Source organism: Massilia sp. IC2-476, from assembly GCF_020707295.1.
GTDB lineage: Bacteria > Pseudomonadota > Gammaproteobacteria > Burkholderiales > Burkholderiaceae_D > Telluria.
Genome location: NZ_JAJFER010000003.1, coordinates 563,614 through 656,024 on the forward strand (window position 1 = coordinate 563,614; position 92,411 = coordinate 656,024).

The following is a 92,411-nucleotide window of genomic DNA, read 5'->3' on the forward strand; positions in this document are numbered from 1 at the left end:
CCGCGGCGTGAACAGCACCGGCAAATACAGCCGCACGATCGAGAAGGGCCATACCTTTGCCTTCGGTTGGGACGGCGGCATCGACACGCGCGACGACGAACGCCGCGACACCAACCTGGTGCGCGTGAGCGGCAACGTGCCCCAGTATGAAACCTCGGAAGCGCGCGTCAAGCGCCTGGCCGTGTTCGCGCAGGACGAATGGAACATCACCCCGGCCTGGTCGATGTACCTGGGCGCGCGCTGGGAGGGCATTCGCACCGACGTCACCGGCAATACCTTCCCCGACGGGAAGGCCAGCTCGAACGTCTGGAGCCCCATCATGCAGACCCTGTACAAGATCCCGGGCAAAAAGGGCGATCAGGTTCGCCTGGCGCTGACGCGCACCTACAAGGCCCCGAGCGTGGGCAGCCTGACGCCGCGCCGCCAGATCAGCGAGAACAACAGCTCGACCGAACCGGACTACCGCGGCAATCCGAACCTCAAGCCCGAACTGGCCTTCGGCATCGACGCCGCCTACGAGCACTACTGGGCGGAAGGCGCACTGCTGTCGATCAGCGTCTCGTCGCGCAAGATCACCGACTTCACCCGCAACCTGACCTTCTTCGACGGTGAGCGCTGGATCACGACCCCGAGCAATCAGGACAGCGCCACCACGCGTTCGCTGGAGATCGAGACCAAGTTCCCGCTCAAGGCCGTGATGCAGGACGCGCCGGCGCTCGACCTGCGCGCCAGCGTCAACCGCAACTGGTCGCGCGTCGAATCGGTGCCCGGCCCGAACAACCGCCTCGACCAGCAAACCCCGCTCACCGTCAGCCTGGGCGCCGACTACAAGCGCGGCGCCCTGAGCACCGGCGGCAGCTTCGCCTTCCGCCAGGGCGGCCCGGTGCGGGTCTCGATCAACCAGCGCGCCTATGTCGCGCTGCGCCGCGAACTCGACTGGTATGCACTGTGGAAGTTCGACGCCCAGCGCCAGTTGCGCTTTGCGATCAGTAACATCTTCCACCAGGACTTCGTCAACGAGAGCACCTACGAGGATGCGCGCATCGGATCGCAAACCCGGAACATGGTGTTCCCGCAGGGCGTCCGTTACCGGGCAACCTACGAACTCAAATTCTGAGCGGAAGCCTGATCCGTATAGCCCGGCCACTGTGCCGGGCTTTTTCTTTGGCATCGCAGTAAAATTGCTATGTCGTAGCAATAATCTGTTCCGTTTGGCGTTTACATATTGCCACTATCTGGAATATAGTTCTTCACATTAATTGCACAACTATTTCTGGAGAGTGGAGCATGATAATGCTGCGCCCCCGTAATCTGGCAATCCTCGTCGCCAGCCTCTGTGCCCAGGCATCCGCGCAGGAGTCCGCAAACAGCGGCCCAATCCAGCAGGTGGAAGTGAAGGGCGCCGGCTACGACGCCCGGCGCGACGACACGGCCGCCCGCATCGTCGTCAAGCGCGAGGAGGTGGTGCGCTATGGGGACAGCAACGTCGCCGACGTGCTCAAACGCATCCCGGGGGTGACGGTGACGACCGGCGCCGGCCGCAGTACGGAGATCCGGATGCGCGGCCTGGGCGGCGGCTATACCCAGATCCTGGTCAACGGCGAGCGTACCCCGGCCGGTTTCGCCCTCGACACGCTGTCGCCCGACATGATCGAGCGCATCGAGGTGCTGCGCGTGGCCACCGCCGAGTTCTCAAGCGAGTCGGTGGCCGGCACCATCAATATCGTGCTGCGAAAGAAAGCCAGCAAGCGCCAGCGCGAAGCCAAGCTGGGCTACCTGCTCTCGAGCGACTTCACGGGGCCGACCTTCAGCACCGAGGTCGGGGACACCGGCGAGAAATCGTCCTGGTCCTTGTCGGCCAGCGGCAACCACGACAGCCTGGATCGCGAGTGGGGCGGCGCCGAAGAGAACACCCGGCCCGACGGCAGGGTCGACATGTACCGCACGACCCATGCGCCGGAGAAGGGGCACATGAACCGCCTGAACCTGAGCCCGCGCCTGAACTGGACGCTCGACAACGGCGATACCCTCGCTTGGGAAAGCATCTTCAACAGCGCCAGTTTCCGCAACGGCGCTCATCCCGTCGTCACCACCTGGATCGGCCGGCCGCCGCAGACGCCGGACCTGCAGACCTTCGGCGAATTCGATGACCGCATGCTCAAGTCCGACCTGTCCTGGACCCGCAGCCTGGACTCCAGCCTCAAGCTCGAGGCCAAGCTCGGCGCCGAGTGGTCCTCGAGCAAGCGCTTCTACCGGCGCAGCGGGCTGGATGCGCGCGGCTTGCCCGAGACCGAAGGCAGCGTCCTGTCTGACACCCACGCCCGGGGCCTGAATTCCACCGGCAAGGCGACCCGCACGATCGACGGCGGCCATCTGCTGGCGCTGGGATGGGACCTGCGCTACAACGAAAGCAGCGACATCCGCGCCGAACGCGATACCGTCCGTGTGTTCCCTGCCGGCTGGCTGCTGGACGAGGATTTTCGCGCGAACCTCAAGCGCGCCGCTTTCTACGGCCAGGACGAATGGACCATCACCCCGGCCTTGTCGCTCTACCTGGGCGCGCGCTGGGAAGGCGTGCGCACGCGCGTCGCGGGCAATGCCGTCGAATCGACCAAGGTGCGCTCGAGCGTCCTGAGCCCGATTTTGCAGACCCTGTACAAGTTCCCGGCCAAGGACGGCAAGCCGGCCGACCAGCTGCGTTTCGCAGTGAGCCGTACCTACAAGTCGCCCGAACTGAACGACATCGTCCCGCGCCGTTCGGCCTGGGAAAACAACAGCGCCACCGAAGCCGACTTCCAGGGCAACCCGGACCTGAAGCCGGAGCTGGCCTGGGGCCTCGATGCGGCCTGGGAACACTACTGGGCCGAGGGAGCGATGCTGTCGGTCAGCGGCGCGCTGCGGCGGATCGACGACTACATCAGCAACGAGATCTATTTCGATGGCCTGCGCTGGATCTTCACCCCGGTGAACGACGACCGCGCCGTGATGCGCAGCCTCGAGATCGAAACCAAGTTCCCGCTCAAGTCGCTGTTTGCCGGCGCACCGGCCATCGACCTGCGCGCCAGCGTCAGCCGCTATTGGTCGCAGGTCGCATCGGTGCCGGGCCCGAACAACCGCATGGAGCAGCAGACGCCGCTCACCGCCAACCTGGGCGCCGACTACAAGTCCGGCGCGCTGGCCGCGGGCGCCAGCGTGGCGCACCGGCGCGGCGGCTACGTGCAGGTCGACCGGGAGCGCGGCTTCTACCGCGTCGCCCGCACCGACCTCGATGCCTACGCCGCGTGGACCTTCAATCCCAAGCTCACCCTGCGAATAGCCTTGTCGAACCTGCTGGGAGAAGACAATTCCTTCGAGCCAAGTTACTTCGACCCGGTGCGCGGCCTGGAAAAGCGGCGCTGGGACTATCCGGACAGCGTCAAGCTGCGCACCACGCTGGAGATGAAGTTCTAAAGCGTCACGCCAGGCGCAGTACCGCTGCGCCGCCCGCGATCAGGACGGCGCCGGCGATGCGCGCGGGTCCGACCCGTTCGCGCAGCACCCAGGCGGCGATCGCCGCCGCGAACACGATCGAGGTCTCGCGCAGCGCCGCCACCACGGCGATCGGCGCCATCGTCATCGCCCACAGCGCGATGCCGTAGGAACCGACGGTGGCGATGCCGCCGCCCAGCACCAGCAGGGGCCGGGCGCGCACATAGGCGCCCAGCTCAGCGTGTAGCCGGCGCGGGCCGGTCAGGGTCACGCCCAGCCCCGTGAGCAGGAACAGCCAGGCCGTGTACGCTGCCGGCGCCCCTGAGCGGCGCACGCCCAGCCCATCGACCAGGGTGCAGGCGGCAACTATCACGGCAGTCAAGAGGGCCAGTCCCAGGGTGCGGCGCGAGGCGCGCAGTCCGCCACCGCCCACGCAGACCACGGCGCCGCCGGCGAACACGAGGCCGAGCGCCAGCGCCTGCGCCGGGTGCAGCGCTTCGCTGCCGCTGTTGGCCAGCGCAACCAGCACCGGCGCCGCGCCGCGAATCAGGGGATAGGCGTGGCTGAAGTCGGCGTCGCGGTAGGTGGCGGCCAGCAGCCGGTAGTAGATGAGGTGCAGGGCGGCCGAGCCGGCGATGTAGGGCCAGCTGGCGCCCAGCGGCGCTGCTAGGTATGGCAGGCTCGCCGCCCCCAGCAGGGCGGCGCCGAGCGTGACCGCGCCGGCCGCGCGCAGCTTGTCCGGCTCGGCCTTGATGGCCGCGTTCCAGGCGGCGTGCAGCAGGGCCGCGCACAGCACGGCCGCCAGGACCAGCCCCGGCATCAGGCGTTCACGCTGTGGTGCTCGTCGTGGCTGTCATGGACGCGGTGGGTGCGGAAGTACAGCCAGGCCACCAGCACGGCGCACGCCTGCATAGCGGCGCACAGGAAGAAATGGCTGCCGAGGCGCCAGTCGCCGGACGGCAGGTGGCTGACCCGGGCCAGGATCGCGGTGCCGATCAGCGGCGTGACGATCACGCCCAGGCTGCTGATCGACTGCAGCGAACCCATGAGCTCACCCTGCTGGTCGGCCGGGGTGGACTTGGAGACGATGGCCTGCAGCGCCGGCCCGGCGGCGAAGGACAGCACGTTGCACAGGATCAGGGCATACATCATCCAGCCTTGCGTCGCCAAACCGTAGCCAAGAAAGGCAAACGCGCCCGAGGTAATACCCAGCAGCGACAGCCGCACTTCGCCGAAGCGCCGGATCAGCACCGCCAGCAGCCCGGCCTGCACCACGGCGGACACCAGTCCCACGCAGAACAGGGCGATGCCGTTGTCGCGCGGGGTCCAGTCGAAGCGGAAGGTGGTGTACAGCACCCAGGTCGACTGCAGCATCATCTGGCCGAAGGTGACCAAGGTAATGGCAATGAGCAGGCCGCGGATGTCCTGGCGCCGGGCCAGGCGCAGCAGGGCGGCGAGCGGGTTCAGGCGCGACCAGGCGAAGGGTGGACGCTTGCCGGGAGCAAGCGACTCCGGCACCAGGAAGTAACCGTAGACCAGGTTGGCCGCGCCCAGGGCCGCCGCCACGTAGAAGGGCAGGTGCAGGTCGGTATTGCCCAGCAGGCCGCCCAGTACCGGGCCGCAGATGAAACCGAGGCCGAAGGCGGCGCCGATCTTGCCGAAGCTTTTCGCCCGGTTTTCCTTGGTCGAGATGTCCGAGGCATAGGCCGCGGCCACCGACATGCTGGCCGAGGACATGCCGCCGATGATGCGGCCGACGAACAGCCAGAACAGGGTCGGCGCCCAGGCCGTGACAAGGAAATTGAGGCACATGCCCGCCATCGAGTACAGCAGCACCGGGCGCCGCCCCACGCGGTCGCTCAGGGCGCCCAGCGCCGGCATGAACAGGAACTGCAGCACGCCGAAGGTCGAGCCCAGTACGCCGAACCACAGGGCCTGATCGTCGCGGCTGGGGACGAACTGTCCGACCAGCAGCGGCAGCACCGGGACGATCAGGCCGATGCCGAGCATGTCGATGAAGATGCAGACCAGGACGAAATTCAGCTTGCCAGGTTTGGAAGTCGGTAACGTCGTCGAGCTGGACATGGATGCCTCAGACTGGGGGATAGGCAGCTATCTTAACATTGGGCAAGCGCCCACCGAACGGGATGGTCTGCCGGTATGTCGAAAAACTTGACAGTTCGGGTCGGTGGTTTTGGAGGATTCCTCAGTGCGCCCCGTTGTTGCCGCATCGGCACGAATCTTGCTCTCCCATAAGTGCCACTCCCGGCAGCCAAATCATAGGGATAATAATGACAAACTTGAAGAAGCTTGCCTGCGCGTGCGCGGCCGCAGCCTCACTGATCGCAGGCAACGCCTGCGCCGCCCCGATCGTCCTGGATTTCGAGGGGATCGCCGAATTCAGCAAAATCGGGAATTTCTACAACGGCGACACTGACGAAGCCGGCAATAGCGGCACCAACTACGGAATCAGCTTCTCGGCGGACAGCATCGCGCTGATCGACAGCGACGCCGGCGGCCACGGTACCATCAGCGGCATGCCTTCGGGAGCCACCGTCCTGACCTTCTTCGATGGCGGCGCCGCGGTCATGAACGTGGCGGCGGGTTTCGACACCCGTCTGGGATTCCATTATGCGGCCGGTGATCCGGGCATCGTGCGGCTGTTCGATGGTCTGAACGGCACTGGGAACCTGCTGGGCTCACTCAGCCTGGCGGTCAATATCGGCGGCTGCCTGGACGGGAACGACCTGTTCTGCAATTTTAGCGAGATGGAGATCCTGTTCGGTGGAACTGCGCGCTCGGTGTCCTTCAGCGGCGAGAACGGCTGGATTACATTCGACGACGTCGCGCTCGGCGCGCTCGAAGGCGCACCGGCCCAGGTACCGGAACCGGCCTCGCTGGCCCTGGGCGCACTGGGCCTGGCGGGACTGGCGGCCGCACGCCGCAAGCGCGCCGTTCCCCGCTAAAGCCGGAGCGCAGCGCCGCTCTCGGCGGCGAATTCCTCGCGAAATGCCAGCAGCCGCGCCAGCCGTTCGTCAGCCAGCGCGCGCCCGCCGCTCGTCTGCATTATCCCCGGCAGCTTGGCCAGCTTGACCATGATGTGGTCGAGCGCGTAGCTGCGGTCGTCGAATTCGCGCTGCACGCCGAGTGGATCCTCCGGGTGCGCGAGGCCGCTTCCCATGCGGCCGGCGATGTAGAACATGCGCGCCAGGCCGACCGCGCCGAGTCCATCCAGGCGGTCGGCGTCCTGCACGATCTTCGCTTCCAGCGACTCGGCCTGGATGCTGGCCGAAAAGCTGTGCGCCTCGATCGCGTGCGCCACCGCGTCCAGCTTCTCGGGCGGGAAGTTCATCCATGCGAGCTGGTGGCGCGCCAGCTTGGCGGATCGGCGCGATGCCTGGTCGCGTTCCGGGTCGTTCTTCGGCAGGTTGACCAGGTCGTGCAGGTAGCAGGCGGCCATCACCACCAGCGCGTCAGCCTCGGGGTGCTGCACCAAGAGAGCCTGGGCATTGCGCCAGACGCGCTCCAGGTGGGCGCTGTCGTGGGCGCCGTCGCCGCCGCTGGCGCCTGCGGCCATCGCGGCCAGGCGTGGACGCCAGGTAGCCAGGTCAAGGTTCGGAGGATTCTTCGGATCGTTCATGCGTGTCTTCGGTGATTGGCGGCACGGCGCGCTGCGACAGGGCGTCGGCGGCCGTGTTCTTGTGGCGCGGGATCCAGCGCAGCGTGGCGCCGGGCAGTTGGGCGAGCAGGGCACGCGCCCGCTCGCGGTAAGGGCGCAGCGCCGCGGCGCTCGCGCTGTCAGGGGCGTTCACATCATCGACCACCACCTGGCTATCGCCGTGGAAGCTTGGTGCCTCGGCGCCGTGGGCGACGGCTGCCTCCAGTGCGGCGATCAGGGCCTGGTACTCGGCTTCGCTGCTGTTCCCATAGCCTGCCGTGCGCGAGACTTCCACCCGCAAGCCGTCCGGGCCTATCAGGACGGCGCCGATGCCGCAGCGGCCCGGATTCGGACGCGCCGAGCCGTCGAACCAGGCACGCCAGGCCGGCGCGCCAGACGGTGCACTGCGGCGCGCCAGGCTGGCGGCGGCCTGGGCGCGGCGCGCGCTGGCGCCCTGTTCGCTGCGCAGGCGCAGCGCCGCACGCTCGGCCAGCAACTGGGCCAGTCCGGCAGCGCCGGCCTGCAGCGTGAGCGTGGCGTGCAGCGCCTCGGCTTCCGGCATCCCGGTGCGGGCAGCGAGCTTGCGGCTGGCGGCGAGTTCGCCCTTGAAGGCGGCGGCGAGCAGGACGGCGTGGTCGATCATGGGCGCAGACTATAGCAAAAAAGGCAGCCGAAGCTGCCTTTCTGGTCCGTTCCTGGAATGCCGGTATCAGCGGCGATACGGATTTTCCGGACGATGGTCGTAGCGGTTCGGCACGCCGTCGCCGTCCATGTCGCGGTCGCGGCGGTTGCGCACGCCGTCGTTGTCGAGGTCACGGTCGTAGCGGTTCGGTACGCCGTCGCGGTCGGTGTCGCGGCGGCCGCCACGCTCGTAGCGGTCGGGAATGCCGTCGCGGTCGCGGTCGTAGCGGCGGCCGTCACGGTAGTAGTCGCGGCCATCGCGGTAGCCGCCTGCGTACACCGGGGCGTAGCCGCGGCGCTCGTAGCGGTCGGGGATGCCGTCGCGATCACGGTCCCAGCGGCCCGGTTCCATGTACCAGCCACCCTGGCGCTGGTGCCAGCGCGGCGGTGCATACACGTAGCCCGGGCGGGCGGCGACCCAGTGGCCCGGCACCCAGTCGTGGCGGCGGCCGCGCCATTCCCAGTAGCCGGGCGCCCAGACATAGCCGTGGCGCGCGCGGGGGACGGCCTCATAGATGGGCGCCGGCGGGGCCGAGCCGATATACAGTTGGAAGTCGGTCTGCGCCATCGACGGCAGCGGCGCGAATGCGGCGCCAAGGGCGATCAGTGCAGCGAGGGTGTAGGCAGGTTTCATGTCGGGTCTCCAGATCCAGAAGCGGATGACCCACTATATCGCCGTAGCAGGGCGGAAGGGAGCGTTGAAGCAGAAACTTACATCTGAAACAGAAGGGCAGGCAAACGCTGCAGTAGCGTGATACAAATCGCGGCGCCAGGGGCCGCCCGCTGTCGCCTTGACGCTACAGCGGGCAGGCCTGCGGCACTCATCCGCGCGCCCCGGCGATCTGCTTTTCTTCGGCCGACAGGCGCTTTGCGCTGACGGTCACGACGGCGACCTTGTCGCCGCTGGCCACCATGGCGGCGTCGGCAGTGTAGTTGCGGGCCTGGGCTTCGGGGATGGCGTCCAGCAGGTAGCTGCCCGAGACCGCGAGGCTCATCGCGACGACGAAGACGGCTTCCATATGCTTCATGATGTTCATGGTATTGCTCCTTCAGGTGGGTGGTCGATGTGTGCACTGTAGGACAAGGCTTCCTTGACCGCGAACGGATTGCGACGAGACGCGGAAAACGCGGGATAAGCTGCAAAAATCCCGCGCCGATGCGTGCATGCCGCAGCGCGCACGGATGGGTTTCACCGGCCCTCCGCTAAGCAATTGCGAGGCGGCCGCATCCGGCCGCGCCAACCAGCGGACCACGATGACAGCCACGCTTGCCTCCTTGATGGACAGCCTTGCCGCCAGCCGGACGGCGCGGCGGCGCGCGCGCAACCTGCGCATCGGCAGCAAGACGGCAGTGGCGCCGCGCGTGTCCATCAACCTGTGGACGCTGCTGGCGATTGGCGCCGCTGCGCTCGGCGCGCTGGTGCTGGCACTGGCGGCCCGTTCGCTGCCAACCGCCGGCGAGCCCGAGCAAGGCGGCGCTGCCCTGGCCACGCTGCAGCCGCTGCTGGGCGGCGTGACCGTGCGCGTGCCGCGCGAGCCGGGCATCTCCGTGCATCAGCACGGCGGCGCGGCGCTGGTGGTGGCGTCACACATGCGCCTCGAGACGCCGCTGCGTGTCGACCTGTGTGCCGGGACGCTGCCGCTGCGGATCGGCTACCCGTTTGCAGAAGTGGCTGCACCGGCCCGCACCGCGCTGCTGGCCTTGCCCGGTTCGAACATGCCGCGCGTCGAACTGCGCGGCGATGCGCGGCGTCCGCTGCGCGTGCTGTGGAACGCCGGCGCCGGCAGGGCAAGCTGGATCGGCGACGCCGGCAATGGCGTGGCCGTGCGCGGCACCCGGGCCGAAGGCCTGCTGGGCAGCTCGGGCTGGCTGGTGTGGCAGGACGGCGCATTGCGTTTCACGCGCCGCGCCAGTAGCGCCTGTCCGCAGGCCGGCGAGCTGCTGGTGCAGCGCGCGGTAGCGGGCACGGACGGAACGGGCCTGGTCCAGGCCTTCGGCCAGGGCACCGTGCTGCCGCCGCTGGCGCTCGCGCCGGGCGAATACCGGGTGCCGGCGACGCCCCCGCGCGGGCTGGAAGACGCCTTGTTGTTCGAACAACTGCAGGCACGCGGCCTCATTCTTCTGGGTCGCAACGGCCTGGCCGAGCTGGCGCCGCGCGACCTGGCTGCCTGGCAAGCGACTGCGCCCCAAGATCGCGCGCCGCTGCCCGGCTGGGAATCCGTGCCGCTGGACGATGCCGGGCGCCGGCTGCTCGAGCGCCTGTACTACCGCGCCGACGGCGCCTTCGTGCGCGAGCAGCTTCACGTCTTTAACAGCGAGCGCCGCCTGCTGGCCTGGCGCGTGCGTTCCGGCAGCCAAGGCCAGTGGCAGGCCAGCGTCGGCGGCGTACCGGTGACGCAGGACGAAGGTTTGCCGGTGGCGGCGATGCGCCTGTTCGCGCGCCTGCCGGAAGGCTGGGCGCCGTGGCGTCGGGTCGGCGCCTGGGACCATGGCGGCCAGGGCGCTAGCGCCGTGCTCACGCTGGACGCCGGAGAAGCGGCTGAGCTGCTGTTGGCCGGGCGCCTGCGCCGGGTCGAGGGCGCAACCGTCAATGTGAGCGGCGCCTGCGACGGGCGCGCCTGCCGCGATCGCGACGCGGTCCAGCGCGTGCAGCTGGCGCCGCTGCCGGGCGCGCGCCGCATCGTGCTCGAGGTCGAGCCGCTCGACCTGGCGCAACTGGCCGGCAGCGCGGATGCGGCCTATCGCCACCTGCGGCTCCAGGATGGCCGACTGGCTTGGCACGCGCTCCCCGTGACGCAATCCCTGGCGCGGCCGGCAACGGCCGAGGTGCAGCTTGCCGGCAGCCGCGGCGAAGTCCTGTGGACCGACGGTAGGGCCAGCGCGGCGGCCCAGGCGGCCGGACTCGGCCCACTGCTGGGCGTGCACCGCGACCATGCGTCGAGCATCGCCGGCATGCTGGCGCGCCTCCCAGGGGCCAGCCATACGGCGCGCCTGAGCCTGGACCTGCGCCTGCAATCCATCGCCCAGGCGGCGCTCGACTGCATCGGCCTGCGCCAGGGCCAGTGGGACGGCAAGGCCTGCCACGGCGCGCAGCCGGTGCCGGCGGGCCGGCAAGCGGGCCTGGTGCTACTCGACGCCGGCAATGGCGACATTCTGGCCGCAGCCGGAGGTGGGGTGGGCACGGCGGATGCGGCGCGCTGGCCGGAACTGCGCGACTTCGACCGCGCCGACCCTGCACGCAGCCCACTGCGGCTGCCGGCCTTCCAGCACGACGGCGGCGCCGCCCGCGCGCCCGGCTCGACCTTCAAGGTCGTCACCGCCCTGGGCCTGGAAGCGGCGGCGCGCGAGGATGCTCGCTTCGAGCGCCTGCTGCAGGGCTTGCCCCTGGCCGAGATCGACGCCATGGCGGATGATGCCGGCTACCGATTCCGCATCGGTGCGCCTGCCTACCCGGTGGATGGCGGCGCACGCATCACCAATTTCCGCGAACAACTGGCCGAAGCGCGCGCCGTCGAAGGCCGCTTCGGCCTGGCGCAGGCGATGAGCTACAGCGTGAACACCTGGTTTGCCTGGGCGGCTGAACTGGGCGACCGCAGCCTGGGTGGCCGTGCCCAGGGCGGACTTACAGGCGTGCGCGAGCTCGAAGCAGGGGCGATCGACCCGCTGCGCCCGGTTGCCGGCATGGCGCGTCGGCTCGGTTTCGGCTCGCCGCTGCGGCTCGACGGCGGCCTGCTGCCGCAGGACTTCCGCTGGTCGGCCTGGGACGCGCTACAGGCCAGCCCGGCCATGCTGGATCCGATCGCCACCCGCCACGAAGTGCGGCAGATGGCCATCGGCCTGCGCATGCAGGCGACACCGCTGCAGATGGCGCTGGTCGCCGCCGCGGTCGGGCAGGGCAGGACGGTAACGCCGCGCCTGCTGCTCGAACTCGACGGCCGCGAAGCGGCGCCGCAGCCGGGCCGGGAACTGGGCGTGCGCCTGGACCGCATCCGCGCCGGCATGAAGGGCGTAATCGACCACGGCACCGCGACCTCGGCCTTCCGCGGCAAGGACTTCGAGCGCCTGCGCCCTGGCCTGTTCGGCAAGACCGGCACTGCGCCGACCGGCGACGACGGCATGGCGACCGTGTGGTTCATGGGCTGGCTGGAGCCCGGCAGCCTGCCGGGGCAGACGCGCCGGCTCGCCTTTGCCGCCTTCGTCAGCGAGTCCAGCCTGACCGGTGGCGCCCATGCGGCGCCCATGGTGGCTGCGCTGTTAAAACACATGCAACAGCAGTCTCCCGAACAGAAGGGGGAATGACCCTCATCTGCGCGCCTCGATTTTGTGTTTGTATGGCATCATCTGTTGACAATCCGCTCTTGTGCGGATGGCCATAGGATGAGGAAGGTATGCGTTTGCCGGGAACCCGGTACCAGGAGCACGGTTGGGAGCAGGTCCGCAAGTTGCTCGGGCAATGCTCGCTGCAGGCGCTCGCCCGCATCGATCCCGTCCGGCTGGCCGGGTCGGAGGGCGAAGCGCTGCTGCCGGAGTACGTCGACGCCGTGGCGCGCCTGCTGCGCGTGGACGGTGGCCGTGGCGAGGCGCCAGGCAACAGCTATGGCGACAGCGTGCGCGAACTGGCCCTGAGCCTGGTCTACGAACTGGGAGCGCGCCCGAGCGACTGGGCGGCCCTGTGCACGGCGGTGGCCGGGGAACATGCGCGCATGGGCGCCTTCTGGAACATGCCCGGCGGCGAAGCCCTGCTGCGCAAGAAATTCAACGACCTGTACGCCGTCCTGCGCGACAAGGTCGATAGCGACAATTACCAGGCCGCCTGCGGCCGCCCCTGCAGCCCCAACCGCATGTACGCCTACCGGATGCTGGACACGGCCTACGGCGAGGTCGCGCGCCTGTTCAAGGCCTGGCGCGAGCACCGCGAGCAGGTCGGCGCCATCCTCGCGCGTTCAGTGGAGGCGGAACCGATCGAGGCGCGGCTGCTGGCCGGCGTGTCCGGCTGCCGGCCCGAGTGGATCCTGCGCTGGAGCGAATCGCTGGAGCGCTTCACCGGCGCACCAGGGCCGCTGCATACCCGCTCCAAGCGCTTTGCCGCCCTGAAGGACAGCCCGGACAAGATCGGCGCCATGCTGCGCGAGATCGGCGAATACGAGGCGCTGTCGGCAAACGGCGACCGCGACTGGCTGCAGGACGCGAACGATGCGACGGCCTGGCTCGAGGACTACTGGCGCGTGATCGGCGAATCCGAACAGGCCAGCACGCCGGGACCCGACCGCATTCTCGAAGCGCGGCAGGAAGAACTCGACCTTGCCGAGCCGGTGTACGACGAGCAGGCTGCCGAGCCGCTGCCCCTGCTGGCCGAGCAGGTGGCGCAGCAGGTTTCACTATCCCCCCGCTACCTTCAGATGGCAGCGGCGGCGCAGGAGCGCGGCAGCTGGGCACTGCGCATGATGGTGGACGATACGCTGCCGGTGCGGCTGGCGGTCTACCTGAAGCTGCTCGGACCTTTCGATGACAGTTATCCGTCCGAATGGCTGGACCCGGCCACCGGCGAACTGCCGACCATGCAGCAGCTCGCGATGCTGGACGGGGTGTCGCTGCCGACCTTGCGCAAACGGCGCGACGCGGCGATCGCCCGGCTCAGTAGCGCCGGCAATGAGGAGACAAGATGATGGGCATGACGGAACTGGACCGCAAGTTGCAGGCGCAGCTGCTCTCAGGACGCCGGGTGGAGGGCGACCGCCTGATGCTGGACGACGCGGTGCTCCTGGGGGCGCTCGACGGCAGCCGTCCCCTGACGGCGGGCGAACGGACGGCGCTGCAGGCCTCGCCGCTGACGACTCGCCGCCTGCGCACGCTGGCCGATGGGCGCCGCGCGCAAACGGCGCCACACCGCTGGCAGGGCAGTGGCGGCATGCTGCGCGCCGCCGACAGCGGCACCGCGCTCGAGACCCTGGTTACCGACGACGGCGCCTGGCGCCTGCACTTCGTCGGCGCGCGCGTGATCCTGCAGCTCGACCCGCAGTCGCCGCTCGCCGCTACCTTGCTGCGCGAGGGGCAGCCCCTGCGCGTGCGCGATGGGGCGGGCAGCACGGTGCTCGAAGGCACCCTCGACACGGACGGCGAGTGCGAAGGCCCCTGGCCCTTTGCCGATGCGCCCGCCGTCCACTTCCAGCGCCACGGCGCCCGTTTCACCGTGGAGCCGACCGGAACCAAGGCATGCTGAACCTGTTTACCCGGCCCTTCCGCCAGCCGCAGCCCGACCTTGCCGGGCTCGGTGCGGGCATCATCGCGCTGCCCTTGACGAAAGGCTGCACGGTGCCGGCCGGGTGCTTTGCGGTGCTGGCCAATCGCGAAGGCCACACGCGGCGCCTGAGCGAAGGGGCGCGCGCCGCGATCCTCGAAGGGGAGAGCGCCTGGTGCGTGCATCCGGGACCGTACCAGTGCGAGCTGCTGCCCTTTGCGGCCGCGCCGGAGATCGGCCTGCGCGTCGCCTTTGCGATCGACACGCCCGACCCGCGCGAAACCCAGCAGCGCTTCGACCTGTACCTGGCCAGCGAAGGCGAAGCGCAGGTGGCCCTTGGCGGCTTTGTGGCGTCGCTGGAGGCGGCCCTGCAGCGCGAGCTGGCCCAGGGCAACCTGGAGCTGCCGCCCTGCACCACGTTCGAGGAGTGGAATGCCTTCCGCACCGGTTTCAACCAGTTGCTGTACACCCGCTTCGGCGTGATGGTGGATGACTGCGTACCGGTCGACCTGGGCAGCTCGCGCGACATGGCGGCGCTGTTGGCAGCCCGGCTGGCGCTGCAGCCGGTTCCCGCTGCGGCACCGGCCCAACAGGAAGCGTTCGATGCGGCGCCGGAAGACGCGAAAGCGTTGCGGCGCCTGTTCCTGGAACTGCCCGGCCTGATGTGCGGCTGGCGCCTGGCCATCCTGCCGGCCGATTGCGCGGCGTTTCGACACCACCAGGAGCTGCTGCGCCGGCTCGACCTGGTGAGCCTGTCGGTGGGAACGATGCCGGCGCTGGAACTGGCCGCCCCGGGCCAGCCGCTGCCAGGTGCCGAGCAGCTGCGCCGTGCACGCCACAGCCGCCGCGCCGCGGCCGCACTCGACGAAGCCTGGGCGCTGCTGGCGCGCATGAAGCTGAGCGATGCTGCCTTGGTGCCGCTGCTGCTGGAAGAGGCCGACCGCATCGTCGCCAACCTTGAATGCGACTGCGCGGCGCGGCGCGAGGTGGCGGCATGAATGCCCCCGATGTCAAAGTCCGCAGCCTGGCGCCGGACGGTTCGATGCTGACCGTGACCGCCACCGTGCGTCCGCGCGGCGGCCGGGCGGACGTCAAATGCAGCGTGCCGGACGCCCCGCACATCGCGCAGCGCATGCAGGAAGTGGTGCGCCTGGCGCGCCATACCGAAGCGCGCTTCGACAGCCGCGAGCAGGTGGTGCTGAGCCTGGACCGCGCACCGATGCCCGGCAGCCGTGACTGGGAGCTGGCCTGCGTGCTGGCTGACCGCATGGTGCGCGGACTCTGGCAGGCTAGCGCTCCGGTGGTGGCCAATGGCTGGTCCGACGCCTGGCAGCTCGGGCGCATCGACGGCCACGGCCTGGGTCAGGCGCCGGTGGGCGTGCTGCTCGGCGGCGCGGACGGCTTGCCGCACCTGGGCGCCCTGAGTGGCCACCCCGATCCGGCGGCCGGCGTGTCCGCGGCGCGTGCCTGGTTCCCCCTGTACAGCGGCGGTGCCGGCGACAGCCTGTGCTGGGTGGAAGTGAGCGTGCGCCCCGCGCCGCACGAAGGCGAGGAAGAGGCGAGCATCGCCGCGCCTGGCGTGGACGCTGCGCTGCAGGCGCGGGTACGGGGGGTGATGGCAGGGGCGCGCCATTTCGACGGCCGCGGCCTGGGGCAGTGGCGCACCACGGTGCGCTTTGGCGTCGAACACTTCCAGGGCGGCTCCTTCGAGCTGGCGCTGGTCATGGCCGACCGCATGGCGCGTGGACGCGAATTCCTGGCGCGCGGCCGGGTGCTGGCGACGGGGCAGTCATCGAGCTGGCACGCGGGACAGGTCGAGACGGTGGAGGGCGTGGCGCCGAAATGCGCGCTTCTTGCGCGTGAAGCCGCGCCGGGCGATCGGATCTTGGTGCCACGCGCCTGGGAAAGCCAGTTGCCCGAGGGCTGGCGCGAGTCCATCCGCTCGCGTGGCGCCAGTGTGGCGTGCGTGGACAGGATCGGGATCATTTGAATCTCGCTCAGCTGCGCTAGAATCGATCAGCAATGTGTTGTAACGAAACGGAGTCGGATATGTTCCAGATGTTCGGAGTGAAAGGCGCCAGCTGCCCGCGCTGCGAGCGCAAGAATGGCGGCGATGCGCGCTATTGCGCGGGCTGCGGCCTGATCCTGGGCGCGCCACGCAATCCGCCGCTGCTCAAGGAAAACCGCTGGGTCGCCGGTCCCGACGAACTGGCCGTGTTCTTCGGTGTACGCGAGCTGTCCGGCGTGTTCGTCAAGACGTTGCGCGTGCCGGCCACCGCGCGCGCCTACATCCTGCAGGGCGACAAGGCGACCGAGGTGCCGCAGGGCGAGTACGAGATCGAAGGCTTCTTCACGCGCCTGAACCATTTGCTACGCGACCAGCACGCCGAAATCCTGGTCACCCGCACCGGCGCGCTGCCGGTCGACTTCCGCTTCAACGACGTGGCGACCAGCGAGCAGCTGGCAGTGAGCGCGCGCCTCACGGTCAGCGTGCGCATCGAGAACGTGCCGGCATTTGCCCGCCATTTCATGACCACGCCCGGCACCATCGGCGTAAGCGAACTGCGCGAACTGTTAACTGCGCCAGTGCGCCAGCTGGCCGAGGAATTCGTCGGTGCACGCTCGATCCGCGAGATGGCGGGTCACCGTGAACTGCGCGAGCAGTTGGACGAGCGCCTGCAGGGCGGCCTGAAACTGCTGCTGGCCGAGTATGGGCTGGCGGTGGTGAAGGTCGATACCGTCGAACTGCGCCACGACAAATACGACGCCAACCGCGCCAAAGTGGGCAGCCTGTGGCTGGCGGCCGACGAGCGCCATGTGCGCGTCGAGCATGCGAAGCACCTGGACGAGCTCTACGATGCCGAGGAATGGCAGCGGGTTCGTCGCGCCGAGCAGGCGGCGCGCGTGCGCCAGCGCGAACGCGAGCTGCGCCAGGACGACGCCATCGCCCGCGCAGAACTGTCGCTGCAGGGCGCCGACCGTGCCCACGCCGTGCGTGCGCGCCAGATCGAGCTGTATGCGCGCGTCCTCGACGCCAGTTCGCGCAAGCAGGCGCTGGAGCGCGGGGCGGGCGACGTGCTGGCGGAACTCGAACACGAACTGGCGAAGAAGGGCGCCCGCCGCGCCGACGAAGCCCAGGAATGGAAACACCTGCGCACGCTGGCCCAGCTGCGCATGCGCAGCGAACTCGAAGTGGCGCAGCAGGATGCGCGCCAGGCCCAGGTCATCGCACGCCAGCGCTTCTCGCAGCAAGTGCTGCAGCAGCAGATCCGCTACAAGATCGAGCAGGCCGCCCTGATCGAGGATGCCGACCGCCAGCGCGCAGAATTGGCGCGGCTGCGCGAGAGCGAAGCCGATGCGGCGCGCCGCGCCCGCGAGATCGACGAGGAGGAACACGTCGCGCAGCACCAGAGCCTGGTGCTGGCGAATACCGCACGCCGCCGCGACGCGGAGCGCCTACAGGAGTGGGAAGACGAACAGGCGCGCCAGCGCATCGAATCTACCCGTACCACGGCCCAGCTGGACAAGCTTGCCCGCACCATCGAGCTCGATGCGCGCCAGGCCCGTGCCATGCAGGACGTCGGGCTTGAGGGCGAGGAGCGGCGCCATGCGCTCGAGCTGCGCCGCCTGGAAGTCTTTGCCGCGATGGACGACACCGCCAAGCTGGCGCTGAGTGCGGCGCCAAATGCGGCGCTGCTCAACGACTACATGAAGACGCGCGTGCACGCGGGCATGGATGCCGACCAGCTGGCCGCACTGGCCGGCCTGGCAGGCGAGGGTAAGCTGAGCTCCGCCGAGGCGCTGCAGCTGGTGCGGGACGAGCAGGCTCGGCGCGAGCTGGAGGTCGACAAGGACCGCCAGCACCAGGTCGAGTTGCTGGCGGCCCAGGCCCGTGCATTGAAGGACAAGTAAGCGAAGCAATGCAGACTGCCATCGACAAGATCCGTGAGTTGCGTGCGTTGCACGAGGACGGGCTATTGAGCCGGACCGAGTTCGACCTGCGCAAGAACGCGATCCTGGACGCGGCCTATGTGCCGGCGCCGGAAGCGGCAGAAATGGATGACGCGCCGGCGCCGCGCACGCGCCCCGGTACCGAGATCGGCCTGATGGCGGGCCAGGAACTGGGGCCACAGAACCGTCGCTACCGCCTGGAGCGCCTGATCGCGCATGGCGGCATGGGTCAGGTGTGGCAGGCGACCGACCTGGCCACCCACGCGGAGCTGGGCCACAGCGCCCAGGTGGCCCTGAAGATCCTGCCGCCGCAGCTGACCCAGTCCGCGCCGCAAGCCAAGCTCCTGATCCAGGAAGCCACGCGCGCGCGCCGCCTGGCGCACGAAAACATCGTGCGCGTCTACGAATGGGCTCAGGACCCGGCCACCGCCAGCTATTTCATCATCATGGAGTGCCTGGAGGGCGAGGACCTCGACAGCCTGCTGGGACGCGAAGGCAGACTCCCGTTCGAGCGGGTACTGTCCCTGATCGAACCGGTGGCCGCGGCCCTCGACTACGCCTGGGACAAGCACGGCCTGGTCCACCGCGACATCAAGCCGGGCAACGTGTTCGTGACCAAACGCGGCGAAGTGAAACTGCTCGACTTCGGCATCGCGGCGCGTGCCCGTGGCAGCGGCAGCACCTCGCCGCTGGATGCGCCGAGTACCTCGGGCACCGCCGGCTACCGCGCGCCGGAAGCCGGCAGCCCGGACGGACAGCCGGCGCCGACGCTGGACGTGTACGCGGTGTCGATGATGATCTACCAGATGCTCGACGGCGCGCTGCCGCCGGCGCTAAGGGCATCTCCGGCCGGCCTGAAGCCGCACCAATGGGAAGCCCTGCGCGCTGGCTTCGCGCAGGATCCGGCGGCGCGTCCGCCGACCGTGCGGGCACTACTGGAAAATTTGAAAAACGCCGTCGGCCCGTCGCCGGAAGAAATCGCGGCATGCGAGGCCGCCGAACGCGCGGAACAGGAGCGCCGCGCGCGCGAACTGGCCGCCCAGCGCGAGGCCGAGGAACAGGCCAAGGCGGCGGCGCGGGCCCTGCTGGCGCAGCAGCGCCGGGAACAGCAGCGGCGCGAGCGCGCGGCCCAGGAAGAAGCGCGGGCAGCACGCAAGGAAGCGCTGCGCCAGCAACTGCTGGCCAAGCGCGACGAGGAGCTTGCCAAGGCGCGACTGGCCGAGGAAGAGGCGCTGCGCAAGGCGGCCCAGGCCAAGGCCGCCGCGGCCTATCTGCTTGAGCAGAAGCGCGCACGCGAATTGCAGGCGGCGCGCACGGCGAGCGAACTGCAGCAGCTGATGCCGACGCCGGGCAGCCCGGTGGCCGACGGCGACGGCGTGCTGAGCGACCCCTTCCTGATTGGTGCCGGCAGCGGGCCCTCGCTGGTCCTGATCCCGACCGGGCGCTTCCAGATGGGCTCCCACGAGCACGAGCGCAAGATCGCGATGGCGGCCGGCGCCCAGAAAAAATGGCTGGAGCGCGAGACCCCCCAGCGCTGGGTCGGCATCGAGCGTCCCTTCGCGATGGGGCGCTATCCCGTCACCGTCGGCGAGTGGCGTGTGTTCGTGCAGGCGACAAGCTGGGAGCCTCAGGGCGAAGTGAACTGGCAGGAGCCAGGCTTCCCGCAGACCGATGCGCACCCGGTGGTGGGCGTGACCTGGCACGACGCCCAGCGCTACGTCGAGTGGCTGACCAAAGCCACCGGCAAGCGCTACCGCCTGCCGAGCGAAGCGGAGTGGGAATACGCCTGCCGCGCCGGCACCCGCACCGCCTTCAGCTTCGGCGACAGCATCAGTCCCGAGCAGGCCAACTACGACGGCAGCTTCACCTACAACGGCGGCCCGCGCGGCGCCTACCGTGGCGGCACCACGCCGAGCGGCATGTTCCCGCCCAACCCCTGGGGCCTGTACGACATGCACGGCAATGTATGGGAGTGGGTGCAGGACGTCGTGCATGACAACTACGAAGGCGCACCGCTGGACGGCAGCGCCTGGGAGACCGGCGGCGACGGCGCGCGCCGCATCCTGCGCGGCGGCTCCTGGCTCTACAACCCGCGCTACCTGCGCTCGGCGCTGCGCAACGGTTTTTCCAGCGTGCTGTCGAACGACATCGTGGGCTTCCGCGTGGTGCGCGAGCTGATCTAGGGCAGCTGCCATACCTGGTGGCGGATGGTGTACAGTAAGCGAATCACTCAAGCACGGAGGAATCGCCATGGCCATCGCCCACCTGTTCAAATCGCATGACAAGGACCTCGGCGGCGGCTTCACGGTCAGGCGCATCCTGCCGGCGGCCGCGCGCCAGTCGATCGGGCCCTTCCTGTTCTTCGATCACATGGGACCGGTGGAAGCCCAGCCCGGCGCCCGCCACGACGTGCGCCCGCATCCACACATCGGGCTGGCAACCGTCACTTACCTGTTCGAGGGCGCGATCATGCACCGCGACAGCCTCGGCACCGAGCAGCGTATCGAGCCGGGCGCCATCAACTGGATGACGGCCGGCAGCGGCATCGTCCATTCCGAGCGCACGCCCGACGACCTGCTCGACCGCGTGCGCCGCACTCACGGCCTGCAGCTGTGGGCCGCGCTGCCGCGCGAGCATGAGGAAGCACCGGCCGCCTTTTCGCACACGCCGGCGCAGGACATCCCCGAAGTCGAATTCGAAGGCGCGACGGTCAGGGTGTTGGTGGGCACGGCGTTTGGCCGCAGCTCGCCGGTGCCGACCTTCAGCACCACGCTCTACCTCGACGTGCAGCTGGCGCCGGGCGCGTCGATCGACCTGGGCGGATTGCCCGAGGAGAGCGCCGTGTATGCGCCGATCGGCGCCATCGAGGTCGACGGCGAAGCGATTCCCGCGAATACCATGGCGATGGTCGAGCCGGGCATGCCTGTGCGGGTGTCGTCCGTTGCTGGCGCGCGCTTCGTGCTGATTGGTGGTGAGTCGCTGGACGGTCGGCGCTACATCTTCTGGAACTTCGTGTCCTCGAGCCGCGAGCGCATCGAGCAGGCGGCGCGGGACTGGGAAGCGGATGCCTTCGTGCCGGTGCCCGGCGATAGCGAACGCATTCCGCTGCCGGCCTGGCCGGCGGCGTGGCGGCATGACGAGCGGCGGGATTGAAATGCATAAAGCCTGGACGCGTTTTGGCCAGCAAGTTTGCCCTGCATCGTGTCTTTGCTAGACGTTGCCAGCGAAGGTGATTTTTTCGTTCGTACCGTCGGTGTAGATCTTCATGCTGGTGCGTCCGGAGAACCGGTTGTTGGCAACGACGGTGGGACTGCCGTAGACGTACGCCAGGGCGATATGCGCCTGGAACGCGCTAGGCGTTTTCCCTCCACTGCGCCGGCTCATGACGGAGAAACTGCAGTTGGCATGCAGCAGGTTGGACTCGATCCGGTGGCCGCCAGTGTCTGGCCACCTTGCCCGATCGCCGCCGCCGTACACCTGGATTCCGTTTCCTTCGTTATTCGAGACCAGGTTGCCGTATACCAGGCACTGGTTGGCCCCGTCGTCCACACCGATGCCGACGCCTTCGGACCCGTTGTCCAGCGGACCACCGTAGTTGTAGTTGAACATGCAGGTGTTGTAGCGGATCGTATGGCCGGATACGGCGCCCTGGCCGACTTTGGACGATAACTCGATACCCCGGCCGTAATAGGTGCTGGTCAAGCTGCCACCATTGGCATTGCAGAGGTTGCGCTCGATGATGTAAGAACGGGCGGTGCCACTGATATGAATTCCGAAATTCATATTGTTGCTGCAGTTATTATTCCCCACGTAGCTGCGTTCTCCACCATTGATAAAGATACCCGTCAACATGCCGGTGACGGTATTCCAGTCCAAGGTAGCGGCCTGGCCGTTGATTAGATAAATGCCGATCGCTCGGCGGTTCGGATTGTAGGCCACACCTGGGGGAGGAGAAACGCGGTTCCCGCGAATGAGCAGGCGCGTCAGGAACGAGGAGCCGTTATAGGTTTCGCAGCGGATTCCATACGATGTTGTGCCCCCACCACCGCGGTGGCGGACAGTATTGTTGAGGAGGCGGATCCCGTCCATATTCCTGCCTCCGGCGACCAGAATTCCCTGGTTGCCTCGCGTACTGTCCTTGCCGATGACGTCGAGGACACAGTTCGACACCGTCACCTGGCTCTTTTCAAAGATATATACGCCGGCACAATTCGAGCTCACGTTGTTATTTTCGAAGATGCAGCTGTTGCCCAGCCAGATAATTGCCATGTCATTATCGTCGGGCAGGGCGTTATTACGGATATCGAGGTTGCGGTAGGTAAGGAAATCGCGCTCTTTTCCGTACACGGCGATCGAGGCGCCATCGGCGGGCATGGTGGGCGCCCCTGGCAGGACGATAATCGGCTTTGGCCGCGTCGCATCGTCACTGCCGTCGGGGCCAAAGTAGGCGCCAATATTGATGCGTTGTGTTTCGGTTCCACTTGTTGATACTTGAAACACACCCGAATACGTCGTGCCCCGTTTCTGCAAATAGGTATGGCCGGGTGTCCAGGAAACACTGGTCCAGGAGCGGTAGGGACTGGCAAGCGTTCCGTTCCCCGGCTCGACGGCGCCCGGATCGATGTAATGTACATTCGCGTTGCGCCCGTCCTGGGCATTGACAAGGCTCGGAAGCAGTGCCCCAGTGGAGACGGCAATGCCAACACCCGAGGCAGTCCGCAGGAAGTCTCTTCGCTTACTCATGACCATTCCTTCCATTAAGATCCGAAGTGGTGGACATTTTTATTGCTCCCGACCATACGGGCCGAAGGCTGTGTCCGCCGAGTCGATGCTACGCTTCTTGGTAGGAGGGTCGCAACGACTCCTTGTTAAACCGAGGAGGCGGACTGAAGCTGAGTTGTGGTGGCGCCACGTCTTTCCGTCGCCAGAGATTGCCTATAGGAGAGGCCGGGTGCAGTTTCAGATCTGAGCTTTGTTTTAACTGTGGAGGCGCAGGACGATGGCAGGATTAAACCGGTGTCAGGCAGCGCTTCGTCTGTTTGGCGACGATCTCGTTCCCGATGAACTCAGCGGTGTGTTCGGTCATCGGCCTACAAAAGGGTGGGTCAAGGGCGATGAACATCTGAGCTCATCCGGCGCGCTTATCGTAAAGAAGACCGGGGCATGGATACTTGAAGCGGAAGCTACGGAGAGTGCAGATTTCAACCGCCAGGTTTCCCGGGTGCTGGCTTGTGTCGATGTCGGCCTGGTTGTTTGGGCAGCGCTTGCCACGCGATTCGAGATTGACCTCTTCTGCGGCTGGTTCATGCAGGAGTCGAACGAAGGCGTAGACATATCGCCAAAAACGATGCGTATGCTCGGGGAGCGACATATCGGCCTCACGGTAGACATCTATGCGGCACCGGAAGATGGGGCCTCAGGATAGCTGATGTATGCTGGCTGAGCCTCGAGCACCCTGTGTTGAAGTCGTCCGCAGTCCGATTAACGCTCTTCAGTGGGACAGCAATGGTCGCGATGAAGATATGCCTTGATGCGTACGAAAAGTTATCCGCTGCGATCGAGCACAGCGTGTTCCGACATCGATTGCTGGCGATGCCGTTCTTACTCAGCGCGTTGCCGGCCCACGCAATTCCTCCACCACCATCCAAACCCGCGCTGCTGCGCGAAGCGAGAATGGCTGTTACGGTGCAGCTGATCGAAGCCAGCAAGGGCCGAGTAACCCGGATAACGAAGCTCTGCCAGGTGCGTGGAAAAATCCCCGTCTATTCCGATCAAGGTCGCGCTGCCAGCTTTTATGCGAGGGAGATCACGGGCTGCACCATGCCCATGAACGGGAAGGCGCTGAAGGTATCGGTGCGGGGAGCAAAGGCGGTTTCGAAAGACCGCGTTACTTATGCAACCGCAACGGTCAGCGTTACACCTCCCGACGCGGTTCCACTTTGTTCAATGTGCGGGCTACAACCCTTGGCAGATTCCAGGAGCGAAATTCGGGTGAGTGGCAAGCCCAAATCAATGACGTTCAACCTGAGCCCCAACCCCGGTTCCATATTAAACGCCAAACCAACTGTGTGGCTGGACGCCGAGGTCGAAATTCGCGACTGATTTCAGCAAACGCATAGTGCGTCTTAGGCGATCGGCTCGATCCGGTAATCGCAGCGCCGTGCCTTGGCCCACCGGTGCTGGACTCGCTTGACCTTCAGGTGCGGTGAGGATCAGTCTAACAACGAGACATGCCCTCCATGTGCACCATGGATGAGCGTGTGTTCAAATGTCAGACCTCGGCCTGGTTCTTCGAAATTTACTTTTCAATCGTCATCTTGGGGAATGTCGAGCCACATGACATAGTCACCTTCGCCTTGTGAGTCGCTGATTTTTCCACCGCGGATCTTTGCGGAGCATTCAAAGTGCTTAAACTCCGCGAGGTCGCCTTCGACAAGCGCGCGCCGAAAGTCCTGAGCCATACGCGGCGACAAATTGCCAATCACTTCCTCCTGAAGAAGGACTTTGACGGCATTGGAGCTGGTCTCGACCCGAAGCTGCACTTGGATATCGAGAGCCACACCTTTTCTGGTCCTTGGCCCGCATACGGATTCAAATACTTCTTGATGACGTTTGGTCCCTAACACTTCAATCCTGAACTGTCTCGGCCCGTTGATCGTTGGGATGATTGTAGGGCTGTCAACCGCAATCGTCTTCTCTGAAGGTTTCGGCAGTTCCTGCAGTCCATCTACATGGAAAGAGCGGAAGTAGACCTCAAGAGCCAGGAGCGTATCGTCCAGTGCTCGATGTGCCGTTCCGGGATTCAGGTTCAGATGCCTCGCCATGTTGACCAATTTATGGCTAGGGAGGTCTGGCCAAGCGATTCGGGCGCGCTCAAGCGCACAATGCGCATGGTTCCTGAGCGGCTTTCGGCCATGACGTTCAACAGCAGCACGCAGGAAGCGGCTGTCAAAGCTTATGTTGAACGAGACAACAGGATGATCGCCGACGAAGGCAATAAACTCGTCCAGGACGTCGGCCATTGGCCGGCCGTGAGCCTGCAGCATGTCGTCATTGATTCCCGTGAGCTTAGTGATGAATTTGGGTAGCGGACGGTCAATGGCAATTAAATGTTGGAGATGAGGATGTGCATCGGCGCCAGGCACGTACTTGACTGCGGCTACTTCGATGATCAGATCATTGGTCGGGCTAAGACCGGTTGTCTCAAAGTCAAAGAAGACGATGGGGTCTCCGGACACAGGATAATGGGTGCTGGTCATTGGCGCCTGCTTCGGTAGGGGCATCAGAGCGTGCCACGTCGCTCAACAATGATACCGCTGTCAAATTTGCCAAATACTCGCCAATTATCACTACAGATCGGTAAGGGGTTTCTTTATCCAAGCCGCCTTCCGGACGGAACAGGGCCAAGCGTGGCATGACTGTCAAACCTGACCATCATCGCACTGATTGGCTCTCGTGTGGTCCTGTTAGCGTTTTAGGCGATCGGCTCGATCCGGTAAGCACAGCGCCGCGCCCCGGCCAGCTGGTGTTCGACCCGCTCGACCTTCACGTCCGGCCCCAGTACGCGCTGGAACACATCGAGCTCTGACCGACAGAAATTCTGGCAGCTGCGCGCTGCCGCGCATATCGGGCAGTGGTTCTCGACCAGCATGACGCTCCCATCCTCGCCGACCGTGGCCTCCGCCATGTAGCCTTCCGCATCACGCAGCACCGCCAGCGTGGCGGCGCGCTGCGGCAGGGTTGCGGCCGGGTCGATCGCGGCGCGATAGCTCGCTTCGCTGGCCGTCTCGCGCGCATCGATCAAACGGTCGATGGCGGACTCGCCAAACAGGGTGCGCACCTGCTGCAGCAGATCGAGGGTCAGCGCCGCGTGGCGGTCCGGATAGCGCGCGTGGCCGAGTTCCGTCAGCTGCCACAGGCGCACCGGGCGGCCGACCTTGCCCGGTTTGTCGACGTGGGTCACGAGGCCTTTTTCCTCGGCCGCCTCGAGCTGGCGGCGCACCGCCATCGAGGTCAGGTGCAGGACCTCACCCAGCGTCTGGGCCGTCTGCGGTCCGCGGGTTTTCAGCAGCAGTAAGGTCTGTTCAGCCGTGTTCATGCGAATTCCTGTTGGGTTGCCGTAGCCGCGCGGCTCCAGCGCCGCATCGACAGAGAGGCCCACGCGGCAAGCAGGCCGCCGACGATCAGCACCAGCCGGGTATCGAACATCGCCAGCAGGCCGCCGCCGAAGGCCATGATGATGTGCGCGACGCAGAAGGTGGTCGACAGGAGGCCCATGACGGCGCCCTGGCCATGCTGCGCGAAGCGGTCGGCCGCCCAGGCCTGCAGCGTCGCATTATAGAAGGCATGCGGCAGGCCGAACAGGATGATGGCGGCTATGCCCACCCACAGGTTGCCGATGCCGACGCACAGGATCGCGAGCGCCACCGCGGCTGCCTGGCTGCTCACGCGGGCACGCGGGTCGCGTGCATGGGCACGGCCGGCGATGAGGGCGGTCAGGGTCATGACGCCACACATGGCCATGTTGACGAAGGCGATGCCGGCCGCGTCGTAGCCGCCCACCTCGACCAGCCAGAGTGGGAAGAATTCGTAGAAGCCCGCTACGCCGCAGGTGTAGGCGAGGTGAATCAGGAACAGGGTCTTCAAGGGGCTGTGGCGCAGCAGGGTGAAGGCGTGACGCTCGCGCGCCAGCGACCACCAGCCGCCCTGGATGCCCGGCGTCGATTCCGCTTGCAGCACCAGCAGCGAGAGCACCGCGCCCAGCAACAGGCCGCCGGCGGCGATATAGAAGGGCAGCGTGATGCTAAAAGCCGCGCTCAGGCCCGACAGCAGCGGCCCGGCCAGCCAGCCGAGGTGGAGGGCGCCGTTCAGCCAGGAGAGAGCGTGGTTGCGCAGCGGACCCTCGAGGCGCTCGGCGAGCAGGGCGCGCAGGATCGCGCCATTCCCCTCCAATACGCCGGTGACGAAGCGGGCGGCGACCAGCAGTGGATAGGACTGGGTCAAGAGCGCGTAAGCCGTCAGCAGGTGGCCGCAAGCCGCGCCGATCGTCGTGAGCAGCAGGATGCGGCGCCGTCCAAGGGCATCCGATAGCGAACCGAGCACCGCGCTGCCGAGCAGCATGCCGATCGGATTGGCCATCAGCGCCATCCCGAACAGCAGTTTGGGCGGCAGCCCGAGGAAGCCATTCAGGGCACTGGGCTGAGCGTCGGCGAACAGCGGAGGCAGCAGGGGATAGGCGAGCGAGGCCCCGATGGTCGAAAGCAGGGCGAGCAGGCAGGCGCTACCGATGAGCAGACGATGTTGCATACGACTCCTGGCTTGGCAATGAAGCAATGCCAGGAGTGTAGGTCAGCTCAGCAGATAAGTAAACGAGTTTGTTTATTTATTCCCTTCGGCGCGCCGGGTCGGGCGCATGTCGCTGTCACCGCTGCGGGTCTTGCTGTCGCTGCTGCCGCCGAAGCCGGCGGACCCGGCGGCGGTGCCGGTATCGGCCAAGGCTGCGCGCAGCTCGACGGCGCGCGGATTGTTGACCCGGCCTGCGACGACGTCGCGCGCGTTCACCGGCTTGCGGTAGTAGGCGGCGGTCTCGGCGCCGTCGAAGCGGATGTCGGTGACAGCGATTGTCGCTCCGCCGAACAGGCCTTCGGTGTCGGACCAGGCCGTGATGTCGCCCCAGCCGAGCGAGCCTTCGCCTTTCTTCGACCAGTCGACTACGGTGAGCCCGGCATCGGCGTTCAGCGAGAATTTGTTAGCCTGCATGAAGCCGTTCAGCGCCTTCTGGTCGTTGAGGATGAAGGCGATCGCGCCGCCTTCGGCGCCCAGCTGTGCGCCCAGGGTCACGCCAGCCATGTTGTAGAACGAGGGCGTGCCCCAGCCGTCGGCGCGGCGCACCAGCAGCACCCCGGCGCCGCCGCGCGCGCCGACACCGACCGCGACCCGCACCGAGTCCGGCACCACGAAGACGCCCTTCGATTTGTAGAGCAGGGCGGCGAGTTTCTGATCGCGCTCCATCTGGTGGATCACCTGGATGGCGCGGTTCAGGTGGGTAGTGGCGTCGGCGGCGTCGCTGCCTTCCTGGGCGACACCGGCCTTGGCGCTGGTCGGGTTGGTGCGTTCCTGGACCGTGCTCGGCCCCACGCGTTCCTGGGGAGCCGGTTTCGCGGGCTGCTGGGCAGAGGCGCCGCCGGCGGCGACCAGCAGGGCAAGGGCGGTGGCATGAATAGGGGAAATTCGTTGGATCTTCATCGAGTCGCTCGCATGTGCATTGGATATGCTTAGCCTAAAGCGAAGCGGCGAGCGGCGGCGCGAGCTTGCGGAAGGGAGCGGTATGCATCCGGCGCCGGCAGGCGTAGACTCGTCATACGCACGGATTTTTATGGCACGCAAACGAAAGGAGGCGTCATGAAAATTCCAGAGCACCTCAGGATTCCGGTCATCGTGTTCGCGCTGCAGGCGGCGCTGCTGGCCGGCACGGCCCTGATCTTCCTGGTCCTGCGCCCGCCCGGCTATTGACGCTTCAAGCGTTGAGCCAGGCCGCGGCTTGAGCACGCCGGCGCTCGCCGGCGCGGAGGGTGTGCGCGCGCGTTTCCACCCGCGTTTCCGGATACGGTTCAAGGGCGAAGCGCAGTTGGCGTTCCATGCCGCGCAGGCGCTCCAGGCTCGCGCCCGGCGCCAGCGGCGTCTCGACGCCGGTGACCGGGTCCAGGTGCAAGAAGCCGCCGTCGCGGTGGAACAGCAGCGGCAGCCCCGCCGCGCGTGGCTGGGTGGCGCAGTCGGCATGGCCCGGGTGGGTTTCCGGCGCCAGGATGCAGAAGGCCTCGGCCCGCGCGCCGGCATCAAGCCGGTGCAGCACGACCCCGTGCGGCCACAGCGCGCTGACTTCCAGTTCGACCACGCCGCGGATGCTGGCCGTGAGCGCAATGCGCATGCCCAGGCGCAGCGGCACCGGCGTGTGCTTGCCGGGCCAGACGCCGTCGAGCAGCAGGCCGTAGCGCGACACGTCTTCGATCTCGAAGCCATGGCGGCCGGGACGAATGATGGCGTGGCGGCCGGACAGGCGCCGCGTCAGGCCGCCGCGCTCTTCCCCGTGCTCGCCGTAATGCGTCAGCAGCAGGTCGGCTTCCGGTTCGATGTCTTCGAACCGGCCCAGCACGCACTCGTCCAGTGCGAACAGGCGCAGGTGGCGCTGGCTCGCCGAATCCGGCTCCGCGTGCACCAGGCAGGCCGTGGTGGCAGGGCAGGGATGGATGCTGGGCGCCACCGGCACGTCGATCTCGATCAGGTCTTCGTCCCAGGCGATGGTGGAATAGCCGAGATCAAGCTTGCCACCCCGTTCGTTCGGGTCGCGCAGGTCGAGCTGGGCGATCGAGGCGTTGCGCGCCGTGACGTCGATGTCGACGCGGCCGCCGCCCGGCGCCTGCACCCGTGCGATGCCGGCGTCGTCGGCCGTCACGCGCACGTTCTTGTAGGTCGCGAGAAAAGCCTGGTGGATCTCGCCCAGGCTGGCGTCCAGCCTCGGGACCAGGATTACCGGCGAGCAGGTCCAGGTGCGCGACGCGGTCGTCTGCTGCGGGTGGCGGCTGTGCAGTTCGATGTCGATGCGGTACTGGCCGTGCTCCAGACCGCGCGAGGAGAATTCCAGGAATACCGGACGCCAGTCGCCGCGCGAGGTGCGCTGGAAGGCATAGCTGTCGCCGTCGCGCAGCCGCAGGCCGGAACGCGCCAGCATGCGCACCTCGGCGGCACAGTCCATTGGCATGCCGCGCAGCTCGAGCTTGATGGCTTGCCGTCCGCCGGCCGCGCGCGGGTCGAAGCCGCTGATGTGCAATTGGGGACGCTGCAGTGCCGGCGCCGGGTTTGGTGCCTGCGCCGTCCGTTGCGCGCGCAGGGCGCTGATGGCTTCGAAGCTGGGCGGCAGCCCGGCCGGTGCAGCTACCGGCGCTGGATCGCTCTCCGGCTGGGCATGCCCGTGCGCGCACAGCTGCTCGCCGGGCATGACCCAGACGGTGCAGTGCGGATGCTCGGGATTACGGCAGCGGTTCATGGCGCGAGGGTGCGTTCTATTGGTTTCGGCAACATTGCAAGCTTACGCTGAATTGCTGACCAGCGGCGCGCTCCATTCGTTGATTAGCAACATTATTTTCTGTTAGGAATTTTTCAACTATCGGGCAGCGCGGTCTCGTCCGCATGGCCGTTGAGCGGGCGCAGCAGCAGCGCGGTCAGGTTGTCGGCATGCAGGCCGTCCGGCGGCGCCCTTTCGATCTCCTCGAACAGGCGTGCGACCTTGGACGCCGCATCCGGCGCCCCGGTCAGCAGTTCCAGCCAGCGGCCGACAAATCGGTCCGGGTGGGCGCAGGACCAGAAGCCGTCGCTGGCCAGCAGGTAGCTGGCGTCGTCGCGCAGCTCGAGGGCGCGCCGGTCCGGCAGTGTGCACAGCCAGGACGGCAGGTTCAGGGGCGTCAGCTCGAACAGCGGATCCGACAGCTGGGCCGGATTGCTGAAGGCGTTGCCGAGTATGAAAGCCTGGGCGATCTGCGGCGAGTGGGCGCCGTGCACCTGGCGCCACCAGGCGCTTTCGCCGATCCGCCCGGCCAGTGCGGCCGCGGTAGCGGGCACATGGTCGACCGTGAGCGGGACGGCGCCGGCCGGTCCGATCTCGTACAGGCGCGAGTCGCCCACGTGGTAGAGCAGGGGCGCGCGACCTTCCGGCAATTCGAGCATGGTGAGCGTGGTGCCGGGGCGGGCGCCGGCCTCGAACGCGAAGTGGCGCTGCAGGTCGGCGTGCAGCCGGTCCAGGTGGCGTCCCAGTTCGGCCGCCGAATGGCAGGGTGGGATCGTGAACAGCCCGGCGGCCACTGCCTCTGCCGCTTCCCGTCCATGGCCATGGCCGCCCATCCCATCCAGCACCGCCAGCCGGCCGTGGCCCGCCGGCCAGCCGGGCAGGCTGGTATGGCGCGGCGCACCGTCGACCAGATGGCAGGCCTGGCCCGCGAAGTCGATGACGACGAAGTTGTCCTGGTTCTCGGGGCGCTGCAGGAGGCCGCTGCCGCGGCGGCTGGCGACGGCGACGTCGTAGCGCGGTGCGAACTGGAAGGCGGACAGGATGTCGGACGGGTCGGGCATGTAGGGGATCGTCGATGCAATCCTGCTACTTTACACCTGAACAAGCCTGTTCGAAGGCGCGATTAGAGCGGTGTTTTCCGGTTTCCACCCACCAGCATGAGGGCGTTGAGCAGCACGCAGGCGCCGGCTGCGGCCAGCGCCGCGCGCACGCCCCAGCGGTCGGCCACCTGGCCCCAGAACACGCTGCCGCCTACATAACCGCCCGACATCACGAACAGGTAGATCGACAGGGTGCGCGCCCGCACCGCGGCCGGGAAGGAGAGCTGGGCCGCCGCGTTCAGGGTCGACACGGTGGCCGACCAGGCCATGCCGCCGCACAGGATGAGCGGCGCCAGGATCAGCAGCGAGCGGCTGAAGGACATCGTCACCAGCATCAGGCCGTAGACGACCAGCGCGCCGGCCAGCACGCCGCTCTTGTCGATCCGGGCGCGCACCTGCGGCAGGAAGAAGGCGGCGATGACGGCGCCGCCGCCCAGGCAGCCCATCAGGGTGCCGTAGGTACTCGACTGCAGATGCAGCACGTCGCGCACGAACACCGGCAGCAGGCTGGCGAAGGCGATGGTTGCAAAGAAGACGGAGAAGACGTTGCGCAGGATGCGGCGGTAGCGCGCGCAGCCGAAGGCGGTCTTCAGGCCCAGCACGAAGCGTTCGCGAAAGCCTTCGCGCACGACCGGCTGCGGCGTGCGCTCCTGCCACCAGGTCCAGTACACCCCGAGCAGACCGGCAAAGGACAAGGCATTGGCCAGGAACAGCACGCTTGGGCCGAGCCAGCCGAACAGCACGCCGCCCAGCGCCGGGCCGATGATGGCGGACAGGTTAAAGGACAGGTTGTTCAGGGTCGCCGCCGCTTCCACTTCTTCGGGATCGACCAGGCCCGACATCGCCGCCTGCCAGGCCGGCCAGATGAAGGCGGTGCCAATGCCGATGCAGAAGGTCAGTATCAAGACAGGCGTGGCCGCCACCATGCCGGTAGTGACCAGCAAGGCCATCGTGGCGGCGCACAAGGCCATGTAGAGGTTGCAGTAAAACAGGAACTTGGGACGGTGCACGGCATCGGCGACCACGCCGGCCAGCAGCGCGAACAGGAAGATCGGGACGTAGGTCGCGGTCTGCACCAGCGAGGTGATCGAGGCCGATTTGGACAGCGAGGCCACCAGCCAGGCCGAGGCGAAGGTCTGGATCCAGGTGCCCATGTTCGACACCATGTTCGCGAGCCAGATGTTGCGGTAACGCGCGTGCCGCAGCGGCCGCGTCAGCGGCACCTTGCGGCGGGCAGGAGCGGGCTTGAGCGGGATGCTGGCGCTGGTGCTGAAAGACGCGCTGTTGCTGGATTCGGACATGGTCTGGACAGTGTAGGCGGCTTTGCTGCCCAGGGTCAATAAAATTGCCCTATGGAAAATATTTTCTGTGATATTGTGGCGTTCCCAAAACACGTTTGGCGTGAAAGACATGTTGATCCGACCGCTGGTGGCCACCGACATTCCAGCCGTGGCAGCCTTGCTGCGCGAGCTGGCGCGCGAATACATCGTGCACGAGTCGCCGCCGGAAGGCGCGTCGACCTTCCTCGCGGAGAACGATGAGATGGGCGTGCGCGGCTTCCTCGCGCGCGGTCATGTCTACCACGTGGCGGTGATCGACGGCGTGGTGGCGGGTTTTGTGGCGGTGCGTGACCGCAGCCATCTGTTCCACCTGTTCGTTGGTAAACGCTGGCACCGGCGCGGCGTGGCGCGCGCGCTGTGGGAAGCGGCGCGCGACGCGGCCATCGCCGCCGGCGGCGACGGCGCCTTCACGGTGAATTCCTCGAATTTCGCAGTGCCGGTCTACGAGAACTTCGGCTTCGTGCGGGTCGGCCCGACCCAGTGCGCCAAGGGCCTGTACTTCAACCCGATGCGCCTGGCGGTGTCAGAAGAGGCTTGAGCCGCGCTCGTCGGCCCGCCGCAGCCACAGGCTGCTGGCCCAGCCTTCACGCCTGCGTCCGTCCACCACGGCGCTGACCCGCCACCAGTCGCCCTGGTACGCGCCCGTGACCGTCACCAGCGTCCCGGCGGGCACCACTGCCAGGCGGCGCGCATTCACCCCCACGTCGTCCCGCAGGTTCAAGTGGTCGCGCACGCGGTAGCTGGCGCCGGCCACCGGCATCGCGGCCTGCGCGAGCGGGAGCGCGGCCGCCTGCGGCGCAGGTCCGGGGCCGAGCAGCGCATGCAGCAGTCCCCCCAGCAGCACCGTGCCGCACGCCAGTACGGCGGCAGCGCGCGCATTGGCGCGGCGCCACCAGGCGCGCGGTGTCAGCCAGGCCGCCAGGCACAGGGTCAGCACCAGCCCGGCGGCATAGGCGAAGAGCGTGATCGCGGACGGCATCCCCGGCCTCAGGCGTCGAAGCGCAGCACGTAGTGGCCTGCCACCAGGTGGTGACCGGGCGGGATCAGGTAAGGCTGCTCCTGGGTCGCGGTCTCGACCTGGGCCACCAGGCCCAGCTCGGCGTCCAGGTGGAACAGGGCCTGGGTCTCGGCCAGGCGCACGATGCGCAGGCCTTCTCCCGTCGCTTCCCAGCTGAAGGCATTGCGCGACAGGCCGAGGCGGTCGGCGCTGGCGGCCAGGCTGCCATCTAGGTGGCGCAGGAAGGCCGGCGCGTCGAGCACGCGCAGCGCGGCGAGCGCCGGCATGCCGCGGCCGAACACGAGGCGGGTGCCGGCCGCCGCCGGCTGCACCGGCCCTTGCGGCACCGCCAGCAGGGCCGCGTAACGGTCCGCCATCTGCGGCGGCACCGCATGCAGCTGGATGCTGGCGCCGTCGACCGGGGCGAAACGCGAGGGCACGCTCACGCGCTGGCGGCCGGCTGCGGTGATCGCGTGGACCTCGTCGGCATCGTCGACGGCGAAGCGGATCAGGCTCTCTTTAGTCGGCGCGGCAGGCGCCAGGCTTGCTCCCAGACCGATCTCGAGGGCCTGGGCGCCGGTGTCGCGGTAGCGGCTCAGGCGCGGCAGCGCGAGTGCGGCCAGGGTGATGCGGTGGCGTGCGACCGGGGCGTAGGTGGCGTCGTTCTCGGTGACCGGGGGAGCGGCGGGGACGGCGGCCAGCGGCATGGCGGTCATCTCGCTGTCGTCAACCGCGGCACGCGGTTTCCATACCGCCGGCGTGCGGGCAGGCGGCGCGCTCGGCGCCCTGGCAGGCGCAGGTCCAGGCCGGGCGGGCGCGCCCATGCGGCTGACCTTCAGGAGCAGGCGCTGGCCGCCGGCCTCCCTGGCGCGCAGGACGTAGTAGCCGTTGGCGGCGTCGTACTGGCAGTCGAGCAGGTCCTTGGGGCGCACCTGCACTTCGATCGGGGCGTCGGGGCCGTCGTTGATCAACAGGATCCCGCCTTCGCTGCCGAAGGACCAGCCGGGCACGGCGAAGGTGGCGCTGGCTTCGTCTTCGCCGACCAAAGTAAGACGCTGGTTCGGATACACCGCGCACACCGGCTGCCAGATGGCGCTGTCGGTTGATGCCGTGACCGCGTACAGCACCTGTTCGCCCGGCGCCGGCAGGTAGACGGCGTGGCCGAACTTGACCTTGACTTCGCCCGGCGCGACCGCATCGGTGCCGACCACGTGGTAGCGCACCTCGTCGCCCTTGAGCAGGTCGCCGAAATCCTTCTGGTGCAGGGCCGCCAGCGAAGTCGCCAGGTCGCGCACGCGCGCGCCGCGCGTCAGGTGGCGGTCATCGTCGACCTCGTCCTGCGGCAGCATCAGGGTCACGTGCGAAAAGCAGCGGGTGGCGGCACGCCCTCGCTGCTCGCGCGGCGAGCGCTCCAGCAGGTCGCGCAGCAGCGGACGGCGCGAGAACAGCGACAGGCCAGGGGCCTGCCACAAGGCCTCGGCATTGAACACATCGCCTACCTTGGCCAGGATTTCGTGTTGGACGTAGACCGGCATGATTGATTCTCCTCGAAAGATTGAACGCTCGCCATGCCGAACGCTAGCAGGGGGCAGATGAAAAACAGCAGGTGCGAGCCGCCGGCGGACAGGAAGCTCATCGGCTGGCCCATGATGGGGAACAGCGCCAGGTTGGTGCCCCAGGACAGCAGGAAGTGCCCGCCCAGGAAGGCGGCGCCGCCGGCCAGCAGGAAGCACTGGAAGCGTCCCAGCCAGGCGCGCCGGAAGTCGCCGGCGCCGCCGGCTACCCGCCAGGCCGCGGCGGCGGCATGGAGCAGGGCTGCCAGCAGCGCCGCCTGCAGGAACCACAGCAGCAGGGCGCCGGCCAGGCCGTGGCGGTTGATCAGGAAGGAGGGCGCGAAATCGTCCTGCACCGCCGGGATGCGTAGCGCATCCCCGGCAGGGCCACCGAGCGAGGTGATACCGAGCAGCCCGTCGGCCCCGCGCCAGCCACCCTCCTGCACCGCGCGCGCGCCCAGCAGCATCTGCTGGCCGGTGTGCGGATGCACGGTCGGATCGGCCCAGACCTGGAAGCGCTCCGCGTAGAAGCTGCCCGCCAGACCAGGGCCGGCCGACTGCAGCGCGAGCGCGCCGGCCAGCAGCGCGCAGCAGGCACCGCCGACCAGGCCCGCCCCCAGCTGGCGTCCGGTAGCGAGGCACCAGGCCAGCAGGGTCACGGCGCCCCACACCAGCAGCAGGATCAGCGGCGAATAATCGTCTACCTGCACCAGCGCCACCGCCAGCAGCAGTACGAACAGCAGCACCGGCACGAGAGGACGCAGCCAGTCGCGCCAGTGACGGCGCGCGTCCTTGCCGGCCACGCCACTGGTCGCCAGCGCCAGGCAGTGGGCGCTGAGGGCGGCCAGGGCCAGCTTGGCGAATTCCACCGGCTGGATCTCGAACACGCCAGTCTCGTCGCCGAAGGCCACCTGCAGCAGCAGGCCACCCAGCGCGGCAATGGCAAGCAAGACCAGCAGCCATTCGGTGACCGGGCGCGACAGGGCGCCACGGGCCAGGCCGCCAAGCAGCAGCAGGCCGAGCGGGAGCCCGACCGCCAGCAGCACGCAGCTGGTTTCGACATGGCGCAGCCAGGCGCTGTCGCGCGCGCCCAGGCCGAGTTCCAGTTGCACCAGCAGGCCGGCGCCGAGCAGCAGCACCGACACCACGCCCAGCAGCGACAGGCGCCGAGGCCACAGCAGCGCGTGCCACAGCGCGCCCCAGGCCAGCAGCAGGGTCCAGCCGGCGCCCGGGCCAGCACCGCTTCGCTGCATCACGAGCAGCAGCACGGCGGCTGCCGGCAGGAGCGCGGAGGCGATGGCCGTACGTGCCGATCCGGCGAGCCGCAGCCCGGCCAGGCTGGCCAGCAGCAGGGCCGCGAGCGCGCCGCACCAGGCGGTGGTGGAGGGCGGCGTAAAGCGCCACAGCGAGCGCTCCGACCAGGTCCAGTGCACTGCGCCCGGGAGCTCGGTCTTCGGCTGCGCGAACAGCGCCACCTGGGCGGCCGGCTGCAGGCGCAGGGTGTTGCCATCAATGGCGAGGGCAAAGCGGGTGCCCCCGACTGCGATCGCATCCATGCCTGCGAGGGCGTGCTCGCGCTGAGCGGCGTCCTCCCAGCGACCTCCGTCCTGCAGCAGGACCGGTTGACTTCCACGCACCTGCAGCACCAGGTCGCCAAGCGGCGCGCGCGCGATCGACAGCCTGCCCGGATCGAGTCCGGGTACGGCCAGGCGGTTGCCGCAGTACAGGTGGCCGCCGAAGGCGAGTGGACGGCGAAAGGCGAGGGCGCCTGGCGCGACGCGGTTCCAGATGCTGCTCAGGCGCGCCGCCATGCCGGCATCCGGACAGGACACCTGCGGCTGGCCATCGCGCAGCAGCAGCGCGCCATCGTATTCCCAGGCGTGGTTCGCATCGCGCAGCAGCACGCGGCCGTCGTGGGCGGCGCCGACCTCGAACACGGTCGCTCCCGCCTGCAGGCGCTGCCCGGTGGCCAAGACTGCGCTGCCGGTATGCTGGCGTTCGCCGCCGCGCACCAGCACCACCGCCTGGGCCGGGCTGGCATTGCGCAGCAACCAGCGCCCGGCGCCATCACGCCTTACTGTGAACTGTTGTGGCGCCGCGCCCGGCGCGGCCAGTTCGGCGCGGCCCAGGGTCTGCGTCGCACCCGGCGCCAGTTGCAGGGCGATTTCACGCGGCAGGTAGCGCGGGGGCGCCAGCAGTATGGCCAGCAGTTGCAGGCCGCACAGCAGGCACAGGGCTGCGGCTGCGCCGACGAAGCGCGGATTCATGCCGCCCTCCGCAGCGGTGCGGCCATGGCGACACGCACCGCATCGAGCAGGCGGCTGATCGCGAGTGCGTGGGCGGGACGCGCGGCGGGTTCCGGCGCGAGCAGGGCGCGCAGCAGCGCGCTGGCTTCCTGGCCGGCGGTGCCGAAGGCGGATGCGAAGGTAGCCGCTTCGTCCGGCTGCAGCGTCGGCGGAATGCCGCCTTGCTCGCGGCGCAGGATGGCGGCGCCTTCGCTGCCGTGCGCCGCGTAGGCATGCGCGCAGGCCGCGCCGTAGCGCAGCGGGCGGCCGCACACCAGCCAGTAGAGCAGGGCGCCGAGCGCGAAATAATCGCTGCGCGGGTCGGTGACATACAGGCCGCGTGCCTGTGGAAAGAACTGTTCGGGGGCCTGCCAGCGCGCCGTGCCTGCATACGAATGGGTCGGCGCATCGAGCAGCGGGCGGCTGGTGCCGAAGTCGGCCAGCTTCAGGCTGCCCGAGCGGCGGTCGAGCAGCAGGTTGGCAGGCTTGAGGTCGAGATAGCGGAAACCGGCCGCGTGCACCTTGGCCAGGGCCTGGTTGACCTGGGCGGTCCAGTCGAGCGCCTGCAGCGAGCCTGGCGTGCCTGTCGTCTTGACGTGCGCAGCCAGGTCGCCGTCCAGCAGTTCGAGCGCCATGGCCGGCAGGCCGTCGTGTTCACCGCTGTCGAGCAGGCGCACGATGTGGCGCGCGTCCCAGGGCGCGAGGCTGGACAGGAAGGCTTCCTCGGCGTGGGCGCTGTCGATCCAGTGGCGCTGGAGCAGGCTGGGGGCGAGTGCCATCTGGTCCGTGTTGACCAGTTTGATGGCGACGCTGCCGCCCGCGCTCTCGGCGCGCCACACGAGCCCGTAGGCGGATCCGCCGAGCGCTTCGCGCAGCCGGTACTGGCCGCGCGCGAGAGTGATGATTGTGCCTTGCTGGACCATGCTGCCTCCGCGACTGGCGCCGAGCGCCCTCGCGGTGGTTTAGCAGGGGGTGGGAGAAAGGGCGAAAAAAAAGCCGCGCGGTGCGCGGCTTCCTGATTAGCGACCGTGGCGATCCCAGCGGTCACCGCGGTCCCAGTCGCGGCGATCATGGCGATCGTTGCGATCCCAGTCGCGGCGGTCGTGGCGGTCCCAGTCGCCGCGGCGCTCGACATAGACCGGGCGCGGTTGCACATACACCGGACGCGGCTGCACATAGACCGGACGCGGCTGGACGTACACCGGGCGCGGCTGGACGTAGCCGTATCCGTAACCGCGGTTGTCGTAATGACGGTTGTCGTAGTAGCGGCGGTCGTCGCGGGTCGAGATCGAATTGCCCACGGCCGCACCCAGCACGCCGCCCACCAGGGCGCCACCCGAGCCGCCGGCGCTATGGCCGATCGCAGCACCGACAACGGCGCCAAGTGCAGTATTGACACCACGGTCGTCTGCCATTGCCGCTGGGGAGACGGCAACCGCGGCCAGGACCACCGCACCAACAATTTTAGATTTCCACATGGTTTTTCCTTTTTGCCTCAGCGGAGATCAGGATGATCAGGTCGACGCCAGGCATGGAATGAACTATAGACCTCTCCATGGTTGCTGCCATCCGTTAATACAGAAACTTACAAACGCCGATCCAGCGGTAACATGGAACGCGGCCCTTGCAGAGGGGCGAGGCCGCCCCATCTAACAATTGTTACTGTTTTCCGCATCAAACCCATCCGTGAACCGCTCTTTCGCTACCACCCTGTCCCTGCTGGTCCTGCTGCAAATCTACATCGGCATGCGCCTCTTGCCCGACCTCGATGCCGGGCTGCTCGTCAATATGGCGGGCGTGCTGGTGCTGGTGCTGCTCACCGTGCTGGTGCCGGTGGGCCTGATGTCGGCCTCGCTGCGGCGCCGGCGCTGGTCGGAGCTGGTGTCATGGCTGGGCCTGCTTTCGATGGGCCTGTTTTCTTCGCTGCTGGTGACGACCCTGCTGCGCGACCTGGTGCTCATCGTCCTGCGCATCACCGGCCTGCTCAGCCCAGCGATCATCCATGGCTCGGCGATGGCGGTGCCGCTGGTGGCGCTGGGCGTGACCCTGCTCGGCTTCGTCAATGCGCGCCGTCTGGCGCGGGTGAAACAGGTCGACGTGCCGATTGCCGGCCTGCCGGCGTCCCTGAACGGCTACGCCATCGCCCAGGTGTCGGACATCCATGTCGGCCCCACCATCAAGCGGCCTTATCTGAATGCCATCGTGAACCGGGTCAACAAGCTGGGCGCGGACGCGATCGCCATTACCGGCGACCTGGTGGACGGCAGCGTTCACCGGCTCAGCCTGCACACCCAGCCGCTGGCGCGCCTGGCGGCACCGGACGGCGTCTTCTTTGTGACCGGCAACCATGAATACTATTCGGGCGCGGAAGAGTGGATCGCCGAAGTGCGCCGGCTGGGCGTCACCGTGCTGCTGAACCAGCACGTGCTGCGCCGCCGCGACGACGCCACCGTCATGATCGCCGGGGTGGCCGACTATACCGCCCACCATTTCAACCCCGGACACAAGAGCGACCCGCGCGCCGCCGCCGGCAGTGCACGCGACGCCGCCGACGTGCGCATCCTGCTGGCGCATCAACCCCGCAGCGCGCCTGAGGCGGCCGAGGCCGGTTTCCATTTGCAACTGTCGGGCCACACGCACGGCGGCCAGTTCTTCCCATGGAACCTGTTCGTGCCGCTGCAGCAACCTTTCGTCGCCGGCCTGCACCGGGTACGCGACATGTGGGTGTACATCAGCCGCGGCACCGGTTACTGGGGACCGCCCAAGCGCTTCGGCGCGCCGTCCGAAATCACCTTGGTGCGGCTGGTCCCGGCATAGTGCTGTAAAGACGCCAACATTCCACAGCAAAAACTTTCCGGATGCGCTATCGTTGGAATCCCTTGAACTGAAGAAGGATCCGACGCATGAAGCGCAGCCGCCGCAGTCTCTCCGCCCTGACCGTCCTCGCCACCGCATTGCTCAGCAGTGCCGCCGCATTGCCTGCGCTGGCTGCGAGCCCCGGCAACGATCCCGCGGCGCTCGCCAAGATCCGTGACACCGCGATGGGGAGTGATTACGCCTGGGAGCGCATGGCGGACATGACCGACCTGATCGGCCCGCGCCTGTCCGGCTCGGCGGGCGCGGCCGCGGCCGTGACCCAGGTGGCGGAAGCGATGCGCAAGCTCGGCGCGAAAGTCACCCTGCAGCCGGTCAAGGTGCCGCACTGGGTGCGTGGCGTCGAGACCGGCGAGCTGGTCGACTACGCCGGCCGCCCGGCCGGCATCACCCAGCGTGTGATCCTGACCGCGCTCGGCGGTTCTGGCGCGACCCCGGCCGCTGGCCTGACTGCGCAAGTGATTGTGGTGAAGAGTTTCGAGGAACTGCAGGCGCGCAGCAGCGAGGTCAAGGGCAAGATCGTCCTGTTCGACGTCGCATTCGACCAGCATATGGCGGACCGTGGCCTGGCCGGCCAGGCCTATGGCCAGGCATCGGCCTTCCGCCGCGACGGCCCGCGCCGCTCGGCCGAGCTGGGTGCGGTAGCCGCGCTGGTACGCTCGGTGGGTGGCGCCAATTACCGCATTGCCCATACCGGCAACACGGCGCTGCAGGACCACCCGCGCTTCCCGGCCGCGGCGGTGACGGCTGAAGACGCCATGCTGATGAGCCGCCTGGCCAAACGCGGACCGCTCAGCATGAAGCTGGTGCTGACCCCGCAGACCCTGCCGGACGCCGACAGCTACAACGTGATCGCCGACCTGCCGGGCACCGACAAGGCGGACGAGATCGTGATCGTCTCCGGCCACCTGGATTCCTGGGACCTGGCGACCGGCGCCCACGACGATGCAGCCGGCGTCGCCAGCGCGATGGCGGTGCTGGAAACGCTCAAGAAGCTCGACTACCGTCCGCGCCGCACCATCCGCATGATCGCCTGGATGAACGAAGAGAACGGTACCCGCGGCGCGCGCGGCTACCTGGCCGCCGAGCAGGCCAATGCCGAGAAACACGTCGGCGCCATCGAAAGCGACAACGGCGCCGGCCGTCCGTTCGGACTGCGCGCCAGTGTGCCGGCCACCTCGAGCAAGCTGTTCGCACCGCTGCAGGCGGCGCTGCATCCGATCGGGGCCGGCATCTTCCGCCGCGAGGATGCGCTCTCGACCGGGGACCTGTCCGGCCTGGAACGCGCCGGCGTGCCGAGCTTCGCGCCCTTGATCGATACTTCCAGCTATTTCGATTACCACCACACCCCGGCCGATACGCTGGACAAGGTCGACCCCGACCACCTGCGCCGCCACGTGGCGTTGATGGCCGCCACCAGCTGGTTCCTGGCGAACATCGAGCAGCCGATCGGCCGCGCGAACGTTCCCGACCGTTGAGCCTGATACTCGCTCAAAGACCGTCCTCTCTTGTCAGCCGTAGATTCGTCGCCCCGGCGCAGGCCGGGGCCCAATTCGCATGTGCTGTCACAAGGCATGCAAACCTGGGTTCCGGCCTTTGCCGGAACGACGTGACACGAGGCGACGACCGTATCGCTTGCTGGCTGTAGCGCTCAGGGCACCGCAATCCTTCGCACCGCTCGCGCATGCCCCCGGTAGGGCCGCCCGTAGATGGTCTGGATGCCGCTCGCGAAGTTCTGCCCCCAGACGAGCTGGGTGCGCGTTTCGTGCGGTTCGCTCGACCAGTACCAGTTGCGCTCGAAGGCTTCGCGTTGGTTGGCGAACAGCAGCGCCAGTTCGCGCCGTGTCGGCAATACTCCACCCCGTCCCATCGCCCACTCGGCCGCGGTGGGCCAGCTGACATCGACGGCCTCGCTTGGCAACAGCACCAGGTGATAGTCGGATTCTTCTCCCTTGCCCAGGATCAGTCCTGCGTACGCCTCGCCTTCTTGCAGCATGGCACGCACTTGCATGTACTCGCCCATTTAACATTTCCTTTGGTTGGTAGCAGTCCATTAAGACTCTCCAAAAAGGGCTTTGGTTGCGTTCGGACGTTCGATCTAGCTCATGCAAGTGTTTGATTTCCATGGGGAAATCGATCTTGAAGAATTAATACTCCGGGAAAATTTATTTCAAAAAAAGTTGAACTTAGGAAGTTTCCTTCGCTCAAAGGGTTACATTCACTTGATGAGGCTTGTAACCTTGATGAAACGATTCAACGCTTTCGCTTCGACCCTCCGCATCAAAACCCTGCTGTGCTGCGGCGCCGCCGTCCTGCTGACTGCCTGTGGCGGCAACGTCGACGGTGGCAGCGGGCAGCTCTCGGCCAGCGCCGCCAGCGTGGTCACCGATGCCGGCGCCGCAAGCACTGCGAGCACTGCCGCACCGGCTCCTGCAGTCGACACCATCGCTGAAGCAGCACCCGCAGTGAACAACGAAGCAGCGGCCCCGGCAAGCACCGAACCCGCACCCACCCCAGGCAGCGCCGACGCCACCGCACAGGCGGCAGACCCGAACGCACACGCATTCGAACTGAGCGGCTACGACAGCACGGCCCCGCAAACGCAGGCCGGGCTGCAGGACGCCAGCGCAAGCGCCCTGGCCTCTACCCCGCAGTAAGGAGCAGTTCCATTCCGCACCGTCGCCCCTGCGACAGGTGCATCCATAGGCCCACAGACGTGCGTGCCTGATTCAGCAACCAGGACGATGCCACCGCTTTTTTACAGGTGGCCGGCTGCACCGGATTCCCGGCGCACCGGGGCCTTTTTTGCCCGCTGTTCCTCGCCCGCTCGGTCGGGCACTCAGGAAAACTACAAATGACCAAGACTTTCGCTTTCGCTTCGAACTTCCGCCACAAGGCCGCTCTCTGCGCAACCGCCGCCGCCCTGCTGGGCGCATTCAGCAGCGCCGCCGCCGCAACCCCGGCCACCACCTATAACTACTACGTGTCGCCGACCGGTTCGGATTCGGCCAACGGCAGCAAGGCCACGCCGTTCAAGACCCTGGCGCGCGCCGCCCAGGTCGCCAACAAGCCGAGCACCACCGTCTGGGTCGCTCCGGGCACCTACGCCGGCGGCTTCAAGACCACCGGCAGCGGCACCGCGTCGGGCCGCATCTACTGGGTGTCGACCACCAAGTGGGGCGCCAAGATCGTTCCTCCGGCGAACTCGACCAACAAGACTGCCTGGGACAACCGCGGCAATTACGTCAGCATCATCGGCTTCGAAGTCGACGGCAGCAAGATCGGTTCGGGCACCAAGTGGACCCTGGGTATCTACACCGGCGGTTCCTACAACGTGATCGAAGGCAATCACGTGCACCATACCGCGACCACCATCCCGTGCTCGAGCGCGGGCGGTTCGGCCATCGGCGTGGACAGCTACTACAAGGGCGTCAAGGGTGACGTGATCGGCAACGTCGTGCACGACATCGGCCCGGCCGGCTGCTCGTATGTCCAGGGCATCTATCACTCGACCTCGGGGACCATCAAGAACAACGTGGTCTACCGCGTCGGCTCGGCGGCGATCCACCTGTGGCACGACGCGACCGACCTGAAAATCATCAACAACACCGTGAGCTCGTCGGTGTTCGGCATCATCGTCGGCGGCGGCGACTTCTACTTTACGTCGGCCGGCGCGAATAACGTCCACGTGCACAACAACATCGTGTTCGATAACAAGTACGGCATCTCGGAGCAGGGCCGCACCGGTACCGGCAACACCTACAAGAACAACCTGGTGTTCCAGAACCCGACCTACAACATTTCGCTGCGCAATGGTCTGAAGGCCACTAACACCATCAGCTCGAACCCGCTGTTCGTCGGCTACTCGCGCACCGCCGCCATGCCGAACTTCAAGCTGACCACCAGCTCGCCGGCCATCGGCCGCGGCCTGGCGACCTATGCGCCGACGACCGATATCGACGGCCGCGCACGAAACGCCACCACGGGTTATGACGTGGGCGCCTACCAGCACTAAGCAGCACTCAGCAGCACCAGGCAGTACCAAGCAGCAACAAGCTTTGCATCCCGTGCAGGCGGCTCCGCCGCCTGTGCACCCGAGGGCGCACGCATGCATGCGCCCGTCAAGCAACCAGGAAGGCGCCGCCGCTTTTTTACAGGCGGCCGTCGCACCGGATTTCCCGGAGCGCGGGGCAGGTTTTGCCCGTCATTCCAGCCCTGCCGGGCCCACAGGAAAAACACAGATGAACAAGACTTTCGCTTTCGCTTCGCACATCCGCCACCACGCCGTCCTCTGCGGCACCGCCGCCGCCCTGCTGGGCGCCTTCGGTGTCAGCGCCGCCGCCACCGCGGCCACCGCCCCGACTTTCGCAGCCGCCACCACCGCGCAACAGAACCAGATCAACCAGCTGTACGTCCAGCTGCTGGGCCGTCCTGCGGATGCCGGTGGCCTGGCATACTGGTCGGGTCTGCTGGACCGTGGTGTGAGCCTGGACTACATCGCTGCCCAACTGAAGGCCAGCGAAGAGTACGCGAAGCGCAATACGAACTCCGGTCCGACCGCCGGCGGCGGCCTGCCGGCCATCCCGGCCACCACCTACAATTACTATGTGTCGCCAACCGGTTCGGACTCTGCCAATGGCAGCAAGGCCACCCCGTTCAAGACCCTGGCGCGCGCCGCCCAGGTCGCCAACAAGCCGAGCACCACCGTCTGGGTCGCTCCGGGCACCTATGCCGGCGGCTTCAAGACCACCGGCAACGGCACCGCGTCGGGCCGCATCTACTGGGTGTCGACCACCAAGTGGGGCGCCAAGATCGTTCCTCCGGCGAACTCGACCAACAAGACCGCCTGGGACAACCGCGGCAACTACGTCAGCATCATCGGCTTCGAAGTCGACGGCAGCAAGATCGGTTCGGGCACCAAGTGGACCCTGGGTATCTACACCGGCGGTTCCTACAATGTGATCCAGGGTAACCACGTGCACCACACCGCCACTACCATCCCGTGCAACAGCGCGGGCGGTTCGGCAATTGGCGTGGACAGCTACTACAAGGGCGTCAAGGGCGACGTGATCGGCAACGTCGTGCACGACATCGGCCCGGCCGGCTGCACCTACGTCCAGGGTATCTACCATTCGACCTCGGGCACCATCATGAACAACCTGGTGTACCGCGTCGGCTCGGCGGCGATCCACCTGTGGCACGATGCGACCGACCTGAAGATCATCAACAACACGGTGACTTCGTCGGTGTTCGGCATCATCGTCGGCGGCGGTGATTACTACTTCACCTCGGCTGGCGCGAACAACGTCCACGTGCACAACAACATCGTGTACGACAACAAGTATGGCATCTCGGAGCAGGGCAAGACCGGTACCGGCAACACCTACAAGAACAACCTGGTGTTCCAGAACCCGACCTATAACTTCCAGCTTCGTAATGGCCTGACCCACACCAACACGATCAGCTCGAACCCGATGTTCGTGGGCTACTCGCGTACCGCAGCGACGCCGAACTACGAACTGAGCGCCAGCTCGCCGGCCATCGGCCGCGCCATCTCGACCTACGCACCGTCGACCGATATCGACGGCGTGGCGCGCGGCGCGAGTGCTGACCTGGGTGCTTACCAGCACTAATCTGCTGAGCAGTTGATCGATTAGAACTCGCAGGCGCAAGCCTGCGGGTTTTTTTTCGCCTGGCGAAGAGTTAGTCGGCCAGCGGCAGCGCCATCTGCGGATCCTGGACGCCCGGGCGGTTCACCGCGTTGGTCACCTTGTACCATTCGAAGGCATCACAGGGCAGGGCGGCGCGGCGCGCCAGGTCGAGCGCTTCCTCGGCCGAGAGCGCGGGATTGAGCCACAGCTCGGCATCGGCCGCTTCCAGCACCACCGGGCGGCGGTCGTGGATGTCGAGCATGCCTTCGTCGGCGGCGTCAGTGACCAGCACGAAGCCGGCCTCGGCCCGGTTCTCGGTAAAGCTGCCAAAGTTCGCCAGGGCCAGGAAGAACAGTGGCCCGCGGTCCTTGCGGTGGATGTGCCAGGGCTGCTTCTTGCCCTTTTCGCCGGTCCATTCGTACCAGCCCTCGGCCGGCACGATGGCGCGGCCATTCTTGAGCAGCGGCTTCCAGTAGCGGTTGGTGAGCTTGTCCATGCGCGCATTGACCATGATCGGCACCTTGCCCTCGGCCCAGCGCGCGCGGTAGCTCCAGAACACATCGTCGATGCGGCGCTCGCCGTCCTGCAGGTGCATGACCGGGCGGTAGCTGCCGGGCGAGACATTCCACGCGGGCGTCGACTCGCTGTCGTAGACCGCATCGGTCCAGCCGAATACGCTGGCGTAGTAGCGAGCCGTCTGGCTCTGGTCAAATCGTCCACACATGATTCCATGGTAGCGCAGGCCTGGAGAAGGCGCGGCACGCTAGCGTGCGGATGAGTTCGCATTGCCGTGGCGCAGGGTGGTATGCTCGCGGCTAAACCGAATCGATAGGAGAACCCGAGATGGCAACTGGCTGGTGGAGCGTCCTCAAGACCGTGCCCTGGAGCGAAGTGATCAATGCGGCACCGCAGGTGGCGAGCGGTGCGCGCCGGCTGTGGGACACGGTGGCGCGCAAGTCCGGCGGCGCGGCCGGCATGCCGATGGGGCAGGCGATGGAGGCGGAGCCGGAAGAGGATCACTTCGGCACCCTGGTGATGCGTGTGGAAAGGAATGAAGCGACCCTGCTCGACCTGCGCACCCAGATGCTGCAGGCCTCCGAGATCATCGCCAACCTGGCCGACCAGAATGCCCAGCTGATCGCCAAGATGGAACTGGCGCGCACCCGCATGCTGTGGCTGGGCGTGGCGACGGGGGTATCGTCGATCCTGGCGCTGGTATCGCTGGCCCTGATCCTGGCGCGCACCTAGCACATGAAGATCGTCCTGATCCTGGCGACGCTGTTCGTGTTCGTGTCGATGCTGCTGAACTCGGCCCGGCGTCGCGGCAAGCTCGACAACAAGGCAAACCGCGCCGTTGCCGAGCTGGCGACCTCGATGCGGATCTTCGTCTACGGCTTGCTGTTTTTCGTCGGGATGGTTTGCCTGGCAGTGGCTTGGGAGTCACTGCACTAGATACATTGCCACATGATTGTGCGATCACGCTGACAAACTCGCGGGAGAAAGCGGCGCTTGTAGGTCCCGATAGCGGGCCTATGTAGGTTACGTTCTCTGGTGGATAGTTCCCACCTCTCCGCGTGTCTCCAGCTCAGTGTTGACTGAGTATTCGGCCGCTGCCTCTGCAGGCAGCGGCATTTTTTTTGTGCGCCCCTGCCGCCCAGTCCCTGAACCGTAAAAGTTTCCGACATTTATGACCCTTCGGGATGTGGATGATGCTCGACTACTAACACCCTGTCCCCTGCACGTAGTACAATCCCCGCCGGCGCGGGCATGGCGAAATTGGTAGCCGCAGCAGACTTAAAATCTGCCGACGCAAGTCTTGCCGGTTCGAGTCCGGCTGCCCGCACCAAACCACTCCTCATCCGGCGTTCGCCGGGCTGGTTTCCCACTCATCCATTGGTCCTCCGGCAAGGATGGTGTAGCATGCCGGACGGCGGCCTGACCTTGTTGCCGCCGTAGCAAGAGGACACCAATTGAACATCACTATCAATGACGAGCTGCGTGCCTTCGTCGACCCGCTGACCGATATCGAATACGCCGCGCTCGAGCGCAGCCTCCTCGCCGAGGGCTGCCGCGACGCGCTGGTGCTGTGGCGCGACACCCTGATCGACGGCCACAACCGCTACGAGATCTGCCAGAAGCACGGCATTCCCTTCCGTACCGTCCACAACAACAACTTTGCGTCGATCGAGGACGTGATGCTGTGGATGATCGACAACCACCTGGCGCGCCGTAGCGTGTCGGACTTCCAGCGCGGCGTGCTGGCGCTCAAGAAGAAAGAGATCGTCACCGCCCGCATGGCGGAGAAGATGGCCGAGGCGCCGCCCGAGCCGGAAGCCGACGACATGGATTCGCGCCCGCCGCCGCCCTGGAACACCCGCGAGGAAGTGGCCAAGGCCGCGCGCGTGTCGGCCAATACCATCAGCCAGATCGAACGCATCCAGAAGGCGGCGACGCCGGAACTGCGCGAAGCGGTGCGGACCGGCACCATCTCGATCAATGCCGCCGCCAACGTGGCCCAGCTGTCGGAAGAAGAGCAGAAGGCGGCCGTGGCCGGCGGACGCAAGGAATTGCAGCTGGCCGCGCGCCATGTGCGCGAGCAAAAAATGGCGACCCGGCCGAAGAAAGAGACGGCGCCTGCCGATCCGGCCGACGAGCTGGCCGCTGCGCGCGCCGAGGTCGCTTCGCTGAAGGACCGCGTCGCGACCCTGCTCACCGAGAACGAAGTGCTGAAACAGCGCCTGATCCACGCCGGCATCACACAATAATTACCCGGAGACACGCATGACGACCACCCGCCTGATCCTGCCCACCATCCTGGCCTGCGCCCTCGGGGCCGCGCCCGCGCTTGCCGCGCCGACGACGGCAGCCCCGAGCGCGAAGCAGGGCGCCAGCGCGCTCGAGCTGGCGCGCTGGAAGAAGACGGCGGCGCGGGTGACCATCATGCGCGACAAGTGGGGCATTCCCCACGTCTTCGGCAAAACCGATGCGGACGCGGTGTTCGGCCTGCTGTATGCCCAGGCCGAGGACGATTTCAACCGCGTCGAGCTCAACTACATCAACGCGATGGGGCGCCTGGCCGAGGTCGAGGGCGAGAAGGAAGTCTGGCGCGACCTGCGCATGAAGATGTACATCACCCCAGCCGACATGCAGGCCAAGTATGCCGCCAGCCCAGCCTGGCTCAAGGAGCTGATGATTGGCTTTGCCGACGGCCTGAACTACTACCTGCATACCCATCCGGAAGTGAAGCCGAAGCTGATCACCCGCTTCGAGCCCTGGATGGCGCTCAGCTTCAGCGAGGGCAGCATCGGCGGCGACATCGAGTCGATCGACCTGAAGGAACTGGAACGCTTCTATGGCAAGCAGCCGCAGCAGGCCAGGGTAGCCATGCTGGACAAGGGCTTCGACGCCGAGCCGCGCGGCTCGAACGGCTTCGCCATCGCGCCCAAGCTGTCCAGCACCGGCAATGCGCTGCTCCTGATCAACCCGCATACCTCGTTCTACTTCCGTCCGGAAGTGCACATGGTGAGCGAGCAGGGCCTGAATGCCTACGGCGCCGTAACCTGGGGCCAGTTCTTCATCTACCAGGGCTTCAACGACAAGGCTGGCTGGATGCACACCTCGGGCGGCGGCGACGTGATCGACGAGTACCTCGAGACCGTGGTCGAGAAGGGCGGCAAATACTTCTATAAATATGGAAATGAAGAGCGTCCGATGCAGGCGCGGGCGATCACGCTGCCGTACAAGACCCCCTCCGGTGCAATGGCGAGCAAGACCGTCACGGCATACTTCACCCACCACGGTCCAGTGGTGCGCGCCCAGGACGGCAAATGGGTGGCCGTCAAGATGATGGACGAGCCGCTCAAGGCGCTTACCCAGTCGTACAGCCGCACCAAGGCGCGCGACTACGACGCCTTCTACAAGGCGATGGAGCTGCGCACCAATTCCTCGAACAACACCGTGTACGCGGATGCCAAGGGCAATATCGCCTACTTCCACGGCAACTTCATCCCGAAACGGGACCCGCGCTTCGACTGGAGCAAGCCGGTCGACGGCAGCACGCCTGCCACCGAATGGCAGGGCCTGCATGCCATCAAGGACACGATCACGCTGTTCAACCCGGCCAGCGGCTACATCTCGAACACCAACAACTGGCCGTTCAGTTCTTCGGGCGCAAGCAGCCCGAAACGCGAGAACTGGCCCGACTACATGTGGTCGCTGCCGGAAAACGCGCGCGGCCGCCATGCCGAGCGCGTGCTCAAGGACGCCAAGGGCTTCACCCTCGACAGCCTGATCGCCGCCGCCTACGACAGCCACCTGACCGCCTTCGAGCCCCTGCTGCCGCAACTGCTGAAGGACTACGACGCCCTGCCAGCGAGCGATCCGCGCAAGGCGGCGTTGGCTGCGCAGGTGGCAAGCCTGCGCGGCTGGGACCTGCGCTTCGGTGTCGCGTCCGTGCCGACCTCGCTGGCGATCTACTGGGGCCAGGACATGGTGGCCCAGCACGCCGCGCGCGCGCGGGCCCAGGGTACGCCGGTGGTCGACTTCATCACGAGCAGCCTGAATGCCGAGGAGCGCCTGGCGTCGCTGCAGCGGGCCAGCGACAAGCTCACTGCCGATTTCGGTACCTGGCAGACCCCGTGGGGCGAGATCAACCGCTTCCAGCGACTCAGCGGCGACGTCGACCAGCAGTACGACGACAGCAAGCCCAGCTGGCCGGTGGGGTTTGCGTCGGCCAACTGGGGTTCGCTGGCTTCGTTCGGCATGGTGGCCAAGCAAAAGACCAAGCGCATCTACGGCGACCGCGGCAACAGCTTCGTCGCCGTGGTGGAATTCGGCCCGCGCCTGCGTGCCAAGAGTATCCTTGCAGGTGGCAACAGCAATAATCCGGCCTCGAAGCACTTTGCCGACCAGGCCGAGATGTACAGCCGCGGCGAGTTCAAGGACGTGCTGTTCTACAAGGAAGACATCGAGAAGCACCTGGAGCGCAAGTACCATCCAGGCCAATAGCAAGGGAGCAGGTCCATGCGGATGAGCGAGCGGCACAAGATGCTGGCGGGCGAGCCCTACCATGCGAACGATCCGGAGCTGGTGGCCGAGCAGGGCCTCACGGCCGCCTGGCTGGCGCGTTACAACGCTGCGCTGGGCCAGCCGGTCTCGGTCTGGCGCACGCTCCTCGCCGAACGCCTGGGCGCGCTGGGGGAGGGCAGCATCGTGCGTCCACCATTCCACTGTGACTACGGCTGGAACATCCGTCTCGGCAGCCGCGTCTTCGTGAACTTCAGCTGCGTGTTCCTCGACGTCGCGCAGGTAGGCATCGGCGACGACACCCGCATTGGGCCGAACGTGCAGATCTACACCGCCGAGCATCCGCTCGACCCAGGGCTGCGCCGCAGCGGCCAGGAATCGGGGCGGCCGGTCACCATCGGCAGCAACGTCTGGATCGGCGGCGGCGCCATCATCCTGCCCGGCGTGAGCATCGGCGACGATGCCGTGGTCGGCGCCGGCAGCGTGGTCACCCATGACGTGCCAGCGGGTGCCCGTGTCGCGGGCAATCCGGCGCATCTGCAGGGCAGTTGAGCTAGTCCGAAACCGTTTCCGCTTGTTATAATCCGGCAATTCTTCGATCGTTCCAGCTCGGCCGTGGCAAAACTCTATTTCAGGTATTCGGCGATGAACGCCGGCAAATCGACCTCCCTGCTGCAGGTCGCGCACAACTACGAAGAGCAGGGCCAGAAGGTCAAGCTGTACACGGCGGCGATCGACAACCGCTACGGCGTCGGCCTGATCACCTCGCGCCTCGGTCCGCAGCGCCAGGTCGACCTGTTCGATGGCGACACCGATTTCCTGGCCAGCGCGCCGGCGGTGGCCTGCATCCTGGTCGACGAAGCCCAGTTCCTCACCACCCTCCAAGTGCAGCAGCTGCACCAGGTGGCCCAGGTGCGCGGCATTCCCGTGATCTGCTACGGCCTGCGCAGCGATTTCCGCGGCGAGCCTTTCCCCGGTTCGGCCTACCTGCTGGCGCTGGCCGATGACATCGAGGAAATCAAGAACATCTGCACCTGCGGCAAGAAGGCGACCATGAATATCCGGGTCGATGCCGAAGGCCGCCGCATCCGCGAAGGCGAGCAGGTCAGCATCGGCGGCAACGAGAGCTACCGCCAGGCCTGCGGCCGCTGCTTCTATTCGGGCACCCATTGAGATGAGCGTGCAGGGCGGCGGCCTGCTCGACATGCTGCTCTACCTGGTCCCCTCGGCGGCGCTGGCGCTGCTGCTGTGGATCGGTTCTGGCGCCCATCCCTTCTTTTTCCTGTTCACCGCTGCCGGCACCCTGTGTCACGAGCTGGCCCATTTCTCGGTCGGGCTGCTGACCAATGCCGAGCCGGTCGGCCTGAGCGTGTTCCCGCGCCGCATCAAGAAGCCAGGTAAGGGACATAACTGGGAACTGGGCTCGGTCACCTTCGCCAACCTGCGCTGGTACAACGCGGCCCCCGCCGCGCTGGCGCCGCTCTTGGTGCTGGTGCTGCCGTTTGCGGTTGCCTGGTGGCGCACCCGGCAGGGCTGGGTGTTCGAGCCGCTCGACCTGGCGCTCACTTTCCTGCTGGCGCCGCAGTTCCTGTCCTTCTGGCCGTCGCCGGTGGACTGGCGCCTGGCGGCGCGCTCCTGGCCCTGGATTCCGGTGCTGCTCCTTGTCGCTCTGGCCACATTCTTTCGCACGGAACTCTTCCAGCTTGTCAAAGGATGAAGGCCTGGCTTATGACAGCCTTAATTGTCGGGCGCAAATGAACAAATGCCGGCTCTGCCTTCCTCCGGCTTCCTGTAGAATGGCCACGAAGGGCGTATTGACCGGCTTGCTTGTTTCCATCCATCGCCGGTCGCGCCGACGCACAGTATTTTCGTTTCGGAGAGACGACGAATGAAGAAGCACCACCTGTTCATGGCCGCCATGGCCTTTGCGATGTCCGCCCACGTGGTGACCGCCCAGCCGGAAAAAGTCGCGGCTGTCGCGCCCGTCAAATCCCCTGCCGCCGGCGCCCCCGTGACCGCCGCCAGCCTGCAAATCAAGCCACTCGCCCAGCAGACCGAGGCGGCGCTGTGGGCGACCCGGGTGCTGGGGCGCCTGCACTACAAGGCGGTCCCGCTGGACGACGCGATGTCGGTCAAGATCTTCGACAATTTCTTCGAGGCTTGGGACAGCGAGAAGCTCTACTTCGTCCAGTCGGACATCGACAGCTTCGCGCCTCTGCGCAGCCGCATGGACGACGCCATCAACAACGAAGACCTGCGCGGTCCGTTCTCGATCTTCAACCTGTTCCAGCAGCGTTTCACGGAGCGCATGAATTACGCGCGCGAGCTGCTCAAGACCCGCCCCGACTTTACGATCGACGAGTCGATCGAGCTCGACCGTGAAAAATCGGCCTGGGCCAAAAATGAAGCCGAGATCCGCGAACTGTGGCGCAAGCGCGTCAAGCATGACTGGCTGCGCCTGAAGCTCGCTGGCAAGGACGAGAAGGCCATCCGCAGTACCCTCGACAAGCGCTACGAGAATTACATCGCCCGCATCCGCAAGCTGAACAACGAAGACGTGTTCCAGACCTTCATGAACGCGTACGCGACTGCGATCGAGCCGCATACCAACTACCTGGGCCCGCGCTCGGCAGACAACTTCGAGATCGCGATGCGCCTGTCGCTGGAAGGCATCGGCGCCGTGCTGCAGTCGCGTGACGAGTACACCGTCATCCGCGAAATCGTGCCGGGCAGCCCGGCCGCGCTGTCGGGCAAGCTGAAGGTGGGCGACCGCATCGTCGGCGTGGCGCAGGGCAACGGTCCGTTCACGGACGTGCTGGGCTGGCGCATCGACGACGTGGTCCAGCTGGTACGCGGCGCCAAGGGCTCGACCGTGCGCCTCGACGTGCTGCCGGGCGACGCCGGTCTCGACGCCAAGCACGTGACCGTGTCGATGGTGCGCAAGAAGATCAGCATGGAAGAGCAGGCCGCCAAGAAGTCGATCATGGAAGTCAAGGACGGCGCCGTCAAGCGCCGCGTGGGCGTGATCTCGCTGCCGACCTTCTACCTCGACTTCGAAGCGCGCCGCCGCGGCGAGAAGGATTACCGCAGCGCCACCCGCGACGTGGCCCGCATCCTGACCGAACTCAAGAAAGAGAAGGTGGACAACGTCCTGATCGACCTGCGCAACAACGGCGGCGGCTCGCTGGACGAGGCGATCGAGTTGACCGGCCTGTTCATCGACAAGGGCCCCGTGGTGCAGCAGCGCGACGCCCAGGGCCGCGTCGAGGTCGGTGAGGACGTGCAGCCCGGCCTGGCCTGGGACGGTCCGATGGGCGTGCTGATCAATCGCGGCTCCGCTTCGGCCTCGGAGATCTTCGCCGCCGCGATCCAGGATTACGGCCGTGGCCTCGTCATCGGCGAGCCGAGCTTTGGCAAGGGCACCGTGCAGACCCTGTACAGCCTCGACCGCTTCGCGCCGGCAGAGAAGGTGCGCTACGGCGAGCTGAAGATGACCGTGGCCCAGTTCTTCCGCATCAACGGCGGCACCACCCAGCTGCGCGGCGTGACCCCGGACATCAAGCTGCCGGTGCTGTCCGACCTGGAAAGCTTCGGTGAATCGTCCTACGACAATGCGCTGCCCTGGGTGGCCATCAAGCCGGCCAGCTATACGGCGGCAGGCGACCTCAAGGAGCTGATCGGCCCGCTGCAGAAGCGCCATGAAGCCCGTATCGCCAAGGACAAGGAGTTCCAGTTCCTGCAAGAAGACATCGCCGAAGTCCTGAAGGTCCGCAAGGAAAACGCGATCTCGCTGAACGAGGCGGTGCGCCGCAAGGAACGCGACGAGCAGGAAGCCAAGGCCAAGGTGCGCGAAGCCCGCCTGGCCGGCGCCAGCGGCACCAACAGCGACGAGCCGGCCGCCGGCCCGGCAGGCAAGGAAGCGCGCGGCAAGGTGCCGGCCCCGACCAAGCCGGCCAAGGCCGTGACTGCCGTGCGCGGCTCCCCGCGCCAGGACGACGGCCTGACCTACGACGAGCGCGACCTGGCGGCGGACCTGGCTGCCGAGAAGGCGGCCAAGGACGCCAAGGACATCCTGCTGCAGGAAGCAGCCAACATCCTGGCCGACGAGGTCGGCATGCTGCGCACCGACACCCGGATGGCCTCGCGTGCCATGCCTTATATGGCGGCGTCACGTACCGGTAACTGAGCACTGGGCGCGAGCGGCGCCCGAACAGAACGGCGGAAGGCCGGGCCTGCGACAGCGGGCCCGGCCTTTTTCTTTGCGGAACAAGATGTTTCTTCAATTGCAACGAATCTGCCCCGATTCATTATGCAGATCACATTTTGGGTAGGATTGGTCCTACTGAAATTTGAGGCTTTTTCTCGCTTTCATACCCCGCGCACGGTTGAGCTTGGCCAGAACTCATCCGTTTTAAAGCTGTGGTAGCATAACTCTACGGTTGCAAAAACAACAATTGAACAATACCCAAGGAGTTATCGCCATGCTAATTCGCCGCCTCGTGATCGCAGCACTGTTCGCCGGTGCAGGTGCCGCCCACGCAGACACCATCCCGGCTCAATCGTCGAACGCCGGTTCCGGCTGGACCGCCGGTAACGGTACCGACGTCCTCGGCTCCGGTGTCATGAAGGACAATGTGAACCTGGTCGGCGGGATCGCGCACGGCGCCGATTCGAATGCCGCCGTGGATGCACTGCTCGGCAAGGTCGCCGGCACCGTGACCCAGGTCGACGGCCAGACCAAGCTGTACCTGCAGAGCGGCATCGAGGCGAACTACGTGCTTGCTGACAGCAACAGCATCCTGGCCGCGACCATCGGTCCAGGCAAGTCGGTGGTCTCGACTGCCGACGGCAAGATCATTTCCGACGGCCTGACCAAGGCGCCGGGCATGTCGGGCGGCGGCAACAACACCACCGGCTCCACGGGTGGCTCGGGCAGCGGCTCTTCGGGCAGCGGTTCGAGCGGCAGCGGTTCGAGCGGCTCGTCGGGCGGCAGCGGCAGCACCGGCAGCGGCTCGCAGTCGGGCGGCTCGACTGGCGGCGCCCAGACTGGCGAGTCGGTCGCCCCGGTGGTCAGCAACCCAGGCAGCATCGGCGCGAATCCGCAGCAGGTCAGCCCGGCAGCGACCGCGATTCCTGAACCGTCGAGCATCGCCCTGATGCTGCTCGGTATGGTTGGCGCGGGCGCCATGACCCGCCGCCGCGCACGCTGATCGTCGACAGCAGGGTGGCACCGCCCACCCTGTGCAAAAAACTCAACTAGGCAGCAAATCTGTCGGTTACAATCCTTGTGAACGACCGTGCTTTTTCAGGCGGCGATAACAAGGAGACGACATGGACCTGCACTACTCGGACGAGGACCTGGCCTTTCGCGACCAGGTCCGCGCCTTCCTCGATTCCCATCTTCCCAAAGACTTGCAAGCCAGGGTGCTTACGCATAAGCGGCTGAGCAAGGATGACTTCGTCCGCTGGCACAAGATCCTCGCCGCCCAAGGCTGGGTCGCACCCGGCTGGCCGGTCGAATTCGGCGGCCCGGGCTGGACCCCGGTGCAGCGCCACATCTTCGAGGAAGAGTGCGCCCGCGCCGGCACCCCGCGCGTCATGCCTTTCGGGATCGACATGGTCGCCCCCGTGATCATGGCCTTCGGCAGCCAGCAGCAGAAGGACCATTTCCTGCCGCGCATCCTGTCTTGCGAGGACTGGTGGTGCCAGGGCTATTCCGAGCCGGGTTCGGGCTCCGATCTGGCGTCCCTGAAAACCACGGCGGTCCGGGATGGCGACCATTACATCGTCAATGGCCAGAAAACCTGGACCACGCTGGCCCAGCATGCCGACATGATCTTCTGCCTGGTGCGCACCGACCCTTCCGTGCGCAAGCAGGAGGGCATTTCCTTCCTCCTCATCGACATGCACTCGCCGGGCGTGACGGTGCGTCCGATCATCATGCTCGACGAGGACCATGAAGTGAACGAAGTCTTCTTCGACAACGTGCGGGTGCCGGTGGCCAACCTGGTGGGCCAGGAAAACCGCGGCTGGACCTATGCCAAGTACCTGCTCGGCCACGAGCGCACGGGCATCGCCGCCGTCGGCCGCAGCAAGCGCGAACTGGCTTTCCTCAAGCGCCTGGCGCGGCGCGAGCAGAAGAACGGCCGCCCGCTGCTGGAAGACCCGCTGTTCGCGGCCAAGGTGGCCGACCTGGAGATCGAACTGATGGCGCTCGAGATGACGGTGCTGCGCGTGCTGGCCAAGGCGAACAAGGCGCCGGGCCCGGAAGCCTCGGTGCTGAAGGTGCGCGGCACCGACATCCAGCAGGCCCTGACCGAGCTGATGCTGGAGGCGGCCGGGCCGATGGCGCTGCCTTTTGACGCGGCCTTCCTGGAAGGCGAGCGTGAACACAGCATTGCCGGCGACGACGACGCCGCGCCGCTCGCGTCCTACTACTTCAACTACCGCAAGACCTCCATCTATGGGGGCTCGAACGAAATCCAGCGCAACATCATCACCCAGATGATCCTGGGCCTGTGAGGAGAACCCGAATGCATGTCGATTTCAAGGAAGAGCAGCTCCAGTTCGCCGACGCACTCAAGCGCTGGATCGCCCGCGACTACAGCTTCGAACAGCGCCGCGCCATCATCGGTTCCGAAGCGGGCACCTCAAGCGAGGCCTGGTCCACGCTGGCCGAGCTGGGCATGACGGCCTTGCCGGTGCCGGAAGCGCAGGGCGGCTTCGACGGCACCGCGGTGGACCTGTTCGTGGTGATGCAGGAGCTGGGCCGCGGCCTGGTGGTGGAACCGTATTTCGCCACCGTGCTGGGGGCGCAGTTCCTCAAGCTGGGCGGCGCACATGCGGCGCTGTTGGAACGGGTCGCCACGGGCGAATTGAAACTTGCCTGTGCCCTGGGCGAGCGCCAGTCACGCCACGAGCTGCGCGACATCGCCACGCGCGCCGAGCAGTCAGGTTCCGGCTGGCGCCTGTCGGGCGCCAAGAGCGCCGTGGTGCATGGCGCCGAGGCGGGCGTGCTGGTGGTATCGGCGCGCAGCGGTGGTGGCCAGCGCGACGAGGCGGGCATCACCCTGTTCGCGGTGCCGCTGGACGCGCCGGGCGTGCAGGTGACGGGCTACCGCACCCTTGACGGCCAACGCGCGGCCGAAGTGCGCTTCGATGGCGTCGAGCTGCCGCCGGATGCGGTCATCGGCCAGCCCGGCGCTGGCTGGGACATCCTCGATGCCTGCGCCGATTATGGCGCCGGCCTGCTGTGCGCGGAAGCGCTGGGCGCGATGGAAGCGCTGTTCGAGGCCACGCTCGAGTACCTCAAGACGCGCCAGCAGTTCGGCGTCCCGATCGGCAAGTTCCAGGCGTTGCAGCACCGCATGGCCGACATGTATATCCACCTGGAGCAGGCGCGTTCGATGGCGCTGCTGGCGGCGGTGCAGCTCGATGGCGGCGACATCGGCGAGCGGCGCCGGGTGGTGTCGGCGGCCAAATACCGGGTCGGCCAGGCCGCCCGCTTCATCGGCCAGCAGGCGGTGCAGCTGCATGGCGGCATGGGCGTGACCGACGAACTCGCAGCGGCGCATTACTTCAAGCGCTTGTCGATGATCGAGCTGACCCTGGGCGACCGCGACCACCACCTGGCGCGCTTCGTGGCGCAGCCGGGCTTCCAGCAGGCCGCATAAGGAGGCGCCATGACGCGTCAATGGTATTTCGAAGATTTTCACCCGGGTCAGGAGATCGACCTCGGCGAACGCCGTGTCACCGAGGAAGAGATCATTGCGTTTGCGCGCGAGTTCGATCCCCAGCCTTTTCATGTCGACCGCGAAGCGGCGGCAGCGTCGATCTACGGCGGGGTGATCGCCAGCGGCTGGCATACCTGCAGCATGATGATGCGGATGGTCGTGGATGGCCTGATGTGCAGCGCGTCCAGCATGGGCTCGCCGGGTCTGGACGGGGTGCGCTGGCTGCGCCCGCTGCGCGCCGGCGACACGCTCAGGGTGCGCTACCTGACCACCCAGGTCAAGGCGTCGAACTCCAGGCCCGACCGCGGCGTGGTGTGGTCGAAATGGGTCGCGACCAACCAGCATGGCGAGGAGATCTGCACGATCGAAGGCATGGGCATGTTCGGGAGGCGGCCATGAGCAGGACGATCGCCTTCGGCGAGCTGCCCACCCTGGTCGGGACTGAAGTCGCGGTCTCCCGTTGGTTCGACGTGGGGCAGGAGCGCATCAACCACTTTGCCGAGGCGACCGAGGACAGGCAGTGGATTCATGTGGACCCGGAGCGCTGCAAGCGCGAGTCGCCCTTCGGCGCGCCGGTGGCGCACGGCTTCCTGACGCTGTCGCTGCTGCCGGCGATGCTGGAGGATGCGATCACGATTGGCGGGATGCGCATGGGCCTCAACTACGGCTTGAACCGGGTACGCTTTCCGGCGCCCCTGCCGGCCGGTTCCAGGGTGCGCGGGCGCTGGCTGCTGGCCGCCTGCGAGGCGATCGAGGGCGGGGTGCAGCTGACCTGGAACGTGGCGATCGAGCCGGAGCGGAAGGGGGCGAAGCCGGTGTGCGTGGCCGAGTTCCTGATTCGGGCGTACGCCTGATGCCGCAAGGCTGGTAGGGTGGGCGGCTCGTAATTCGGGCCACCGGCCCGAATTACCCCACGCGGTCATCTATCGGCCGAACTGGGTTTGCAGAATTTAGTTCGGCAGTCGCGGCGTGGGCGTTCGTATTTCAGGCCACCGGCCTGAAATACCCCGCCCACCCTACAGTTATCTGGATGCGTACTTCGCCAGCTCCAGCTTCGCAATCGCGTTCCGATGCACCTCGTCCGGTCCATCCGCCAGGCGCAGGGTCCGGTTCCCCGCCCACTGGTAAGCCAGCGGAAACTCCTCGGACACCCCCGCTGCGCCGTGCGCCTGGATCGCCCAGTCCAGCACGTCCTGCGCCACGTTCGGCGCCAGCACCTTGATCATCGCGATCTCCGCCTGCGCCCCCTTGTTGCCGACCGTGTCCATCATATAGGCCGTCTTGAGCGTCAAGAGGCGCGCGGTGTCGATGCGGATACGGCTTTCCGCGATCCGTTCGCGCCACACGCCCTGTTCCGAGACCTTGCGTCCAAAAGCGACGCGGCTGTCGAGGCGCCGGCACATCAGTTCCAGCGCGCGCTCGGCCACGCCGATGGCGCGCATGCAGTGGTGGATCCGGCCCGGGCCCAGGCGGCCCTGGGCGATCTCGAAGCCGCGGCCTTCGCCCAGCAGCATGTTGGTGCTAGGGACGCGCACGTTCTCGAACAGGATCTCGCAATGGCCGTGCGGCGCGTCGTCGTAGCCGAACACCGGCAGCGGACGGACGATGGTGATGCCCGGGGTGTCGGCCGGCACCACGATCATCGACTGCTGCTGGTGGCGCGCCGCGTTCGGGTCGGTCTTGCCCATCACGATGAAGACCTTGCAGCGCGGGTCGCCGGCGCCGGAGATCCACCATTTGTGGCCATTGATCAGGTAATCGTCACCGTCGCGCTCGATGCGGGTGGCGATGTTGGTCGCGTCCGACGAGGCGACGTCCGGCTCGGTCATGGCGAACGCGGAGCGGATCTCGCCGCGCAGCAGCGGCTCCAGCCACGTGCGCTTGATGTCTTCCGACGCATAGCGCTCCAGGGTCTCCATGTTGCCGGTGTCGGGCGCCGAGCAGTTGAAGACTTCCGGCGCCCAGGGAACGCGGCCCATGATCTCGCACAGGGGCGCGTAGTCGAGGTTCGACAAACCTTCCGGCGCGCGCGTCGAGCGCGGCAGGAACAGGTTCCACAGGCCGGCGTCGCGCGCCAGCGGCTTGAGGCGCTCGATCAGTTCCAGCGGCAGCCAGCGCGTGCCCTTGTCGCGCGCGTTGGCCGCGATTTCGTCAACGAAGGCGCGTTCGTTGGGATAAATGTGATCAATCATGAAGGCGAGCAGGCGCGCCTGCAAATCCTTGCAGCGTTCCGAATAGGCGAAATCCATGGTGTGTCCTTGTCAGGTCAGCGGCTACGGGAGGCGAACTGCCAGGCCATCTCGGCCATCGGCCGCGCCGCCTTGCCGTTCTCCAGGGCCTGGGCGCTGGCGGCGGTGCCGTCCACGTAGCGCTTCATGATGCCCTGCATGATGCCGGCCAGGCGGAACATGTTGTAGGCCAGGTAGAAGTTGAAGTCGTCGAGCGAGATCGCCTTGCCCGTCCGTTCGCAGTAACGCGCGACATACTCCTCGAGAGATGGAATGCCAAGCGCCTTCAGGTCGAGTCCCCCGATGCCGCGGAAGCGCCCGGGCGGGATGTGCCAGCTCATGCAGTGGTACGAAAAGTCGGCCGCGGGATGACCCAGGGTCGACAGTTCCCAGTCCAGCACCGCCAGGATGCGCGGCTCGGTGGGATGGAAGATCATGTTGTCGAGGCGGTAGTCGCCGTGCACGATGCTGGTGTCGTCACCTGGCGGGATGTGCTGGGGCAGCCATTCGATCAGGCGGTCCATGGCCTCGATCGGTTCCGTCACGGAGGCCTGGTACTGCTTGGTCCAGCGCTCGATCTGGCGCGCGAAGTAGTTACCCGGCTTGCCGTAGTCGCCCAGCCCGATGGCCGCGTAATCGACCGTGTGCAGCTGCGCGATCACGCGGTTCTGTTCATCGTAGATGGCCGCGCGCTCGGCTTGCGACATGCCGGGAAGCGACTGGTCCCACAGCACCCGGCCTTCGACGCATTCCATCACGTAGAAGGCGCGCCCGATGATGGACTCGTCCACGCACAGCGCATACTGGCGCGGCACCGGGAAACCGGCGCCGTGCAGCGCGCTCATCACGCGGAATTCCCGGTCGATCGCATGGGCCGAAGGCAGCAGCTTGGCCGCCGGGCCAGGTTTGGTGCGCAGCACATAGCGCTGGCCACCGCTGGTGAGGCGGAAGGTGGGATTCGACTGGCCGCCCTTGAACTGCTCTACGTCCAGCGCTCCACCAGGGTAGCCGTCGACGTTCGCCGCCAGCCAGGCGCCAAGGGCCTCGACGTCGAAGCGCTGGCGTTCGGACACGGGTTTGGTGCCCATCATTTCTTCGTACATCGCGTCTCCATTCTTGTGTTTGTTCTTTATTCTAGCCCGATTCGCCAGAAAAATGTACGGGCGTGCTATTTCTTTTCGTGCGAAAGAATCAGCGCCCTTTGCGGTACTGCTCGAACAGCTGTTCCATGGTGGTGGTGCGGGCCTCCGGTTGCAGCGGCCCGGGCGGCACATAGTTGACGAAGCGGACCACCCAGTCGTTCGGATCATTCCCGACGTCGAGCGCATTGATGCAGCCGGCCGCTTGCGACAGGCCGCCCAGGAACAGGCGCTGGCCGGTGAGGGCGAGCGACAGGATGGCGCAGTTGACGCCGCCGTGCAGCACCAGCAGCACCGTATCCCAGTCGGGCAGGGCGCGCAGGCGGGCGATGGCCGGGTGCACCCGATCCATCATCTCGCCCACCGATTCCCCGCCCAGGAAGCGCTGGTCTTCCTCCACCACGCCCTCGAACGCCCCGGTGAAGGCGCGTCGCAGTTCCTGGGTCGGAATGGTGGACAGGCGCCCGCCGCGAATCTCGTGAAGGTCCGGCCAGGTATCCAGGGCGATCTCCTGGCCGCTGGCAGCCAGCACCCGGTTCGCCGTTTCCACGGTGCGCGGCAGTCCGGACACGATCACGCGGTCGAAACGCACGCCCGCTGCGCGGAAGGCGTGGCCGGCAGCATCGGCCTGGGCCTGGCCGGCAGGGTTCAGGGACACGGTCTCGGGCAGGAATGGTTTGCCGCTGTCGTCGAAATAGGTGACGCTGCCGTGCCGCATCAGGTAGACGCGGCGGCGAAGGCCAGGCTGGAGGCGCTGCTCGTTCATGGGCTTCCTTGTCGTTTTGTCTTGGCCATCTTACACGCGATGCCCTGATATCGAGGCGAATGCGCGACAGCGACTCATTCCAGTAGTCAATATTTGGTGGTTCTGGCATAAAATATTCGTTGCAACCTATAAAAAAAGGGATGTTCATGGCAAGGCCGGAAAAAATTCGCCTCGGCGAGGTGCTGATCCAGCAAAAGCTGCTCACCGAAGAGCAGCTGAACCAGGCGCTGGCGGCTCAGAAGAGCACCGGGCGCAAGCTGGGGCGGGTGTTCGTCGAGAACGGCTATGTGACCGAAGAGCAAATCTCGGGCGCGCTGGCGCGCCAGCTCAACATCCCCTACATCAACCTCAAGTTCTACAACATCAACGCCGAGCTGGTGCGCTTGCTGCCGGAAACGGCCGCGCGCCGCTTCCGCGCGCTGGTGCTGGAAGACCGCCGCGAGACCCTGCTGGTGGGCGTGTCCGACCCGACCGACCTGTTTGCCTACGACGAGATCGCGCGCCTCTTGAGGAAGCCGGTCGAGCTGGCGGTGGTCAACGAGACCGAAGTGCTGGGCGCGATCGACCGCATCTACCGCCGCACCGGCGAGATCACCGGCCTGGCGCGCGAGGTCGAGCAGGACCTGGGCGACGCCTCGATCGACTTCGGCGCGCTGGCCGCCAATCCCGGCCTGGAAGAGGCCCCGATCGTCAAGCTGCTGCAGTCGGTATTCGACGACGCGGCCCAGGTGCGCGCCTCGGACATCCATATCGAGCCGCAGGACGGCCGCCTGCAGATCCGCTTCCGCATCGACGGCGTGCTGCACCTGCAGACCGAAGCCGACATCAAGGTCGCCACCCCGCTGGCGCTGCGCCTCAAGCTCATGGCCGACCTCGACATCTCGGAAAAGCGCCTGCCGCAGGACGGCCGCTTCGCGGTCAAGGTGCGCAACCAGCGCATCGACGTGCGTATCTCGACCATGCCGACCCAGTACGGCGAATCGGTGGTCATGCGTCTGCTGAACCAGGGCGGCACCACGCTGCGCCTGGATGCGATCGGCATGCCGACCCGGATCATGGAGCGCTTCCGCACGCTGGTGCAGCGTCCCAACGGCCTTGTGCTGGTGACCGGCCCCACCGGCAGCGGCAAGACCACCACGCTGTACAGCGCCCTGTCCGAACTGAACTCGGTCGAGAAGAAGCTGATCACGGTCGAGGACCCGGTCGAATACCGCCTGAAGGGCATCAACCAGGTGCAGGTCAACGACAAGATCGAGCTCACTTTTGCGCGCGTGCTGCGCTCCGCGCTGCGTCAGGACCCGGACATCGTGCTGGTCGGCGAGATGCGCGACCAGGAAACCGCCCAGATCGGCCTGCGCGCCGCCATGACCGGCCACCTGGTGCTCTCGACCCTGCACACCAATGACGCTGCCTCGACTCCGCTGCGCCTGATGGACATGGGCGTGCCGCGCTACATGGTGGGCGGTTCGCTCCAGGCCGTGCTGGCGCAGCGCCTGGTGCGCGTGATCTGCGAGAGCTGCACCGAGCCCTATCGCCCGACCCCGGCCGAATTCACCTGGGTGCTGCAGGAACTGGGCGAGCACGCGGTGCAGACCCAGTTCTTCCACGGGCGCGGCTGCTCGCACTGCAACGGCACCGGGTTCCGCGGCCGTACCGGCGTGTATGAACTGCTGGAGATGACGCGCGCCGTCACCGACGCTGCCAACCATCCCGATCCGGCCTACTTCCTGAAGGTGGCGCAGGCCGAGATGGCGGGCGAGACGCTGCGCCGCCACGGTGTGAGCCTGGCAGTGCAGGGCAGGACCACCATCGCCGAGGCGATGCGCATCAGTAACCAGGTCGACTGATGCCGTATTTCGCGTACAAGGCGAGGAACGCCAGCGGCGAACTGCTGCAGGGGATCCTGGAAGCGGCCGATCCCGGCGCCGTGGCCGACCAGCTGTTCGGCAGCGGCGCCACGCCGATCGAGATCAACCCCAGCCGCAAGGGGCCGGCCTCGAAGGAGGGCAGCGATGGCCTGATGGCGCGTTTGACCGAAAAGAAGGTCACCTCGATGGACGTGCAGCTGTTCAGCCGCCAGATCTACACCTTGCTCAAGTCCGGCGTGCCGATCATGCGCGGCCTGGCGGGGCTGCAGGAATCCGCCATCAACAAATCCTTCGGCAAGGTGATCAAGGACCTGCGCGAGTCGCTCGACTCGGGCCGCGAGCTGTCGAGCGCGATGGGGCGCCACCCGAAGATCTTCAATCCCTTCTACCTGTCGATGGTGCGGGTGGGGGAGATGACCGGCCGCCTGGAAGAAGTCTTCCTGCGCCTGTTCGACCACCTCGAGTTCGACCGCGACATGCGCGAGCGGGTCAAGACGGCGCTGCGCTACCCGAGTTTCGTGGTGATCGCGATGATCATCGCCATGGTGATCGTGAACGTGTTCGTGATCCCCAGTTTTTCCAGCGTGTTCAAGCAGTTCGGCGCCGAGCTTCCCTTGATGACGCGCATCCTGCTGGGTACCTCGAACTTCACCGTCCAGTACTGGCCGCTGATGGCAGGCACGGCGGCCGGCGCGGTGGCGGGTTTCATCAAGTGGAGCAACACGGCCAAGGGCCGGCTGGCCTGGGACCAGTACAAGCTGCGCCTGCCGATCGCGGGCAAGATCATCCACAAGGCGACCATGGCGCGCTTCGCGCGCAGCTTCGCGCTGTCGCTGCGCAGCGGGGTGCCGATCGTGCAGGCCCTGACGGTGGTGTCGCAGACGGCGGACAACGCCTACCTCAGCATGCGCATCGAACAGATGCGCGACGGGGTCGAGCGCGGCGAAAGCATCCTGCGCACCTCGACCGCGGCCAACGTCTTCACCCCAATCGTGCTGCAGATGATCGCCGTCGGCGAGGAAACCGGCTCGCTCGATGAACTGATGGACGAGATCGCGCAGATGTACGAACGCGAAGTCGATTACGAGCTCAAGACCCTGTCGAGCCAGATCGAGCCGATCCTGATCACCTTCCTCGGCGTGATGGTGCTGATCCTAGCGCTCGGTATCTTCCTGCCGATCTGGGACCTCGGCAAGGCGGCGCTGCACTCGGCGAAATGAAGCCGCGCCGCCGGGCTGCTGGCCTGGACATCGGCGATGGTCAACATGATAAAAGAATCAATTTTTTGTTGCGTAGCGACACTTTTTGTTTCTATGACTCAAAATTGCCAAAGTTCAAGGTAGAATTGTTGCAGGAGCGCGATCCGACCGCTTTTGGGCGGAGAGAAGCTGCACAGGGCTGGTTTTCGATCAAGTTAATCGCCCCGCGTCCGATAACCACTAATAACCGAACTGCGGGACGTCCGCACCATTTCAAAACGGAGAGAGCTTCATGAACAAGAATTTCAAGGCGAGCAACCAGGGCGGCTTTACCCTGATCGAACTGATCGTCGTGATCGTCATCCTGGGTATCCTGGCCGCCACCGCGCTGCCGAAATTCGCGAACCTCGGCGGCGACGCCCGTGAAGCGAGCCTGCGCGCCGCCCGCGGCTCCCTGACCTCGACCGCTGCGATGGTGCACGCGGAAGCGCTGGTCAACAATATCAATACCGGTAACGTCTCGCTCGAAGGCACCAACGTCCCCCTGAACTTCGGCTACCCGTCGGTCACCTCGCTGGCCCAGGCACGCACCTTCGCTACCGCGGCCGGCCTGAGCGCGAACGACTACACCATCACCTTCGCCAACGGCGGCCTGACCATCTCGCCGGCTGGCGTGCGCGACGCCACCACCTGCTCGGTGGTCTACGTGCCGTCGGCAGCGCAAGACCGTGCACCGACCTACGTGACGCAGCCAGCCAACGGCAACTTCGTCTGCGACTAAGCTGTCCGTCCCGCCCCATGGGGCGGGATCGATCGACCGCCCTGTATTTCACGGCGCACTCCCGATTCCGGAGTCCTGCCTGAAAGCAGGGCGGTGTCGTTTTTGGATCCCTGCTCATTGCGAGATGGTTCGGCAACAGAAATTGTCGCAACGCCGACAAGGCCCTCAAATTCCGTGGTTTTCAAGCATTTTTCTGGGCTCATCGTCTGAGTCTTGAATATAATCAAGACTTTGCCGCGTAATTATTTCTCTGCTGACAGGAACTTTGCCGCTCGATGCGTTTTTTCAAGAAAGCCAGGAAAAAGGATGGGTGGTTGACCATTGCCGTGCAGCGTGACGGCGTGGCGGCTGCCAGCATCAAGCCGGTCAGCGAGGGCGGCAAGCCCTTCGTGCGCTTCGCCCGCTTCCTGCCGGGCCAGCCGGACGCCGTGCTGGAACAGGCTGGCCGCGAAGGCCAGGCCAATGCCTACCGCTGTGCGACCCTGCTGGGCGGCGGCGAATACCAGGTGATCAGCGTCGAAGCGCCCAACGTGCCGAAGGAAGAAATGCGCACCGCGATCCAGTGGCGCCTGAAGGATATGCTCGACTTCCCGGCAAGCGACGCCACGGTCGACGTGCTGGAAATTCCGCTCGACGGGGCAGCCCAGGGGCGGCCCCAATCGGTATTCGCCATCGCGGCGCGCAATAGCGTGATCCGGCCACGCCAGAAGCTGTTTCTGGACGCCAAGGTCGACCTGCGCGTCATCGATATCCCGGAAATGGCCCAGCGTAACATCTCGGCCCTGCTCGAGCCCGAGGGGCGCGGCGTGGCCATGCTGTCCTTCGGCGAGGATGGCGGCCTGTTGACCGTGTCCTACCGCGGCGAACTCTACCTGTCGCGGCGCTTCGACGTGACGCTCGAGCAGCTGCTGGAGCCGGACCATGAGCGCAAGCATGCCAGTTTCGACCGCATCACGCTGGAGCTGCAGCGCTCGCTCGACCACTTCGAGCGCCAGTTCTCCTTCATCAGCGTGTCCAAGCTGGTGCTGGCGCCCTCGAGCGTGACGGGACTGGACGAATACCTGTCGAGCAACCTGTACATGCCGGTCGAGACCCTCGACCTGGATACCGTGTTCGACCTGCAGCGTGTTCCCGAGCTGGCAGACAAGGCCGTGCAGCAGCGCTTTTTCCTGGCCCTGGGCGCAGCCTTGCGCGCGGTGGAGGCGGCATGACCCAGCGCGCCAGCGTGCAGCAGATCAACCTGTTCAACCCGGCCTTCCTGCCGCAGAAGAAGGTCGTGAGCGCGCCCATGATGGGCGTGTCGCTCCTCGTGCTCGTCGCCGGCATCGCCGTGATCGGCGCCGCCCTGCATGCGGCCACCGGACGCATGGAGCGCGAGCGCGACGCCGAAGCCGAGCGCCTCGTGCGCAAGCAGGCGCGCCTGGCGACGGTGAACGCGCAGTTCGCGCCGCGCACCAGGAGCGCCGGACTGGAGACCCAGATCGCGCAGGCCGAAGCGCAGCTGGCCGCGCTGCGCCACGTCTCCAGCGTGCTCGAGCGGGGCGAACTGGGCGACACCAGGGGCTTTGCCGGCTACTTCCAGGCCTTCGCGCGCCAGAGCGTCCCCGGCCTGTGGCTGACCGGCGTCAGCGTGGCCGGCGCCAACATCGGCATCAAGGGCCGCACCCTCGACCCGACCCTGGTGCCCGGCTATATCAACCGCCTCACCCAGGAGCCGCTCCTGCAGGGCAAATCCTTCGCCAGCCTGCAGATCGGCCAGGCCGCGAAGATCGAAGCGCCGGGGCCGGACGGCAAACCGCTAGCGTCGCCCGCACCCTACGTCGAGTTCAGCCTGCAGTCCGTCGTGGAGGCGCCGCGTCCATGAAGCAAAGGCTGATCCAGCTGGCGGCGCGCATCGACGCGCTCACCCTGCGCGAGCGGGTGCTGGCCTTCGCCGCCGCGGTGGCGGTGGTCTCGTTCATCGGCTACCAGCTGGTGCTGGCGCCAATCTACAAGCAACAGGAAGCGCTGCTCGAACAGATCCTCCAGGCGCGCAACGACATGATGGGCATCGATGCCGAGATCGCGGCCCGGGTGACGGCCTACCAGGTCGACCCGGACGCGCCGGCACAGGCGCGGCTGGAAGCGGTGAAGCAGGAATCGGCCCGCATCGGCGACGCGCTGCTGGCGATGCAGAACGGCCTGGTGGCGCCGGAGCGCATGGCGCCGCTGGTCGACGCCATCCTGCGCGCCAACGGCCGCCTGCAGCTGGTGTCGATGCGGACGCTGCCGGTGGAGACGATTTCCGGGCGCGCCGCGACCACCGCGGCGACCCCAGCACCGGCTGCCGCTCCCGCCGTGGCCGCGATTACCGCGGCGGCCGGCCTTGCGGCCGCGCCGGCGCCTGCGCCCGAACCTGCGCCGGACGCCGGCAAGCCCGCCGAGGTGCTGTACCGCCACGGCGTCGAAGTGACCGTGCGCGGCAACTATCTCGACATGGTCGATTACATGAGCGCGCTCGAAGCGATGCCGACCCGCCTGTTCTGGGGCAAGGCGCAGCTCGACGTGGAGGAATATCCGGCCTCCCGCCTGACGCTCACGCTCTATACCCTGAGCCTGGACCGGAACTGGATGAAGCTGTGAAGACTCTGACCGCAAGCACCCTGGCAGCCCTGATGCTGGCCTCCCTCGCTTCCCATGACGCCGGCGCCCAGGCGCTGCTCGATCCGACCCGTCCGCCGGCGTCGCTGGGCGCCCGCGCTGACGGCGCCGCCGCCGGCGATGGCCAGCCGCGCCTGCAATCGGTGCTGATCGGCCGCGGCGGACGCCAGGTCGCCGTGATCGACGGAGAGACCGTGCGCGTGGGCGACAGCTACAAGGGCGCGCGCGTGGCGCGCATGACCCAGACCGCGGTCGAGCTGGTGCGCGGCAGCGAACGCCAGGTGCTGCGCCTCGAGCCAGCGGCCGTCGAGTCGCCGGACCGCGGCATCACGCCTGCCAACTGAGCGGCCAACCGACGGAGACACGATGCGCACATCCTTCCTGATTCCCGCCGCGATCGCGTGCCTGCTGGCCGGCTGCCAGACCGGCGCGCGCCACGACGCCTACGACGCGGTCAAGCGCGAAATGGCCCGCGCCAACAGCCAGCCCGCCGCGGCGGCGCCGCTCGACGACGCCGTGGCCAACGCACTGCTGCCGCCCGCCAGCGCACTGGCGACCCAGCTGCCGAAGGCGCGTCCCGCGCTCGAGGAACGCTTCAATGTCAACTTCAACAACGTTCCGGCGCAGCAGTTCTTCCGCTCGATCGTGGCCGGCACCCGCTACAACATGCTGGTGCATCCGGACGTCAGCGGCAGCATCAGCGCCAACCTGAAGGACGTCACGCTGCAGGAAACCCTGGAAGCAGTGAAGGAGATGTACGGCTACGACTACCGCATCGACGGCACCCGCATCACGATCCGGCCGCTGACGATGCAGACCCGGATGTTCCATGTGAACTACCTGACGGCGCTGCGCCGCGGCACCTCGAACCTGCGGGTGAACTCGACCTCGGTGGGCGATGTCGGCAGCAATAACGGCAACAACCAGAACGGCGGCCAGAACGGGCAGAGCCCGCAAGGCAACGGCGGCAGCGACAGCAACCAGTTCGGCGGGGGCGGCGCCCAGATCCAGCGTACCGACGTGTCGACGACGTCGGTGAACGACTTCTGGGCCGACCTCAAGGCCGCGGTCGAGGCGATGGTCGGCTCGAAAGAGGGCGGCCGCAGCGTGGTGATCAGTCCGCAGTCGGGCGTGGTGGTGATCCGCGCCATGCCGGACGAGCTGCGCAACGTCGACATGTACCTGAAGGCGACCCAGCTGTCGGTGGACCGCCAGGTGATCCTGGAGGCCAAGATCCTCGAGGTCGAGCTGAACGACAGCTTCCAGAGCGGGATCAACTGGGCCTCGTTCGCCTCCTTCCGCGGTTCGCACGCCAACCGGGTCTCGGGCGGCTTGATCTCGCCGGGCGCCAACCTGGCGCCGCTGCCCTATAACGGCGGACAGCCGCCTGTCATCACCAACGGCAACGGCCTGAATGCGAGCACCGGCTTCTCGCTGTCGCAGGCGGCCAACGCGGCGGGATCGCTGTTCGGCTTCGCCTTCCAGACCAATAATTTCGCAGCCCTGATCTCCTTCCTGGAGTCGCAGGGCACCGTGCATGTCCTGTCCAGCCCGCGCGTAGCGGCAATGAACAACCAGAAGGCCGTGCTGAAGATCGGCACCGACGAGTTCTACGTCACCGGCGTCACCACCACGACCGACAGCACCGCGGCCGGCAGTTCGACCACGCCGAGCGTCACGCTGCAGCCCTTCTTTTCGGGCGTGGTGCTGGACGTGACGCCGCAGATCGACGACAAGGGCAACATCCTGCTGCATGTGCACCCTTCGGTCAGCCAGGTCACCACCGTCAACAAGGGCGTGAACCTGGGCAGCGCCGGCACCCTGAACCTGCCGCTCGCCGCCTCGTCGACGAGTGAACTGGACAGCATCGTGCGCGGCCAGAATGGCCGGGTGGTCGCCATCGGCGGCCTGATGCGCCAGGCCTCGACCGGCGACACCGACCAGCTGCCGGGCGCCGACAAGCTGCCGGTGCTGGGCGCGCTGTTCCGCAACAAGAACCGGGTCAACCAGAAGCGCGAGCTGGTGGTGCTGATCAAGCCGACCATCGTCGAAGGCGCCAACGACTGGAGCCAGGACCTGCTCGACACCCAGCGCCGCATCGACAGCCTCGACCCAGCCCAGCAGGGTGTCACGCGGACGGGCGGCCGGTAATGTACGCGCCACACTTCGGCCTGCGCGAGCTGCCGTTCGGGATCACCCCGGACACCAGCTTCTTCTTCGGCAGCCCGGGCTCGCAGGAAGCGCTCAACACGCTGCTGGTGGCCGCGCGCAGCGGCGAAGGCTTCATCAAGATCACGGGCGAGGTCGGGACCGGCAAGACCCTGCTGTGCCGCAAGTTCATGGCCACGCTGGGCGAGGGCTTCGTCACCGCCTACATCCCGAACCCCTACCTGGAGCCGCGCACCCTGATGCTGGCGCTCGCGGACGAGCTGGAGATCGTGCTCGAACGCGACGTCGACCAGCACCAGCTGCTCAAGGCCATCAACCTGCGCCTGCTCGAGCTGGCGGGCCAGGGGCTGCAGGTGGTGCTGTGCCTGGACGAGGCGCAGGCCATTCCCGTGGAAAGCCTGGAGGCGCTGCGCCTGCTCACCAATCTCGAGACCGAGAAAAGAAAGCTGCTGCAGATCGTCCTGTTCGGCCAGCCGGAACTGAACCGCAAACTGGAGCTGGAGCAGATCCGCCAGCTGGCCCAGCGCATCACCTTTCACTACCATCTCGGGCCGCTCTCGCGCGACGACCTGGATTACTATGTGGCGCATCGGCTGCGGGTGGCCGGCTTCACCGGCGCGCGCCTGTTCACGCGCACCGCGATCCGGCGCCTGTACAAGGCCAGCGGCGGCGTGCCGCGCCTGGTGAACATCTTGTCGCACAAGGCGCTGATGCTGGCCTATGGCCAGGGCAAGCAGCAGGTCGGGAGCGCACACGTGCTCACCGCGGCGCTCGACACCGTGGGCGCCAAGCGCCGCTACTGGCCGGGCCTGGCCGTCGGCGGCGTCCTGGCCGGCGCCGTGGCCGGCATTGCATGGGCGTTGGTACGATGAGTTTGATTAACAAGATGCTGCAGGACCTGGACGCCCGCGGCGGGCAGCCCGGGCCGGCCGCGGTGTCGCCCGAGATCAGGCCGGTACAGGCGCCCGAGCGCAGCTTCCCCTGGTTGCGCGTGGCGCTGCTGGGCGGCCTGGCCGTGGTGCTGGGTGGGTCCGGCTACCTGGCCTGGCGCATCCAGCAGACCACCGCGGTCGAGGTGCCGGTGGCAGCGGCGCCGGTAAGCGCGCCTGCACCTGCAGTGGCGCCCGCAGCGGCGCAGCCGGTACTGGCCGAAGCCGCGCCGGCGCCGGAGCCGATACAGGAGCCGGCGCAAGCGCAAGCCAAGCCTGCGCCGGCGCCGCCCATCCCGGCCGAACCGAAGAAGGCCGAGCGTCCTGTGAAGAAGGAAGCAGCGGCGCCGAAGCCGGTCGCAGTACGGCCGGAACCGGCAAAGCCAAAAGCCGCCACGCCGCTGAAAACCACACCTGCTGCTGCGGCAGGGCGCGTGGAGACGGCGGCCCAGCGCGCCGAGAATGCCTACCGGCGCGGCCTCGCCAGCCTGGAAGACGGCCGTGTCACCGAAGCCATGGGACACCTTCAGTCGGCATTGCGCGCCGACCCGCGCCACGAGGCCGCGCGCCAGACCCTGGTGTCGCTGCTGATCGAGGCCAGGCGCCCGGACGAGGCGATCCGCCAGCTGGGCGCCGCCCTGGCGCTCGATCCGCGCCAGCCGGCGATGGCCATGCTGCTGGCACGTTTGCAGCTCGAGCGCGGCAGTCCGGGCATCGACACCCTGATGCGCACCTTGCCCTATGCATCGGGCAACGGCGAATACCACGCTTTCCTGGCCGGCGCACTGCAGCGCGAGCAGCGCCATCGCGAGGCGGTCGAGCATTACACGGCCGCGCTGCGCACCGCGCCGCAGAATGGCGTGTGGTGGATGGGGCTGGGGATTTCGCTGCAGGCGGAGAAGCGCCATGCCGAGGCGGCGGATGCCTACCAGAAGGCGCAGGCCAGCGGGACGCTGTCGGCGGAGCTGCAGGGGTTTGTCGAGCGTAAGCTCAAGCAACTCGCGCGGTGATTGACGGCGTGGGCGGGAAACCCGCCCACCCTACGGTTCAAAGGCGACTCAGGGTTTCGAGGGCCTTCTTCAGCGTCTCATCCTTCTTCGCAAAACAGAAGCGCACGATCCCCGATTCGGTCGGCTGGCTGTAGAACGCCGACACCGGAATCGCCGCCACCTTCGCTTCCACCGTCAACCACTTCGCGAACTCCGCTTCCGGCAAATCCGAAATGGCGCCGTAGCGCACGCACTGGAAATAGGTGCCGCTCGATTCCAGCAGTTCGAAGCGCGAAGCCGCCAGGCCGTCGCGGAACAGGTCGCGCTTCTTCTGGTAGAAAGCCGGCAGCTCCAGGTAGGGCGTCGGGTCCTGCATGTAGCTGGCGATCCCGTGCTGCATCGGGGTGTTCACGCTGAACACGTTGTACTGGTGGACCTTGCGGAACTCGACCATGAGCGGGGCTGGCGCGGCCACGTAGCCGACCTTCCAGCCGGTGACGTGGTAGGTCTTGCCGAAGCTCGAGACGACAAATGCGCGCTCGGCCAGCACTGGGTGGCGCGACACCGATGCGTGCTGTTCGCCGTCGTACACCATGTGCTCGTACACCTCGTCGGACAGGATCAGGATGTCGCTGCCGGCGACGATCCCGGCCAGCGCTTCCAGGTCGGCCATGCGCATGATCGAGCCGGTCGGGTTGTGCGGCGTGTTCACGACGATCATGCGGGTGCGCGGCGTCACCGCGCTGGCCACGCGGTCCCAGGGCACGCTATAGCCCTGCTGTTCGACCTGCATCGCCACCGGCACCGCGACGGCGCCGGCCAGCGCGATGGCAGGCAGGTAGCAGTCGTAGGCCGGCTCGATGACGATCACTTCGTCGCCCGGGTGCACGCTGCACAGGATGGCGGTCATGATGGCCTGCGAGGCGCCGGAGGTGACCGTGATCTCGCTGCCCGGGTGGTAGGCGTGGCCATACAGGGCCTCGACCTTGGCGGCGATCGCTTCGCGCAGGGCCGGCACCCCGGTCATGAAGGGGTACTGGTTGTGGCCGGCGCGCATGGCCTCGTTGACGAGGTCGATGAGCTTCGGGTCGCAGCCGAAGTCGGGAAAGCCCTGGCCCAGGTTGACGGCGCCGTGTTCGAGGGCGAGCTGCGACATCTGGGTGAAGACGGTGGTGCCCACGGCAGGCAGGCGGGTGCGCAAAACGGGAACGGTCATGGTGGCAGGCTGTGGATGCAATGGGTTTATTCTAGCGCGGCGGCGAGTCTGGCCTTGAGCCAGGCCTCGGGCACCATGATCTTGAACAGGCCTTCGCGCGCAGTGCGGCGGGCCAGCTTGAGCAGGGCCTTGTCCTTGGTAATCAAGACCTCGGCCTCGGCGTCGCGCGCGATTTCGAGGAATTTCTGGTCGTCGCGGTCCGTGCACACCGGCAGGCGCACGTGTTTCGCGCTTGGCGCGATGACGCGCAGCAGGGCGTCGAAGCGGGCGATGGCCTGCTCGCGCGAACCCTCGTCGAGCGGCAGGTGCGGGTACTTCAGCACCGCCAGGTATTCGTCGCGGCAGTCGGCGCGGGTGACGGCCACCAGTTCACCCGATTCCAGCGCTTCCAGCAGCGGCGCCCAGCGCGGGTCATGGAAGACGAACAGGTCGAGGCAGACATTGGTGTCGATGACGATGGGTTTTTGTGGAACGAGTATCATGTGGGAAATTTTTTAATGCAAAGCTGTTTGAACCGATGCTGATTGTCCTGTCGCCCGCAAAATCCCTCGACCTCGAATCCCCAAGCACCACCAAGGAACATACCACGCCGGATTTCATCCCGCGTGCCGCCGAACTGATCGACGTACTGCGTACCTATTCTCCGGGCCAGGTCGCCGAGCTGATGGACCTGTCCGACAGCCTGGCCATGCTCAACGTCACGCGCTATGCGCACTGGAGCGAAGACCATGCGGAGGCGCGCCAGGCCATCATGTCCTTCAACGGCGACGTGTACGCCGGCCTCGACGCGCGCACGCTGAACGCGAAGGGAATCGACTACCTGCAGCGCCACCTGCGCATCCTGTCGGGCCTGTACGGCCTGCTGCGCCCGCTGGACCGCATGCATCCCTATCGCCTGGAGATGGGCACGCGCCTGAAAAACCCGCGCGGCAACAACCTGTATGCCTTCTGGGGCGACAGCGTCACCGAGGCGCTGAACCGCCAGCTCGCCCAGACGAAGAGCAAGGCCCTGGTCAACCTGGCGTCGGAAGAGTACTTCAAGTCGGTCAAGCCGAAGCTGCTCGACGTGCCGGTGATCACGCCGGTGTTCGAGGACTGGAAGAACGGCAAGTACAAGATCATTTCCTTCTTCGCCAAACGCGCCCGCGGCATGATGGCGCGCTACGCGGCCGAGCACGGCGTCAAGAACCCGGAACGACTGAAGGACTTCGACGTCGACGGCTATGCCTTCGACGCCGCCGCGTCGAACGAGCAGGATTGGGTGTTCCGCCGCCGCCAGGAAGCCTGAGCGGGCAGGGCGGCCGATTTGCAGCTGCCGCCCCGGATCACTTCACCGAGCTTACTTGATGGCGTCTGCCGGCGCCGGGCGCGGACCCGACTTCGACCAGAAGCGCCACCATGGGGCGTCGCCCTTGGCGTTCGGGTTGAGGAAAGCGCTGTTCGGATAGTTCAGCACCAGCACGCGCTGGGTGTCGTCGCGCAGCGCCGGCATGCCGAGCTTGTCGTAGGAGCGCATCATGATGAACAGCGCTTCTTCGCGGGCCGGGGCGTCGGTGTATTCGCGCACGGCGGCCTGGGCACGGTTCAGCGCGGCCAGGAAGGCGCCGCGGCGGTAGTAGTAGTTCGCCACGTGCACTTCGTACTGGGCCATCGCATTGACCAGGTAGTTCATGCGCGCGATCGAATCCGGCGCATATTTACTGTTCGGGAACTTGTCGACCAGGACCTTGAAAGCGGCGAAGGCTTCGCGCGTAGCCTTCGGGTCGCGCTCGGTCGGATCCTGCGAATAGATGAAGCTCAGGAAGCCGAGCTGGTCGTTGAAGTTGATCAGGCCGCGCAGGTAATACATATAGTCGACCTGCGGATGGTTCGGGTGCAGCTTGATGAAACGCTCGACCGCGGCCAGGGCTTCGGCCTGGTCCTGGGCCTTGTAGTGGGCGTACGCAATTTCCATCTGCGCTTGCGCGGCATAGGTGCCGAAGGGGTAGTTCGACTCGAGCCGTTCGAACAGCTTGATGGCCGCTTCGTAGCTGCCGCTGTTCATCTCATCGCGTGCCTCAGCGTATAATTTCTCCGCTGACCAATTTTTGGTGTCGTCATCCCGCTTGGGCAAGATGCTGCAGGCGGACAAACCGAAGACGACAGCGACGACCAACACAGACAATTTTTTTTGCATAGCTCTTTGCAAGAAAGTTTTACCTAGATTCAACGAACGGCTGATTATAGCCGATGGGACTCACGTGATATTAACTCCTGCGCCGAATTCGGCGGAAATGCCTCTCGACTCCGATTTAGACGATGAGCTCGAGAGCGGGTTCGACCTGACCGCCGGTCCCGACCTGTCCCCGATCACCCTGCAGCTCGATTCCTCCGCCTGCGGCCAGCGCCTCGATAAAGTGATCGCCGGCCTGGTGCCGCAATTCTCGCGCAGCCGCCTGCAGCTCTGGTTCGAAGGCGGCTTCGTCAGGGTCGACGGCAAGCCGGCGCGCGGCAAGGATACCGCCTACGGCGACGAAACCATCGTCATCGAACCGCAGGCCGCGCCGGAAGACACGGCCTTCGCGCCGGAGCCCATGCTGCTGCCTATCGTCCACGAGGACGACGACATCATCGTCATCAACAAGCCGGCCGGCCTGGTCGTGCACCCGGGCGCCGGCAACTGGACCGGCACGCTGCTCAATGGATTGCTGCACCATTGCCCGCAACTGGTGGGCGTGCCGCGCGCCGGCATCGTGCATCGCCTCGACAAGGACACGAGCGGCCTGATGGTGGTCGGCAAGACCCTGGCGGCCCAGACCGACCTGGTGCGCCAGCTGCAGGCGCGCACCGTCAAGCGCGAGTACTTCGCGCTGGTGTGGGGCACCCCGCAACTGTCCGGCACCATTAATGCATCGATGGGCCGCCACCCGCGCGACCGCGTCAAGATGGCGGTGTCCACCGGCATGTTCGGCAAGCCGGCGATCACCCATTACAAGCGCGTCGCCGTCGGCAGCCTCGACCGCCGTCCGGTGAGCCTGGTGCGCTGCAGCCTGGAGACCGGCCGCACCCACCAGATCCGTGTGCACATGCAGCACCTGGGCTTTGCCCTGGTAGGCGACGCGGTCTACGGCAAGCAGCATCTGGTGCCGGTATTCCACCGCCAGGCCCTGCAGGCACGCCGCCTCGGCCTGGTCCACCCGGGCACGGGCGAACCCTGCGAGTGGACGGTGCCGCTGGCGGCCGACTTCGCCGAACTCATCGCCAAGGCCGGCATCGAAGAGCCTGGCGACGACGACAGCGAGGAATGATGGAGCGAGAAGCGCTGGTCTGGCCCGCGTGGCCCGACCTGCCGGCCAATGTCGGCGCGCTGGCGACCAGCCGCGACGGCGGTGTGAGCCAGGGACCGTATGACGATGGCAAGGGCGGCGGGGGACTGAACCTCGGCCTGCACTGCGGCGACGAACCCGAGGCCGTGCGCAGTAACCGGGCACGCCTGCAGGAGTACCTGCCGGGACGTCCGGCCTGGATCGCCCAGGTACACGGCGCCGACGTGGTCGACGCCTGCACCGTCGGGCCGGACCAAGCGGTACGCACCGGTGACGCCAGCATTGCCAGCACCCCAGGCCAGGTATGCGCGATCCTGACCGCCGACTGCCTGCCGGTGCTGTTCTCCGACCTCGAGGGCAGGGTGGTGGGCGCGGCCCATGCCGGCTGGCGCGGGCTTGCGGGGGGAGTGCTGGGCGAGACCGTGCGCGCCATGCGGGCGGCCGGGGCCGGCGAGATCACGGCCTGGATGGGGCCTGCGATCGGGCCCGAGGCCTTTGAAGTTGGCCAAGACGTGCGCGACGCCTTCCTGGCCGCACTGCCGGGAGACGCGACGCTGGCGGCGTTCCGCCCAAAATCTGACCAACCGGTAAAATTTCTGGCCGACATGTTCACGCTGGCGCGCCTGATGCTGGCGCGCGACGGCATCACGCGCGTGCACGGGGGCGGCATGTGCACCTTCAGCGCGCCGGAGCGCTTCTATTCCTACCGGCGCGATCGCGTCACCGGCCGCCAGGCCAGTCTGATCTGGCTCAAATAGTTATTTGGGCGTGTTGTCGCGCGCCTGCGCTTCGCGCCGCGCACGCCTGCGTTTTGACCCTGTGAGATAAAAAACAATGGATAATGGCAGGGCGCAATAGAAGACGAAGGTCATCACGCCGTGCACCACGGTCGGTTCGGTTGCCGCCATCAGGGCAACGACATAAATCCAGGCTACGGCGACGATCCACATGCGCATTCTCCCAAGCAGTAACCGGATTTTAAACATTGGACGCTGACATGAACATGCCTGACCCCCAAGCCATTGCCGCCTCCTGGATGAGCCAGTTTGCCGACCCGAGCGTCTGGCAGGGCTGGATGACGATGCCGACCATGACGCCCCCAGGCGCCGGCGCCAATCCCCTGGCCGGCGTGCTGAAGGATTTCGGCGCCGGAATCGCCCCGGCCAAGTTGGAAAGCATCCGCGACGGCTACCTGAAGAAGGCTGGCCAGCTGTGGCAGGATTTTGTGAGCGGCAAGACACCCGAGATCCATGACAAGCGTTTTTCGTCCTCCGAATGGCGCGAGCATCCGCTGTCGGCCTTTTCGGCGGCCTCCTACTTGTTGAATTCCGAGTTCATGCTGGCCCTGGCCGACGCCGTCGAGGCCGGTCCGCGCGAGCGCCAGAAGATCCGCTTCGCGGTCCAGCAGATGGTCGACGCCATGTCACCGGCCAATTTCTTCGCCACCAATCCGGAAGCGCAGAAGAAGCTGATCGAGACCAAGGGCGAGAGCCTGACCAAGGGCTTGTCCAACATGCTGGCCGACCTGCAGAAGGGCCGCATCTCGCAGTCCGACGAATCGGCCTTCGAGGTCGGCCGCAACGTCGGCACCACGGCGGGCCAGGTGGTGTTCGAGAACGAACTGTTCCAGCTGATCCAGTACACGCCCACGACGCCGACCGTCAAGGCGGTGCCGCTCCTGATGATCCCGCCCTGCATCAACAAATTCTATATCCTCGACCTGCAGCCGGAAAACTCGCTGGTGCGCTATGTGGTCGAGCAGGGCAATACGGTGTTCATGGTGTCGTGGCGCAACCCGGACGGCAAGCTCAAGCACCTGCGCTGGGACGACTATGTCGAGACGGGTGCGATCAAGGCCATCGACGTGGTGCGCGAGATCACCGGGCAGGAGAAGACCCATGTGTTCGGCTTCTGCGTGGGCGGCACCATTGCCGCCACCGCGCTGGCGGTGCTCTCCTCGCGCGGCCAGCAGCCGGCCGCCAGCCTGTCCTTGCTGACCACGCTGCTCGACTTCCAGGACACCGGCGTGCTCGAAGTCTTCGTCGACGAGGCCCAGGTGGCGCTGCGCGAACAGACCCTGGGCAGCGGCGGCCTGATGCCGGGCCGCGACCTGGCCACCACCTTCTCGGCCCTGCGCCCGAACGACCTGGTGTGGAACTATGTGCAGCAGAACTACCTCAAGGGCAAGGAGCCGCCGGCCTTTGACCTGCTGTACTGGAATGCCGACAGCACCAACCTGCCGGGTCCGATGTTCTGCTGGTACCTGCGCAACACCTACCTGGAAAACAAGCTGAAGGTGCCGGGCGCCCTGAACGTGTGCGGCGTGCCGGTCGACCTGGGCAAGATCGATTGCCCGGTGTTCGTGTACGGTTCGAAAGAAGACCACATCGTCCCTTGGGAAGCGGCCTTCGCCTCGATGGACCTGCTCAACCCGAAGAACCCGAAGGCCAATCGCTACGTGCTGGGCGCCTCGGGCCATATCGCGGGCGTGATCAATCCCGCCTCCAAGAACAAGCGCAGCTACTGGGTCAACGACAAGAACGGCAAGTCGCGTCCGAAGACAGCCGAGGCATGGTTTGCCGGCGCGACCGAGCAGAAGGGCAGCTGGTGGCCGGAATGGGCCGGCTTCCTGGCGCAGAACGGCGGGGCCGACGTGGCGGCGCCGGCCACGCCGGGCAACGCGCAATATCGCCCGCTTGAGGCAGCGCCGGGGCGTTACGTCAAGGCGCGCGCGGATTGATCGCGTAATAACAAAAACACCACGGAAGTTTGTAGTCTAATAATTGCTGCACCTGCGCGCGGGTCGTGGTATGGTGTGGGCCTGTCCGTCCCGTCAGGCAATATTTTTGCAAGACGGAACGGCCCCGCAGCTGCAGCGCACAACGATGAGACAAGAGATGAGTAGTGCAAAAAAGAGTGCTGAACGCCTGATCAAGAAGTACCCGAACCGCCGTCTGTACGATACCCAGACCAGTTCCTACATCACCCTGACCGACGTGAAGCAGCTGGTGCTCGACGCCGACGAGTTCACCGTGGTCGACGCCAAGACCAATGAAGACCTGACCCGCAGCATCCTGCTCCAGATCATCCTGGAAGAGGAAGCCAACGGCGTCCCCATGTTCTCGAGCTCGGTGCTGGCCCAGATCATCCGCTACTACGGCCATGCCATGCAGGGCATGATGGGCTCCTACCTCGAGAAGAACGTGCAGGCCTTCACCGACATCCAGAACAAGTTCACCAGCAACGCCGCCGGCGCCCTGGAAGGCAAGCCCTTCAGCCCGGAAATGTGGACCCAGTTCATGAACGTCCAGGGCCCGATGATGCAGGGCATGATGAACAACTACATCGACCAGTCGAAGAACCTGTTCCTGCAGATGCAGGAACAGATGCAGAACCAGAGCAAGGCCATGTTCGGCGCCTTCCCGTTCCCGGGCATGACCCCGCCGACGGACAAGAAGTAACAAGCGAGCAAGAAGTCGCTGTATAGCGACAGCCGCCGGCCCATTCTGGGCCGGCAAACACCCCCGCCGGTTCCACCGGCACACCCGCTTCGGGTACAATCGTGGATTGCCCAGATTCTTTGTCGTCCACCCATGACCGAACTCCGTCGTATTCCCGCATCCGCATCCGCCGCTGCCGTCGCTGAAGCTCCTGCGCCCTCGCTCGTCATTCCGAGCCCGGCCCCGGGCATCGCCGCACCCAAGGTCGGCTTCGTGTCGCTCGGCTGCCCGAAGGCGCTGGTCGATTCCGAACAGATCCTGACCCAGCTGCGCGCCGAAGGCTACCAGACCGCCAAGTCCTATGACGGCGCCGACCTGGTCATCGTGAATACCTGCGGCTTCATCGACGCCGCGGTGCAGGAGTCGCTCGACGCCATCGGCGAAGCATTGGCCGAGAACGGCAAGGTGATCGTCACCGGCTGCCTGGGCGCGAAGAAGGACGCTGCCGGTGACGACATCATCACCAAGGTGCACCCGAAGGTGCTGGCCGTGACCGGCCCGCATGCAGTGGCCGAGGTGATGGAGTCGGTGCACATCCACCTGCCGAAACCGCACGACCCCTTCGTCGACCTGGTGCCGGACCACGGCGTCAAGCTGACGCCGAAGCACTACGCCTACCTGAAGATATCGGAAGGCTGCAACCACCGCTGCAGCTTCTGCATCATCCCGTCGATGCGCGGCGACCTGGTCTCGCGCCCGATCCACGAAGTGCTGCAGGAAGCGGACAACCTGTTCAAGGCCGGCGTCAAGGAACTGCTGGTGATCTCGCAGGACACCAGCGCCTACGGCGTGGACGTCAAGTTCCGCACCGGCTTCTGGAACGGCCGCCCGGTCAAGACCCATCTGACCCAGCTCACCGAAGAACTGGGCAAGCTCGCGCGCCAGTACGGCGCCTGGGTGCGCATGCACTACGTCTATCCCTACCCGCACGTCGACCAGGTCATTCCGCTGATGGGCGACGGGCATGTGCTGCCTTACCTCGACATCCCGATGCAGCACGCGCACCCGGATGTGCTGAAGCGCATGAAGCGCCCGGCCAGCGGCGAGAAGAACCTCGACCGCATCCTGGCATGGCGCAGGATGAACCCGGACCTGACCATCCGCTCCACCTTCATCGCCGGTTTCCCGGGCGAGACCGAAGCGGAATTCGAATACCTGCTGGACTTCCTGCGCGAAGCGCAGATCGACCGCCTGGGCTGCTTCGCCTATTCGCCGGTCGAGGGCGCGACCGCCAACCTGCTGGACAATCCGGTGCCGGAAGCGGTGCGCGAAGAACGCCGCGCGCGCGTCATGCTGCTGCAGGAAGAGATTTCCCTCAAGCGCATGCAGGCCAAGGTCGGCAAGACCATGCGCGTGCTGGTCGACGAAGTCGGCGCCCGCGAGGCGATCGGCCGGACCGCCGCCGACGCGCCGGAAATCGACGGCGTCGTGCACATCAAGCGCGCTCTCCAGCCGGGCAAGGCCAAGCCGGCCGTGGGCGAGTTCATCGACGTGGTAATCACCAGGGCCGACGCGCACGACCTGTGGGCCACTGTGGCATGAGCGAGAAGTCGGTCCAGACTGCGCTGATCCATAGCGACTACCAGGCGCCCGGGGGCTTCGACGCTTTTCCGCCGGGCGTGCACCGCGCCTCGACTGTCCTGTTCGAGAACGTGGCGGCCATGCGCTCGGGCCAGTGGAAGGACAAGACCTCGTACACCTACGGCCTGCACGGCACGCCGACCACCTTCACACTGGAAGCGCGCCTGGCCGCGATCGAAGGCGGCCAGCACTGCCTGCTCGCGCCCTCGGGCCTGTCGGCGATCGCGATGATCAACTTCGCGCTCCTCAAAAGCGGCGACGACGTGCTGCTGCCCGAGAACGTGTACAACCCGAACCGCGAACTGGGCCGCTGGCTGGCGCAGGACTTCGGCGTGAGCGCGCGCTTCTACGATCCGATGATCGGCAGCGGCATCGCCGCGCTGATCCAGCCGAACACGAAACTGGTCTGGACCGAAGCCCCAGGCTCGGTGTCGATGGAAGTGCCGGACTTGCCGGCTATCTGCCGCGCCGCGAAGGAGAAGGGCGTGCCGGTCGCGCTCGACAACACCTGGTCGGCCGGCCTGGCCTTGCGCGGCTTCGACGTCGGCGCCGACATCGTCATGCACGCGCTGACCAAGTACCAGTCGGGCGGCGCCGACCTCCTGATGGGCGCCGTCATCACCCGCGATCGCGCCTTGAACGACCAGCTGGCGCAGGCCCACATGCGCCTCGGCCTGGGCGTGGGCGCGGACGACGCCTACCTGGTAATGCGTGGGCTGCCGAGCATGAAGCTGCGCTTCGAGGCCCACGATGCGGGCGCACGCAAGCTGGCAAGTTGGCTCAAGGCGCGACCGGAGATCGCCAGGGTGCTGCACCCGGCCTTCGCGGATTGCCCGGGCCACGAGAACTGGCAGCGTGATTTCAAGGGTGCCGGCGGCCTGTTCTCAGTGCTGTTCGATCCGCGCTATACGGAAGAACAGACCGACCGTTTCGTCGACGCGCTGGAGCTGTTCGGCCTCGGCTACAGCTGGGGCGGCCCGAACAGCCTGGTGATGCCCTACCGGATCCGCGCCATTCGCAGCCACTGGCAGGAACAGGGCGTGCTGGTGCGCTTCAATATCGGGTTGGAAGACACGGATGACCTGATCGCCGATATCGATCAGGCAATGACAAAGTTGTAAGGACGAGCCCTAACGTCGCTTTTGTGCGTCATCATTTCCACACGGCAACTTTCGTGATAGACTTTCTTTACAGTAAGTTTTATTGCGAATCGGAAAAACTTCCGGCCCCCACAAGGATAAATGATGACCACGACCACTTCGTCCGTTAGCACCACGCTCGATTCGATCACCGATGACCTCACCCTGACCGGTACCGCCGACATCAACGGCACCGGCAACTCCCGTAACAATGTCATCACCGGCAACGCCGGCGCGAACGTGCTGAACGGCATGGCGGGTGCGGATACCCTGATCGGCGGAGCAGGCAACGATACCTATGTGGTGGATAATGCCGGCGACGTCGTGGTCGAACGGGCAGGCGAGGGCGAGGACACCGTGCAGGCGAGCGCCGGCCATACGCTGTCCGAGAATGTCGAACACCTCACCCTCACGGGCGCCGGCAATATCGCGGGCACCGGTAATGCGCTCGACAATACCATCACCGGCAATGCCGGCAGCAATACGCTCAACGGCGCAGCAGGCAACGATCTGCTGATCGGCAATGCCGGCAACGACCTGCTCGACGGCGGCGTCGGCGCCGACACCATGGTGGGCGGCGTGGGCGACGACACCTATGTGGTCGATGACGCAGGCGACGTCGTCACCGAAGCGGCGGGCGGCGGTACGGATACGGTCAGGTCCAGCATCAGCTACACCCTCAAGGACGAGTCCGAGAACCTGACCCTGCTGGGCGACGCCGCCATCGATGGCACCGGCAACAGCGCCAACAACCTCCTCACCGGCAACAACGGCAGCAACAGCCTCGGCGGCGGCGCCGGCAACGACACCCTCAATGGCGGACTCGGTGCGGACCGGATGGCGGGCGGCACCGGCAACGATACCTATGTCGTCGACAATGCGGGCGACCTGGTGGAAGAAGCGGCGGGCGAGGGCGTCGATGTGGTCCAGTCCGGCATCAGCTACACGCTGACGGACAATGTCGAGAACCTGGTGTTGACCGGCAGCGCTGCCGCCGGCACGGGTAACGAGCTCGACAACAACATCCTCGGCACCACGGCCGCCAACACCCTGTCCGGCCTGGCGGGCAACGACACCCTCGACGGCGGCGCGGGCGCCGACCAGATGCTTGGCGGGACGGGCGACGACACCTATTACGTCGACAACGCCGGCGACCTCACCGTCGAGCTGGACGGCGAGGGCCGCGACCGGGTGTTCTCGAGCGTGAACCATGCGCTCGCCGCGGCGATCGAGGAACTCACACTGACGGGCTCCGGCAACACCGTCGGCACCGGTAATGAGCTCGACAATACCATCACCGGCGGCGCCGGCAGCAATACGCTGAACGGCGGCGCAGGCAACGACACGCTGACCGACAACGTGGGCAATGACACCCTCGACGGCGGAAGCGGCGCCGACACCATGGCCGGCGGCGCCGGCAACGATCTCTACGTGGTCGACGATGCGGGCGACCTCGTCATCGAGGCCCTGGGGGCGGGCATCGACACGGTGCGATCGAGCATCGACTACACCCTGACCGAGAACGCCGACAACCTGGAGCTCACCGGCGCCGAGGACCTGAAGGGCACCGGCAACGCACTGAGCAACACGATCACCGGCAACGGCGCCAATAACACGCTCGACGGCGGCGCTGGCAACGACACCCTGAAAGCGGGCGCTGGCGATGACCTGGTCTACGGCGGCGAAGGCAACGACCTGCTGCAGGGTGAAGCAGGCCGCGATACCCTCTACGGCGACGCCGGCGACGACCGTCTCGACGGCGGCCTCGGCGGCGACCGCATGCTGGGGGGCGCCGGCAGGGACGTGTATGTCGTCGAGGACGATGGCGACCTGGTGATCGAAGAAGCGGGCGCCGGCATCGACCTGGTCGAAGCCAGCATCACCTACACCCTGACGGCGCAGGTCGAGAACCTGACCCAGACCGGCATTGCCGCCATCAACGGCAGCGGCAACGAACTCGACAACATCATCATCGGCAATGCGGGCGCCAACACGCTGCAGGGCCTGGCCGGCAACGACACCCTGTACGGCAACGCCGGCAGCGATACCCTGCAGGGCGGCGAAGGCAACGACTATCTCGACGGCGGCCTGGACGGCGACAGCATGCAGGGCGGCACGGGCGACGACGTTTACATCGTCGACCAGGTCGGCGACCTGGTGGCGGAAAACGCCGGCGAAGGCCTGGACCATGTGCGTGCAAGCATCAACTACATCCTGACGGCCGACGTCGAGAACCTGACCCTGACCGGCAACGGCGCCATCAGCGGCACCGGTAACGAGCTCGACAACACGATCATCGGTAACGGCAGCAACAACACGCTGTCCGGCGGCGCCGGCAACGATACCCTGACCGATGGCAGCGGCGCCGACCGGCTCGACGGGGGTCTTGGGGCCGACACCATGGCCGGCGGCGTCCAGAACGACGTCTATGTGGTCGATAACGCGGGCGACGTCGTGATCGAGCTGGCCGGCTCCGGTGTCGACACGGTCGAATCCAGCGTCGACTATACCCTGGGCGTGAATGTGGAAAACCTCACCCTCACCGGTTCGGAAGACCTGGTGGGCAATGGCAACGCGGTGCAGAACACGATCATTGGCAACGCAGGCAACAACAGCACCGATGCCGGCGCGGGCAACGACACCGTCCGCGCCGGCGACGGCAACGACATCGTGCGCGGCGGCGACGGCGACGACCTGCTCTACGGCGAGGGCGGCGACGACCAGCTGTCTGGCGACGCGGGCAACGACCTGATCGACGGTGGCCTGGGCGGCGACCGCATGGCCGGCGGCCTCGGTAACGACACTTTCGTCGTCGACAATGACGGCGACATCGTCGTCGAAGATGCCGCAGCGGGCACCGACATCGTGCAATCGAGCATTACCTACACCCTGACCGCGAACGTCGAGAACCTGACGCTGACCGGCTCGGCCAACATCAGCGGCGCGGGCAACGAGCTGAACAACATCATCATCGGCAACACCGGCAACAACGTGCTGGATGGCCTGGCCGGCAACGACACCATCCACGCCGGCGCAGGCAACGACACCCTGGTCGGCGGCGAGGGCGACGACACGCTGAACGGCGACGCCGGCGACGACATCCTGCGCGGCGACGTCGGCAACGACATCCTGAACGGCGGCCTGGGCGCTGACAGCATGCGCGGCGGCAGCGGCAACGACACCTATATCGTCGACAATGCGGCCGACCTCACCTTCGAGGAAGCTGGCGAAGGTACGGACATCGTCCAGGCCAGCGTCACCTACGCGCTGGCGGCGAATGTGGAGAACCTGACGCTGACCGGGTCGGCTGGCATCAGCGGCACCGGCAACGAGCTGGACAACGTCCTCACCGGCAACGAGGGCGCCAACACCCTCAGCGGCGACGCCGGCAACGACACCCTGATCGCGGGCGGCGGCAACGACATCCTGGACGGTGGCACGGGCGCCGACAGCATGCAGGGCGGGGCCGGCAACGACCGTTACCTGGTCGACCAGCTTGGCGACGTCGTGGTCGAACTCGCCAACGCCGGTACCGACACCGTCGAGTCCAGCATCGACTACGTGCTGGGCGCCAATGTCGAGAACCTGGTCCTGGCCGGCGCAGCCCTGAACGGCACCGGCAACGCGCTCGCCAACGCCATCACCGGCAATGCCGGCAACAACCTGATCGACGGCGGCGCAGGCATCGACACGATGAGCGGCGGGGCCGGCGACGACACCTATATCGTCGACGCGACCGCCGACGTCATCAATGAGGCGGCAGGCGCCGGCATCGATACCGCACGCGCCAGCGCCAGCTACACCCTGGCGGCGAACGTCGAGCACCTGGTGCTGACTGGCAGCGCGGCGATCAACGGCACCGGCAATGCGCTGGACAACGAGATCACCGGCAACGAGGCCGCCAACGTCCTGGCCGGCGGCGCCGGCAAGGACAGCATCGTCGCCGGCGGCGGCAACGACAGCATCGACGGCGGCCTCGGGGCCGACACGATGAGCGGCGGCAGCGGCAATGACAGCTACGTGGTGGACGACGCCGCCGACGCTGTGCTGGAAAACGCAGGCGAGGGCGTGGACACGGTGCAGGCCGGCGTCAGCCACCGCCTGGCCGCCAGCGTCGAGAACCTGACGCTCACGGGCAGCGGGGCGATCTCCGGCAGCGGCAACGAACTGGACAACGTCATCATCGGCAATGCGGGCAGCAATCAGCTCGACGGCGGGGCGGGCAACGATACGCTGCAAGGCGGCGCCGGCAGCGACCTGCTGCTGGGTGGCACGGGCGACGACACCTACCGTTTCAGCCGCGGCGACGGCGCCGACCGCATCGAGGACACCCAGGGCAGCGACACCCTGCGCCTGACCGGCGGCCTGACCCAGGCCGACCTGACGGCCGGGCTGTCGGGTGACGACCTGGTGATCTCGATCAGGGGCAGCGCCGACAGCGTGGTGCTGGCCGGCTGGCTCAGCGGCACGGCCGCGGGCGTGAACCGCGTGCTCTTCGATAACGGCAGCACGCTCGACCGTGCGGGCATGATCGCCCTGCTCGGCGACAACCCGATCGCCGCCGCCGACAAGCTGGCGGCGCGCGAGGATGGCGGCATGGTGCAGATCACGACCAGCGAACTGCTGGCCAACGACGTCAACGGCGCCACGACCGTGGTGGCGGTCGGCGCGTCCAGCCTCGGTGCGCAGGTCGACCTGGCCGGCGACACGGTCCGCTACGACGTCGGCAGCCGCTTCCAGGAACTGGCGCAGGGCGAGGTGCTCAAGGACAGCTTCAGCTACACCGTCCAGGATGGCGTCGGCCGCAGCGCCAACGGCGTCGTCAATGTCGAGATCACGGGCGTCAACGACGGCCCGGTCGCAATGCAGGACAGCGCCGCCTTCAAGGAGGGCGACGCGGCCGCCATGACCGGCAACGTGCTCGCCAACGACAGCGACATCGACCGCGGCACCGTGCTGCAGGTGGCGGCTCCGGGTAGCATCGCAGGCAGTTTCGGTACCCTGGTCATCGACAAGGACGGCAACTACAGCTACGCCCTGAACGCCGCCGGCGCCTACGATGCCTCCAAGGCCGTGGACGGCGTGCTGACCGAGCGCTTCGATTACGCCGTCACCGACGGCATCGCCAGCGCCAGCTCGACCCTCGAAATCCGCGTGACCCTGTTGAACCAGGCGCCGCTGGCGTCCGACGACGTGGCCCAGCTGTCGGAAGACGGCGTGGCGGCCCTTGGCAACGTGCTGGCCAACGATCGTGCTCCGAGCGCCGGCGCGGTCCTGAAGGTGACGGCGCCGGGCAGCTACGCCGGTACTTACGGCAGCCTGGTGCTGGCGCAGGACGGCAGCTATACCTATACCCTGAACGAGGGCGATGCCCGCGTGCAGGCGCTTTCACAGGGCCAGACCCTGCTCGAATCCTTCGCCTATGGCGTTACCGACGGCGTCGCCACGGCCGCATCGAAGCTGGCGATCACCATCACCGGCAGCAATGACGCCCCGGTAGTCAGCGCCGACGCAGGCGTGGCGGCCGAAGACGGCGCCGTGGAGGCCAGCGGCAACGTGCTGGCCAACGACCAGGACCTCGACGCCGGCGCCAAGCTCGCGGTGGCCGCGCCCGGCACCTACGCCGGCGCCTACGGCACCCTGGTGCTGGCGGCCGACGGCAGCTATACCTACCGCCTGAACAATGGCGACGCCAAGGTGCAGGCCCTGGCGGCAGGCCAGGCCGTGCTCGACAGCTTCGCCTACGACGCCACCGACGGTATCGCCGCTACCCGCGGCAGCCTGGTGTTCACGATCACCGGCGCCAATGACGCCCCGATCGTCAGCGCCGACACGGCGGTCGCGCTTGAAGACAGCGCCGTGGCCGCGAGCGGCAACGTGCTGGCCAACGACCAGGACATCGATGCCGGCACCCTGCTGGCGGTGACCGCCCCCGGCACCTATGAAGGCGCCTACGGCACCCTGGTGCTGGCCGCCGACGGCAGCTACACCTACCGCCTCGACAACGACGCCAGGGCCGTGCAGTCGCTGGCGCAGGGCGCCACCGTGGTCGACAGCTTCAGCTACGCCGCGACCGACGGCACGGCGTCGGTGACCGGCAGCCTGGCCATCACCATCACCGGCACCAATGACGCTCCGCTTGTCGGCGCGGACACCGCCTCGGTGTTTGAAGACGGCGCCGCGAACGCGAGCGGTAACGTGCTGGCCAACGACAGCGACCTCGACGCCGGCGCGCTGCTGGCGGTCGCCGCCCCCGGCACCTATGCCGGCGCGTACGGCACCCTGGTGCTGGGCGCCGACGGCAGCTACACCTACCAGCTCGACAAGGACGCCAAAGCGGTGCAGTCGCTGGCGCAAGGCGCCACCGTGGTCGACAGCTTCAGCCACGTCGTCACCGACGGCAATTTGACGACCGGATCCAGCCTGGCGATCACGATCACCGGCAGCAACGACGCTCCTGTCGTCAGCGCGGACGCCGGCGTGGTCGGCGAAGACGGCGCGATCGAGGCCAGCGGCAATGTGCTGGCCAATGACCAGGATATCGATGCCGGCGCCAAGCTCGCGGTGGCCGCCCCCGGCACCTACGCCGGCGCCTACGGCACCCTGGTGCTGGCGGCCGACGGCAGCTATACCTATCGCCTGAACAATGACGACGCCAAGGTGCAGGCGCTGGCGGCCGGCCAGACCGTGGTCGACAGCTTCACCTATGCGGCGACCGACGGTACGGCTTCGGTGCAAGGCAGCCTCGCGCTGACCATCACCGGCGCGAACGATGCTCCTGTCGTCAAGGGCGACGTGGTTCAGGCGGACGTCGCCGGCACCGGCCTGGTAAGCGGCAACGTCCTGGCCAACGACAGTGATCCGGACGCCGGCGCCGCCATGACGGTATCCGCTCCGGGAACCTATGCCGGCGCCTTCGGCAGCCTGGTCCTGGCTGCGGACGGCAGCTACACGTATCAGGTCGACCGCGACGCAAGCGCTGTGCGCGCGCTGGCTGCCGGCCAGTCCGCCGTGGACAGCTTCAGCTACACGGCAGGCGACGGACTCCTGAGCAGCAAGGGCGCGCTGGAAGTCAGGGTCACCGGCGCCAACGATGCTCCGGTGGCGGTGGCGGACGCGGCAAAGCTCGGCGCAGGCAGCAAGGTCCCGGTGACGGGCAATGTGCTCGCCAACGACCGCGACCCGGATGCCGGTACCCAGCTCAAGGTGGGCGCAGCCGGCAGCTTCGCAGGCAAGTACGGCACGCTCGTACTGTCGGCGGACGGCGCCTACAGCTATACGGTGAACACCGAGCACGCGGCGCTGCGGGCGCTGCAGCAGGGCCAGTCGGTGGTCGACAGCTTCACTTACGCCGCCACGGACGGCAGCGCAAGCGCCCTCGCGAACCTGGACATCACCATCAACGGAGAGAAAGCGCCGGCGCAGGCCGACACCGCGACCATCAGGGAAGACCAGTTCCTCATCAGCGGCAACGTGCTGGCCAACGACAGCGGCCAGGGACTCAGGGCCACCATCGATATCGATATCGGCAAGTATGGACTGCTTGCCCTGCTGCCGAACGGCTTCTTCGTCTATACCCTCGGCGTGGTCAACCCGGTGGTGCAGTCGCTCGGCAGGGGCGCGTCGGTGGTCGACAGGCTGGATTACACCGTGATCGACGCGGGCCGCAAGATCGCCGCCACGCTGGATGTGACGGTGCTGGGCGAGAACGACGCACCGATCCTGGTGAAGGCCCTGGGCGACCGCAGTATCGAAGCCAACAAGGCCTTCTCGTTCCAGCTGCCGGCCGACAGCTTCGTCGATATCGACAAGGGCGATACGCTGGTCTATTCGGCCAAGCTGGCAAACGGCTCGGCACTGCCGTCCTGGCTGAAGTTCGACGCGGCCACCGGGACCTTCTCGGGCACCGCGCCCAACAAGGGCCCGGCGATCGAGGTGCGTGTCACGGCCACCGACAAGGTCGCGGCGACCGGAAGCATGGAAGGCAGCCTGTCGGTGTCGGACGTGTTCAAGCTTTCGTTCGGCAACGGCAACAGCAATAGCAGCGGTGTGCAGGTGGGCGGCGGCAAGATGGTGCTGACGGCGCCGGCAGCCGAGGCGGAAACGGCCTACCACGACGGCACCGTCGTGGAAGAGCTGGCCATGCTGGTCGGCGCCCAGGACTGGAATGGCCTCGACCATCTGATCGCCTGAGGCTGAGCAAAAAAAGGGACGTCCGCATGAACTGACCCCGTAAAGTTGGACGGTTAGTTTGCTAAGCGGCCAAGGCCTGAGTCCTGTACTGAACGGGGCTCAGGCCTTTTAATTTGAGCTTGATGCGGTCGTTATTGTAATAGTGGATGTAGTC

79 protein-coding genes and 1 tRNA gene (1 of these 80 running past the window's edge) are annotated in these 92,411 nt (G+C 66.7%); 51 read left to right on the forward strand and 29 right to left on the reverse strand.

All coding sequences use genetic code 11. The features are described 5' to 3' along the window. Window positions 1–1,117, forward strand: the 3' portion of a protein-coding gene (locus tag LK539_RS11560) for a TonB-dependent siderophore receptor (protein WP_227801051.1). The gene continues 1,097 nt to the left of window position 1, outside the view; 1,117 of the gene's 2,214 nt are visible here — the last part of the coding sequence; its start codon lies off the left edge, out of view; its stop codon occupies window positions 1,115–1,117. A 176-nt stretch (window positions 1,118–1,293) separates the two neighbouring features. Beyond that, window positions 1,294–3,450 (forward strand): TonB-dependent siderophore receptor, encoded by a 2,157-nt coding sequence (locus LK539_RS11565; RefSeq protein WP_227801052.1) that lies wholly within the window; start codon window positions 1,294–1,296, stop codon window positions 3,448–3,450. Between the two features lie 4 nt (window positions 3,451–3,454). Here LK539_RS11565 and LK539_RS11570 read toward each other — a convergent pair whose 3' ends face one another. Together LK539_RS11570 and LK539_RS11575 are read right to left on the reverse strand one after the other, a co-directional pair. After that, a complete protein-coding gene (locus tag LK539_RS11570) occupies window positions 3,455–4,288 on the reverse strand; it encodes an EamA family transporter (RefSeq protein ID WP_227801053.1) in 834 nt (277 codons plus the stop codon). Then, window positions 4,288–5,553, reverse strand: a complete 1,266-nt coding sequence (locus LK539_RS11575; RefSeq protein WP_227801054.1) for a TCR/Tet family MFS transporter — start codon at window positions 5,551–5,553, stop codon at window positions 4,288–4,290. The genes LK539_RS11570 and LK539_RS11575 overlap by 1 nt, the downstream gene beginning before the upstream one ends. A 206-nt stretch (window positions 5,554–5,759) precedes the next feature. On the opposite strand from LK539_RS11575, the gene LK539_RS11580 reads away from it, so the two are divergent. Then, window positions 5,760–6,434: a PEP-CTERM sorting domain-containing protein gene (locus LK539_RS11580; protein WP_227801055.1), complete on the forward strand. Its 675-nt coding sequence runs from the start codon at window positions 5,760–5,762 to the stop codon at window positions 6,432–6,434. Here the strand turns inward: LK539_RS11580 and LK539_RS11585 are convergent. The 4 genes from LK539_RS11585 to LK539_RS11600 all read right to left on the reverse strand — a co-directional run bounded on the left by LK539_RS11585 (window position 6,431) and on the right by LK539_RS11600 (window position 8,844). Further along, window positions 6,431–7,108 carry an HD domain-containing protein gene (locus LK539_RS11585; protein WP_227801056.1) on the reverse strand — a complete coding sequence of 226 codons (678 nt, stop codon included), beginning with the start codon at window positions 7,106–7,108 and terminating at the stop codon, window positions 6,431–6,433. The two genes, LK539_RS11580 and LK539_RS11585, sit on opposite strands and share 4 nt — an antisense overlap. Next, window positions 7,077–7,769, reverse strand: a complete 693-nt coding sequence (locus LK539_RS11590; protein ID WP_227801057.1) for a ribonuclease HI family protein — start codon at window positions 7,767–7,769, stop codon at window positions 7,077–7,079. Before LK539_RS11590 ends, LK539_RS11585 begins: the two co-directional genes overlap by 32 nt. Before the next feature lie 66 nt (window positions 7,770–7,835). Continuing rightward, window positions 7,836–8,441: a binary toxin-like calcium binding domain-containing protein gene (locus tag LK539_RS11595; RefSeq protein ID WP_227801058.1), complete on the reverse strand. Its 606-nt coding sequence runs from the start codon at window positions 8,439–8,441 to the stop codon at window positions 7,836–7,838. Window positions 8,442–8,628: 187 nt separating this feature from the next. Then, the gene (locus tag LK539_RS11600) at window positions 8,629–8,844 is read right to left on the reverse strand and encodes a hypothetical protein (RefSeq protein ID WP_227801059.1); all 216 of its coding nucleotides are present in this window, start codon (window positions 8,842–8,844) and stop codon (window positions 8,629–8,631) included. Between the two features lie 217 nt (window positions 8,845–9,061). Between LK539_RS11600 and LK539_RS11605 the strand changes: the two genes are divergently transcribed. The 8 genes from LK539_RS11605 to LK539_RS11640 all read left to right on the forward strand — a co-directional run bounded on the left by LK539_RS11605 (window position 9,062) and on the right by LK539_RS11640 (window position 21,149). Beyond that, window positions 9,062–12,106 carry a penicillin-binding transpeptidase domain-containing protein gene (locus LK539_RS11605; protein WP_227801060.1) on the forward strand — a complete coding sequence of 1,015 codons (3,045 nt, stop codon included), beginning with the start codon at window positions 9,062–9,064 and terminating at the stop codon, window positions 12,104–12,106. Window positions 12,107–12,195: 89 nt separating this feature from the next. Next, window positions 12,196–13,473 (forward strand): hypothetical protein, encoded by a 1,278-nt coding sequence (locus tag LK539_RS11610; RefSeq protein ID WP_227801061.1) that lies wholly within the window; start codon window positions 12,196–12,198, stop codon window positions 13,471–13,473. Further along, complete coding sequence (locus LK539_RS11615) at window positions 13,470–14,027, forward strand: hypothetical protein (protein ID WP_227801062.1); 558 nt, start codon at window positions 13,470–13,472, stop codon at window positions 14,025–14,027. Before LK539_RS11610 ends, LK539_RS11615 begins: the two co-directional genes overlap by 4 nt. Then, window positions 14,021–15,043: a hypothetical protein gene (locus tag LK539_RS11620; protein WP_227801063.1), complete on the forward strand. Its 1,023-nt coding sequence runs from the start codon at window positions 14,021–14,023 to the stop codon at window positions 15,041–15,043. The genes LK539_RS11615 and LK539_RS11620 overlap by 7 nt, the downstream gene beginning before the upstream one ends. Beyond that, window positions 15,040–16,035 carry a hypothetical protein gene (locus LK539_RS11625; protein WP_227801064.1) on the forward strand — a complete coding sequence of 332 codons (996 nt, stop codon included), beginning with the start codon at window positions 15,040–15,042 and terminating at the stop codon, window positions 16,033–16,035. Before LK539_RS11620 ends, LK539_RS11625 begins: the two co-directional genes overlap by 4 nt. 59 nt (window positions 16,036–16,094) lie before the next feature. Further along, window positions 16,095–17,957, forward strand: coding sequence for a hypothetical protein (locus LK539_RS11630; RefSeq protein WP_227801065.1), 1,863 nt, complete (start codon window positions 16,095–16,097; stop codon window positions 17,955–17,957). 8 nt (window positions 17,958–17,965) lie between these two features. After that, the gene (locus tag LK539_RS11635; RefSeq protein WP_227801066.1) at window positions 17,966–20,179 is read left to right on the forward strand and encodes a bifunctional serine/threonine-protein kinase/formylglycine-generating enzyme family protein; all 2,214 of its coding nucleotides are present in this window, start codon (window positions 17,966–17,968) and stop codon (window positions 20,177–20,179) included. Between the two features lie 67 nt (window positions 20,180–20,246). Then, window positions 20,247–21,149, forward strand: a complete 903-nt coding sequence (locus LK539_RS11640) for a pirin family protein (RefSeq protein ID WP_227801067.1) — start codon at window positions 20,247–20,249, stop codon at window positions 21,147–21,149. 57 nt (window positions 21,150–21,206) lie between these two features. Here the strand turns inward: LK539_RS11640 and LK539_RS11645 are convergent, their stop codons facing one another. Then, on the reverse strand, window positions 21,207–22,739 hold the full coding sequence (locus LK539_RS11645; protein WP_227801068.1) for a right-handed parallel beta-helix repeat-containing protein: 1,533 nt from the start codon (window positions 22,737–22,739) through the stop codon (window positions 21,207–21,209). A gap of 256 nt (window positions 22,740–22,995) precedes the next feature. On the opposite strand from LK539_RS11645, the gene LK539_RS11650 reads away from it, so the two are divergent. After that, window positions 22,996–23,421, forward strand: coding sequence for a DUF4279 domain-containing protein (locus LK539_RS11650; protein WP_227801069.1), 426 nt, complete (start codon window positions 22,996–22,998; stop codon window positions 23,419–23,421). An 80-nt stretch (window positions 23,422–23,501) separates the two neighbouring features. Next, window positions 23,502–24,098, forward strand: coding sequence for a hypothetical protein (locus LK539_RS11655; RefSeq protein WP_227801070.1), 597 nt, complete (start codon window positions 23,502–23,504; stop codon window positions 24,096–24,098). 203 nt (window positions 24,099–24,301) lie between these two features. Here LK539_RS11655 and LK539_RS11660 read toward each other — a convergent pair whose 3' ends face one another. The 7 genes from LK539_RS11660 to LK539_RS11690 form a co-directional block, all read right to left on the reverse strand. Then, window positions 24,302–25,255, reverse strand: coding sequence for a PolC-type DNA polymerase III (locus LK539_RS11660; RefSeq protein ID WP_227801071.1), 954 nt, complete (start codon window positions 25,253–25,255; stop codon window positions 24,302–24,304). A 215-nt stretch (window positions 25,256–25,470) separates the two neighbouring features. After that, entirely contained in the window at window positions 25,471–26,094 is a 624-nt protein-coding gene (locus LK539_RS11665; RefSeq protein WP_227801072.1) for a metalloregulator ArsR/SmtB family transcription factor, read from the reverse strand. Further along, window positions 26,091–27,302, reverse strand: a complete 1,212-nt coding sequence (locus tag LK539_RS11670) for an MFS transporter (protein WP_227801073.1) — start codon at window positions 27,300–27,302, stop codon at window positions 26,091–26,093. The genes LK539_RS11665 and LK539_RS11670 overlap by 4 nt, the downstream gene beginning before the upstream one ends. 72 nt (window positions 27,303–27,374) lie before the next feature. Then, window positions 27,375–28,241 (reverse strand): lipid-binding SYLF domain-containing protein, encoded by an 867-nt coding sequence (locus LK539_RS11675; protein WP_227801074.1) that lies wholly within the window; start codon window positions 28,239–28,241, stop codon window positions 27,375–27,377. Window positions 28,242–28,512: 271 nt separating this feature from the next. Further along, window positions 28,513–30,039, reverse strand: coding sequence for an FHA domain-containing protein (locus tag LK539_RS11680; protein ID WP_227801075.1), 1,527 nt, complete (start codon window positions 30,037–30,039; stop codon window positions 28,513–28,515). A gap of 113 nt (window positions 30,040–30,152) precedes the next feature. Continuing rightward, window positions 30,153–31,118, reverse strand: coding sequence for a PP2C family serine/threonine-protein phosphatase (locus LK539_RS11685; protein ID WP_227801076.1), 966 nt, complete (start codon window positions 31,116–31,118; stop codon window positions 30,153–30,155). Window positions 31,119–31,180: 62 nt separating this feature from the next. Beyond that, window positions 31,181–32,458 (reverse strand): MFS transporter, encoded by a 1,278-nt coding sequence (locus LK539_RS11690; protein WP_227801077.1) that lies wholly within the window; start codon window positions 32,456–32,458, stop codon window positions 31,181–31,183. Window positions 32,459–32,567: 109 nt separating this feature from the next. On the opposite strand from LK539_RS11690, the gene LK539_RS11695 reads away from it, so the two are divergent. Next, window positions 32,568–33,035 carry a GNAT family N-acetyltransferase gene (locus tag LK539_RS11695; protein ID WP_227801078.1) on the forward strand — a complete coding sequence of 156 codons (468 nt, stop codon included), beginning with the start codon at window positions 32,568–32,570 and terminating at the stop codon, window positions 33,033–33,035. Here LK539_RS11695 and LK539_RS11700 read toward each other — a convergent pair. The 5 genes from LK539_RS11700 to LK539_RS11720 form a co-directional block, all read right to left on the reverse strand. Further along, the gene (locus LK539_RS11700) at window positions 33,021–33,476 is read right to left on the reverse strand and encodes an SH3 domain-containing protein (RefSeq protein WP_227801079.1); all 456 of its coding nucleotides are present in this window, start codon (window positions 33,474–33,476) and stop codon (window positions 33,021–33,023) included. The genes LK539_RS11695 and LK539_RS11700 overlap by 15 nt on opposite strands. 8 nt (window positions 33,477–33,484) lie before the next feature. Further along, a complete protein-coding gene (locus LK539_RS11705) occupies window positions 33,485–35,029 on the reverse strand; it encodes a hypothetical protein (RefSeq protein WP_227801080.1) in 1,545 nt (514 codons plus the stop codon). Then, window positions 34,990–37,314 (reverse strand): FtsW/RodA/SpoVE family cell cycle protein, encoded by a 2,325-nt coding sequence (locus LK539_RS11710; RefSeq protein ID WP_227801081.1) that lies wholly within the window; start codon window positions 37,312–37,314, stop codon window positions 34,990–34,992. Before LK539_RS11710 ends, LK539_RS11705 begins: the two co-directional genes overlap by 40 nt. Beyond that, window positions 37,311–38,255, reverse strand: a complete 945-nt coding sequence (locus LK539_RS11715) for a serine/threonine protein kinase (RefSeq protein WP_227801082.1) — start codon at window positions 38,253–38,255, stop codon at window positions 37,311–37,313. The genes LK539_RS11710 and LK539_RS11715 overlap by 4 nt, the downstream gene beginning before the upstream one ends. 96 nt (window positions 38,256–38,351) lie before the next feature. Continuing rightward, a complete protein-coding gene (locus LK539_RS11720; RefSeq protein WP_227801083.1) occupies window positions 38,352–38,810 on the reverse strand; it encodes a glycine zipper domain-containing protein in 459 nt (152 codons plus the stop codon). Between the two features lie 268 nt (window positions 38,811–39,078). Between LK539_RS11720 and LK539_RS11725 the strand changes: the two genes are divergently transcribed. Together LK539_RS11725 and LK539_RS11730 are read left to right on the forward strand one after the other, a co-directional pair. Beyond that, the gene (locus LK539_RS11725; protein ID WP_227801148.1) at window positions 39,079–40,149 is read left to right on the forward strand and encodes a metallophosphoesterase; all 1,071 of its coding nucleotides are present in this window, start codon (window positions 39,079–39,081) and stop codon (window positions 40,147–40,149) included. 86 nt (window positions 40,150–40,235) lie between these two features. Continuing rightward, window positions 40,236–41,684, forward strand: a complete 1,449-nt coding sequence (locus LK539_RS11730; protein WP_227801084.1) for a M20/M25/M40 family metallo-hydrolase — start codon at window positions 40,236–40,238, stop codon at window positions 41,682–41,684. 173 nt (window positions 41,685–41,857) lie between these two features. Here the strand turns inward: LK539_RS11730 and LK539_RS11735 are convergent, their stop codons facing one another. Further along, window positions 41,858–42,229: a DUF1566 domain-containing protein gene (locus tag LK539_RS11735; RefSeq protein ID WP_227801085.1), complete on the reverse strand. Its 372-nt coding sequence runs from the start codon at window positions 42,227–42,229 to the stop codon at window positions 41,858–41,860. A gap of 220 nt (window positions 42,230–42,449) precedes the next feature. Here LK539_RS11735 and LK539_RS11740 point away from each other — a divergent pair, with 220 nt between their 5' ends. The 3 genes from LK539_RS11740 (at window position 42,450) to LK539_RS11750 (ending at window position 45,839) form a co-directional block, all read left to right on the forward strand. Continuing rightward, a complete protein-coding gene (locus tag LK539_RS11740; protein ID WP_227801086.1) occupies window positions 42,450–42,863 on the forward strand; it encodes a hypothetical protein in 414 nt (137 codons plus the stop codon). Window positions 42,864–43,060: 197 nt separating this feature from the next. Continuing rightward, window positions 43,061–44,221 (forward strand): right-handed parallel beta-helix repeat-containing protein, encoded by a 1,161-nt coding sequence (locus LK539_RS11745; RefSeq protein WP_227801087.1) that lies wholly within the window; start codon window positions 43,061–43,063, stop codon window positions 44,219–44,221. 226 nt (window positions 44,222–44,447) lie between these two features. Next, window positions 44,448–45,839: a choice-of-anchor Q domain-containing protein gene (locus LK539_RS11750; RefSeq protein ID WP_227801088.1), complete on the forward strand. Its 1,392-nt coding sequence runs from the start codon at window positions 44,448–44,450 to the stop codon at window positions 45,837–45,839. Window positions 45,840–45,909: 70 nt separating this feature from the next. Here the strand turns inward: LK539_RS11750 and LK539_RS11755 are convergent, their stop codons facing one another. Then, the gene (locus tag LK539_RS11755) at window positions 45,910–46,581 is read right to left on the reverse strand and encodes an SOS response-associated peptidase (RefSeq protein ID WP_227801089.1); all 672 of its coding nucleotides are present in this window, start codon (window positions 46,579–46,581) and stop codon (window positions 45,910–45,912) included. Window positions 46,582–46,700: 119 nt separating this feature from the next. On the opposite strand from LK539_RS11755, the gene LK539_RS11760 reads away from it, so the two are divergent. From LK539_RS11760 to LK539_RS11825, 14 genes are all read left to right on the forward strand, one after another. Continuing rightward, window positions 46,701–47,105 (forward strand): hypothetical protein, encoded by a 405-nt coding sequence (locus tag LK539_RS11760; protein ID WP_227801090.1) that lies wholly within the window; start codon window positions 46,701–46,703, stop codon window positions 47,103–47,105. 3 nt (window positions 47,106–47,108) lie between these two features. Then, window positions 47,109–47,309: a hypothetical protein gene (locus LK539_RS11765; RefSeq protein ID WP_227801091.1), complete on the forward strand. Its 201-nt coding sequence runs from the start codon at window positions 47,109–47,111 to the stop codon at window positions 47,307–47,309. A gap of 309 nt (window positions 47,310–47,618) precedes the next feature. Next, window positions 47,619–47,703, forward strand: a tRNA-Leu gene (locus tag LK539_RS11770). Between the two features lie 124 nt (window positions 47,704–47,827). Beyond that, window positions 47,828–48,622 (forward strand): hypothetical protein, encoded by a 795-nt coding sequence (locus LK539_RS11775; protein WP_227801092.1) that lies wholly within the window; start codon window positions 47,828–47,830, stop codon window positions 48,620–48,622. A gap of 16 nt (window positions 48,623–48,638) precedes the next feature. Continuing rightward, entirely contained in the window at window positions 48,639–50,864 is a 2,226-nt protein-coding gene (locus tag LK539_RS11780) for a penicillin acylase family protein (RefSeq protein WP_227801093.1), read from the forward strand. 21 nt (window positions 50,865–50,885) lie between these two features. Then, on the forward strand, window positions 50,886–51,434 hold the full coding sequence (locus LK539_RS11785) for a sugar O-acetyltransferase (protein WP_307729101.1): 549 nt from the start codon (window positions 50,886–50,888) through the stop codon (window positions 51,432–51,434). A 93-nt stretch (window positions 51,435–51,527) separates the two neighbouring features. Beyond that, window positions 51,528–52,055 (forward strand): thymidine kinase, encoded by a 528-nt coding sequence (locus LK539_RS11790; RefSeq protein ID WP_229520693.1) that lies wholly within the window; start codon window positions 51,528–51,530, stop codon window positions 52,053–52,055. A 1-nt stretch (window position 52,056) separates the two neighbouring features. After that, window positions 52,057–52,599: a hypothetical protein gene (locus LK539_RS11795; protein ID WP_227801096.1), complete on the forward strand. Its 543-nt coding sequence runs from the start codon at window positions 52,057–52,059 to the stop codon at window positions 52,597–52,599. A gap of 171 nt (window positions 52,600–52,770) precedes the next feature. Continuing rightward, window positions 52,771–55,068 carry a carboxy terminal-processing peptidase gene (locus LK539_RS11800; protein WP_227801097.1) on the forward strand — a complete coding sequence of 766 codons (2,298 nt, stop codon included), beginning with the start codon at window positions 52,771–52,773 and terminating at the stop codon, window positions 55,066–55,068. A gap of 295 nt (window positions 55,069–55,363) precedes the next feature. Continuing rightward, complete coding sequence (locus LK539_RS11805) at window positions 55,364–56,092, forward strand: PEP-CTERM sorting domain-containing protein (protein ID WP_227801098.1); 729 nt, start codon at window positions 55,364–55,366, stop codon at window positions 56,090–56,092. A gap of 121 nt (window positions 56,093–56,213) precedes the next feature. Continuing rightward, window positions 56,214–57,404, forward strand: a complete 1,191-nt coding sequence (locus LK539_RS11810) for an acyl-CoA dehydrogenase family protein (RefSeq protein ID WP_227801099.1) — start codon at window positions 56,214–56,216, stop codon at window positions 57,402–57,404. A gap of 11 nt (window positions 57,405–57,415) precedes the next feature. Continuing rightward, window positions 57,416–58,555, forward strand: coding sequence for an acyl-CoA dehydrogenase family protein (locus LK539_RS11815; RefSeq protein ID WP_227801100.1), 1,140 nt, complete (start codon window positions 57,416–57,418; stop codon window positions 58,553–58,555). 9 nt (window positions 58,556–58,564) lie between these two features. After that, window positions 58,565–59,014 (forward strand): MaoC family dehydratase, encoded by a 450-nt coding sequence (locus LK539_RS11820; RefSeq protein ID WP_227801101.1) that lies wholly within the window; start codon window positions 58,565–58,567, stop codon window positions 59,012–59,014. After that, window positions 59,011–59,469 (forward strand): MaoC family dehydratase, encoded by a 459-nt coding sequence (locus tag LK539_RS11825; protein WP_227801102.1) that lies wholly within the window; start codon window positions 59,011–59,013, stop codon window positions 59,467–59,469. Before LK539_RS11820 ends, LK539_RS11825 begins: the two co-directional genes overlap by 4 nt. A gap of 168 nt (window positions 59,470–59,637) precedes the next feature. Here the strand turns inward: LK539_RS11825 and LK539_RS11830 are convergent, their stop codons facing one another. From LK539_RS11830 to LK539_RS11840, 3 genes are all read right to left on the reverse strand, one after another. Further along, window positions 59,638–60,864, reverse strand: coding sequence for an acyl-CoA dehydrogenase family protein (locus tag LK539_RS11830; protein WP_227801103.1), 1,227 nt, complete (start codon window positions 60,862–60,864; stop codon window positions 59,638–59,640). A gap of 17 nt (window positions 60,865–60,881) precedes the next feature. Beyond that, entirely contained in the window at window positions 60,882–61,946 is a 1,065-nt protein-coding gene (locus LK539_RS11835; RefSeq protein WP_227801104.1) for a phosphotransferase, read from the reverse strand. Between the two features lie 88 nt (window positions 61,947–62,034). Beyond that, window positions 62,035–62,748 (reverse strand): histidine phosphatase family protein, encoded by a 714-nt coding sequence (locus tag LK539_RS11840; protein WP_227801105.1) that lies wholly within the window; start codon window positions 62,746–62,748, stop codon window positions 62,035–62,037. A gap of 146 nt (window positions 62,749–62,894) precedes the next feature. On the opposite strand from LK539_RS11840, the gene LK539_RS11845 reads away from it, so the two are divergent. The 10 genes from LK539_RS11845 to LK539_RS11890 all read left to right on the forward strand — a co-directional run bounded on the left by LK539_RS11845 (window position 62,895) and on the right by LK539_RS11890 (window position 73,344). Then, window positions 62,895–64,595, forward strand: coding sequence for a GspE/PulE family protein (locus LK539_RS11845; RefSeq protein WP_227801106.1), 1,701 nt, complete (start codon window positions 62,895–62,897; stop codon window positions 64,593–64,595). Then, window positions 64,595–65,836 (forward strand): type II secretion system F family protein, encoded by a 1,242-nt coding sequence (locus tag LK539_RS11850; RefSeq protein WP_227801107.1) that lies wholly within the window; start codon window positions 64,595–64,597, stop codon window positions 65,834–65,836. The genes LK539_RS11845 and LK539_RS11850 overlap by 1 nt, the downstream gene beginning before the upstream one ends. A gap of 271 nt (window positions 65,837–66,107) precedes the next feature. Next, window positions 66,108–66,596: a type II secretion system protein gene (locus LK539_RS24480; RefSeq protein WP_307729102.1), complete on the forward strand. Its 489-nt coding sequence runs from the start codon at window positions 66,108–66,110 to the stop codon at window positions 66,594–66,596. 275 nt (window positions 66,597–66,871) lie between these two features. Beyond that, window positions 66,872–67,807, forward strand: coding sequence for an agglutinin biogenesis protein MshI (locus LK539_RS11860; RefSeq protein WP_227801108.1), 936 nt, complete (start codon window positions 66,872–66,874; stop codon window positions 67,805–67,807). Next, window positions 67,804–68,460 (forward strand): PilN domain-containing protein, encoded by a 657-nt coding sequence (locus LK539_RS11865; RefSeq protein WP_227801109.1) that lies wholly within the window; start codon window positions 67,804–67,806, stop codon window positions 68,458–68,460. Before LK539_RS11860 ends, LK539_RS11865 begins: the two co-directional genes overlap by 4 nt. Next, on the forward strand, window positions 68,457–69,218 hold the full coding sequence (gspM, locus tag LK539_RS11870) for a type II secretion system protein GspM (RefSeq protein ID WP_227801110.1): 762 nt from the start codon (window positions 68,457–68,459) through the stop codon (window positions 69,216–69,218). Before LK539_RS11865 ends, gspM begins: the two co-directional genes overlap by 4 nt. Continuing rightward, window positions 69,215–69,580, forward strand: a complete 366-nt coding sequence (locus tag LK539_RS11875; protein WP_227801111.1) for a hypothetical protein — start codon at window positions 69,215–69,217, stop codon at window positions 69,578–69,580. Before gspM ends, LK539_RS11875 begins: the two co-directional genes overlap by 4 nt. A 22-nt stretch (window positions 69,581–69,602) precedes the next feature. Beyond that, entirely contained in the window at window positions 69,603–71,387 is a 1,785-nt protein-coding gene (gene mshL, locus LK539_RS11880) for a pilus (MSHA type) biogenesis protein MshL (RefSeq protein ID WP_227801112.1), read from the forward strand. Further along, window positions 71,387–72,277 carry an ExeA family protein gene (locus tag LK539_RS11885; protein WP_227801113.1) on the forward strand — a complete coding sequence of 297 codons (891 nt, stop codon included), beginning with the start codon at window positions 71,387–71,389 and terminating at the stop codon, window positions 72,275–72,277. The genes mshL and LK539_RS11885 overlap by 1 nt, the downstream gene beginning before the upstream one ends. Continuing rightward, entirely contained in the window at window positions 72,274–73,344 is a 1,071-nt protein-coding gene (locus tag LK539_RS11890; RefSeq protein ID WP_227801114.1) for a lipopolysaccharide assembly protein LapB, read from the forward strand. The genes LK539_RS11885 and LK539_RS11890 overlap by 4 nt, the downstream gene beginning before the upstream one ends. Window positions 73,345–73,381: 37 nt before the next feature. Here LK539_RS11890 and LK539_RS11895 read toward each other — a convergent pair whose 3' ends face one another. Further along, the gene (locus LK539_RS11895) at window positions 73,382–74,539 is read right to left on the reverse strand and encodes a pyridoxal phosphate-dependent aminotransferase (RefSeq protein WP_227801115.1); all 1,158 of its coding nucleotides are present in this window, start codon (window positions 74,537–74,539) and stop codon (window positions 73,382–73,384) included. Between the two features lie 26 nt (window positions 74,540–74,565). After that, entirely contained in the window at window positions 74,566–75,021 is a 456-nt protein-coding gene (locus tag LK539_RS11900; RefSeq protein ID WP_227801116.1) for a putative toxin-antitoxin system toxin component, PIN family, read from the reverse strand. Between the two features lie 35 nt (window positions 75,022–75,056). Here LK539_RS11900 and yaaA point away from each other — a divergent pair, with 35 nt between their 5' ends. Further along, a complete protein-coding gene (yaaA, locus tag LK539_RS11905; protein ID WP_227801117.1) occupies window positions 75,057–75,827 on the forward strand; it encodes a peroxide stress protein YaaA in 771 nt (256 codons plus the stop codon). Between the two features lie 51 nt (window positions 75,828–75,878). Here yaaA and LK539_RS11910 read toward each other — a convergent pair whose 3' ends face one another. After that, window positions 75,879–76,715, reverse strand: a complete 837-nt coding sequence (locus LK539_RS11910) for an outer membrane protein assembly factor BamD (RefSeq protein WP_227801118.1) — start codon at window positions 76,713–76,715, stop codon at window positions 75,879–75,881. A gap of 97 nt (window positions 76,716–76,812) precedes the next feature. Between LK539_RS11910 and LK539_RS11915 the strand changes: the two genes are divergently transcribed. Both LK539_RS11915 and pgeF read left to right on the forward strand, forming a co-directional pair. Continuing rightward, complete coding sequence (locus LK539_RS11915; protein WP_227801119.1) at window positions 76,813–77,826, forward strand: RluA family pseudouridine synthase; 1,014 nt, start codon at window positions 76,813–76,815, stop codon at window positions 77,824–77,826. Next, window positions 77,826–78,602 (forward strand): peptidoglycan editing factor PgeF, encoded by a 777-nt coding sequence (gene pgeF, locus LK539_RS11920; RefSeq protein WP_227801149.1) that lies wholly within the window; start codon window positions 77,826–77,828, stop codon window positions 78,600–78,602. Before LK539_RS11915 ends, pgeF begins: the two co-directional genes overlap by 1 nt. Here the strand turns inward: pgeF and LK539_RS11925 are convergent, their stop codons facing one another. Then, entirely contained in the window at window positions 78,603–78,794 is a 192-nt protein-coding gene (locus LK539_RS11925; protein WP_227801120.1) for a hypothetical protein, read from the reverse strand. A gap of 47 nt (window positions 78,795–78,841) precedes the next feature. On the opposite strand from LK539_RS11925, the gene phaC reads away from it, so the two are divergent. The 5 genes from phaC (at window position 78,842) to LK539_RS11950 (ending at window position 92,257) form a co-directional block, all read left to right on the forward strand. Further along, on the forward strand, window positions 78,842–80,584 hold the full coding sequence (gene phaC, locus LK539_RS11930; RefSeq protein WP_227801121.1) for a class I poly(R)-hydroxyalkanoic acid synthase: 1,743 nt from the start codon (window positions 78,842–78,844) through the stop codon (window positions 80,582–80,584). A gap of 157 nt (window positions 80,585–80,741) precedes the next feature. Then, window positions 80,742–81,305, forward strand: coding sequence for a polyhydroxyalkanoate synthesis repressor PhaR (gene phaR / locus LK539_RS11935; RefSeq protein ID WP_227801122.1), 564 nt, complete (start codon window positions 80,742–80,744; stop codon window positions 81,303–81,305). A gap of 132 nt (window positions 81,306–81,437) precedes the next feature. Further along, a complete protein-coding gene (rimO, locus tag LK539_RS11940) occupies window positions 81,438–82,886 on the forward strand; it encodes a 30S ribosomal protein S12 methylthiotransferase RimO (protein ID WP_227801123.1) in 1,449 nt (482 codons plus the stop codon). Beyond that, window positions 82,883–84,046, forward strand: coding sequence for a cystathionine beta-lyase (locus LK539_RS11945; protein ID WP_227801124.1), 1,164 nt, complete (start codon window positions 82,883–82,885; stop codon window positions 84,044–84,046). Before rimO ends, LK539_RS11945 begins: the two co-directional genes overlap by 4 nt. A 123-nt stretch (window positions 84,047–84,169) precedes the next feature. Beyond that, entirely contained in the window at window positions 84,170–92,257 is an 8,088-nt protein-coding gene (locus LK539_RS11950) for a VCBS domain-containing protein (RefSeq protein WP_227801125.1), read from the forward strand. A gap of 61 nt (window positions 92,258–92,318) precedes the next feature. Here LK539_RS11950 and LK539_RS11955 read toward each other — a convergent pair. Beyond that, window positions 92,319–92,411: IS3 family transposase (locus LK539_RS11955; protein WP_227801150.1), on the reverse strand; the 93-nt coding region annotated here is incomplete at its 5' end.

Excerpts from the sequence above, each read along its gene's own strand:
- LK539_RS11565 (WP_227801052.1), top strand. The coding sequence starts at position 1,294 with ATGCTGCGCCCCCGTAATCTGGCAATCCTCGTCGCCAGCCTCTGTGCC.
- LK539_RS11570 (WP_227801053.1), bottom strand. The coding sequence starts at position 4,288 with ATGCCGGGGCTGGTCCTGGCGGCCGTGCTGTGCGCGGCCCTGCTGCAC.
- LK539_RS11575 (WP_227801054.1), bottom strand. The coding sequence starts at position 5,553 with ATGTCCAGCTCGACGACGTTACCGACTTCCAAACCTGGCAAGCTGAAT.
- LK539_RS11580 (WP_227801055.1), top strand. The coding sequence starts at position 5,760 with ATGACAAACTTGAAGAAGCTTGCCTGCGCGTGCGCGGCCGCAGCCTCA.
- LK539_RS11585 (WP_227801056.1), bottom strand. The coding sequence starts at position 7,108 with ATGAACGATCCGAAGAATCCTCCGAACCTTGACCTGGCTACCTGGCGT.
- LK539_RS11590 (WP_227801057.1), bottom strand. The coding sequence starts at position 7,769 with ATGATCGACCACGCCGTCCTGCTCGCCGCCGCCTTCAAGGGCGAACTC.
- LK539_RS11595 (WP_227801058.1), bottom strand. The coding sequence starts at position 8,441 with ATGAAACCTGCCTACACCCTCGCTGCACTGATCGCCCTTGGCGCCGCA.
- LK539_RS11600 (WP_227801059.1), bottom strand. The coding sequence starts at position 8,844 with ATGAACATCATGAAGCATATGGAAGCCGTCTTCGTCGTCGCGATGAGC.
- LK539_RS11605 (WP_227801060.1), top strand. The coding sequence starts at position 9,062 with ATGACAGCCACGCTTGCCTCCTTGATGGACAGCCTTGCCGCCAGCCGG.
- LK539_RS11610 (WP_227801061.1), top strand. The coding sequence starts at position 12,196 with ATGCGTTTGCCGGGAACCCGGTACCAGGAGCACGGTTGGGAGCAGGTC.
- LK539_RS11615 (WP_227801062.1), top strand. The coding sequence starts at position 13,470 with ATGATGGGCATGACGGAACTGGACCGCAAGTTGCAGGCGCAGCTGCTC.
- LK539_RS11620 (WP_227801063.1), top strand. The coding sequence starts at position 14,021 with ATGCTGAACCTGTTTACCCGGCCCTTCCGCCAGCCGCAGCCCGACCTT.
- LK539_RS11625 (WP_227801064.1), top strand. The coding sequence starts at position 15,040 with ATGAATGCCCCCGATGTCAAAGTCCGCAGCCTGGCGCCGGACGGTTCG.
- LK539_RS11630 (WP_227801065.1), top strand. The coding sequence starts at position 16,095 with ATGTTCCAGATGTTCGGAGTGAAAGGCGCCAGCTGCCCGCGCTGCGAG.
- LK539_RS11635 (WP_227801066.1), top strand. The coding sequence starts at position 17,966 with ATGCAGACTGCCATCGACAAGATCCGTGAGTTGCGTGCGTTGCACGAG.
- LK539_RS11640 (WP_227801067.1), top strand. The coding sequence starts at position 20,247 with ATGGCCATCGCCCACCTGTTCAAATCGCATGACAAGGACCTCGGCGGC.
- LK539_RS11645 (WP_227801068.1), bottom strand. The coding sequence starts at position 22,739 with ATGAGTAAGCGAAGAGACTTCCTGCGGACTGCCTCGGGTGTTGGCATT.
- LK539_RS11650 (WP_227801069.1), top strand. The coding sequence starts at position 22,996 with ATGGCAGGATTAAACCGGTGTCAGGCAGCGCTTCGTCTGTTTGGCGAC.
- LK539_RS11655 (WP_227801070.1), top strand. The coding sequence starts at position 23,502 with ATGGTCGCGATGAAGATATGCCTTGATGCGTACGAAAAGTTATCCGCT.
- LK539_RS11660 (WP_227801071.1), bottom strand. The coding sequence starts at position 25,255 with ATGACCAGCACCCATTATCCTGTGTCCGGAGACCCCATCGTCTTCTTT.
- LK539_RS11665 (WP_227801072.1), bottom strand. The coding sequence starts at position 26,094 with ATGAACACGGCTGAACAGACCTTACTGCTGCTGAAAACCCGCGGACCG.
- LK539_RS11670 (WP_227801073.1), bottom strand. The coding sequence starts at position 27,302 with ATGCAACATCGTCTGCTCATCGGTAGCGCCTGCCTGCTCGCCCTGCTT.
- LK539_RS11675 (WP_227801074.1), bottom strand. The coding sequence starts at position 28,241 with ATGAAGATCCAACGAATTTCCCCTATTCATGCCACCGCCCTTGCCCTG.
- LK539_RS11680 (WP_227801075.1), bottom strand. The coding sequence starts at position 30,039 with ATGAACCGCTGCCGTAATCCCGAGCATCCGCACTGCACCGTCTGGGTC.
- LK539_RS11685 (WP_227801076.1), bottom strand. The coding sequence starts at position 31,118 with ATGCCCGACCCGTCCGACATCCTGTCCGCCTTCCAGTTCGCACCGCGC.
- LK539_RS11690 (WP_227801077.1), bottom strand. The coding sequence starts at position 32,458 with ATGTCCGAATCCAGCAACAGCGCGTCTTTCAGCACCAGCGCCAGCATC.
- LK539_RS11695 (WP_227801078.1), top strand. The coding sequence starts at position 32,568 with ATGTTGATCCGACCGCTGGTGGCCACCGACATTCCAGCCGTGGCAGCC.
- LK539_RS11700 (WP_227801079.1), bottom strand. The coding sequence starts at position 33,476 with ATGCCGTCCGCGATCACGCTCTTCGCCTATGCCGCCGGGCTGGTGCTG.
- LK539_RS11705 (WP_227801080.1), bottom strand. The coding sequence starts at position 35,029 with ATGCCGGTCTACGTCCAACACGAAATCCTGGCCAAGGTAGGCGATGTG.
- LK539_RS11710 (WP_227801081.1), bottom strand. The coding sequence starts at position 37,314 with ATGAATCCGCGCTTCGTCGGCGCAGCCGCAGCCCTGTGCCTGCTGTGC.
- LK539_RS11715 (WP_227801082.1), bottom strand. The coding sequence starts at position 38,255 with ATGGTCCAGCAAGGCACAATCATCACTCTCGCGCGCGGCCAGTACCGG.
- LK539_RS11720 (WP_227801083.1), bottom strand. The coding sequence starts at position 38,810 with ATGTGGAAATCTAAAATTGTTGGTGCGGTGGTCCTGGCCGCGGTTGCC.
- LK539_RS11725 (WP_227801148.1), top strand. The coding sequence starts at position 39,079 with ATGCGCCTCTTGCCCGACCTCGATGCCGGGCTGCTCGTCAATATGGCG.
- LK539_RS11730 (WP_227801084.1), top strand. The coding sequence starts at position 40,236 with ATGAAGCGCAGCCGCCGCAGTCTCTCCGCCCTGACCGTCCTCGCCACC.
- LK539_RS11735 (WP_227801085.1), bottom strand. The coding sequence starts at position 42,229 with ATGGGCGAGTACATGCAAGTGCGTGCCATGCTGCAAGAAGGCGAGGCG.
- LK539_RS11740 (WP_227801086.1), top strand. The coding sequence starts at position 42,450 with ATGAAACGATTCAACGCTTTCGCTTCGACCCTCCGCATCAAAACCCTG.
- LK539_RS11745 (WP_227801087.1), top strand. The coding sequence starts at position 43,061 with ATGACCAAGACTTTCGCTTTCGCTTCGAACTTCCGCCACAAGGCCGCT.
- LK539_RS11750 (WP_227801088.1), top strand. The coding sequence starts at position 44,448 with ATGAACAAGACTTTCGCTTTCGCTTCGCACATCCGCCACCACGCCGTC.
- LK539_RS11755 (WP_227801089.1), bottom strand. The coding sequence starts at position 46,581 with ATGTGTGGACGATTTGACCAGAGCCAGACGGCTCGCTACTACGCCAGC.
- LK539_RS11760 (WP_227801090.1), top strand. The coding sequence starts at position 46,701 with ATGGCAACTGGCTGGTGGAGCGTCCTCAAGACCGTGCCCTGGAGCGAA.
- LK539_RS11765 (WP_227801091.1), top strand. The coding sequence starts at position 47,109 with ATGAAGATCGTCCTGATCCTGGCGACGCTGTTCGTGTTCGTGTCGATG.
- LK539_RS11780 (WP_227801093.1), top strand. The coding sequence starts at position 48,639 with ATGACGACCACCCGCCTGATCCTGCCCACCATCCTGGCCTGCGCCCTC.
- LK539_RS11785 (WP_307729101.1), top strand. The coding sequence starts at position 50,886 with ATGAGCGAGCGGCACAAGATGCTGGCGGGCGAGCCCTACCATGCGAAC.
- LK539_RS11790 (WP_229520693.1), top strand. The coding sequence starts at position 51,528 with ATGAACGCCGGCAAATCGACCTCCCTGCTGCAGGTCGCGCACAACTAC.
- LK539_RS11795 (WP_227801096.1), top strand. The coding sequence starts at position 52,057 with ATGAGCGTGCAGGGCGGCGGCCTGCTCGACATGCTGCTCTACCTGGTC.
- LK539_RS11800 (WP_227801097.1), top strand. The coding sequence starts at position 52,771 with ATGAAGAAGCACCACCTGTTCATGGCCGCCATGGCCTTTGCGATGTCC.
- LK539_RS11805 (WP_227801098.1), top strand. The coding sequence starts at position 55,364 with ATGCTAATTCGCCGCCTCGTGATCGCAGCACTGTTCGCCGGTGCAGGT.
- LK539_RS11810 (WP_227801099.1), top strand. The coding sequence starts at position 56,214 with ATGGACCTGCACTACTCGGACGAGGACCTGGCCTTTCGCGACCAGGTC.
- LK539_RS11815 (WP_227801100.1), top strand. The coding sequence starts at position 57,416 with ATGCATGTCGATTTCAAGGAAGAGCAGCTCCAGTTCGCCGACGCACTC.
- LK539_RS11820 (WP_227801101.1), top strand. The coding sequence starts at position 58,565 with ATGACGCGTCAATGGTATTTCGAAGATTTTCACCCGGGTCAGGAGATC.
- LK539_RS11825 (WP_227801102.1), top strand. The coding sequence starts at position 59,011 with ATGAGCAGGACGATCGCCTTCGGCGAGCTGCCCACCCTGGTCGGGACT.
- LK539_RS11830 (WP_227801103.1), bottom strand. The coding sequence starts at position 60,864 with ATGGATTTCGCCTATTCGGAACGCTGCAAGGATTTGCAGGCGCGCCTG.
- LK539_RS11835 (WP_227801104.1), bottom strand. The coding sequence starts at position 61,946 with ATGTACGAAGAAATGATGGGCACCAAACCCGTGTCCGAACGCCAGCGC.
- LK539_RS11840 (WP_227801105.1), bottom strand. The coding sequence starts at position 62,748 with ATGAACGAGCAGCGCCTCCAGCCTGGCCTTCGCCGCCGCGTCTACCTG.
- LK539_RS11845 (WP_227801106.1), top strand. The coding sequence starts at position 62,895 with ATGGCAAGGCCGGAAAAAATTCGCCTCGGCGAGGTGCTGATCCAGCAA.
- LK539_RS11850 (WP_227801107.1), top strand. The coding sequence starts at position 64,595 with ATGCCGTATTTCGCGTACAAGGCGAGGAACGCCAGCGGCGAACTGCTG.
- LK539_RS24480 (WP_307729102.1), top strand. The coding sequence starts at position 66,108 with ATGAACAAGAATTTCAAGGCGAGCAACCAGGGCGGCTTTACCCTGATC.
- LK539_RS11860 (WP_227801108.1), top strand. The coding sequence starts at position 66,872 with ATGCGTTTTTTCAAGAAAGCCAGGAAAAAGGATGGGTGGTTGACCATT.
- LK539_RS11865 (WP_227801109.1), top strand. The coding sequence starts at position 67,804 with ATGACCCAGCGCGCCAGCGTGCAGCAGATCAACCTGTTCAACCCGGCC.
- gspM (WP_227801110.1), top strand. The coding sequence starts at position 68,457 with ATGAAGCAAAGGCTGATCCAGCTGGCGGCGCGCATCGACGCGCTCACC.
- mshL (WP_227801112.1), top strand. The coding sequence starts at position 69,603 with ATGCGCACATCCTTCCTGATTCCCGCCGCGATCGCGTGCCTGCTGGCC.
- LK539_RS11885 (WP_227801113.1), top strand. The coding sequence starts at position 71,387 with ATGTACGCGCCACACTTCGGCCTGCGCGAGCTGCCGTTCGGGATCACC.
- LK539_RS11890 (WP_227801114.1), top strand. The coding sequence starts at position 72,274 with ATGAGTTTGATTAACAAGATGCTGCAGGACCTGGACGCCCGCGGCGGG.
- LK539_RS11895 (WP_227801115.1), bottom strand. The coding sequence starts at position 74,539 with ATGACCGTTCCCGTTTTGCGCACCCGCCTGCCTGCCGTGGGCACCACC.
- LK539_RS11900 (WP_227801116.1), bottom strand. The coding sequence starts at position 75,021 with ATGATACTCGTTCCACAAAAACCCATCGTCATCGACACCAATGTCTGC.
- yaaA (WP_227801117.1), top strand. The coding sequence starts at position 75,057 with ATGCTGATTGTCCTGTCGCCCGCAAAATCCCTCGACCTCGAATCCCCA.
- LK539_RS11910 (WP_227801118.1), bottom strand. The coding sequence starts at position 76,715 with ATGCAAAAAAAATTGTCTGTGTTGGTCGTCGCTGTCGTCTTCGGTTTG.
- LK539_RS11915 (WP_227801119.1), top strand. The coding sequence starts at position 76,813 with ATGCCTCTCGACTCCGATTTAGACGATGAGCTCGAGAGCGGGTTCGAC.
- pgeF (WP_227801149.1), top strand. The coding sequence starts at position 77,826 with ATGGAGCGAGAAGCGCTGGTCTGGCCCGCGTGGCCCGACCTGCCGGCC.
- LK539_RS11925 (WP_227801120.1), bottom strand. The coding sequence starts at position 78,794 with ATGTGGATCGTCGCCGTAGCCTGGATTTATGTCGTTGCCCTGATGGCG.
- phaC (WP_227801121.1), top strand. The coding sequence starts at position 78,842 with ATGAACATGCCTGACCCCCAAGCCATTGCCGCCTCCTGGATGAGCCAG.
- phaR (WP_227801122.1), top strand. The coding sequence starts at position 80,742 with ATGAGTAGTGCAAAAAAGAGTGCTGAACGCCTGATCAAGAAGTACCCG.
- rimO (WP_227801123.1), top strand. The coding sequence starts at position 81,438 with ATGACCGAACTCCGTCGTATTCCCGCATCCGCATCCGCCGCTGCCGTC.
- LK539_RS11945 (WP_227801124.1), top strand. The coding sequence starts at position 82,883 with ATGAGCGAGAAGTCGGTCCAGACTGCGCTGATCCATAGCGACTACCAG.
- LK539_RS11950 (WP_227801125.1), top strand. The coding sequence starts at position 84,170 with ATGACCACGACCACTTCGTCCGTTAGCACCACGCTCGATTCGATCACC.